Source organism: Sphingobacterium sp. Mn56C (genome assembly GCF_049319645.1).
Classification (GTDB): Bacteria; Bacteroidota; Bacteroidia; order Sphingobacteriales; family Sphingobacteriaceae; genus Sphingobacterium.
The window spans coordinates 1,672,475-1,787,817 of sequence record NZ_JBMOUC010000001.1 but is presented as its reverse complement, the minus strand read 5'-3'; the positions used below and the strand labels follow the sequence as shown (position 1 = coordinate 1,787,817).

Annotated in this window: 75 protein-coding genes and 2 tRNA genes (2 of these 77 running past the window's edge); 34 read left to right on the top strand and 43 right to left on the bottom strand. The window is 43.0% G+C overall.

The window, feature by feature from the left end; all coding sequences use genetic code 11:
- The 7 genes from ACL9RF_RS07420 to ACL9RF_RS07390 all read left to right on the top strand — a co-directional run.
- Positions 1 to 482, top strand: partial view of a hypothetical protein gene (locus tag ACL9RF_RS07420; RefSeq protein WP_422799970.1) — the 3' end only. Its footprint begins 988 nt before the window's first position; only the last 482 of its 1,470 coding nucleotides appear in the window; its start codon lies beyond the left edge, outside the window; its stop codon occupies positions 480 to 482.
- Positions 483 to 500: 18 nt separating this feature from the next.
- Positions 501 to 1,952: an MBL fold metallo-hydrolase gene (locus ACL9RF_RS07415; RefSeq protein ID WP_422799969.1), complete on the top strand. Its 1,452-nt coding sequence runs from the start codon at positions 501 to 503 to the stop codon at positions 1,950 to 1,952.
- A gap of 28 nt (positions 1,953 to 1,980) precedes the next feature.
- Positions 1,981 to 2,658 (top strand): hypothetical protein, encoded by a 678-nt coding sequence (locus tag ACL9RF_RS07410; RefSeq protein ID WP_422799968.1) that lies wholly within the window; start codon positions 1,981 to 1,983, stop codon positions 2,656 to 2,658.
- A gap of 22 nt (positions 2,659 to 2,680) precedes the next feature.
- Positions 2,681 to 2,842 (top strand): hypothetical protein, encoded by a 162-nt coding sequence (locus ACL9RF_RS07405; RefSeq protein WP_422799967.1) that lies wholly within the window; start codon positions 2,681 to 2,683, stop codon positions 2,840 to 2,842.
- Positions 2,843 to 2,860: 18 nt separating this feature from the next.
- On the top strand, positions 2,861 to 4,288 hold the full coding sequence (locus tag ACL9RF_RS07400; protein WP_422799966.1) for a phytoene desaturase family protein: 1,428 nt from the start codon (positions 2,861 to 2,863) through the stop codon (positions 4,286 to 4,288).
- Positions 4,289 to 5,032: 744 nt separating this feature from the next.
- Positions 5,033 to 6,784 (top strand): hypothetical protein, encoded by a 1,752-nt coding sequence (locus ACL9RF_RS07395; RefSeq protein WP_422799965.1) that lies wholly within the window; start codon positions 5,033 to 5,035, stop codon positions 6,782 to 6,784.
- A gap of 162 nt (positions 6,785 to 6,946) precedes the next feature.
- A complete protein-coding gene (locus tag ACL9RF_RS07390) occupies positions 6,947 to 8,740 on the top strand; it encodes a hypothetical protein (protein WP_422799964.1) in 1,794 nt (597 codons plus the stop codon).
- 54 nt (positions 8,741 to 8,794) lie between these two features.
- Here ACL9RF_RS07390 and ACL9RF_RS07385 read toward each other — a convergent pair whose 3' ends face one another.
- Positions 8,795 to 10,714, bottom strand: coding sequence for an ABC-F family ATP-binding cassette domain-containing protein (locus ACL9RF_RS07385; protein ID WP_422799963.1), 1,920 nt, complete (start codon positions 10,712 to 10,714; stop codon positions 8,795 to 8,797).
- Between the two features lie 127 nt (positions 10,715 to 10,841).
- Between ACL9RF_RS07385 and ACL9RF_RS07380 the strand changes: the two genes are divergently transcribed.
- The 4 genes from ACL9RF_RS07380 to ACL9RF_RS07365 all read left to right on the top strand — a co-directional run bounded on the left by ACL9RF_RS07380 (position 10,842) and on the right by ACL9RF_RS07365 (position 14,626).
- A complete protein-coding gene (locus ACL9RF_RS07380; protein WP_422799962.1) occupies positions 10,842 to 11,873 on the top strand; it encodes a quinone-dependent dihydroorotate dehydrogenase in 1,032 nt (343 codons plus the stop codon).
- A 261-nt stretch (positions 11,874 to 12,134) separates the two neighbouring features.
- On the top strand, positions 12,135 to 13,019 hold the full coding sequence (locus ACL9RF_RS07375; RefSeq protein WP_422799961.1) for an OmpA/MotB family protein: 885 nt from the start codon (positions 12,135 to 12,137) through the stop codon (positions 13,017 to 13,019).
- A gap of 252 nt (positions 13,020 to 13,271) precedes the next feature.
- Positions 13,272 to 14,012 carry a hypothetical protein gene (locus ACL9RF_RS07370; RefSeq protein WP_422799960.1) on the top strand — a complete coding sequence of 247 codons (741 nt, stop codon included), beginning with the start codon at positions 13,272 to 13,274 and terminating at the stop codon, positions 14,010 to 14,012.
- Between the two features lie 20 nt (positions 14,013 to 14,032).
- Entirely contained in the window at positions 14,033 to 14,626 is a 594-nt protein-coding gene (locus ACL9RF_RS07365; protein ID WP_422799959.1) for a hypothetical protein, read from the top strand.
- A gap of 79 nt (positions 14,627 to 14,705) precedes the next feature.
- On the opposite strand, the gene ACL9RF_RS07360 is transcribed toward ACL9RF_RS07365, so the two are convergent.
- Positions 14,706 to 15,842 carry an acyloxyacyl hydrolase gene (locus tag ACL9RF_RS07360; protein WP_422799958.1) on the bottom strand — a complete coding sequence of 379 codons (1,137 nt, stop codon included), beginning with the start codon at positions 15,840 to 15,842 and terminating at the stop codon, positions 14,706 to 14,708.
- Positions 15,843 to 16,253: 411 nt separating this feature from the next.
- Between ACL9RF_RS07360 and ACL9RF_RS07355 the strand changes: the two genes are divergently transcribed.
- The 8 genes from ACL9RF_RS07355 to ACL9RF_RS07320 are packed head-to-tail and all read left to right on the top strand — an operon-like array spanning position 16,254 to position 25,587.
- Positions 16,254 to 17,177 carry a formylglycine-generating enzyme family protein gene (locus ACL9RF_RS07355; RefSeq protein ID WP_422799957.1) on the top strand — a complete coding sequence of 308 codons (924 nt, stop codon included), beginning with the start codon at positions 16,254 to 16,256 and terminating at the stop codon, positions 17,175 to 17,177.
- A gap of 29 nt (positions 17,178 to 17,206) precedes the next feature.
- Positions 17,207 to 18,520, top strand: a complete 1,314-nt coding sequence (locus tag ACL9RF_RS07350; protein WP_422799956.1) for a Gfo/Idh/MocA family protein — start codon at positions 17,207 to 17,209, stop codon at positions 18,518 to 18,520.
- Positions 18,521 to 18,528: 8 nt separating this feature from the next.
- Complete coding sequence (locus ACL9RF_RS07345) at positions 18,529 to 19,521, top strand: FAD:protein FMN transferase (protein ID WP_422799955.1); 993 nt, start codon at positions 18,529 to 18,531, stop codon at positions 19,519 to 19,521.
- Positions 19,522 to 19,555: 34 nt separating this feature from the next.
- The gene (locus tag ACL9RF_RS07340) at positions 19,556 to 20,479 is read left to right on the top strand and encodes a hydroxypyruvate isomerase family protein (RefSeq protein ID WP_422799954.1); all 924 of its coding nucleotides are present in this window, start codon (positions 19,556 to 19,558) and stop codon (positions 20,477 to 20,479) included.
- Positions 20,480 to 20,534: 55 nt separating this feature from the next.
- The gene (locus ACL9RF_RS07335) at positions 20,535 to 21,776 is read left to right on the top strand and encodes a nucleoside permease (protein WP_422799953.1); all 1,242 of its coding nucleotides are present in this window, start codon (positions 20,535 to 20,537) and stop codon (positions 21,774 to 21,776) included.
- A 35-nt stretch (positions 21,777 to 21,811) separates the two neighbouring features.
- The gene (locus tag ACL9RF_RS07330) at positions 21,812 to 23,500 is read left to right on the top strand and encodes a GMC oxidoreductase (RefSeq protein WP_422799952.1); all 1,689 of its coding nucleotides are present in this window, start codon (positions 21,812 to 21,814) and stop codon (positions 23,498 to 23,500) included.
- 10 nt (positions 23,501 to 23,510) lie between these two features.
- Entirely contained in the window at positions 23,511 to 24,938 is a 1,428-nt protein-coding gene (locus tag ACL9RF_RS07325; RefSeq protein ID WP_422799951.1) for a Gfo/Idh/MocA family protein, read from the top strand.
- A 19-nt stretch (positions 24,939 to 24,957) separates the two neighbouring features.
- Positions 24,958 to 25,587, top strand: coding sequence for a gluconate 2-dehydrogenase subunit 3 family protein (locus ACL9RF_RS07320; protein WP_422799950.1), 630 nt, complete (start codon positions 24,958 to 24,960; stop codon positions 25,585 to 25,587).
- Between the two features lie 44 nt (positions 25,588 to 25,631).
- Here ACL9RF_RS07320 and ACL9RF_RS07315 read toward each other — a convergent pair whose 3' ends face one another.
- Entirely contained in the window at positions 25,632 to 26,642 is a 1,011-nt protein-coding gene (locus tag ACL9RF_RS07315) for a LacI family DNA-binding transcriptional regulator (protein WP_422799949.1), read from the bottom strand.
- Between the two features lie 82 nt (positions 26,643 to 26,724).
- Here ACL9RF_RS07315 and ACL9RF_RS07310 point away from each other — a divergent pair, with 82 nt between their 5' ends.
- The 3 genes from ACL9RF_RS07310 to ACL9RF_RS07300 are packed head-to-tail and all read left to right on the top strand — an operon-like array spanning position 26,725 to position 31,276.
- Entirely contained in the window at positions 26,725 to 28,197 is a 1,473-nt protein-coding gene (locus ACL9RF_RS07310) for a xylulokinase (protein ID WP_422799948.1), read from the top strand.
- Positions 28,198 to 28,209: 12 nt separating this feature from the next.
- Entirely contained in the window at positions 28,210 to 29,538 is a 1,329-nt protein-coding gene (gene xylA, locus ACL9RF_RS07305) for a xylose isomerase (RefSeq protein ID WP_422799947.1), read from the top strand.
- A 52-nt stretch (positions 29,539 to 29,590) separates the two neighbouring features.
- Positions 29,591 to 31,276, top strand: a complete 1,686-nt coding sequence (locus tag ACL9RF_RS07300; protein ID WP_422799946.1) for a sodium/sugar symporter — start codon at positions 29,591 to 29,593, stop codon at positions 31,274 to 31,276.
- Between the two features lie 69 nt (positions 31,277 to 31,345).
- Here ACL9RF_RS07300 and ACL9RF_RS07295 read toward each other — a convergent pair whose 3' ends face one another.
- The 4 genes from ACL9RF_RS07295 to ACL9RF_RS07280 form a co-directional block, all read right to left on the bottom strand.
- Positions 31,346 to 32,554 carry a chloride channel protein gene (locus ACL9RF_RS07295; protein WP_422799945.1) on the bottom strand — a complete coding sequence of 403 codons (1,209 nt, stop codon included), beginning with the start codon at positions 32,552 to 32,554 and terminating at the stop codon, positions 31,346 to 31,348.
- Positions 32,555 to 32,568: 14 nt separating this feature from the next.
- Positions 32,569 to 32,946, bottom strand: coding sequence for a DUF423 domain-containing protein (locus ACL9RF_RS07290; protein WP_422799944.1), 378 nt, complete (start codon positions 32,944 to 32,946; stop codon positions 32,569 to 32,571).
- An 11-nt stretch (positions 32,947 to 32,957) separates the two neighbouring features.
- A complete protein-coding gene (locus ACL9RF_RS07285) occupies positions 32,958 to 33,698 on the bottom strand; it encodes a thioredoxin domain-containing protein (protein WP_422799943.1) in 741 nt (246 codons plus the stop codon).
- 87 nt (positions 33,699 to 33,785) lie between these two features.
- Positions 33,786 to 35,957 (bottom strand): S46 family peptidase, encoded by a 2,172-nt coding sequence (locus ACL9RF_RS07280; RefSeq protein WP_422799942.1) that lies wholly within the window; start codon positions 35,955 to 35,957, stop codon positions 33,786 to 33,788.
- 197 nt (positions 35,958 to 36,154) lie between these two features.
- Here ACL9RF_RS07280 and ACL9RF_RS07275 point away from each other — a divergent pair, with 197 nt between their 5' ends.
- Positions 36,155 to 37,096 (top strand): LysR substrate-binding domain-containing protein, encoded by a 942-nt coding sequence (locus ACL9RF_RS07275; protein ID WP_422799941.1) that lies wholly within the window; start codon positions 36,155 to 36,157, stop codon positions 37,094 to 37,096.
- A gap of 16 nt (positions 37,097 to 37,112) precedes the next feature.
- Positions 37,113 to 38,903: a chloride channel protein gene (locus ACL9RF_RS07270; RefSeq protein WP_422799940.1), complete on the top strand. Its 1,791-nt coding sequence runs from the start codon at positions 37,113 to 37,115 to the stop codon at positions 38,901 to 38,903.
- A gap of 92 nt (positions 38,904 to 38,995) precedes the next feature.
- On the opposite strand, the gene ACL9RF_RS07265 is transcribed toward ACL9RF_RS07270, so the two are convergent.
- The 7 genes from ACL9RF_RS07265 to xerD form a co-directional block, all read right to left on the bottom strand.
- On the bottom strand, positions 38,996 to 39,589 hold the full coding sequence (locus ACL9RF_RS07265; protein ID WP_422799939.1) for a riboflavin synthase: 594 nt from the start codon (positions 39,587 to 39,589) through the stop codon (positions 38,996 to 38,998).
- Between the two features lie 609 nt (positions 39,590 to 40,198).
- Entirely contained in the window at positions 40,199 to 40,438 is a 240-nt protein-coding gene (locus ACL9RF_RS07260) for a hypothetical protein (protein WP_422799938.1), read from the bottom strand.
- 146 nt (positions 40,439 to 40,584) lie between these two features.
- Positions 40,585 to 40,656 (bottom strand) — tRNA-Arg (locus tag ACL9RF_RS07255).
- A 49-nt stretch (positions 40,657 to 40,705) separates the two neighbouring features.
- On the bottom strand, positions 40,706 to 41,317 hold the full coding sequence (locus ACL9RF_RS07250) for a hypothetical protein (RefSeq protein WP_422799937.1): 612 nt from the start codon (positions 41,315 to 41,317) through the stop codon (positions 40,706 to 40,708).
- 11 nt (positions 41,318 to 41,328) lie between these two features.
- On the bottom strand, positions 41,329 to 43,641 hold the full coding sequence (locus tag ACL9RF_RS07245; RefSeq protein WP_422799936.1) for a TonB-dependent receptor: 2,313 nt from the start codon (positions 43,639 to 43,641) through the stop codon (positions 41,329 to 41,331).
- Positions 43,642 to 43,686: 45 nt separating this feature from the next.
- On the bottom strand, positions 43,687 to 44,031 hold the full coding sequence (locus ACL9RF_RS07240) for a hypothetical protein (protein WP_422799935.1): 345 nt from the start codon (positions 44,029 to 44,031) through the stop codon (positions 43,687 to 43,689).
- Positions 44,032 to 44,088: 57 nt separating this feature from the next.
- Entirely contained in the window at positions 44,089 to 44,982 is an 894-nt protein-coding gene (xerD, locus tag ACL9RF_RS07235) for a site-specific tyrosine recombinase XerD (RefSeq protein WP_422799934.1), read from the bottom strand.
- Between the two features lie 93 nt (positions 44,983 to 45,075).
- Between xerD and ACL9RF_RS07230 the strand changes: the two genes are divergently transcribed.
- The 7 genes from ACL9RF_RS07230 (at position 45,076) to ACL9RF_RS07200 (ending at position 53,479) form a co-directional block, all read left to right on the top strand.
- Complete coding sequence (locus ACL9RF_RS07230) at positions 45,076 to 47,943, top strand: M16 family metallopeptidase (protein WP_422799933.1); 2,868 nt, start codon at positions 45,076 to 45,078, stop codon at positions 47,941 to 47,943.
- A 113-nt stretch (positions 47,944 to 48,056) separates the two neighbouring features.
- A tRNA-Ser gene (locus tag ACL9RF_RS07225) sits at positions 48,057 to 48,144 on the top strand.
- A 349-nt stretch (positions 48,145 to 48,493) separates the two neighbouring features.
- Positions 48,494 to 49,075: a Crp/Fnr family transcriptional regulator gene (locus tag ACL9RF_RS07220; protein ID WP_422799932.1), complete on the top strand. Its 582-nt coding sequence runs from the start codon at positions 48,494 to 48,496 to the stop codon at positions 49,073 to 49,075.
- A 69-nt stretch (positions 49,076 to 49,144) separates the two neighbouring features.
- On the top strand, positions 49,145 to 50,032 hold the full coding sequence (locus tag ACL9RF_RS07215; protein ID WP_422799931.1) for an EamA family transporter: 888 nt from the start codon (positions 49,145 to 49,147) through the stop codon (positions 50,030 to 50,032).
- Positions 50,033 to 50,340: 308 nt separating this feature from the next.
- On the top strand, positions 50,341 to 50,745 hold the full coding sequence (locus tag ACL9RF_RS07210) for an NUDIX hydrolase (RefSeq protein ID WP_422799930.1): 405 nt from the start codon (positions 50,341 to 50,343) through the stop codon (positions 50,743 to 50,745).
- A gap of 521 nt (positions 50,746 to 51,266) precedes the next feature.
- Positions 51,267 to 52,130 (top strand): helix-turn-helix domain-containing protein, encoded by an 864-nt coding sequence (locus tag ACL9RF_RS07205; RefSeq protein WP_422799929.1) that lies wholly within the window; start codon positions 51,267 to 51,269, stop codon positions 52,128 to 52,130.
- Positions 52,131 to 52,648: 518 nt separating this feature from the next.
- A complete protein-coding gene (locus tag ACL9RF_RS07200) occupies positions 52,649 to 53,479 on the top strand; it encodes a haloacid dehalogenase type II (protein WP_422799928.1) in 831 nt (276 codons plus the stop codon).
- Between the two features lie 69 nt (positions 53,480 to 53,548).
- On the opposite strand, the gene ACL9RF_RS07195 is transcribed toward ACL9RF_RS07200, so the two are convergent.
- Both ACL9RF_RS07195 and ACL9RF_RS07190 read right to left on the bottom strand, forming a co-directional pair.
- Positions 53,549 to 53,989: a hypothetical protein gene (locus tag ACL9RF_RS07195; protein ID WP_422799927.1), complete on the bottom strand. Its 441-nt coding sequence runs from the start codon at positions 53,987 to 53,989 to the stop codon at positions 53,549 to 53,551.
- Between the two features lie 324 nt (positions 53,990 to 54,313).
- Positions 54,314 to 55,213 carry a helix-turn-helix domain-containing protein gene (locus tag ACL9RF_RS07190; RefSeq protein ID WP_422799926.1) on the bottom strand — a complete coding sequence of 300 codons (900 nt, stop codon included), beginning with the start codon at positions 55,211 to 55,213 and terminating at the stop codon, positions 54,314 to 54,316.
- Positions 55,214 to 55,679: 466 nt separating this feature from the next.
- Here ACL9RF_RS07190 and ACL9RF_RS07185 point away from each other — a divergent pair, with 466 nt between their 5' ends.
- On the top strand, positions 55,680 to 58,898 hold the full coding sequence (locus ACL9RF_RS07185) for a S41 family peptidase (protein WP_422799925.1): 3,219 nt from the start codon (positions 55,680 to 55,682) through the stop codon (positions 58,896 to 58,898).
- 43 nt (positions 58,899 to 58,941) lie between these two features.
- On the opposite strand, the gene ACL9RF_RS07180 is transcribed toward ACL9RF_RS07185, so the two are convergent.
- The 21 genes from ACL9RF_RS07180 to ACL9RF_RS07080 form a co-directional block, all read right to left on the bottom strand.
- The gene (locus ACL9RF_RS07180) at positions 58,942 to 59,370 is read right to left on the bottom strand and encodes a TRASH domain-containing protein (protein WP_422799924.1); all 429 of its coding nucleotides are present in this window, start codon (positions 59,368 to 59,370) and stop codon (positions 58,942 to 58,944) included.
- 26 nt (positions 59,371 to 59,396) lie between these two features.
- Positions 59,397 to 60,506, bottom strand: a complete 1,110-nt coding sequence (locus tag ACL9RF_RS07175; protein ID WP_422799923.1) for an efflux RND transporter periplasmic adaptor subunit — start codon at positions 60,504 to 60,506, stop codon at positions 59,397 to 59,399.
- Positions 60,496 to 63,687 (bottom strand): efflux RND transporter permease subunit, encoded by a 3,192-nt coding sequence (locus tag ACL9RF_RS07170; RefSeq protein ID WP_422799922.1) that lies wholly within the window; start codon positions 63,685 to 63,687, stop codon positions 60,496 to 60,498. Before ACL9RF_RS07170 ends, ACL9RF_RS07175 begins: the two co-directional genes overlap by 11 nt.
- 11 nt (positions 63,688 to 63,698) lie before the next feature.
- Entirely contained in the window at positions 63,699 to 65,087 is a 1,389-nt protein-coding gene (locus ACL9RF_RS07165) for a TolC family protein (protein WP_422799921.1), read from the bottom strand.
- 88 nt (positions 65,088 to 65,175) lie between these two features.
- Positions 65,176 to 65,604, bottom strand: coding sequence for an HYC_CC_PP family protein (locus ACL9RF_RS07160; protein ID WP_422799920.1), 429 nt, complete (start codon positions 65,602 to 65,604; stop codon positions 65,176 to 65,178).
- A gap of 384 nt (positions 65,605 to 65,988) precedes the next feature.
- On the bottom strand, positions 65,989 to 68,151 hold the full coding sequence (locus ACL9RF_RS07155) for a hypothetical protein (RefSeq protein WP_422799919.1): 2,163 nt from the start codon (positions 68,149 to 68,151) through the stop codon (positions 65,989 to 65,991).
- A gap of 268 nt (positions 68,152 to 68,419) precedes the next feature.
- On the bottom strand, positions 68,420 to 69,118 hold the full coding sequence (locus tag ACL9RF_RS07150; RefSeq protein ID WP_422799918.1) for a 4'-phosphopantetheinyl transferase family protein: 699 nt from the start codon (positions 69,116 to 69,118) through the stop codon (positions 68,420 to 68,422).
- Between the two features lies 1 nt (position 69,119).
- Positions 69,120 to 70,466 carry an MATE family efflux transporter gene (locus ACL9RF_RS07145; protein ID WP_422799917.1) on the bottom strand — a complete coding sequence of 449 codons (1,347 nt, stop codon included), beginning with the start codon at positions 70,464 to 70,466 and terminating at the stop codon, positions 69,120 to 69,122.
- 2 nt (positions 70,467 to 70,468) lie between these two features.
- Positions 70,469 to 74,899, bottom strand: coding sequence for an amino acid adenylation domain-containing protein (locus ACL9RF_RS07140; RefSeq protein ID WP_422799916.1), 4,431 nt, complete (start codon positions 74,897 to 74,899; stop codon positions 70,469 to 70,471).
- A 74-nt stretch (positions 74,900 to 74,973) separates the two neighbouring features.
- On the bottom strand, positions 74,974 to 76,074 hold the full coding sequence (locus ACL9RF_RS07135; RefSeq protein ID WP_422799915.1) for a Gfo/Idh/MocA family oxidoreductase: 1,101 nt from the start codon (positions 76,072 to 76,074) through the stop codon (positions 74,974 to 74,976).
- A gap of 11 nt (positions 76,075 to 76,085) precedes the next feature.
- Complete coding sequence (locus ACL9RF_RS07130; RefSeq protein ID WP_422799914.1) at positions 76,086 to 77,183, bottom strand: saccharopine dehydrogenase NADP-binding domain-containing protein; 1,098 nt, start codon at positions 77,181 to 77,183, stop codon at positions 76,086 to 76,088.
- Position 77,184: 1 nt separating this feature from the next.
- Positions 77,185 to 80,766, bottom strand: a complete 3,582-nt coding sequence (locus tag ACL9RF_RS07125; protein WP_422799913.1) for an amino acid adenylation domain-containing protein — start codon at positions 80,764 to 80,766, stop codon at positions 77,185 to 77,187.
- A 12-nt stretch (positions 80,767 to 80,778) separates the two neighbouring features.
- Positions 80,779 to 81,582, bottom strand: a complete 804-nt coding sequence (locus ACL9RF_RS07120) for a thioesterase II family protein (protein WP_422799912.1) — start codon at positions 81,580 to 81,582, stop codon at positions 80,779 to 80,781.
- Between the two features lie 29 nt (positions 81,583 to 81,611).
- Positions 81,612 to 87,422: an amino acid adenylation domain-containing protein gene (locus ACL9RF_RS07115; RefSeq protein ID WP_422799911.1), complete on the bottom strand. Its 5,811-nt coding sequence runs from the start codon at positions 87,420 to 87,422 to the stop codon at positions 81,612 to 81,614.
- Positions 87,423 to 87,440: 18 nt separating this feature from the next.
- On the bottom strand, positions 87,441 to 89,375 hold the full coding sequence (locus ACL9RF_RS07110; RefSeq protein ID WP_422799910.1) for a type I polyketide synthase: 1,935 nt from the start codon (positions 89,373 to 89,375) through the stop codon (positions 87,441 to 87,443).
- A 23-nt stretch (positions 89,376 to 89,398) separates the two neighbouring features.
- Positions 89,399 to 94,597 (bottom strand): beta-ketoacyl synthase N-terminal-like domain-containing protein, encoded by a 5,199-nt coding sequence (locus ACL9RF_RS07105; protein WP_422799909.1) that lies wholly within the window; start codon positions 94,595 to 94,597, stop codon positions 89,399 to 89,401.
- A complete protein-coding gene (locus tag ACL9RF_RS07100; protein ID WP_422799908.1) occupies positions 94,584 to 98,453 on the bottom strand; it encodes an AMP-binding protein in 3,870 nt (1,289 codons plus the stop codon). The genes ACL9RF_RS07105 and ACL9RF_RS07100 overlap by 14 nt, the downstream gene beginning before the upstream one ends.
- 63 nt (positions 98,454 to 98,516) lie before the next feature.
- Positions 98,517 to 98,930, bottom strand: a complete 414-nt coding sequence (locus ACL9RF_RS07095) for a hypothetical protein (protein WP_422799907.1) — start codon at positions 98,928 to 98,930, stop codon at positions 98,517 to 98,519.
- 96 nt (positions 98,931 to 99,026) lie between these two features.
- Positions 99,027 to 100,304, bottom strand: a complete 1,278-nt coding sequence (locus tag ACL9RF_RS07090; protein ID WP_422799906.1) for a DUF4374 domain-containing protein — start codon at positions 100,302 to 100,304, stop codon at positions 99,027 to 99,029.
- Entirely contained in the window at positions 100,301 to 102,568 is a 2,268-nt protein-coding gene (locus ACL9RF_RS07085) for a TonB-dependent receptor plug domain-containing protein (RefSeq protein ID WP_422799905.1), read from the bottom strand. The genes ACL9RF_RS07090 and ACL9RF_RS07085 overlap by 4 nt, the downstream gene beginning before the upstream one ends.
- A 409-nt stretch (positions 102,569 to 102,977) precedes the next feature.
- Positions 102,978 to 103,676 (bottom strand): LuxR C-terminal-related transcriptional regulator, encoded by a 699-nt coding sequence (locus ACL9RF_RS07080; RefSeq protein ID WP_422799904.1) that lies wholly within the window; start codon positions 103,674 to 103,676, stop codon positions 102,978 to 102,980.
- A gap of 827 nt (positions 103,677 to 104,503) precedes the next feature.
- Here ACL9RF_RS07080 and ACL9RF_RS07075 point away from each other — a divergent pair.
- On the top strand, positions 104,504 to 105,082 hold the full coding sequence (locus ACL9RF_RS07075) for a TetR/AcrR family transcriptional regulator (protein WP_422799903.1): 579 nt from the start codon (positions 104,504 to 104,506) through the stop codon (positions 105,080 to 105,082).
- Between the two features lie 45 nt (positions 105,083 to 105,127).
- A complete protein-coding gene (locus tag ACL9RF_RS07070) occupies positions 105,128 to 106,093 on the top strand; it encodes a nuclear transport factor 2 family protein (RefSeq protein WP_422799902.1) in 966 nt (321 codons plus the stop codon).
- 290 nt (positions 106,094 to 106,383) lie between these two features.
- On the opposite strand, the gene ACL9RF_RS07065 is transcribed toward ACL9RF_RS07070, so the two are convergent.
- The 6 genes in view from ACL9RF_RS07065 to ACL9RF_RS07040 are tightly spaced (at most 27 nt apart) and all read right to left on the bottom strand, a layout consistent with a single transcriptional unit that may run on beyond the window.
- Positions 106,384 to 109,227 carry a M16 family metallopeptidase gene (locus ACL9RF_RS07065; protein ID WP_422799901.1) on the bottom strand — a complete coding sequence of 948 codons (2,844 nt, stop codon included), beginning with the start codon at positions 109,225 to 109,227 and terminating at the stop codon, positions 106,384 to 106,386.
- Positions 109,228 to 109,232: 5 nt separating this feature from the next.
- The gene (locus ACL9RF_RS07060) at positions 109,233 to 110,591 is read right to left on the bottom strand and encodes a MutS-related protein (protein ID WP_422799900.1); all 1,359 of its coding nucleotides are present in this window, start codon (positions 110,589 to 110,591) and stop codon (positions 109,233 to 109,235) included.
- Positions 110,588 to 111,916, bottom strand: a complete 1,329-nt coding sequence (locus tag ACL9RF_RS07055; protein WP_422799899.1) for a MutS-related protein — start codon at positions 111,914 to 111,916, stop codon at positions 110,588 to 110,590. Before ACL9RF_RS07055 ends, ACL9RF_RS07060 begins: the two co-directional genes overlap by 4 nt.
- 12 nt (positions 111,917 to 111,928) lie before the next feature.
- Complete coding sequence (locus ACL9RF_RS07050) at positions 111,929 to 114,217, bottom strand: Gldg family protein (RefSeq protein ID WP_422799898.1); 2,289 nt, start codon at positions 114,215 to 114,217, stop codon at positions 111,929 to 111,931.
- A 27-nt stretch (positions 114,218 to 114,244) separates the two neighbouring features.
- Entirely contained in the window at positions 114,245 to 115,177 is a 933-nt protein-coding gene (locus tag ACL9RF_RS07045; protein WP_422799897.1) for an ABC transporter ATP-binding protein, read from the bottom strand.
- 26 nt (positions 115,178 to 115,203) lie between these two features.
- A protein-coding gene (locus tag ACL9RF_RS07040; RefSeq protein ID WP_422799896.1) for a PKD-like family lipoprotein crosses the window boundary here: on the bottom strand, positions 115,204 to 115,343 show its 3' end. Its footprint extends 1,372 nt past the window's final position; the window shows 140 of its 1,512 coding nt (coding positions 1,373-1,512); its start codon lies off the right edge, out of view — the gene reads right to left on this strand; it ends in the stop codon at positions 115,204 to 115,206.

Sequence of the window (115,343 nt, the reverse complement as noted above, 5' to 3'; positions counted from 1 at the left end):
CCTATTCACCACAGGATTCCGTGCGCTGGCACGAAGCTTTCCTAGAGCGTTATTCAACGTTGGTATTTAAGGTAAATAAAGCGTATGATATTGATTTAGGAAATGGGACGCCAACCTTAAATGATGTTTTGAAAACCTATGAATTTACAGGCCGTGCAGGTGGAAAGAGCTATTTATACTATGAGATTGACTCCGCAAATCAGGTTTTGTATTTACTAGATAAAAATCAAAAATTCAGTAAAAATCAACGCCAGTTGCTTGACGAGAAGTTGGATGTAGGCCTTAAAGCTTTGTATGGTAAGGCGGTAGGCGATAGCCTACAGATTCTAAAATGGTCGTACGAGCGCCCGACGGCCGATCGTATTGTGTTAAAAGGTTTGGATGCACAACGCGATAGCTTGCACATCACCTTGGATCGTATTAAAGAGTCGTATCTAACGGGTAAGGAATGGTACATGAAAAACACCCTTTTTGATTACTAAAACAACGTTTACAGCATTATGAATAGAAGATTTTTTATCCATCGGTCCTTGGTAATCCTTTCAGTGGCGGCAGCTATGCAAGGGTTTTCCTGTTTTGGACATGCCAGCAAGAAGGCAACATCCTATCATATTGAGCAATTTGAGGATGAAGGCTTAGCACACTTTTCCTATGCCATCTTAGTCGACAATAAGATTGTCTTGATTGATCCAGCACGCGACCCAAGACCATATTATGCATATGCAAAGGAACAAGGGGCAGAAATAGTGGCGGTTATTGAAACGCATCCGCATGCCGATTTTGTAAGTTCTCATCTGGAAATTCACAGGGATAAAAAAGTGCCTATCTATGTAAGCAAGCTTGTTCAGGCTACTTATCCACATAAAACTTTTGATGAGGGGGATGTATTAAAGCTCTCTGAGCAGGTGGTTTTACATGCATTAAATACACCCGGACATTCGCCTGATAGTATTTCTATTCTGTTGAAAGTCGAAGGGCGTGTTATAGCTATCTTTTCGGGAGATGCTGTTTTAATTGGTGGTGTCGGACGCCCAGATTTGCGGGAGTATTCAGGAGAGCATGGCACACAACGTGAAAAACTTGCGCGTCAACTTTTTCATACGGTACAGAACAAATTTGTCCCTTTGGAAGATGAGGTATTGCTTTATCCTGCTCATGGAGCGGGTTCTTTATGTGGTAATGCAATAGCTGGAGCCAAGCAGAGCAGCATAGGGGCGGAACGCAAACAAAATTTTGCCTTTGAAAAGCAGAGCGAAGCAGACTTTGTTCGTTTCCTCTTAGCGGATCAGCCTGTTATTCCGGTGTATTTCCCTTATAATGTCGAATTAAATCGTCAAGGTGCAGCATCTTTTCTGCCTTCTATAACCGCTGTTCCAGCTGCTGCGGTAGACACTCTGTCCGATTTATCGCTGGTTGTTTTGGATGCCCGACCATCGGCACAATTCCGTCGTTCGCATCTTTCAGGAGCCATCAATATTCCAGAGCGCTTAAAATCCGAATCCTGGATTGGAACGCTTATCGCCCCTAACACAGATTTTTATTTGGTTACAGAAAATAAAGAGCAGGCCGATGTGCAATTGGCTAAGTTGGCGAAGATAGGTTATGAGAAGTTTGTTAAAGGATTTGTTCTCTATGGCGATCATGCAGGTAAGGAGTCTCTTGCATTTGATAAAGTAGCCTTTGATAATGCGCCACAAGACTATTACATGCTCGATGTACGCACAGAAAAGGAGGCCAAAGAAAACCCTGTATTCACGCAGGCACATAATATTCCACTGGCTGTTTTGCAACAACAAGTTGATAAGTTGCCAACCGATAAACCTATTGTTGTATACTGTGCTTCGGGTTACCGTTCGGCCATTGCAAGTAGCTTAATTCAGCAGGCAAGACCAGAAGCTTTGGTATCCGATATCGGTGATATTATCAAATATTACAACAAATCATATAAGTAGTAAAATTCATTTAAGGACGATTTAGAAGATGAAATTTTTTAAAAAAATAGGCCTTACCATGCTGGCATTAAGCATCGGTTTAAGTTTGATTAATTGTCAGCCTCGACATGCCGTAAAAGAAAAAGTGAAAAACAGCGATCTGGTTTTAAAAACCGAAGATGCTACCCGTTTTAAGGAGGAGTTAGAAAGTATAAACGCCACAAATAAGGTGTCGGTCCATATTCCCGACAGTGCACGTATTGTCTACGCCAATGAGCAGGATATCTTAAACTTAACTCATGGAATCGTGCTGTTGGGTTGGCCGAGCTGCCCTTGGTTTAGAAATGCTATTGAAACCTTGTTAGAATTTGCACAGGAAAAAAAAGCAGCAATTTATTACCTGAATATTCATGATATCCGCGACATCAAAGAAATAGGCGAGCATGGTGAAGTAGTAACCACGAAGGCCGGAAGTCCTGGGTACGAGGCTATACTGGCTAAATTTAACGATATTTTAAACCCCTATACGGCGGTTGGCGTAGACTCGATTAAAAGAATATCATCGCCTACAGTCTTGTTTATTGAGGATGGAAAGGCGGTACATAAAGTTGTGTCTACCGTTGTATCGCAGACAAATCCTGCTGTGAAGTTAGATGCTGCGCAACGCGAAGAATTAAAGCAGCGTTATGACGCATATTTTACCGATGAATTTAGTAACCATGAATAGTCACATTAAACAAAACATAATTATGAAAAACGTATTTAGTCTTGGTATTTTAGCATTATTCTTAACCATTAGTACAGCATCGTGTGGGTCAGGAAGTACAAAAAAAGAGGACGGCAAAACACAGTCCGATTCAACAAAAACAAAAAAAACTAAAAAGGATCAACCCAATACAGGTTGTGATTAACAGCTAAGAAAATATTTGATGCAAAAATATGATGCAATTATTATTGGTTCTGGACCCAATGGTTTGGCTGCCGCGATTACACTTCAACAGCAAGGATTAAACACCTTGCTTGTTGAAGGTGCCGATACTATTGGTGGGGGAATGCGCACCAAGGAATTGACCCAAGTCGGTTTTAGACATGATGTCTGTTCTGCCATTCACCCCATGGCGATGGCATCTCCATTTTTTAGATCGTTACCTTTGGCAAAATTTGGTTTGTCATTTGTGAAGCCCAAATATGCTGCAGCACATCCTTTGGATAATGGGGAGACAGGAATTTTGGCACATAGTCTTTCCGAGACTATTGATGAATTGGGTGGTGATGGTGAAACCTATCAGCATTTGGTGGCAAGTGTTATTGAACACTGGGATGATTTTTCTTCGGATATTATGGGGCCATTAGGCTACCCTCGGTATCCGTTGCGCTTGGCACGTTTTGGTTTAGATGCCTTGCAGCCGGCAAGCTGGACAGCCAAACGTTTCGCCAGCGAAAAGGGAAAAGCGCTCTGGGCAGGTATGGCGGCCCATGGCATTCAGCCTCTGTCTAACTGGACAACTTCTGCCATTGCTATTGTGCTCTCGGCGATCGGAAATCGTTACGGTTGGCAAATTCCTGTAGGAGGTTCTCAATCGATAGCTGATGCGCTAGGTCGTTACTATCAATCTTTAGGAGGAGAAATACAAACCGGCTTTTGGGTGAAAGATATTGCTGAATTGCCCGAATCGAAAACACTCCTATTTGATGTAACACCCAAACAATTGCTTGAAATAAAAGGAGTAGGGCTTTCCGAAAGTTATAGGAAACGTTTAACGAAGTACCGCCATGGGATGGGGATATTTAAAGTAGACTGGGCTTTGTCGGAGAAAACACCATTTGCCGACACGCGTTGTCAAGAGGCATCAACGGTACATCTTGGTAATAGCTACGCGGAAATTGCTGAAAATGAAAGGTTGAGCCATTTGGGCCATCAAGTCGACAAACCTTTTGTTTTGTTTGCGCAACAGAGTTTGTTTGATTCATCCCGAGCGCCAGCCGGACAGCATACAGGGTGGGCATATTGTCATGTTCCAAACGGTACGACAGTAGACTATACCGCAGCCATTGAAAATCAGGTCGAACGTTTTGCACCAGGCTTTAAAGATACCATTCTGGCAAGGCATACTCTTTCGCCTGCGGCACTTGAGTCGTACAACCCGAATTATATTGGTGGTGATATTAATGGCGGTATTATGGATATTTTCCAATTGTACAGCCGACCTATTGTAGCCGTAAATCCATATCGTACTTCACAGAAGCATGTTTATATGTGTTCATCGGCGACACCTCCCGGTGGAGGCGTTCACGGTATGTCAGGGTATCATGCTGCGCGCATGGTGCTGAAAGAACATTTTGCTATCCGGTTGTAACTGCCTTTTATGAGGATGTTAGCGCGTGTATTTGGTGGCCTGTTTAATTTTAACAGTTAATTGGAGTTTAATTCTTACTATCTTCCTGTTTCTATGGTGCCGTTCTCTATACCCAAGATTTTATTCGTATAGGAACTTTTATTTACTAATTTTTAAACCCATCATACGGTGAAATGTAAACGGCTAAGCGGTTTATTTTTTTTTTGGGGCAGGGCTGTCGTAAAGGATTTATGTACAGCTTATTAGGTTTTGTTGTGTTGTCCAGTTCGGTAAAACCTGTGGCAGCTGCTGTACAAATTAAAATTTTGTGTTGCCCAGCATCCTTTGAAATCTACATGGAAGAGCTTAGTACCGTTTTTTTTGAATCGATGGATAAAACCGACCAAAAGTATGAAAAGCTTTTGATGCTTGTTTTGAATGGACTGCGCTGAAAAGTAATGCCACTCTTTTTATTGGTCTGATAAACAGGTGGTTCTATACCTTCTGTCTTGCTTGTTATTATCCAAGGGCAGCCAGAAAAAAGGCTCATTATCACTTCTTTTCTCGATTAATTTTTTCCTTTCTGCCGACAGTTGGAAGGGGTGGTGCAGTGCTGCCCTGTAGCACAACTATGCAGAAGTATAGTGCTTCAAAAACTAGCATTTCGTATAGCCTTATAGTTGATGGCATTATTTAATATTGCCCAAGTTAAGTCGAGAAATCGATTGTTTCAAATAATTATACGCATGTCAACTCTGTATTTGTATGAAAAAAAACGTACTAAAATTTAGTCAATCTGGAGGGATCGCAAAATCCCTTTTAATCCTCAGTGTAGCCTTATTTTTATCGTGTCAGAAAAATATAGAACCAGAAGTGGTGGTAGAGGAACCCCAGCAGGAGGAAGAAGATCCCATCGTAACGGATTCCATTGTTACGACAAAAGTAAGGGTGAATTTAATGGCTGTGGTATTTGAAGATGAACAACCATTATACTTTGAAAACTACTTTTTGGTTAAAGGAGGAAATCGGCAGCAGCAGCAGCAGCAGCAAGCCAACGCCAAGGAAAGTCAGGATGTCACCATTGATTTAGATAATAACTACTTTTTAAGGGCAAGCTTAACTGCAAATGGAAAGCAAAGCCCTACGCTGTCTTCCAAAGGTATAGTAACCCCCTATGAAGATATCAAATATAAGGTCGTCGTCTTTGATGATAAAGGCAATTATGTTTGTCATAAGGATTTTGTAAATAAACGAGGAGGAATGAATGAGCTTGATATGTTGATGGCGGAAAAGACATATACCTTTATTGTATATTCCATTAACAGTGCATTAAATCTTCCAGATTTAATATTTGAGCATCCAACGAAAAAGACCCTTAAAACGGCAAATGTTAACCTCGGAAGTAATGTGGATTTTTTGTATTACCGTAAGGATTTGACGCTTTCAGCTACAAAAGAGAATAAATTGCCTTGTGATTTAAAACATGTATTTAGTGAAATTACAACAACCATAGACGCGACAGCAACAGGTTATCCTATACACGAAATAAAATCAAATTTTAAAGCACTTTTCAAGAGCACCACTGTAAACCTTTCAAATCTGCAGGTTAAACCTCTACATACAATGAATGCCAACTTAACGTTTCCAGCGATAAAGGTGACTAGTAAAATCATCGAAAGTTCACCGATGGTCATCAATTCAAGTAATGGCATCTCATTTGAAATTCCCTCCATTAAAATTGGTCTGTTAACCTTCTTAAATATTAAATCTGTCAATAATTTCAAACTTAAACCGGGTGTACGTTATACGTTAAACATTAAAATAATCCCAGACGACATGTATGTAACGCACAGAGGCTTGCCTGCTGCACGCATTAATGGTGTAACCTGGATGCGGCATAACCTCGGTGTGAATATCAATCTAGATCCTGATATTACTAAAATGACCGTTGATTACCATGGTAATTATTACCAATGGGGGCGTGATTTTATCGCTGCTTCAGGAAAAGATATGAAGACATCTACATTTTCCTTTCCAGTAATTCTTACGCAGGATATGTGGTATCCAGGTACGGATAAAGATCCCAAAAAAGGAGAATGTGATCCCTGTCCTAAAGGTTTTCGAATACCTACAGGTACAGAGTTTCTACGGCTTATAAACTATACTACGACAACAAATATTGGAGAGTTTAAAGGCGAAAAAAGATGGCATAAACAATATCCCAATGATTTTAGTGTGGCTAAAGTTTTTACAAGTATGAGAAATAGTAAAGTAAAGTTGATATTTCCAGCCCAAGGCATCATGGATGTTGGGTATACAGGTCATTATTGGGATAAAGGTGTTTTAGGTAGGGCTGGCGCTGGTGTGTACCATGCAAGTTCTGTTTCGGAGATGGATGTGTACTCCACACATTTATATTTCGATGCGACCACAGTTACACTGGTTGAAAATAAATCCACTTCAAATGATATCATTGCAAAAGTTTTAAGTTATAACATTCGCTGTATAGCTGAATAGAGCAGACCTATAGACCTATAGACCTATAGCTGTACGGCGATAAACATGCGGTAAAATTGTGTACTTGGTAAAATGCTTGTTTTTCTGTTTATCCCGCCGAGTATAGGCTTCTAAAAATTGCGGTAGTAATAATTAGTGCTAACCAAAAACAATTAAATAATTATGGAAAAATTTAAGGTAAAAATAAGCAGCGTATTTATTTATCTATTTTTAGCTACAGTGATAGCCCTGTCATGCAGTAAAAAAATTGAAGCTATTGAAGAAAATACAGATGAAAATAACACTAATAACATCGATTCTTTAAAAGAAGATCCATGGCAAAAATTAACGGTGGTATTAACAGATATCGTTTTCGCAAAAGATAAGGCAGAAAATGCTGAATTTAATGTTAACACCAAGGTGTCTAGCAGACTGAGGGATGGGGGAATCGATAATCAGGTGGCTGTAACAAAATTGCCTAATAATTTCTATATGGTAACTACTGTACATGCTAATGTGGATGAAAGCCCTGTATCAACAATCAACCCAATGCCTACAAGTGGAAATGCCGAGGAGACTAATTCGACAATTTTAAACAATAACATTAAATACAAAGTCGTTGTTTTTGATAAAACGGGTAATTATGTCAAGGAAAAGGATTTTGTAAACTCGAATAAGTTTCCCAATTACATGGATAGTTTGTTAATGGGAGAAAAATATACCTTTATTGTTTATTCCGTAAATAGCAAAACCAAACTTCCGGCATTAAAATTCGATAATCCACAAACGAAAACGCTAAAAACGGCGAATGTTACGGTCAATGAGGATCAGGATTTCTTGTATTTTAGAAAGGATTGGGTGCTACCCACCAATGTAAAAGCCAAGTTTAGTGTGAAGTTACAACATTTGGTAAGTCAGGTGACCATACTGGTAGATGCGTCAGCAACTGGCTATCCTATTAAGCGAGCAATAGCTAATATCGGACAGAATACTCGTGTAAACAGTGTGAAATTGGAAAACGGTAAGATTAGCAAGGGAGGTAAATCAAATGCCAAAGTTAGTTTTCCAGCCTTAAAACCGAATGAGAAGAAAATTTCAAGTTTTCCAATTAGTGTAATTGGAGAAACGGGTATATCATGCGAAATTTCGTCCATTCAAATTGGCGGGCTTAATTTTTCTAAATTGGTACCATTTAAGAAATTTAAAATAAATCCGGGTTTAAAATATACTTTAAAGGTAAAGATTGTTCCTGCAGATAGTTACTTAATCCATGAAAACTGGCCTGCAGCGCGTATAAATGGTGTTATTTGGTCTCGGTTTAATGTCGGTGTCGACGCGTTTTTTAAGGATAGAGATCCCGATCGTTCACCAATGACGGTCGACCGGCATGGTGATTATTTTCAATGGGGAAGAGCGGTAAGTGCTGCACAGCATAATTCTTATCGCTATGTAAATTTCTACAGTGCAGCAAATCTTGTAGGTTTAAATAACTTTTGGAATGGAGGATCCGAAAAGGAGCCTTTAAAATCTTTCACAGATCCTTGCCCTCGTGGATATCGAATTCCCACAAAAAGAGAAATGAAAAGTCTTATTGATGGTACTATCGCTACAAATTTGGGGGAGTTTCATGGCCTCAGTAAAGAGGGGGAGCAATACACACAAGATTTTTCGGTAGCGAAAGTTTTTACCAGTAAGCAGAATAAAAATGTAATGTTAACGCTTCCAGCTCAAGGTTATTTTGAACAGGAAAAAGGGAAAGACCATTCTGAAGTTGTTATATCTCTACGAAGTTCAGTAGGTAAATACTATGTTAGTTATGCCTCCGATGATGTATCCTTAGTATATTTGTATTTTGATAAAAACAAAGTAACATTAAAAGAAATACCGACCGCGGATAACGATGTAATGCGATCTAAAGAAGCCGCATATGTTGTTCGATGTGTAGAAGGGGATACGAATCTTGACTTTTTAAAGTAATTCGTTAAGGCGCATAATTTTGCGCCTTAACAAATACTTATTAGGAAAATAGCATTAATTTCCTTCCAATTCCATTATTTCTTCGGCAAGTGATTCCCATTCCTGCTGAAGCGCATCAAAGGAAGCCTTTTGTGTATTATAGTTCCTAGTCGTTTCCTGCAGTTTTGCAGCATCACTATATACTGCCTCCGAAGCTAGCAGTGCCTCCAGTTGTTTAACTTCCAAATCCTTGGCAGCAATATTCTGTTCCAATTGAGCAAGTTCTTTATTCTTCTTCTGTAAGAGTCTAAAAGAATCGTCTGTAGGTATTTTCTTCTCCTTTTTCGGCGCTTCCTTAACGACTTTTTTTTCCGTTTTTTCTGGCACAGCTTTTACGACGCGTTTGGCATTCCACAGCTCATACTCCTCATAAGTGCCCGGGTATTCCTTGATGCTTTTATCCTCGATATACCATATTTTATTAGCGATATTATCCAAAAAGTACCTATCGTGAGAAACAACAATAAACGTACCTTCATACTGCTGAAGTGCTTGTATTAAGATATTCACCGAGGCCATATCCAGGTGGTTTGTAGGCTCGTCGAGAACAAGGAAGTTGGCATCCGCAGTCAGCGCCTTAGCTAAAGCCACGCGCGATTTTTCGCCCCCAGAAAGTACCTTAATTTTCTTGAATACATCATCTCCAGTAAACAAAAAACAGCCTAAAATAGATCTTAACTCGGTTTCCGTATGTTTAGGAGCAAAGGTTTGCAATTCCTGCAAGATGGAGTTTTCCAGGTGCAGGGATTCCAACTGATGTTGAGCAAAGAAGGTTTGCGATACATTATGTCCCTTTTTACTTTCCCCTGTATACGCCGTATCCGCATCCGCTACGATACGCAGTAAGGTAGATTTACCCTTACCGTTGGCACCAATAAGAGCAATTTTATCCCCTTTCTCAATAAGGCCATTTGTATTTTTTAAAATCTCCAGGTTGGGGTAAGACTTACTAATATTTTCCAACGTTACCACATGACGGCCTGAGGGTTTGGTAAATTTAAAGCTGAAATTTACTTCCGGATTATCGTCGTCAATAGCATCCACCTTTTCCATGCGGTCTAAGGCTTTAATCCTCGACTGCACCATTTTTGCTTTGGAAGCCTTTGCACGGAAGCGTTCAATCAGCTTTTCCTCCTGTTTTATTTTCGCCTGTTGGTTTTTAAACTGGTTGCCTTGAATTTCCTCCCTTAGGGCTTTTTCTTCCAAATAAAACGTATAGTTGCCGGCATAAATATTTAATTTCCCTTTTCTGGATTCGACCGTTTTATTGATAACCTTGTCCAAGAAATAACGATCGTGCGATACAATAACAATGGCACCTTCAAAGGCCTGTAAGTAGTTTTCTAGCCATTTTATCGACGGTAAGTCCAAATGGTTTGTAGGCTCATCCAGGAGTAAGATATCAGGAGCTTGTAGCAAAATCTTCGCCAGCATAACCCGCATACGCCAACCCCCGGAGAATGTTGCCAGTGGGCGTTTTTGCTCCTCCTCGGAGAACCCCAAACCCGCTAAAATCTCATGCGCACGAAATTCAATGCTATACCCATCTAAGGCTTCAAATTCAGTTTGTTTATTACTTAATTTATTCAGAATATCATCCGAATAATCGGTTTCCATTTTCTTTAATAAAGCCTCAATTTCAGTATGCAGCTGGTTTTGCCGAGCAAAGGCCTCCATGGCCACATGCAGTATACTGTTGTCGGAATGGTACGACAGTAAGTCTTGATTTAAGTAGCCAATTTTAAGATCCTTGGCCATAGAAATAGTCCCTGAAGTCGGTTTATAATCGCCAACAATAAGTTTTAGCAAGGTAGATTTCCCTGTACCGTTGGCACCGATTAATCCGGTTTTATCTCCTGGTTTTATATGCCAGTTAGCTTCATCGTAAAGCGCTCTGGCGCCTATTTCAAAAGTTAAGTTGTTTATTGATATCATTTCAGTAGCAAAAGTAGTGATTATTTCTGCTTCTTTTTTACCTTTGTGCGGATAATGCCTGTACCATGAAGGCATAAATCAGAGGCAGGGTATTGTAAACGATCTTTATTGAATATTAATCTACAACATGTACAAATTAGTAAAACCATTTTTCTTTTCGATGAATCCCGAAAAAGCACACCATACCGTAACGGGTGGGCTGCGTGTATTTAGTAAAATCTGGGGGTCCAAAGCATTGTTAAAATCATTGTATACCGTCAGCGATGTTCGTTTGGAGCGGGAAGTATTTGGTTTAAAATTTAAAAATCCTATTGGCTTAGCAGCAGGATTTGATAAGAATGCCGAGTATATCGAAGATATGTCGAAGTTAGGTTTTGGTTTTATTGAGATAGGTACAGTAACCCCAAAACCACAACCAGGGAATGATAAGCCACGGATGTTCCGCTTAATTGCTGATGAAGCCTTGATCAACCGGATGGGTTTTAATAACCAAGGGGCAGATGTGGCTGCGGGAAGGCTGAAACATCTTAAAAATAAAGAAGGTGTAATTATAGGAGGCAACATCGGAAAAAATAAAGTTACCCCCAATGAAGAAGCCGTGAACGATTATATCTATTGCTTCCATGCCTTGTACGCATACGTAGATTATTTTGTTGTCAATGTAAGTTCACCCAATACGCCAGGATTGCGCGATTTACAGGAAAAAGAGCCTTTAATGCATATATTAAATACCTTACAGGATTTAAATAAGGCAAAACCTCAACCCAAGCCTATTTTGTTGAAAATTGCTCCCGACCTTAGCAACAGCCAGTTGGATGATATTGTAGAAATTGTTGCCACAACAAAAATTGCCGGTGTTATTGCTACCAATACCACTATTTCTAGAGAAGGGCTTAAAAGTAATGCCAGCTTGGTGAAAGAAGCGGGCGGTGTTAGCGGAAGACCACTAACTGCAAGATCCACAGAAGTGATACGTTATCTATCAGAAAAATCGAATAAATCATTCCCGATTATCGGTGTAGGTGGCATTCATTCCGCTGCAGATGCACTGGAGAAGCTAGCGGCAGGCGCTTCCCTTATTCAGCTGTATACAGGTTTTATCTACCAAGGACCTGCATTGGTCGGTGAAATTTGTCGTCGCTTACTAAAAGATTACTAATCTTTCGTAATAAATCATCTCGAAAAGCAGGTGCAATTAAAAATAAGGGTTCAAAAAATGAGGTATTGAAAAATCGTTAACCAAAGCTTAGAGGTAGGGCATTTTCCAGACTTTTATGGGTTATACGGTAACAAAGGACTGCTAATAACAACAGGCTTAAGTACAACACAGACCCTCAGCAAGGCTTTAACTATTTTTCACTTTTAATTTTTTCCGTATTCCTTTAAATATCCTTAATTTGGGAACGTAAATAAGTACACTATGATAAACACAAGACGAATTTTGCCTATTACCATTTTGTTGGGCGGATTATTGGCAACAAGTTGCGTAAGTAATAAGAAATTTACGACACTTAATGGTCAATATAACGAGTTAGATGGTAAATATAAAGCGCTGACAGCGCAATATCAACAAGGACAGTTGGATCTTACAGATAGCCGTGCCAAAGTGCGTAGTTTGGAGGATCAGTTGGAGAATGAACGCCGTAATAATGTAACTTTAAAAGAGGCTTATTTAAAGTTACAGAATACCTTAGATAACAGTATTGCGCAAAACTCGCAAGGAAATGTCAATATTTCAAAATTGGTTGACGAGATCAATGCTTCCAATAAATATATACAGCACCTGGTGAACACCAAAAACAAATCCGACTCCTTAAATATGGTATTAACCAATAACCTTACCCGTTCATTAAGCCGTGAAGAAATGCGCGATGTAGATGTTCAGGTATTAAAAGGGGTGGTCTACATATCGCTATCGGATAATATGTTGTACAAATCAGGCAGCTACGAGATATCCGATAAAGCAGGAGAGACATTAAGTAAAATCGCTAAGATAATTACAGATTATAAAGATTACGAGGTTTTAATTGAAGGTAACACCGATACAGATCCGATTTCAAAACCTAATATCCGTAATAACTGGGATTTAAGTACACTACGTGCCTCATCTGTTGTGCAGGCCTTACAAAATACCTATGGTGTAGATCCCAAACGTTTAACAGCGGGTGGTCGTGGAGAATATAACCCTATTGCTGATAATTCCACAGCAAATGGTAAAGCGCGAAATAGACGTACACAAATCATTATCACGCCGAAGTTGGATCAGTTTATGGAATTGATCGATAAAGCTCCAGAAACGAAGTAACTTTCTGGTCATGATAGCTATAAGCTGTAAACAGTACCCCATTTCTGGGCATACTGTTTGCAGCTTATTTTTATTAGGAAGTCTTTTGTAATAGCTGTTGCCAGCGCACAGAAGTTGGTAATTTGTACGAATGCTTTGCTGGGCAAATATTTTTATCCGCCTTATGCGGAAAGGTACTGTAGCATATACCTGCGAATTTAAAAATTCTAGGCTGCCCTTACAATTATGGCATGATTGTTAGCATAAATCGGTATGATTAGGAGAAGTTGTTTTTATTGTGGTATTTTAGCTGCTGTGCTATTAACATTTACGCGTTGTAGTTCAGTTTATATGCCCAATGTGCCTGCGACACCGATGTTTAAACAGCAGGGGGAAGGATATGTGGCAGCACATGCAAATCTTAAAGGAAACCTGTCTGGAACGGCAGGAATTGCAGTAACCGAACATATTGCTATTTTGGGAAACGGTTCTTTTGTCGATTATGGCCGTAATTCAAGCCATCATTTTAAGCAGTGGTCGACAGAAGGAGCCTTGGGGTATTTTACCACAATAGGACCAGGAAAAAGGCAGGTTTTAGAGCTCTATGCTGGTTATGGTGTTGGCCATACCGAGGATATTGATTTGCGCTCCAGCACAGTTGGCTATGAGCCTGTGGAATCGCGGGTGTTAGATTTTGATAAGATTTTTGTGCAGGTGAATTACTCCGCAACGCGAAAGCAGAAACTCCGCCTCTTTGGTCGTAACAGGGTATTAAATTATGGTACAGCAGTACGCCTGAGTCGGGTAGGGATGAAAAACTTTAGTATAAATGAAATCGCAGCCGATAAGGAAAACAACTTTTACGTGGAACCTTTGTTTTTTACCCGTATGGAGTTGCTCAAAGGCTTTCAGTTGCAGTATACAAATGGGTTCAACATAGGTATGGTAAGCAATACCTACCTGAAGGCAGGAAATGCCGTTTTTACCCTGGGTTTGGTTTATAATTTTAATTAATTAATGTGTAAGTAATAGATATGAAAAAAATAGGATGGACATGCTGTATGTTGTTGTTTTTGCTCCTTTCGGGCTGTGCAATAAATCAGAAAGCGCAGGTGGAGGCCTTAGCAAAGTTTAATTATTCGGTTGAATCTGTCGAACAAATGCGTATTGCCGGTAGGGATGTGGCTTCATTTAGTAGCGATGGGGGATTAAATTTAGCCTCGGTGCCGAGTATTGCGCTGGCCTTATTAAGTAAAGACTTGCCTTTACAAGCCCGGGTTAACCTTAAAATAGCAAACCCAACAAGTACGTTGACAAAGATAAACGAGTTTAAGTACATTGTAGAATTGTCGGGAAAGCCTCTTTTCGAAGGGTCTGTTAATGAGAATATTAATTTAGCGCAGGGACAAAGTATGGTGGTGCCATTAAGTTTTAATGCTAATATTTTTAATGTGGCCAAAGAACAAGGGTTTGACTCCTTCTTAAGTGACATACTCACCCGTAAAAGTACAGCGCTTTTAGCTTTAAAAATTAAACCTTCCATTCGTATTGGAAACCAGAATATTTTTTATCCGGGATACATCACGATTGATAAGGACTTAGCGAAATCCTTACGTAAGAAACTGTAGCAAAAAAAGTACAGGCAATATATACGATTATATTGCCTGTTTTAGTATGGTATAAAATACCTGCTCTGGTATTTATAGCCTACCTAAACAACGTATATCCAACCGTCCATTCAATAAAATCAGCCTTTCCCATATGCGCCTTTATGGATACCCCGGCATTTAAGTTTTGATACACATAATACCTAAATCCAGCGCGTAAAAAGAACTTATTAATCTCGCCGTTAAACTCCTGGTTGTGTATGTAGTAACCAATGTTTCCGTTTAATACCAAATTATTATTCAGTACATGTACCAAGTAAAATGCGGGGCCACCCGATAATTTGGCACTTAATTTTCCCGACATATCTTCAGCAATCTCCTCGCTATTTCCAGAACCCGAGTAGAAAAGGTCGGCACCACCACCGATACGCCATTTATGGCTAATATGTCGGCTGGCATAAACGCTCATGGTTGATTTAAAATAACGTTTATCCCGATCGCGTGCAACCTGCTTTAAACCTGCACCATAGTTAAAATGCAGAAAAATTTTCTTTGGGTATGGGGCAATGCTTGTCGTATCTCTTTTGAAGATTCTTCCATCGGGTTGATAGGTCAACGACGCTGTTAAAGGCACTAAATTAACGCCCGAGTTAGGTAAGCGCAAGGCACCGTTTGAAAAATGATGGAACGCTAAACCTACACCTACGCGTAGTTTGGGTGTTAAACGATACTGCGATCGTATTCCAAAGTCTATAAAAACATTATTCTTTGTGCCAATCGCTAAGTTGAATGGATTATTCTCTTCGTCGTAGGGTCTAAAATTACCTGATAATCCTAAGCCGATTCTGTAATCAAACATCCAACGCTCACTTTTGAATTTGCCAAAAGGTGTCTGTACAAAACCGTACACAGCATAAGGGTTACCTACAGGGCTATTATGGAAGGTGCTGGAGTAAAAGCCTATACCATAGATTGGATTGTTGTATAACCGGAAATACTGGTCGCTGGAGCTATGGATACGCCAGCCTACCTTCAGGTTGAAGCCGTTATAATAGGCATCCTTAAAGGTTACATTTTTAATGTCTCCAGAAGCTAATATACCCCCGTTTTCAATTTCCGCTTCGATGACCAGCGATGGTTTATGCTGCTCTACTCGAGAACTATCTACTTGCGCATATGCAGCATACCAAAAACTGATTAATAGAAAAAAAATAGAGAGTGTGGATTTCACTAGCATAAAGAATAATTAATTCCTGGAAATAAATAATCGGCAAATTTATTAATATATACTTCATTTTTATAGTTCATATTATCATTTGTATGAAATTTTTTTATGAAACTGATTTGAATAAGCCCAAAATACATAGGTAGGCCTGTCGATTTCAAATTAATACTAATTTTTATTGTTTTTTAATCTGCCCTCAGTTCGCATAAAAGCGGCTTAATCTGCACTACGGTCCATTTAAATGCATAACATAGTGTAAAAGTTACACTTGTGTAACGCAATTGTTATTACTGTTTGAAATTATCCTAAAAATTTACTTCTATATTTAATTCGATTTATAACTATATTTAAACGTATAAACCGTTTTGTGATTCATAAACCATGAGGAGTTTTCTTGTTTTAATCGTTTTATTAGGTATGCATATGGCGTTTTGTCAACAAACGCTACACGAGAATTATGTGCAGAAAATAGACGGATCGTCACTATTATTTTCCATGCAAGCAATTCCTGGGGGTACTTTTTCCATGGGTAGTAATGGAGGCAAGGACGACGAGAAGCCGATACATAAAGTTAAAATTGCACCCTTTTGGATGAGTACCTTTGAGGTTACCTGGGATTTATATGAACCATTTTTATATAAAGATTATGAATTGTCTAAGCAGGTTACGGCAGGTATCTCTCCAGAGGTTGATGCAGTCACGAGGCCTACTAAACCTTATTTGGATATGACCTTTGGCATGGGCAAGGAGGGGCATCCAGCTTTGGCCATGACACATTATAATGCGATTCAGTATTGTAAATGGTTGTACCTGCGAACGGGGGTATTTTATAGGCTTCCTACAGAAGCAGAATGGGAGTATGCTTGTAGGGCCGGTTCTAATGCTGCTTATTTCTTTGGTGATGATACCGCAAAAATCGACGACTATGCATGGTATGGAGCGAATGCTGCTGGCCGTACCCATCAGGTAGGTCAGAAAAAACCGAATGCTTTTGGTCTATATGATATGCTGGGCAACGTGGCGGAATGGACGTACGATCAATATCATGCTGATTTTTACACGCAATTTGTGGGTAAAACCGCTGTTGATCCGCTGGCTGTGCCGACCGAATTGTACCCACATGTGCTCCGTGGGGGATCTTTTAAGAGCGATGTTAACGATTTAAGATCTTCGGCGCGCTCGGCTTCGGACCCGGTATGGAAGCAGCTGGATCCGCAAATGCCGAAATCTAACTGGTGGTTTCCTGAAGCACCGTTTGTGGGTATGCGTTTGGTACGTCCGGTTACTGTGCCTTCAGTAGAAGAAATAATGTCGTATTACGATCAAGCACCAATAGAAGATTTTTAATACCTATTATACGCTTAAATATACCAGCTATGGACAACCAAGATAGAAGAAGTTTTATTAAATCTACAGCCGTTATGGCGGGGTCGACTGTAGTTGCAGCGCTGCCTGTTTCGCCCTTATTTGCTGCTGGCGATGATGCCATAAAAGTGGCATTAATTGGCTGTGGAGGTCGGGGAACGGGTGCTGCCGCAGATGCGCTAGAGTCGGGACAAAATGTGGAGATTGTTGCATTGGCTGATGCCTTTCAAGATAATTTGGATAAAGCCTATACCGCATTAAAAAAGAAATATGGCGACAAAATTAAGGTTAGCGATAGTCGAAAATATGTTGGTTTCGATGCTTACAAAGCCGCTATTCGGGATGCGGATGTGGTGATCTTAACGACACCTCCAGGTTTTAGACCTTTGCATTTTGAAGAGGCAGTAAAGGCTGGGAAGCATGTATTTATGGAGAAACCTGTCGCTGTTGATATTCCGGGTGTGCGCAAGGTATTGGAGTGTGCGGCAGAAGCGAAGAAAAAGAAATTAAATGTTGTAGTAGGTTTACAACGTCGCTATCAGCAGAATTATAAAGAAGCGATTCAGCGTATTCATGATGGTGTTATTGGCGATGTGGTATCGGGGCAGGTATATTGGAATAGTGGTGGCGTATGGGTAAGACCCCGCAGTGCCGGACAGTCGGAGATGGATTATCAAATGCGTAATTGGTATTATTTTAACTGGTTATGTGGCGATCATATTGTAGAACAGCATGTCCATAATATTGATATTGCCAATTGGATAAAGCAAAAATATCCGGTTTCCATTCAAGGCACGGGATCCCGCGCACATCGTACGGGGAAGGAGTATGGTGAGATTTACGATAATTTTGCGTTGGAGTTAACGTATGATGATGGCACTGTAGTTTATAGCCAATGCCGCCATTTTGAGGGCATAAATAACCGTGTTGACGAGACCTTTCAAGCGACGCAGGGTAGGGTATTTTTAGCCGCCAATAACCAAGCTATTATTTGGGACGCTAAGGGAAAAGAAATTTTTAGATATGCTGCGCAAAATGATCCTAACCCGTACAGGCAGGAGCATGTGGAGCTTTTTGGCGCTATAGCATCTGGTGTTTATAAATTTGATAATGCAGAATATGCAGCTTATAGCACCTTGACGGGTATTATTGGCCGTTTAGCCTGTTATACCGGACAAACCATACAGTGGGATAAAGCGCTTACCTCATCGGTAAACCTTATGCCCGATACTTTGGCTTGGGATGCCTTGCCCAAAGTGCTGCCGAATGCTGATGGGCTCTATCCGGTTGCGGTTCCAGGAATTAATAGTACACAGTATATTTAAGTATTACGTTGAAATATCTTTGGGTAATAGCGTGTATGATGGGCTGCATGTATGCGGCTTTAGGGCAGCAGTTGGCGATGCATACGGAGCACCTTCTGTCTGGGCGTGCGCAGGGTACAACCTATAGCATAAAATATTATGCTGATGTTGCGGTTTCCAAACAGGATGTTGATTCTATAATCGCTGAAATTGATAGTTCAATGTCGTTGTATCATGCCAATTCAATTATTTCGAGGTTTAATGCGGGGCGCCTGGCCGATGCGGATTTGGATAGCCATATAAAGAATGTGCTGGATGCTAGTTTTAGCATGAATAAGCTGTCGAATGGGTATTTCGATATTACCGTACTTCCGCTATCGCAAGTATGGGGTTTTGGACCCGACGGTTCTCCCAAAAATTTGGAGCAGCAGTGTATGGATAGTATCAGGGCTTTTGTTGGCATGGATAAACTGCGCTGGGATGGAGAGGTATTACAAAAATTGGACCCGCGTATTACAATAGACCTTAATGGTATAGCGCAAGGGTATACGGTTGATGTATTGGCGGATTACTTAGAACAGCGTGGTATTGCGCATTATTTGGTGGAATTGGGAGGAGAGATTCGTACCAAAGGCCATAAACCCTCGGGTAGTTTTGTTGTGGCCGTAAATCGCCCACCTGGCATGCAGAATGGGGATGCCCACTGGGTGAAGTTATCGGATTGTGCTATTACAACTTCGGGTAGTTATGAAAATCAACGCTGCATAGATGGAACTATGATATCGCATCATATGGATCCGTTTACAGGCAAACCTTTAGCAAGTAGCACTGTAAGTGTTACCGTGATTGCAAAAACAGCAATGGAAGCAGATGGATTAGATAATTTTTTTATGTATCTTAAGCCCGCTGAAGCAATCTCGTATGCAGAAGGGTTAAAAGATGTGGATATTTATCTTGTTTACCTGGACGGAAATACATATAAAGAGTTGCAGACCAAGGGATTTAAGAAGTACTTGTATTAATAAATCGTAAACCATAAACAATTACAATTATATAATGAAGAGATCGGATTTTATCAAGAATTCAGGATTAGTATTAGGAGGAAGTTTACTTTCAGGTGGTGCAGCCCATGCCGAAACGGATAGTATTGCGCAGCAAGGTAAAGCTGGAGCACCCTTTAAAATGGATTATGCTCCGCACCAAGGCATGTTTAGTGCTTCCGCTGGAAAGAACTTTTTAGATGAGATACGATACATGTACGATTTAGGGTTCCGGAGTATTGAGGATAATGATCTGCCTAGCAGATCGGTCGACGAGCAGAAAAAGATTGGCGATTTGCTGGCCAAGCTGGGGATGCGTATGGGGGTATTTGTGGTGCCAAAAGGTGGAAATGGTGCAAATACTTTAGCCGCAGGAAAACAGGAGCATGTGGATGTTTTAGTAAAAGGATGTAAGGCATCTGTAGAAATTGCGAAACGTGTAAATGCGAAGTATGTAACCGTGGTTCCGGGTGATTATGACCGTAGTTTACCCATTGGTATACAGACGGCAAATGTTATCGAAGGGTTACGCCGCGGTACCGAAATATTGGAACCGCATGGTATTACCATGGTTTTGGAGCCGCTAAGTGATACCCCGGATCTATTTCTACGTTACAGTGATCAGACCTATGAAATCTGTAAAGCCGTGAATAGCCCTTCTTGTAAAATATTGTATGATGTGTATCATATGCAAAAAAATGAAGGTAACTTATTGGATATGTTAAACCATTGTTGGTCGGAGGTCGGTTATATCCAGGTGGGTGATAACCCGGGACGTAAGGAGCCGACGACTGGAGAAATAAACTACAAAAATCTATTTAAATGGCTGCATAACAAAGGATATCGCGGTGTTGTAGGGATGGAGCATGGCATGTCTAAGTCTGGGAAGGAAGGAGAAGTGGCGTTGGTAAATGCTTACCGTGAAGTAGATAATTTTTAAGATTAGCATTAAATCAACCTTATTATAAACCTATTTTAGAATAAAATTTAATCATATGAATCCAATTATTAGAACCAAATTATCGTTTATGATGTTCCTCGAATTTTTTATTTGGGGTTCATGGTTTGTGACGCTAGGTCGCTTTTTACCCGAAAATCTAAAAGCCGATGGCTTTGAAATTGCTAATGTCTTCTCCACGCAGTCGTTGGGTGCTATTATTGCCCCTTTTATTGTCGGGATGATTGCGGATCGCTTTTTTAATGCAGAAAGGGTATTGGGTATTTTGCATTTAGTGGGTGCTGTTTTGATGTACCAGATGTATAATGCACAGGATGTAGGTACTTTTTATCCTTATGTATTGACCTATATGATTTTATACATGCCAACCTTAGCATTGGTAAATTCGGTGTCTTTTCGGCAGATTACGAATCCAGAGAAGGAGTTTTCCAGCATTCGTTTGTTTGGTACTATAGGCTGGATTCTCGCAGGTTTATCCATTTCTTACCTGTTTAAATGGGATAGTGCCGAAGGGGTTGAAAATGGCTTACTTCGTAACACCTTCCTATTAGGGGGTATTGCTTCTTTGATATTGGGCTTATTTAGCTTTACTTTACCCAAAACACCTCCAATTAAATCTAATGCAGACGAGAAACCATCGCTGGCTTCGATCATTGGTTTAGATGCCATAAAACTTTTGAAAGATCGCAATTTCTTTGTGTTTTTCCTTTCTTCGATTTTAATCTGTATTCCATTAGCTTTTTACTATCAGAATGCCAATGCCTTTTTAGGTGATATTGGTATGGAAAATGTAACCGGTAAAATGACTATTGGTCAGATTTCTGAGGCTTTATGTTTACTGTTGTTGCCGGTATTTTTCACGCGTTTTGGTTTTAAGAATACCATTTTGATTGGTATGTTGGCTTGGGCTCTACGTTATGCGCTATTTGCTTATGGCGATGCGGGAAGTGGTAGTTATATGTTATTGATTGGCATTGCCCTGCATGGTATATGTTATGATTTCTTTTTCGTATCGGGTCAAATTTATACCGACTCTAAAGCGGGTGCAAAATATAAATCGGCAGCGCAAGGGCTTATTACCTTAGCTACCTATGGTATCGGTCAGTTAATTGGTTTTCAGGTGGCGGCGTATGTAGGTAATATCTATGCCGATAAAAAGATAGAAAGTTTACAGGTATTTTGGCAAAACGTATGGTTGGTACCTGCAGGTATCGCTATTGTTGTCATGCTGATTTTCTTTGTGCTTTTCAAAAATGAAAAAGTTGTTTCTGTAAAATAATATATAAACTAAATAATCAAAATAAACTAAATAAAATGGTAGATAGCAATATTTATGATGCTATTGTAATCGGTTCCGGAATTAGCGGGGGCTGGGCAGCAAAAGAGCTGACGGAGAAGGGACTGAAAACAATTATGCTGGAGAGAGGACGTAATATTGAACATGTTAAGGATTACCCTTCCCCAAACAAACATCCTTGGGAGTTTCCGCATGCCGGCGGACGTACACAACAGATGATTGCCGATTATCCTGCTTTACGTAGAGATTATCCGCTGAATGAGAAGAATTTGGACTATTGGACAGTCGAAAAGGATAATCCTTATACGGAGGTTAAACGCTTTGATTGGTTCCGGGGTTACCATGTGGGGGGCAGGTCTTTAATGTGGGGCCGACAGTCGTACCGCCTTGGTGATCTGGATTTCGAAGCGAATCTTAAAGATGGTTATGGCGTGGATTGGCCTATACGTTATAAAGATATCGAGTCTTGGTATAGCTACGCAGAGAAATTTGCCGGAATTTCTGGTAATAGAGATGGTGTACCGTCGTTGCCAGATGGCGATTATATGCCGGCCATGCCGTTTAATATTGTGGAAAAAGACCTTGCTGATCGCTTGAAAGGGCAGTATGGCGGAAAACGACACTTCATTATGGGGCGTACGGCAAATATTACGGTTCCGCATGAGGGGCGTGTAAATTGTCAGTATCAAAATCAATGTTGGTTGGGCTGTAACTTTGGGGCTTATTTTAGCACGCAATCTGCTACTTTACCTGCTGCGGTAAAAACGGGTAACTTAACGCTAAGACCTTTTTCTATCGTTACGAAAATTATTTATGATAAGGATACGCAGAAAGCGAAAGGGGTAGAGATTATTGATGCTGAAACAAACCAGACTTATGAATTCTATGCAAAGGTAATTTTTGTATGTGCCTCGGCATTGAATTCGGCATGGGTACTGATGAACTCGGCAACGGATGTGTGGGAAGGTGGTTTGGGAAGTAGTTCGGGCGAGTTGGGCCATAACCTTATGGATCACCATTTCCGCTGTGGCGCAGGTGGCCGTGTAGAGGGGTATGAAGATAAATATATCTTTGGACGCCGCCCTACAGGTTTGTATGTTCCGCGATTTGTAAATGTGGATGGCGATACGAAAAAAAGAGATTATCTGCGTGGCTTTGGCTACCAAGGGGCTGCAAATCGTGGCCGCTGGTCGGGTGAAGTTGCCGAGATGAGTGTGGGTGGCGACTGGAAGGATGCTATTTGTGAGCCTGGTGATTGGAATGTAGGCTTTACGGCATTCGGCGAAACCTTACCGTACCATGAGAATAAAGTTACTTTGGACAAAAATACCAAAGATAAATGGGGGCTTCCTGTTTTATCTTTTGATGCTGAAATCAAAGATAATGAAATCAAAATGCGTGCGGATATGCAGAATGAAATGAAAGAAATGTTGGATAGTATTGGCGTAAAAGATACCTATACCTATGACAATGTGTATGGCTACGGACAGGGGATTCATGAAATGGGGACAGCACGGATGGGGAGAGATCCTAAAACCTCAGTGCTAAATGGTAACAACCAAGTCTGGGATGCCAAAAATGTGTTTGTAACGGATGGTGCTGCCATGACTTCTGCAGGTTGTGTTAATCCATCTTTAACCTATATGGCTTTAACTGCACGTGCGGTTGATTTCGCTTTTAATGAATTGAAAAAAGGTAACCTATAATACTTAAACTATGAGTGATAATAAGAATTCAAGAAGAAATTTTTTAAAGAATGCCGCAACGGCTGCTGCGGGTTTTATGATTGTTCCACGTCATGTCTTGGGGGGCAATGGTTTTACTGCACCAAGTGATAAATTGCAGGTCGCCGGTATTGGGGTAGGCGGTAAAGGTTGGAGTGATATCAATTCATTTTATGATTCGGGTAGAGCTGATATTGCTTTTTTATGTGATGTGGACGACAGACGTGCTGCTGCTGCGATAAAGAAATATCCGAAAGCAAAATATTATAAGGATTACCGTGAAATGTTGGATAAGGAGCATAAGAATATCGAAGCGGTTTCGGTATCGACGCCCGATCATCAGCATGGTATTCAGGCGCTGGCAGCCATGGAGTTGGGTAAGCATGTGTATGTGCAGAAACCCTTGGCGCATGATGTGTGGGAAGCTAGAGCATTGACCCACGCGGCAAAAAAATATAAAGTGGTTACACAAATGGGGAACCAAGGGGCGTCTAATGATGGGCCACGCTTAATTCGGGAGTGGTTTGATGCGGGCCTTATTGGCGATGTGCATACCGTATATTGTTGGACAGACAGACCGGTGTGGCCTTCGGGTATACAGTGGCCAAGTGGTAAGGCTGATATCCCTAAGGAGTTGGATTGGGAATTATGGTTGGGAACTGCTCCTTATAAAGAGTATGTCGATAAATTGGTGCCTTTCAACTGGCGTGGCTGGTGGGATTATGGTACGGGTGCCTTAGGCGATATGGGGTGTCACTTATTGGAAGTGCCTTTTAGTACATTGGGTTTATCGTATGTGCAAGACGTGCAGGCAACAGTGGGCTCGGTATATGTAGACGAGTTTAAAAGGGGGTATTTCCCGGAAAGCTGTCCTCCATCGAGCCATGCTACATTAACATTCCCGAAAACGGCGCGTACAAAAGGACCGGTTACTTTACATTGGATGGATGGTGGTATTCAGCCGGCACGCCCGGATGAGTTAGGACCTAACGAAATCTTTGGTGATGGCGGAAATGGTATTTTATTGGTAGGTACAAAGGGTAAAATTTTGGCGGATACGTATGGAGATAAGGCCCGCTTATTGCCTACAAGCCGTAAAGATCAGGTTGCGCAGAAATATGCACGTGTGCAGAACCAGTCGAATGGGCATTATGCACAGTGGGTGGATGCCTGTATTGCGGGATATGGTAAAAAAGAGGTGAGCTCGCCATTTGAAATTGCCGGACCATTGACCGAGGCTTTACTGATGGCCAACTTAGCTATACGTGGTGCCGATATGCGTGTAGATAACCGTTACCCTGGTCGTAACTTGAAGTTATTATGGGATAACAATAATATGCGTGTTACAAACTTTGATTTGGTTAATCAGTTTGTTAAACGCGACTACCGTAAAGGTTGGGAGATGAAATATAATTTTTAATTATATCAGGTATTGAATTATGAATAGAAGAGAAGCTATACAACGTGTTGCCATGATAATTGGCGGTTCTGTTATTGGGGCCAACCTTTTTCTTGAGGGCTGTACACGGCCTGCCTCCAAAGATGTGCAAGCTCTTTTTACGGCCGACCAAACAGACCTATTGGGCGATTTGGCAGAGGCTATATTGCCAAAGACATCCACTCCCGGTGCTAAAGAAGCCGGTGTGGGTAGTTTTATCCCGGTCATGGTGCGCGACTGCTATACCGAGAAACAGCAGCACGCTTTCTTGACGGGCCTCGCTACGTTAGATGATAAAGCCAAGGAGGTGAAAGGGAAACCATTCCTGGAATTGTCTGCTGCCGATCGTACGGCTGTAGCTAATGCTTTGGATAAAGAAGCGGTAGCGTACAACAAAAAACAAGAGGAAGAGCAGAAGGATATCCGTGATAAGAATCGCGTGAAGCAAAATGAACTTTTTAGAGATGTAGAAAACGACCCTCCACACTGGTTTACTTTGTTTAAACAGTTAACATTAACCGGGTTCTTTAATTCGGAGTTAGGCTGTACAAAGGCTTTACGTTATGTGAAAATTCCGGGTAAATACGATGGTTACCTGCCTTATAAAAAAGGAGATAAGGCATTTGCCTAAAAATTATAGGGGCGTCGGCAGCGATGCCCCTAATATTTTAGTGGCTAGCTGTTTCCGCTACTACTCGCTCTACACCGTAGTATAGGCTCTAAAACAATATGTTCATTAATAGCATTGTCGGCCATTAACCGTAGAAATAGTGCTGCACACTCCCTTCCCATTTGTGTCGCCTGCTGATCGATCGTCGATAAACTTGGCGTAATATACTCCGAAAAGGTTTGGTTGGCAAAGCCGATAACTCCAATTTTAGGTGGTACAAACCCCAGCTCACTGAGTGCTTTAATTATGCCTAAAGCCGTAAAATCGTCTCCACCAATAATAGCATCGGGTTTATTATCGATTTTCATTAGTCTTTCGGTTGCCCGAATACCGGCTTGAATCGAAAGCTCATCCAGGATTATGTATTCTTTTTCTAGCGTAATACCCGCATCCCGAAGTGCATCGGTATAGCCTCGAAAACGTGCATCAAAAATATAGGTTTTGTGGCGTGTAGACACATAAGCAATTTTTTTATACCCGGCATCAATTAAGTGTTGCGTAGCTATATATCCCGCTTTATGGTCGTCAATACTTACCATTGGCACCTTTAAGTCTTGATGGATACGGTCGAATACTACCAAAGGCTTCCCTTCGGCCTGAATTTTTTTGATATGGTCCACCTCTTTTGTTTCTAGAGATAAAGACAGAATAAGACCATCCACCTGGGCTTCAAGCAGGGTCTCAATACCTTCCTTCTCGGCGGCCAAAGACTCGTTACTTTGGTACAATAGAATTTTGTAACCGGCTTGCTTTAACCCTTTTTCCAGACTATGAATGACCGAAGAGAAAAATTGGATATTCGCACTCGGCACAATTACCCCGATAATATTCGTTTTCCCCGAACTTAAAGAGGATGCTAGCTTATTTGGTCTGTAATTTAACTCGTTCGCCTTTTTTAGAATTGCTTTCCTGGTTTCTTCGCTTATCAGTGGGCTATTGTTCAGGGCGCGTGATACCGTAGACACCGTGGTGTTTAGCGCTTTGGCAATATCGTAAATGGTTGTTTTTTTGTCCAAAATAAGATTGTTTAAAAAAATATTGGAAAAACAAATATAATTAAATAGTTTTATGCAACCGATTGCATAAAACTTAATTTATATGTTATTATTAGGAATTGATCTGGGTACTTCGTCAATAAAAGTTTCTATTGTTGATGCCAGCACACAAAAGACCATCACTTCGGTAAGTTATCCGGAAGAAGAGACAGAAATTATAAGCCCCGAAGTGGGCTGGGCCGAGCAGGATCCAGAGCGCTGGTGGAGCCATACCAAATTAGCGATACAGAAAGCGCATAGCCAAAAATTGTACGACCCCAAAGCTATTGTGGCCATAGGCATAGCCTACCAGATGCATGGTTTGGTGCTGGTAGATGCCAAGGATGCTGTATTACGCCATGCAATAATATGGTGTGATAGCAGGGCTGTAGCGCTTGGCGAGGCGGCGCAAGCAGCGCTTGGCGAAGGGTACTGCAAAGCACACTTATTAAATTCTCCAGGAAATTTTACGGCCGCCAAGTTGGCTTGGGTTAAGGCGCATGAGCCGCAGCTGTATGCGCAGGTAAAACATATGCTGCTTCCGGGTGACTTTCTGGCTTTACGCTTCACCGGTATAGCGACAACAAGTATCCCGGCCTTATCGGAGGGGATTTTTTGGGATTTTGACGAGCATAAAATTTCGGATGCGCTTTTAGGGTATTTTGGATTCGATAAGGCGGTAATACCTGAGCTGCGCCCTTTGTTTGGTAGCCATGGCAAAATTCTTGCGCAAGTTGCTGAAGAGCTTGGCCTTTCCCCGGATGTTGAGGTCGCTTATAAGGCTGGCGACCAACCTAATAATGCGTTTTCATTGCAGGTTTTAGAACCTGGCGAGGTGGCTGCAACAGCGGGCACATCTGGTGTGATTTATGGCGTTAGCGATGCACTTATTGCGGACCCTTACTCGCGTGTAAATACCTTTGCGCATGTAAACTATAAACCCGATCAAATTCGTACCGGCGTATTGTTGTGCATAAATGGTACCGGCATACAGAATAGTTGGTTGAAGAAAATGGTCGGTACTGGCCAGGATTATGATGCGCTGAATCGCATAGGCAGCGAGAGCCCCCTGGGTGCCAAAGGCCTTCGGATCTTACCTTTTGGAAATGGGGTAGAGCGTATGTTGCAGAATAAACCTGTCGGAGCTCATATTACAGGGCTCGATTTCAATAGGCACGGACAGGCCGATCTGATACGCGCCGGGCAGGAGGGTATTGCCTTTGCATTTCGTTATGGCTTTGATATCATGCGTAGCAATGGCCTCGCGCCGCAGGTAATCCGTGCGGGTTATACCAACCTGTTTTTAAGTCCGCTATTTCGTGCAGCTTTCACCGGCGTAACCAATACAGCTATCGAGCTTTACAAAAGTGATGGTAGTGTTGGGGCCGCGTTGGGTGCAGGTGTCGGTAAGGGGATATATGCAGAAGCCAAGGAGGCTTTTACGAAAATGCAGCTTTTGCAGACAGAAGAGCCACAGCAAGTGCAACAGTATGAAGAATTGTATCAGGAGTGGAAATTAATAGTAAACAAATTTTAAATCTATAAAAACATGAAAATTTTGACAGGTGAAAAAACGTATTTTAAAGAAATCGGTCAGGTAGCTTATGAAGGTCTGGACAGCGACAATCCTTTAGCATTTCGGTGGTATAACCCGGAGCAGCTGGTGCGTGGAAAAACTATGGCCGAACATTTTAGGTTTGCTTGTGCCTATTGGCATTCTTTTAATGGCGATGGTAGCGACCCTTTCGGTGGTAGAACGCATTTCTTCCGTTGGGATGTTAAAAATGATGCCGTAGAGCGCGCAAAGGATAAAATGGATGCCGCCTTTGAGTTTATTACCAAGTTGCAGCTTCCGTATTATTGCTTCCATGACGTGGATTTGGTAGACTATACCGATAATATTCATACGAATGAAAAACGCCTTGAGGCAATTACGGCATATGCTAAACAAAAGCAGCAGGATTCGGGCGTTAAACTACTCTGGGGAACGGCGAATTTATTTTCACACCATCGCTATATGAATGGAGCGGCCACAAACCCGGATTTTCATGTTTTAAGTCATGCTGGCGCTCAGGTTAAGGCGGCACTCGACGCTACCATTGCCCTCGGCGGCGAGAATTATGTTTTCTGGGGTGGGCGTGAGGGCTATATGTCCCTACTCAATACCGATATGAAACGCGAGCAGGAGCACCTGGCACGTTTCTTACATGCGGCCAAAGATTATGCCCGTAAGCAAGGGTTTAAGGGTACATTTTTTATTGAGCCTAAACCCTGTGAGCCTACCAAACACCAGTACGACTATGATGCTGCTACGGTCATTAGCTTCCTGCAGCGCTACGACTTGCTGGATGATTTTAAGCTTAATCTGGAGGTGAATCATGCTACTTTAGCAGGGCATACTTTTCAGCATGAGCTGCAGGTTGCCGTAGATGCAGGCCTTTTAGGTTCTATCGATGCCAACCGTGGAGACTATCAAAATGGTTGGGATACGGATCAGTTTCCAAACGATATCAATGAGCTAACCGAGAGTATGTTGATTATTCTTCAAGGCGGTGGTTTTCAGGGTGGCGGTGTTAATTTTGACGCCAAGATCCGTCGTAACTCCACCGATGCGGAAGATTTATTTTATGCGCATATTGGTGGTATGGATCTTTTTGCGCGTGCTTTGCTTACTGCCGATCGGATTTTGGAAGATTCTGCATACCTGAAAATTCGAAAAGACCGGTATGCTTCCTTCGATACCGGTAGGGGGGCAGATTTTGAAAATGGCCTTTTAAGTCTGGAAGATTTGCGAAATTTTGCCGTTGAGCAAGGCGAGCCACAGTTAATTAGCGGAAAACAAGAATATTTAGAGAATATTATCAATAGATTTATTTAACTTGTAGCGTTATAACTAACTGTATAACCGTAAAAAATCAATTTTAAAACCAATGAATAATTTTCTAGATGTTAAAGATTACATCGTATTTCTAATTTACTTTGTAATTGTTGCCGCCTATGGCATTTGGGTGTATTACAAGAAGCGTAGTAATACACTGGGCGCAGAATCCAAAGACTACTTCCTCGCCGAGGGCTCCTTAACCTGGTGGGCCATTGGAGCATCCCTGATTGCATCCAATATTTCTGCCGAGCAGTTTATCGGCATGAGTGGCTCTGGCTTTAAGATGGGACTGGCAATTGCTACCTACGAGTGGATGGCGGCCATAACCTTGCTGGTCGTTGCGGTCTTTTTTATTCCGGTATATCTTAAAAATAAGATATTTACCATGCCACAATTTTTGAATCAGCGCTACAATGGTACCGTTGCGATGATTATGGCGGTATTTTGGCTGGCCTTGTATATTATCGTGAATCTAACTTCGATTTTATATTTGGGCGCGCTGGCGGTAAGTTCTATCTCGGGTTTTAGCTTATCATTCTGCATGTATGCGATAGCTGTGTTTGCAATTATCATTACCTTGGGCGGCATGAAAGTTATCGGTTATACCGATGTTATTCAGGTGTTCTTTTTGATTTTAGGCGGTCTGGCTACGACCTATCTGGCATTAAATCTGGTGTCGGAACATTATGGTGATGGGCAGGGCATATTTCATGGGTATTCTGTTATGACGGATAAGGCGAGTGAACATTTCCAGATGATCCTTAAGCCCGATAATGAGAGTTACCTGGATCTTCCAGGTTTAACGGTTTTAATCGGAGGTATGTGGATTGTAAACCTAAACTATTGGGGGTGTAATCAGTATATTACGCAGCGTGCACTGGGGGCAGATCTGAAAACGGCACGTAATGGTATTTTGTTTGCTGCATTCCTTAAGCTGTTGATGCCAATTATTGTGGTGCTGCCTGGTATTGCGGCTTATGTATTATGGAAAGATGGCTTATTTCAGCAGGAGATGTTGCAAGGGGGAGAAGTTAACCCAGACAGGGCATACCCCGTATTGCTTAACCTGTTGCCAAACGGTTTAAAGGGGTTGTCCTTTGCAGCGCTTACAGCTGCGGTGGTGGCATCCTTAGCGGGCAAGGCGAATAGCATTGCTACCATCTTCTCTTTGGATGTATACAAAAAGGTGTTAAATAAGGATGCTTCGGAGCGTAATTTGATTAATGTAGGTAAGATTACAATTGTTGTTTCCATGCTTATGGCAGTGCTTATTGCACCCCATTTGGGCATCGATAAAAAAGGTGGCTTTCAATACATACAAGAGTATACCGGTTTTGTATCGCCTGGAATTTTTGCCATGTTTATTTTAGGCTTCTTTTGGAAAAAAACAACATCATCGGCAGCGATGTTTGCTACAATTGGAGGCTTCCTGTTGTCGGTATTGTTTAAATTTTTACCTTCGATGGTAGACTTATCCTTCCTAGCGTCGACCAACTTTTCGGTATTCAACCCCAATTCAGGCTTATATGAAATCCCATTTTTAGATCGTATGGGCTTTGTCTTTGTGATCTGTGTGTTAGGAATGATTATTATATCGAAGATAGATAACGCACGCGGAATTGTTCCTAAAGGGCTTGAGATCGACACCAAAATGTTTAAAGCGCACCCAGCCTTCGTTGCTGGTGCCTTGATTGTAGTATTGCTTGTCGCAGCCTTTTATACCCTATACTGGTAGCAAATATTTTCCTGTTGGCAACGCTAAATTAGATTGCCCACTACCCTTAAATAGCCTCCCTCTATAACGTTATAGGGAGGCTATTTTTTTAAACGTAAAGTGCCGTCGATTTAGGTTGAGGGTGTAACTGCTGATAAAGGTCGCCGCTAAGGCTATTGGGAGTATAGGTATACCAAACAATTCTGCTGCCATAATCGCACAGGCCAGGGGTGTTCTGGTAACCGCAGAGAAGACCGAAACAAAGCCAACTGCGGTAATTAAGGGCAAAGGCAAAGGGATTAATGTCGATAGAAAACTACAGAACGTGGCACCAATAAAAAATAGCGGTGTAACTTCTCCGCCCTTAAAGCCAACACTTAAGGTGAGGGTCGTAAGGATTATTTTCCATAGAAAGTCCACAGGCTGCTGTGGTATTTCAAACGCGCTCAGCAGCGTAGGGATACCCAGCCCAATGTATTTGGTGTTGCCGATAAGGTACACCAAGGATAGCAGCAGGAGACCACCGCAGGCAACCCGGATATACGGGTTTTTAAGCCTATTAAATAAAGCCGAAAAAAAAGAATGCGAAAGGGTGAATAAACGTCCTACAAGTCCGCATAGCACAGCAACAACCGGAATCCATAATAATTGTGGATCCAGGTATGTGGCAATATGTATCGGCTGGTAATGCGTATGCGGAGCCTGGAGAGCCAGGGTAATAGCATGTGCCACATACGCACTAATCAACGCCGGGATAAAAGCCGACTTACGGATCTTGCCTTTACGAAATATGGCAATGGAAAATGCCGTGCCGGCTAATGGCGTACCAAACAAAGAAGAAAACCCTGCAGACACCCCACATATTAAAAGTATGCGACTATGCTGTTTAGCCAGCTTTAATTTTTTGGCAAGGGTATCGGCATAGGTTCCCCCATACTGAATTGCGGTGCCTTCTCGGCCGGCCGACCCGCCGAAGAGATGGGTAACCAAGGTTGCCAATACAATTAAAGGCGCCATTACAAAGCTTATGCTACCTGTAGGGTTTTTATACTCGTCGTAATACAAACTATTCCCTTTGTTGGCATTAGGGGCGTAACGCTTATACAAAAATACCACAGCTACACCCGCCAGTGGTAAGCCAGCCATAATCCAAAGCTGCTGTTCTCTATACTGCTCAACCGCACGCAGCGCAAACAAAAAAACGGCCGATGTTAGGCCCGTTGCCAGAGCAAGGAGAACAATAGCCTTTACCCAAGTAGACAGTGGCAATTTTGGAGGTACACGTTTTGCGTTGGGCATGCTATGGCGAACGGTTATTTTAAGAAATTAACCAGCAATGCCGCCCAGCCAATAATCATCAATAGGCCCCCCAATGGCGTTATAGGCCCTAAGAAGCGGAAGTTCTTTTTCCAGTAATCGGCGAAAGATAAAAAGTATATGCTAACCGAAAAGAGTAGGGTACCTAAAACAATGCTATACACGGCAAAGCGTGCATTATAAAGATTGAAGTCTATATTAAAACCAATTATCAGTAAAGCCAAGGCGCTATACATTTGATATTTAACACCCGTTTCAAAAGACGTTAACTTCTCCTCGGAAAGGATCTTTTTAAACGCATGTGCGCCGAAAGCGCCTAGTATAATAGCTGTCATTGCGAAAATAGCCGCTGTAGCTAAAGTAAATGTTTGCATAAGTACAATGTTTAAAGATGAGATTCAAGGTCAGCCAGTGCGATTACACCGGTATTCTGCCAGGTAAGCCGTCCGTTTTTATAGACCTGCACATGTGGTGTAGCGCTAATCTTTAGCGCTTTCACTAAAGCCCTATTTTTATCGATATCAATTTTGATCACCTTCACCTTACCAGCATAGGCACTCGCGATTGAATCCACCGTTGGTGCTAACTCCAGACATGGACCGCACCATAAGGCATGGAAATTTACAAGGACAGAATTATTTTGGCCGATTATGGCATTAAAGTCGGAAATTGTCATCCCGCTGTTGTCCATATTTTTATAATTATCATGTACCGCCAAGGGAAGATTTTCGGCTTCCCATTTCAATATTCCGCCCTCTATTTCCAGAACGCTGAAGCCCGCATCGCTAAGTTTTTTTGCTGCCAACTGGCTACGTCCGCCCGAAAGGCAATAGACAAAAACCGGCGTTTTTTTGTTCAATTTCTCCAGTCCCTGGTCGAACATTTCCTGGTTTTTCCAATCCAGGTGGATAGCATTTTTAATATGTTTTTCGGTATACTCCTCCGTTGTACGCACATCCAAGAGCTGTATTTTTTTGTTGCGATTTAATTGATCATAGGCCTCCCTGGCCTCCATTTTAAGCTGCGCCTTGGCTGCCGACACAATGCCGAAAAATAAGCATAGGAGTAGACTGTATTTTACCGTAAAGCGGCGCTGCAGTAGGCGATGTTTTAAAAGAGCGTACATAGTATTTTTTTTATAAGGTACACGTTATTCACGTGTACCTTTATGTTTATTTGTTCGGTATAAAGTGCTGGTTTACTGAAATAAAACCTAGTTTTTTACACCCATCTCTTTAATAATAAATTGTGCATTATCGATTTTATCTGCAATCCATAAAACGTAGCGAATGTCAACACCAATAGAGCGGCTATATGCCTCGTTCCATGCAAAGTCATTGATGGTAGCATCATAAGAACGGTCAAAGTTAACCCCAATCAACTCGCCATAGGCATTCATAATAGGCGAGCCTGAATTACCTCCGGTAGTATCCATATTATACAGAATATTTACAGGTACATCATTCGTTCCAGGTTTCGTGTACGGCCCAAAGTTTTTGTTTAACCATGCCTGCTCAATTGCCTGAGGGAAAGTGAACTCCGGGTTTCCTGAATTGCCTTTTTCAAGTAAACCTTTTACTGTAGTAAATGGCGACATATAAACGGCATCTACTGGGCTATATCCTTTAATGTTGCCATAAGTAAGGCGTAAAGTAGAGTTAGCGTCCGGAATAAAATTTTTGGCCTGGAATACCTCTTTAACAGCCACGTAATCACCCATTAAACGGTTTAATACCCCTTCGCGACGTTTTAACTCGGCTCTGAACGGCGCAAACTCCTGTGAAAACGCTGCAGCCAGACCTAGTAAGCCGTCGTTGTATGCCAGCAGGGAAGCTGGATCCTTTAATACCTCCTGCAGCAAGAGCTCCTGATTAACGACTTTACTGTTGGCAATAAGCCCCGTAATATAGTCTTCCGCCTGCTGTACTGATGTAAAGTTTTTGTTGACAATGGTTTGTATTACATTCTTATTTTCAAAAGATTGTGCTTGCGCAAACATGTGTGCAGCAATGTTTTTGTCCGCCTGCAGGTTAAAACTCTCAAAAACATCACTCAAACTTTTTTTGAGGCGATCGATGTTACCATCGAAGAATGCTTTTTTTGCTTTTTCTGAAGGTTGTTTTGCCAAGGCCTCCTTAAAATCATAGATTGTATTGGCCAGTTGCAATGAACGTATACCTGTATACAAGTTATTCATCCATAGCTCTTTTTGTGCATCCGTAAACACCAGTTTGTAGTGATTATCAATATCTTGCATTAACGTAGCATACTTCGCTTTTAGCTCGGGTTTGCTCGCTATAAACGTGGCTAACTCAACATCCTCCTGCTGTTTGGCACCGATAAGATCGATATTACGTAAACCCTTAAGTTTTCCCCTGTAGTTTTTCAATACATTGGCGTTTCTTTTTACACGTGTTGCCAAGGCCAATTCAGTCGCTTTATCGTCTTTTCCAGCTTGAAGCATTTGATTATTTTGGAAATCATATAGCTCTGATGTATAAGGAAGTAAATATTGCTGTTGGTAAGCGATATACGCTGCTGGGCGATGTCTAAACGTACGGCCAGGATAACCTAAGATAAAAACGAAGTCATTTTCGTTTACCCCATTAGGGTTTACTTTTAAGTGTTTCTTAGGCTTGTACGGAACATTCGTTTTGGCGTATTTCGCCGATTTGCCGTCGGGTGCCACATAAGCCCTTAGGAAAGAAAAATCGCCCGTATGTCTAGGCCATACCCAGTTATCAGTTTCTCCACCAAACTCGCCAATATCTTGACGGGGAATATACACCAAACGGACATCTTCAATCGTTTTATAGTGGAACAATACATAGCTCTTGCCCATAAACATTTCCGATACCTCAGCCTTAATACTCGGATCTTTTTTCTCGGCCTCACGCGCCAATTCCTGCCGTTTCTTTTGGATGATATTAATTCGCTCCACAGGATCGGTAACATGAGCTACAGCATTTAGAATTTTAGCCGATACATCCTCATACGATTCGGTAATACGGATGGTAAGTCCTTTAGCTTCGATCTCCTGTTCTTGATTTTGGGCTACAAAGCCATTTTGTAGGTAGTTGAAGGCAGGTGTCGACGCCAGCTGTACCGCACTAAATGCACAGTGGTGGTTGGTGATGATTAATCCATTCGGAGAGACAAAAGACCCTGAGCATCCCGATACCTGTACCAACGCATCTACCAGTCCGATATTTCCAGGATTATAAATATCCGTTTCGTTGATTTTTAAACCGGCTTTCTTTAGACCGGCACGGTTAAGGTCACTCAAAGGATACATCCCCTCGTCGGGAACCGACGCCGAGAAGTTTATCGATGCAGCACCCAACAACAATGCCGTAAAAATAGTAGATCTAAATTTCAAATTCATAGTATTATATTTTTTACCAAATATAAAGAAAATAGCCGTAAGGAGGGTTATACCCCCGGACCGCGATTAACAGGTACCGTTGGAATCTGTTATAGAAGGAGCCCCTATTAAGCAGGCCGTGTATCCAAAAGCGCGTAAACCTTTACAGTTTTGCATTGTATTTAAATGATTACCTTTGTCTTGAAAAAATTGATAACATGACCCTTGTTCAATTAGAATATATTGTAGCCGTAGATACGTATCGAAGTTTTGTGGCTGCCGCAGAGAAATGTTTTGTTACCCAGCCCACATTAAGCATGCAGATTCAAAAACTTGAAGAATCTCTCGGTGTAAAAGTTTTTGATCGTAGCCGGCAGCCCGTGGTGCCGACAGCAATTGGGGAGAAGATTATCCGCCAGGCGCGTGTGGTGCTAATGGAGAGCAAGCAAATTAAAGAGCTTTTACAAGAAAACAAAGGTGAGATTGAAGGTGATTTAAAAGTTGGCGTTATACCAACCGTGGCACCGTATTTGTTGCCTAATGTTATCACCTCTTTTGTCAAGAATTACCCGAAGGTGCAGCTGCAGGTTTGGGAATATACTACCGAAAGAATAATACAGGAACTTAAAAATGGAACATTAGATTGCGGCATCTTGTCGACGCCGTTATTGGACAATTCCATTGAAGAGACGCCTTTATTTTATGAGACTTTTGTAGCTTATTTATCCCCTGATAGTGCTTTATATACCAAAAAGATGCTGAGTACCGATGATATTATGAATCAAAAGCTGTGGCTCTTGAACGAAGGGCACTGCATGCGCGGACAGGTACTTAATATTTGTAATTACAGATACAATATGGGGGAGGAGAATAGCTTTGCGTATAATACAGGAAGTGTGGAAACCTTAAAGCGTATGGTAGATGTTAATGGCGGGCTCACGATTTTACCCGAAATGAGTATACTGGATTATGATGAAGATGCCATTAGTAATGTACGTTATTTTAAAGCCCCGGAGCCTGTTCGTGAGATTTCTGTGGTTACCACCCAGAACTATGTAAAAAAGCTTGCTATAAAAGCATTAGTTAATGAAATATTGCGCATCGTTCCGGAGCGTTTTAAGACAAAGAAAAAAAGAGATGTTGTGGGTTTTGACCTTTAGTTAGCCTTATTGTTATATGAAAGAGAAATTTTTGCGAAAATTGGATGCCGTTAATAAGTGGCGCATGGAAAGGATATCTAACCGCAATTTTTTGGTGTTGCTGGCTTTTCTGGTAGGCATTGTGGGAGGCTTGGCAGCGGCATTACTAAAGGGGATGACGCATTTTATTGCCTCTGCTTTGCAGGACGATGTAGAGTGGCATTACAAATATTCCTTTTACCTGGTGTTCCCTTTAATAGGGATTCTTTTGAGTGTCCTTTTTGTACGTAAGTTTTTAAAAGGGAAAAAGTTTGAACACGGTATAACGCCCATTATTTATTCCATTTCGCGCAAGTCCAGTAGGATAGAGGTACACACCATTTACTCCCAGATTGTTACCTCGGCATTAACCGTTGGTTTTGGGGGCTCGTCGGGCCTCGAGGCGCCGATAGCCTATAGTGGCTCGGCAATAGGTTCTAATATTGCTCGTTTCTTCGGTCTCAGTTATAAGGAGGTAACCTTACTGCTGGCCTGTGGTGCTGCGGCTGGTATTTCGGCAGCCTTTAACAGTCCCGTTGCGGGGATGATTTTTGCGATAGAGATTTTATTATCCGAGTTTTCTATTCCTGTATTTATTCCGCTATTGATATCATCGGCTATTGCATCGGTTGTAAGCAGGTTGCTATATGCCGAACCCTTGTTTCATACGACCTTAACAGACTGGAAGGTGGAGGCGCTGATCTTTTATATTGCCTTGGCGATATTAATAGGTCTGTTTACAATCTATTTCTCCCGCGTTAGTCAGCGTGTTAAAGAATGGTTCGCTAAGATTTCTAACCCCTATAATAAAGTATGGATTAGCGGCCTCTCGTTGGGGGTCATGATTTTTTTATTTCCAGCTTTATATGGCGAGGGTTATATTACGATACAGCAGATTTTGGATGGCAACTTCAATGCGATTGTAAAAAATAGCTTATTTACCAATTTTAGAGATATGGGATGGGTGGTTGTTGCCTACACCATTTTAACGCTATTTGGGAAGTCTTTTGCAGCCTTATTTACGATTAATAGTGGTGGAAATGGCGGGGTATTTGGTCCCAGTTTGGTGATGGGAGGTTTGTTGGGCTTCGCCTTTGCCTATGGCCTTAACTTAACGGGTCTTGTCGAATTGAATGTGCCCAATTTTGTTATGGCGGGTATGGCAGGAGCGTTGAGTGGTATCATGCACGCACCCTTGACGGGTATGTTTTTGATTGCTGAGGTGACGGGTGGTTATGCGCTGATGGTGCCTTTAATGCTGGTGGCATCGATTTCATACTTAATCAACAGGGCGGTAATGAAGCATTCGATATATACTAAAGTGCTGGCCGATTCGGGCGACCTGCTATCCTATGAAGATAAAGATAGAACTGTTCTTAGTATGATGAAGCTGCGCTATGTTATTGAAAAAAACTTTGTGGTGTTACACCCCGACGAAAAACCTGGCGACCGTAAATCGGATATTATACACTCTAAGCGTAATATTTTCCCGATTGTAGACGACGATGGGAAGCTGCTGGGGGTGCTTTACAGCGAGCGGCTATTTTCGATTTTGCTGGGGGAAGAGGAGGGCGTAAACCGCAGCTTCGCATCCTTAGCACAAAAACCTAACGACATCATTCAGGAAAATGAAGATATGGAAAGGGTGATGGCAAAGATGAATAAGGATGATGTATGGATATTACCTGTTGTGGATACCCAGGAGAAGTATGTAGGTTTTATCTCTAAGGCTGCTGTATTTAATAAATACCGTGCCTTACTGATGCGGCAGAGTGCCTACCTGGAGTAGCTGCGCCTAGGTTTTCATATATAAAGCAGTACGCAGCTGTCGAAGGCAGCTGCGTACTGCTGCCGAATACCCTAAGGCTGATGCCTATGGGGTTATCTATTGCCTAATAGGCGGGCAACATACTTTCCGATAATATCAAATTCCAGGTTTACCGTACTTCCTACCGTTACCTGTTGTAAGTTGGTATGGGCAATGGTGTAGGGTATAATGGCTACAGAGAAGCGGTCTTTCTGTGCATTTACTACGGTAAGGCTGATGCCATTTACAGCAATAGATCCTTTTTCAACGGTTACATTGTTTGTGGAAGCGTCGTATTGAAATGTGAATAGCCAACTGCCATTAAGATCTTCTTTGGAAATGCAAGTCGCAATTTGATCGACATGGCCCTGCACGACATGTCCGTCGAAGCGGCCATTAGCAACCATACAACGTTCAATATTGACGTAATCGCCAACAGCAAGATGGCCAATATTCGATTTCTGTAAGGTCTCCTCGATGGCAGTAACCTTATGGATGGTATTGCTGTCTTCAAAGTCTACCACGGTAAGGCAAACACCATTATGCGACACACTTTGGTCGATCTTGAGCGTATTAGAAATTTCTGATTTTATATAATAATGAATATTCGTTTGCTCTTTTTCAATCTTTACTACCGTTCCTAAAGTTTCTATAATACCTGTAAACATAGCTATAAATATATTTTTACAAATATACTTAATCTTGCCCGAAGGAGTATTTACAAAAATTATGAAATAAATTTTGATATGTGTAAAATGTACACTAACTTTGTGTTATCATAATTTAGGTTTATAATTGGTTATAAAAGGTTTTCATTCTCCCCGTTTGAAAACCTTTTTTTTATTTTTATAACCTTGACTATCAGTTGATTGCCTTATTTAATAATGTTAAATATCTTTTTTGTAGTATAAAATTTTGTTGTTTTACCCAAAAGTGTTACCTTTGGATAGGTTTAGGTTGATTGCCTCGTAAGAGGTTAAATTTTAAAAGCCCGATGTACCGCCTGGTATTATCGGGCTTTTTCTATTGCATGGTATTTTGTTTCCCTGCCTAGGAAATAGAGGGAGCATACCGAATTCTTTCGTTTCTCTTACTATTTATATGAATAATGGTGATAAATTTTTAGATGGAATTTATAATACCAAACAAAATCTGTATTACCATTTGAGGAGAATTATATCACGCTTCAGAGCTTCTAAAGAAAACTGTCGGTTTGTTAACCTGAAAACTTTAGCAACTGCATTAGACTTAGCGCGCTCTGACCTAATTATCCTATTTTAAGCATGGCAATCTGCATCATTTTTGGATCTAGGTTTTAAGATTGAATTTTCAAAATCAATAAGATCATGTGGCCAGTCCAGATTTAAAGGAAAATATCCTTTTTCATTTTTGCCATTTACGGAGATAGCAACATAGATGTAAATGGAGGAATACTTATTCTTCTTAACCCTATTTTTCCAGATGTGGAGTTTGGTAGAAAACCTGAACATAGATGCTGATGTATTAGTTTTTGCCATAGCGAAAAATTATGTCTGCAAAATGTCTGCAAAACTATTCGCTTTTAAATCTAAAGCAGCAGTGTTGTGGTTTTTTTTAAGGTGTTGTTTTTCAGGGTGTTAAAAAAACCTCAGGAGACCTGAGGTTTTCATTTGCGTCCTAAAAGTGCCCTCGGCGAGATTCGAACCCACATCGTCAGAACCGGAATCTGATATTCTATCCATTGAACTACGAAGGCAGTCCGCAAAAATATCATTTTTATATTAAACTACCCTATTTTTTTTCAATTAATGTGCATCATGATCATGCCCCCCATTAACCAAATGCACATCAAATTTTACGTCGATATCATTCTCGCCTGTAAACTGTGTGAAATTCAGGTTGTTCCAATCTGAAGCCTTTATTTTGCTTTTAACGCCAGGGTTTAAATGGCGCAGAACATAACGCAATGGAAAAGAATCCGTCGTTTGTTTTACGGTTAAATAACCCGTTACCCCAACGTTAGTAGGCTCACCGTACACATAATCTAAAGAGCCTTGTGGAGCATTTAAGATAAAAGCCTGGTGGATTTCTGGTCTATTCACAAAAGTTTGTTGCGACTCGCGTCCGGCAAAGTCGGTTGTTTTAAGCTCCAGCTTGTATGTATCGCCGACATGAAGATGCACATGTGCCCCTACAGGTGGCAACAAAGGATTTCCGGTAAATTTAACCTCCTCAACCTCTTCATCCAAGATAGGTTCGTACGTTGTTGTGCCGTTGTTTACCACGACCTTTACCGGGGTAAATTTTAAGGTTACTGTACCTAATTCCTCCTGATCGACCTCCGGAGTGGGATCATTTTTAGAACAAGAAGCCAGCGTTACGCCTAAGATTAAGCATGCGAAAATAATTTTTTTCATAATGTTGAAAATTAAAATGTGTGATTTATTTTTAGTGAAATATTCGTTCCCAGCGCATGCGCGTAGTATCTAAACCTATCCATGTAATCTTTATAAGAAGTATTAAACAAGTTTTCTACGGCTAGCTGAATGCTGGTTTGTTGTTGTTTTTTAGTGGATAATGTTGTAGATCCTATAAGGTCAAATACATGATATGCTGGCGGCGGTACAGCAAAATCGCTACCCGGCTCATAACGATACTGCCTTAGCTGGTACAGGTGTTTTAATTTAATATAACTCTCCGCGCCGTTTACCTGAAATCTGTACGCTATGTTCTGCTGTATTTTATCGCCCGGAATATTCGGTAAATACCTGTTATCGTCCATATTTTTTGCCCGTACCAACGACAGCTGTGCCTGATACGACCAGTGTGGACCAAAATGAATATTGGCCGAAACATCCGTCCCATAGAATAAAGCCTTATTCTGCTGATATTGGAATAAAGGGAACGTACCACGAATGGTCTGTCGTACCGAATCAGGATTAGGCTGACTGTAGATATAGTTCGCTATCAGTTGTCCGAAAACATCGACATTAACTTGTAGCCATTTTTTATTGTAGGTTAGGCTATTTAACCATTTGTAACCCTTTTCGCTTTTTAGATCCTTGTTGCCAACCTCATACGTCCCTGTGCCGTGGTGTATACCATCACTATACAGCTCATTTGCCGACGGAGCCCGCCATGCCAAGCCCAGGTTACTCTTCCATGCCAACGTATTAGACAGGGGAACAGCCAAACCAGCAAGACCGGAAACATTGTGAAACTCCCGCTTGTTTTGCATCAGGTACTGCGGAATAGAACCATCGGAAGCAGGGTGGTTATAGTCAAAACGATATCCTGCAGCATCAAAATACTTATAGTCATAACGTATCCCATATTCCAACATGCTGCGATTTAGTGGTATCTTCTGGCTGTAGAATGCAGCCAAGGTATGGTTATCGAAATTCGGAATAATGGGCGTGGTACCTGTTCCCGGCGTATTATTGTTTACCTGCAAACTGCCCGATATTCCTGTCGTTATCATCCCATTTTTGTAGACAGCCTCGAGCTGCTGTGTCGTCAGGATCATATCCGCCATCGGCACATCATCGTCCTGCACCCTTCTACGGTCGTACTCCAAACGGTGGTTGCGCTGGTAGCTATACTGCGCTTCAATAGACGATTTTTCATTTATTCTATGCGTATACAATAGCTTTCCAAGGTCATGGTATACCCTTTGTCGTGGCGCCTGTATGGAATAGGAGAAATTGTAGGTTTCAAAAGGCCTTCCGTTTGCAATTCGGGCGAATATATCCTCTTTGGTGCCCGCATGGGCGCCCTCGAAAATAGCAATTTCATTGCCGAAGTGACTGGCATAAACGTTCAGCGTATTTTTAGTCCAGGAATAGCCCATAGAAAGGTTGCCATTAAACTCTCGGTTTCCGGTATTACCCAGGTAATAATCTGCAGTTTTCATATTTCCACCCATTTTACCCGTCAAGCCGAGGTTATACGTAAAGCGTTTTACACTGCCCTCCAATTGTGTGTTTAGCGCCGCACTTCGGCCGTTGCTGTTTAGAATGAGGCCCGAGGAAACGCGGAAGGGTTGGTAGGCTGTTAATGGTTTTGCTGTAACCTTAATAATGCCGCCTAAGGCATCGGCACCATAACGTACGGCATCCGCATTTTTTACCAGCTCAATCTGCTCGCCAGCAAAAGGATCAATTTCGGGTGCGTGGTCGGTGCCCCACTGCTGACTTTCGTGACGTACACCATTATTCAACATAATAAGGCGGTTGCCAAAAAGACCATTGACCACAGGCTTGGCAATATTTGTTCCGGTACGCAGGATGTTTACACCTGCGATATTTGCCAATTGCTCGGCAAGATTTTTACCTTGGTTTTCCCTGCGCTGCTCTAGGCTTAGCGTGGCAGCTTTTACGCTGTTGTGACTATCCTTATTGCTGTGCACCAGCACCTCCTTAAGTTGTATGGATTTTGCCTTTAGGTAGATATCTACCAAAGTATCCTGCTGTAGGTTGTACGAGCGTGTTTGCCCCTCATACGCCAAGTGGGTTACCGTAAAGGTTACGCTGCCAGGGCATAGGTTCGCAATGCGAAATTCACCCTTGCGATTTACGGCAATTTGCTTACCGTCGGCCAGGGTTACCTGACTACCGGAAATATGCTTATGATCCTTCGTATCCAGTACATGACCGGATAGTACAAGTTTGCATCCCGCTTCCTGCGCTATAGCCCAGGGGCATATCGCAAGGAGCAGAACAAGCAGTCTTGCTTCTTTCATGCTAAAATGTTGATTGTAAATAAAAAACGAAACGTTGTGTTTGTGTTATGCCGGAATGCTGGCAGGAGGGCCCTTGTTGGAAAGGCGGAAGATAGCTTCACGTAGGGCATGGTTGGCAATATCTGTTTGATAGGCGATAAAAAATGCCGGCGCAATATACGACAGGTCATACGACAACGTGCTGACTATGCCGTGGGGTGTCTGTATATAAAAACAGATGGCACAGTTGCTATCCTCTTCTGTTTGGGTATGGTCATGACGGCAGTGTTTATCTTTCTGCTCGGTACTGCTGTTAACAGCTGCCCTGTGGCTATGAAACTGTACGCTATTGCTTACCCATAAATAACTTAGGGCGTACAAAAGAATAAACAGTCGCATCATAACTTTCATAGCCACAAAAGTAGTGTATTTGCAACAATGATGCAAATAAAAAAAGTATTCTTTTTTTTACGAGCGGGGGTGGTATTGAGTAATAATAGACTGGAGATAATCTTTGTCGACATGGGTGTAAATTTCCGTTGTCGTTATACTCTCATGGCCTAACATATCTTGTATCGCGCGCAAATCAGCCCCACCTTCGACAAGATGGGAGGCAAAGCTATGGCGGAAGGTGTGCGGACTGATATGTTTGGTAAGTCCGATTTTCTGGGCTAGATCTTTGATAATGATAAAGACCATGACCCGCGATAACGGGTTACCACGTCTATTTAAGAACACATAATCCTCCTTACCGGGTTTTATAGGCTGATGTTGGCGTACCTCCTGGAGGTATATTTTTAAAATTTTTGATGCCTGATCGCCAATAGGTATTAATCTTTCTTTATTTCCTTTTCCCTCTACTTTAATAAATTCAACTTCCAGGTGAAGGTTTGAGATTTTAAGGTTAGTAAGCTCCGACACACGGAGACCGCAGCTATATAATACTTCGATTATGGCTTTGTTGCGCATGCCTTCAGGCGTAGACAGGTCTATCGCGTTAATCATAGCATCAATTTCCTCCACATTTAAGACGTCCGGAATTTTGCGCGACAGCCGGGGGCCCTCAACCAGCTCAATGGCATTATGCTCGAAATGATACTCCAGCTGTAGGAAATTGAAAAAGCCTTTTAACGATGAAATAATCCGGGCTTGCGTAAAAGGGGAGATGGCAAAGCTGTTTAGCCAATAGATAAAACTTTGGATATGCCGTGGCATGATCTCCTTGATTTTCAGCTCTTGGTCTTCGCAAAAAACCTGCAGCTTACTAACATCCTGTAAGTAGGATGCAATGGAACTTTTTGATAAGTTTCTTTCAAACTCCAAATACCTTTTATAATCTTTTAATACCGACGCCCAATCCATGAAATTTCTATATATGTAAATTCTTCTCGCTAAATTCTTCGTCTACTTCGCAAAATAGTGGTAATTTGCAGAATAAATCAAACTACTAAATTAATGAAAATTTTCAAACCCTTAATGATCGCATTTTTATTGCCCGTTACCTTTGCAGGTCTACAGGCGAAGCATTGCGTTAATACTGGTATGGTAGCCCAGGCCAAAAGTATTCTTGCACAGGATACTTTGAACTGGGATGCTAAACTTCCATTCGACAATGAAGTATTAGTAGGGCAGTTAAAAAATGGTTTTAAATATTATATACGCCGCAATACGGAGCCAGAAAAAAGAGTTACCATGTACCTCGGTGTTAAGGTGGGCTCGATTCTGGAAAATGAACAGGAGCTCGGATTAGCGCATTTTTTGGAGCATATGAATTTCAACGGACTGAAGCATTTTCCGAAAAATGATTTGGTAAACTACCTGCAGAAGGTGGGGGTACGCTTTGGCTCGGATTTAAATGCTTATACGGGTTTTGATGAAACCATTTATCAGCTTCCTATCCCTTCGGATGACCCTGAACTTTTAAAAAATGGCCTTTTGGTCATGCGTGATTGGGCACAGGATGCCTTGCTGGATACCGAGGAGATTAATAAGGAACGCGGCGTGGTTTTGGAGGAGATGCGCGGTGGTCGTGGTGCGGGGCAGCGTATGCAAGATAAGTTCCTTCCGGTGTTGTTGAATGGCTCTTTATATGCTAAACGTTTACCCATAGGGACGGAAGCGAACATCACAAATTTCAAGCCTGAGGTTATCCGCGCATTTCACCAGAAATGGTATAGACCCGACCTTCAGTCTATTGTTATTGTCGGCGATATCGATGTTAAGGAGATAGAGAAAGAGGTCGTGCGTTTGTTTTCTGACCTCAAGACACCGAAGAACCCTGTACCACGAAAAGAGTATAAGGTCGATTTACTCCATAAAAATCAATATTTAGTGGTCACCGATCCAGAGATGCCATCCACCGTAGGGCAGATTATTATTAAACATCCTACGGAGAAGGTTAAAACCGTGGGCGACTATCGTGTTTCCATGATGAAAAGTGTTTTTAATCAGATGATAAACGCCCGGTTAAGCGAAATTGGTCAGCAACCAAACCCGCCCTTTATTCAAGCGGGTATCAGTATATCTGCGTTGTTCGGGGGCTTAGATAACCTGTCTATGTATTTTGTTGCGAAGCCTGCTGCGATAGAGGAGGGTTTGAAAGCGACGATGCGTGAAATGGATAGGGTGCAGAAGTTTGGTTTTACAGATACGGAATTTAATAGAGCAATTGCGGCCTTTGAGAAAGGAAATGAGGTGGCCTACAAGGAGCGCGACAAGCGTAAGTCGGATGGGTATGTCTCTGCCTATATGGAAAATTTCACCAAAGGTTCTGTGGTGTTGAGTAATGAAGATAGCTATCAGATTACAAAAAAGTTGCTGAAAACGCTAACCTTAAAGGAGGTGGAGGCTATAGGTAAGCGTTATTATGTCGATAATAATCGCGATATCATTATTCTGGGGCCGGAGAAAGATAAAGATGCGATGCCTACAGAGGCCATGGTGAATTCGTGGCTGGCAGCGGTAGATAAGGAAGAAATATCTGCTTATGAAGATAAAGTTTCGGAATTGCCGTTGTTAAAAAATGAACCGCAAAAAGGAACGGTGGTATCTACAAAGGATATTGCAGCAATTGGAACCAAGGAGTTGCTGTTGAGCAATGGTGTTAAGGTGATCTTAAAGCCTACAAACTTTAAAAATGATGAAATTTTAATAGCTGCAACAAGTCCGGGAGGGTCATCCTTGTATTCGGATGCGGATTATATGTCGGTAGCAAATGCGGCGGGTTTTGTGAATGCTTCGGGCTTAGGCCAGTTAAATACTGTGGAGTTGCGTAAGTATATGAACGGAAAGAATGTCGGTATTACACCGTATATCGGCGAACTCTCGGAAGGGCTTTCCGGATCGACGGATAAGGAGGGGCTAAAAACAGCGTTTGAACTTATCTACGGTTATTTTACGGAGCCTCGATTGGATGATGATATCTTCCAAAGTGGCATCGCCCGGACTTTGTCGAGTATGAAGAACCAGGAAGATGATCCTTCTTTCGTGTTTTCGGATGTTATAACACGCACCTTGTATCAAGGGAATATCCGCCGCTCACAGGTAACCCCGCAGGAGGTGAAGCAGATCGATGCAAAACGCGCACTAGCAATTTATAAGGAGCGCTTTGCCGATGCCTCGGATTTTACGTTCACCATTGTAGGATCTTTTGATGAAGCTGAAATTAAACCTTATTTGGAGCAGTACTTGGCTGCACTCCCGAATTTAGGTAGAAAGGAGTCGGCCAAGGATTTGGGCTTAGTGGAGCCGGCAAAGGGGCTGGAAAAGGTTGTGTATAAGGGTAAGGAGTCTAAAGCGCAGGTGCAGCTGGCTTTCTATGGCGATTATAATTATTCGGACGACGAGAATATAAACTTTGCCGCTTTGGAGAGTGTGTTGACGATAAAGCTTCTGGAGCGTCTTCGTGAAGATGAAAGCGGCGTTTATGGTACGGGAGCGAGTGGTAGTTACGCTAAATTCCCTCGCGAGCGTTATAGTTTTAGCATCGGCTTTGGTACTGGCGTCGATAAGTATAAGACTTTAATAAATTCGGCCTTAGAGGAAGTTGCCAAGATTCAGCAGGAGGGCCCACAGCAGGTGGATATCGATAAGTTTGTGGCTGAAAAGAAACGAGGTTATGAGTTGCAGTTACGTGAGAATGGTTTCTGGTTGGGTAACCTCTCGTCGGCTTATCAATTAAAAGAAGACCCTACAGATGTGTTACGTTTTATAGATCGTTTAAATAAGGTTAATGTGGCTTCGGTAAAAGCGGTGGCTGAAAAATACCTTAAGACAGATCGCCTATTTAAGTTTATATTATTGCCTGAAGCGCAACAGAAATAATTTTATTTAGCGCTGTATATACTGGTTTACAGCGCTATGTTTTTGCGAGGTGAAAAAAGTGTAATGCTTTATTTTGTAGCACCATTTAAAATGCTATATTTGCACTCGCATCCGGAGAGATGTCAGAGTGGTCGAATGAGCAGACCTGGAAAGTCTGTATACGGGATGACTGTATCGAGGGTTCGAATCCCTCTCTCTCCGCAAAACATAAAAAAGTTCAATCCACAAGATTGAACTTTTTTCGTTCCGTACCGATTCCTATTATTGGATGAGAACCCGCGGGGGTTGATTCGACGAAGGTATATCCTTATGGTTGAGGCTAGCGGGGCTGATTCTATTTCCCTATCTAAGAAAACACTGATAATCAGCTGTTTTACCTTTGGCTAACTTTTTTTGCTATATTATTTATTAAATTCAATTTTAATATGCACAAATGCACAATTGGACCAATGGACCAAATTAATAGTCCTACCGACAAACAAATAGACAGGCAATTATAGAGCGCTATAAAGGAATAAATTTTTGTAGATTTATAGCATAAAATGTAAAAATGGAGCAGAAGTTTTTTATGGCTAATCTGAGGCGTTATGGGCTGCTTACGGAGGAACATATCGAGGCTTTACGTGCACTTTGTCAGGAGGTAATGGTAAAGAAAGGGGAGGTGATTCTCGATATTGGTGAGGTGCCACGATATTATTACTACGTAGAAAAAGGACTCTTTTCCTATTATTACCTGACAGAAAAGGGCGAACATATCATTAAAAATTTCTTTCCGGAAGACACATTTATCGCTTCCTTATCTGCGCTGCTATACCAGAAACCTACGCTTTTTGCAATTCAGGCTTTGGAGGATAGCCTTATTTATAAAATAGCCTGGGATAGGTTTCGCGAATTAATGGTGCAACAACATGATGTAGCTCTTTTTTATATTACTTACCTGGAGGAACATTGGGTAAAAGCGAAAGAAATTGCCGAAATTACATCAAAATTTGACACTGCAGAAATACGATATAGAGATTTCATCGCCACATACCCACATTTGGCCCAACGGCTAAAACAACACCATATCGCATCGTATTTAGGCGTTACCCCAACGCAGTTGAGTCGTATCCACAAACAGCAAAAAAAATAGCTGCTATCAACATATGTAAAGGTTTAAGTCCGGCAACAGGTTTAGTTTTGCAAACTCAATAACAATAGCATGGACAAACAAAAACTACTCGGCGCGCTCTTTGTACTATTAGGCGCAATAAGTTACGGCATTTTAGCTACCATAGTAAAATATGCCAATGGCTTAGGTATACCTATCAGCTCATTAACCTTTTTCCAATTTTTCATTGGATTCGTAATCCTTGTCCTGATACGTATTTTTAGTAAACCCGCGATGAAGCCGTCTTTGTCATCACTAGTAAAGCTTCTAGCCTGGGGTGCCTCCTTGGGTGTTACCACAACGTTATATTACCTCTCTATCCAATACATTCCGGTATCTGTGGGGATTATATTGCTGATGCAATCGATTTGGATAAGCCTACTGTTGGAGGCTATTATTACCAAACAGATGCCGGCAATGAAAAAAACTATAGGCGCTCTATTATGCATCGTAGGAACCCTGCTGGCTACAAAAATTTTCGGTACTGCGGTAACCTTAGATTGGCGTGGTGTAGGGCTTGGAATTGGGGCAGGACTATCCTATACTATTTCGATCTATTCTTCAAGCAGCATCGAAAAACAGCACCCTAATTATATCCGAAGCTTGTATTTGGTGGCTGGCGGACTAATTGTTATTTCCATATTCTGGAACCTGAAGATTATCGAAAATATTTCTGTACCGTCGCTCTCATGGGGAGCACTTCTGGCGCTGTTTGGCACCGTTATTCCCCCCTTACTGTTTACGGTTGGCATTCCAAAAACCGGTATAGGTATAGGTAGTATTCTTTCGGCGATTGAAATTCCTGTTTCCATATTTTCTGCTTTTATAATACTGCAAGAACAAGTAACAGCGATGCAGTGGTTCGGGGTTTTAATTATAGTATTTTCCGTCGTGGTAGTAAATATCAACCCAACTAAAAAGCCGGCGAAAACATTGTAGCCTACAAATAAGCGGATTAGCAGGGCAGGGCTTAAAATTAATTTTTTATACTAAAAATATTAGTATATTTGTCGTTCGCTCATAACTTCTAGATCAAAAATTGGTTAGTAAAGCCTTTTATCTCTCCGGTAGAAGGCTTTTTTGTTTCGTAACCGTCTAATCTACCCTGTAGAAGAATTGTTGAAGCTAAAAATATTAGTTTTGTGCCCTGGGTAATAGATAAGGAAAGAGCGGTATACCTTTACCGTATTAAAAATACAATGTACCTTGCACCTGAAAATTGAAAATAATAAGATATAAGCAATACCATGGAAATGCAATACATTGATAAAGTAGCCTGGATACAAATTCAAGATAGAAAAGTGTTAGGAGCACTATCTCAGGGCAAGACAACATACTATTTCCCCGGCGGAAAAAGAGAAGGAAACGAAAGCGACAGCGCCTGTCTTATTCGAGAAATAAAAGAAGAACTGTCGGTGGATTTACTACCGGAGACCATTCGTTTTATGGGCGTATTTGAAGCGCCTGCCGATGGTCGTAGTCCAGAAATCCTGGTTCGTATGCGCTGCTATTTTGCAGATTATTCCGGTACACTGCATCCTGCAAGCGAAATTGATTCTTACCAGTGGTTGTCCTATGCAGACAAGTTGAAAACATCTGCTGTAGTACAGCTTATTATAGACGATTTGCAAAGGCTGGATTTAATGGATTAACCTATAAAAGCTCCTGCTGAAAGAGGCAGAAAAATAAAAACGTCTAAGGCGGGGAACCTCAGACGTTTTTTAACTAACCAATTATTAACCTAAATTATGAATGTACTTAAATAATACAATTGCTGTGCCATCCGTTTTTGTGATTACATGTTTTAACATCATTTAACAAAAGCATGACTTTAAGCTGATTTTTACCTTTCTTTATTGAAAAAATAGTAACCATATCTGGCTTACAACGGTATTTTCAGCCGTATAATTCCTTTTGCAAATAACATATCCCCACCCTAAACCCCTAAACCTCTAAACACAGGCAGAAGTCCAACCGATTTTAATAATTGCAACGATACAGCCAGCGCAGCAACAGCAAGCAGCATCGGGAAATATGGTCAAACAACCGGGAAAAAATGATAACATGTAAAATATAACCTGAAGTACATTTGTCGTTGTATATTTAAGGAAGATATTAAAAATTATTTTTTGAATATTCAACAATTTGATGGTTTTAATTGTATAGTGCATAGATGATTAACGAATATAAAGATGCGATAACGCTCGCTCGATTTACAATGCACAGCAATAGTGCTTCATTAAAAGGAGCAGGCCTTTTAAACCCTATAGCACCCCTAAATACCTTTGTGTACAACAAGGGGAAAGACCAATATGTAACCATAGATGAAGTACAGTATACCATGCCCGAAGGCGCCATATTGCCCTTGGTATCGTTGCAGAATTTCACCTTCGAAAATCCCGAAGCGCTGCTGGCATGGCAGTTTAACCGCGAATTTTATTGCATAGTAGATCACGATGCCGAGGTAGGCTGTGTCGGTTTTCTGTTTTATGGTATTGAGCATCCCATGTTTATACAACTCCCTGCCGCAGCACGGGAAGATATACTACACCTGGAACGCCAGTTTATGGACGAGTGGCCAGCGAAAGATGGTTTTCAGGGCGAAATGTTACGTACACTCCTAAAACAGCTTATCATAAAAACAACACGATTGGCCAAACAGCAAAGTGAAGGCTACCAGCATTTTTCGGAGGATAAGATGGACCTGATACGTAAGTTTGCCTTACAAGTAGAAAGCAACTATAAGTCCGAACACACAGTCAAATTTTATGCCGATAGCCTCCACAAATCGCCAAAAACATTGAGTAATATCTTCGCCCTGTTAAGGCAGCCAGCACCGTCAAAAATTATTCAGCAGAGGATTATTTTAGAAGCCAAGCGCTACCTGCACTATACCGATAAATCGGCCAAAGAGATAGCCTATGAATTAGGTTTTGAAAGTCCCGCACATTTTAGTCGTTTTTTTAAACTTCATGGGGGCAGTACGATTTCTGCATTTAAAGCCGCTAGATCTTTAAAAGATGGCACTGCCGGATAACCCCGAGAACAGCCGCCGCTTACCAAGGTTAATTTCAGCGTGTATCCATATCAATGGCCCAATGTGCTAAGTATAGTGTTTTATTCATGGAATAATTGTCTGACCTCCAACGAATCGCAACCAGGTTTAAGGTTGCCCTAATACGCGGACAACATTTTCAGCTGTTTTTCTTAGCCTTGGAGCGGGTTGTCATTTACTAAGCGTAGCGAAGAAGGTGCAGCGATGAATATGGAATTTACACCTGAAAAACCTCTTTCACAGGTTACCTTTCCTTTAAGCCCTGTTAAAAGGAAATCCCAGGCCTGATGCACCCCATATATTACATATATTATCTTCCTTCCTGATACGATATACATAGAAACTCCGGGCGACTTGTCTTGGAAAATAGGAAGAGGTAAGGTTAAAGACAGCCTGATAGTCGGGAAGTATAGCTACGAGGAAAGGGAATATGGACATCTCCCTCGGCTACGATTAGGGCGACCTTTGTTATTTGGTATTTACGTTTAAGTTATGTTGTTATGGAAATAAATAGAAGAAATTTTTTAAAAGATACGCTAAAGTTGGGAACCGCAGGGGCAATATTGCCGGCTTCCTTATCGGCCTTTGCTTTACCTGCAGCTGCAAATCCTGGTGAAGGTCTGCACATACTACAACCTGAAGGGAAAAACCGCTTTGCAGGTAGACCCAAAGTTTTATTCTTTGATGTAAACGAAACCTTATTAGATTTGGAGCCCCTCAAAGTTCAGGTAAATACACTGCTCGGAAATAAGGATTTGGGTACCCTATGGTTTACGAGTATGCTGCAATACGCATTTGTAACTTCCTTGGGCAGACAGTATGCGGATTTTGGTACGGTGGGAGCAGCAGCATTAGAAATGATCGCAGCAAACCATGGGATATCCTTAAAACCTGGCGACGCGATGGCCGTTGTAAAACAAATAATGCACCTTGAGCCACATCCCGATGTTAAAGAAGGGCTCTCGCTCTTAAAAGATGCTGGTTACACACTTGTTTCCTTTACCAACTCCTCCAATTATGCGGTAAACCAGCAGCTTCAGCATGCTGGGATATCATCCTTTTTTGATCGTAGGATTAGCGTGCAAGACTTCGGTCGGTTTAAACCCGACAGGGATGTGTACGACTGGGCTGCAAGGTGTATGGGGGTATCCAATCGCGAGAGTATGCTTATTGCGGCGCATGGCTGGGATATTGCTGGTGCGGCATGGGCAGGCTGGCAAAGTGCTTTTATTGCGCGTGCCGGACAGCAGATTTTTCCCTTAGCACCGCAACCTCAGCTGTATGAAAATAATTTAACAGCGCTAGCACAAGCGTTGACAGAGATGCGGTAGATAGTGGGTAGTACCACAGAAAAAACAGGACCTGGCCTTGTATTAGCCTGTCCTGTTTGTAATTCGATTTTACTGAATGCTTAAACTGTTATAGTTTTTGTCTTTTAATTCAAAGAGGTAGATCCAGGCATTGGCTGTCGTTTGTATGCTAGGGTGCAGTGCCGCCTTTGGCGTATTAAAAAAGGCAAGGGCTTGTTCACAAACAACGGTTTTAACACCTAACTCTTCCGCCTTTTGGATAAAAGGCAACAGCGATTTATTATCCGCTAACTCTTTAGCTAACTCACCCATTACAACGATCTCAAAGGCATAGTTATTTTTTTTAATCGCCATAGACTCTGCCGTAGATACAGCAACAGGATAGTGTCCGGCTTTACTTAGCAGGATGGCAAATTTGGTCGATGTGCCCTTGTATTGTACAGGCGTTTCCTGTTGTTGCGCCTTGCTGGGCGTGGGTACGAAGAAGTAAAGACTTGCAAATAGGGCGGCTAAAATAGTTTTTCTTTTCATGTGGCTATTTATTAAGATATATAAATTCATATTTTTTGTTGAATTAAAGACGCGGTACAGTTCCAAAGCGGGCTCCATTTTACAGGGCAATACCGATTTTTTAGATCCAGAGGTAAATTTTTATAGTCTAGCGATTGCGCAGCGGAGCTTTCCTAGGTATTCCGTTTTTAGCCTTTATTTCCCGTATTAGGTTGCTATCAACAGCGCTTTGTTCCCTGCTAATCGCTTATCCTGTTGCCAGGAGGGATGTTTACCTTACCGAAGGCAAAGGTCATGGAAATAAGTAAAATTGTGCTGGTAGATATTGGAATGATGCTGGTATTTTTAGGAAATACTGTTTCTAAAAGCCGATGGGGAGAGCTGGGTATGACGTTTAAAGTATTTTACAAAGTAAGAGGCATCCTCAAAACCTAGGTTGTAGGCAATTTGGTTGATATGGAGTTCCGAATGCAGCAGCATACGTTGAGCCTCCAGCACAATTCGCTCCTGAATAAAAATAGACGGACTTTTTCCTACTATTGTATTGGTGATGTCGGCGAGTGTTCTAGTCGAGATGTTTAATCGGCTGGCATAATCGGCAACGGTAAGTCCATTTTTATAATGCGCTTCGACAAGATTGTTAAATCGAACCAATTGCTTACGTTTTTCGTCTACCGGAAAAATGGGGCCAGAAATTTGTTTTTCATAAGCGTTTTTGCAACGTTGTACCTGTACCAAAAAAGATTTTAGGTACATGCGCAGAAGCTCATCTTTACCAAAAGTGTCGCTGTAGTTTAGTTCTTCCTGAATTAACGTTATATAGCTATCCAAAATAGCATCGCGCTTATTACCGATACAACAGGAGGGTGTTTTATAGGGGTTATTAAACAGATTACATTTGATAAAAAAATCAATCTCACTATCTTTTTGCACCAGAAAGGCTTCGTTAAATTGTAGGATGATACCGGTGCAATTAGCAGTGGTATCAAAATAATGCGCCTGGTTTTTGGCAATAAAGAAAATAGCGTTATCCTTAACTTCGTAAGCTTTAAAATCTACAAAATGATTACCATGCCCCCTTTTAAACCATATCACCTGAAAGAAGTTATGGATATGGGGCTTACGCATTACAGCCGGATTGTTGTTTAAGTAGTGCTGTAAATCATATAAGGCAAAATGTGTCGAATCTATAGAAACCTGCTTAGAACTGTTGCTGTATGGAATCTCTTTCTTTGAATATGTCATTGCTGTCTTTACGATGTAGGTAACGCCTGAGGTTATGCCTGCAGGGTATCCGGAGTAAACGAATGTACAAAATTTAAATCTTTTAAGCTGGAGCTTTCTGCAGGTATTACAGATTTGTACCCACAATTTTCCAATTTAAACGGTATAATATGGGCTCAGCCAAAGCTTTAGGCCACCCTTATCAAGAAGCGCTGCTGTCGTAGGTAAATAAACTGTAAAACAGTGTTTTCTAATATTATTTCCTGCTGGCATTAGATTATCGGCCAGGAGTTTGGTTGTCTGCGCTGTATTAATACCTCAAAAATGGATATGATAAAAGCAATCAACGACTTAATAATATACTAAATCTATAAAATAAGTAGTTTAATTTTCAGATTCTTATACATTTTAGTATATAATAATCATGAATTGTGCTGCAAAATCGATAAATTGGTCCTACCTTATTAATTAGCTTAAAAAATTAGATATGTCAGTTTTTAAAAAGAAGTGGACAAAAACAGCAGCCTTGTTGCTAAGCTTAGGCGCGGCTGGTTTAGGCCAGGTTCAGGCACAACAGGAGGCACTGTGGATCCGGTATCCGGCAATTTCTCCGGATGGAAAAACCATCGTTTTCGGGTATAAAGGAAACCTATTTAAAGTAGACGCAAAAGGAGGATTAGCACAAGCATTAACGGTTGGCGCATCCTATTCTACCATGCCGGTATGGTCGCGTGATGGTAAAACCATTGCTTTTGCCAACGACCGATACGGCAACTTTGATGTGTTTACCATTCCTGCCGAAGGGGGTACTGCAACACGTATTACCTTTCACTCGGCCAATGATTACCCGTATGACTTTTCGGTAGATAACAAAGAGGTAATATTTGGTTCTGCCCGCCAAGGAACGGCAGAATCGTCGCGTTTCCCTAGCGTGCGCCTATTCCAAAACTTGTATAAGGCACCGAAAAATGGAGGTAGACCTGTATTGATATCTGCTGCAGGCATTGAGAATGCCCATTTTAACCCCGACGGTACGGCCATCGTATTTCAAGACCGTAAAGGCTATGAAGACCCATGGCGTAAACACCATACCTCCTCCGTAACGCGCGATATTTGGTTATACGATCTTAAATCCAAACAATATCAAGCCTTAACAAACGAGGAGGTGGAGCATCGGGAACCGGTATTTTCTGCCGATGGCCAATATGTATATTACCTAAATGAAAAAGACGGTACCCAGAATTTGTATAAAAAGGGGGTACGTACACGTATTGCAGATCAGCAACTTACAAAATTTTCGAAAAATCCGGTTAGACACCTATCCATTGCGAAGGATAACACCTTAGCATTTACCCAAAATGGCGAGGTGTATACCCTAAAAGAAGGAGAAAGTCCGAAAAAGATTAGCATAAAAATTGCTGTAGAAGCCGGCGATGTGGAGCGTAATAACGCCGTATTATCGGGGCAGGCAAGCGAGTTTGTACTTAGTCCGAACAACAAGGAAATCGCCTATGTATCCCGGGGTGAGGTATTTGTGACATCCGTGGAGGGTAACTTCACGACACGTATTACCAATACCGCATCGCAGGAGCGCATGGTACGTTGGGCACCGGATGGTAAATCTTTGATCTATGCTGCAGAGCGTGGCACCCAGGGCTGGGGAATTTACGAAAGTCGGCTGAAGGATACCACGGAGGGAAACTTTTTCCAGGGCACCCTTTTTATCGAGCAACCTTTAATAACGGGGAAAACGGATAATTTTTCGGCTAAATTTTCACCCAATGGGGCGCAGATTGCCTATATCGAAGAGCGTAATATCTTAAAGGTTTATGATGTAAAAACAAAAAAAACAACCACCCTATTGCCGAAAGGACATAACCATTCCTATGCCGATGGGGATTGGGGTTTTGAATGGTCGCCAGATAGCAAATGGTTGTTGGTAGACGACCAGAAGGGCTTTTTCTCGGTGCGTAATGCAGCATTGATCAAGGCCGATGGATCGGGAACTATTCAGTATCCTATAAACTCGGGATTTGGCGAGTCGGGGGCACGATGGGAGATGGGCGGTAAGCTGCTGACCTGGGAGAGCTCGAAATATGGACGTAAGTCTTTAGCCAATCAAGGAAGCCGCGAAACAGATATTCTGGGGGTATTTTTTAACCAGGAGGATTACGATAAGTTTACCTTAAATAAGGATGAGTTTGCCTTATTCAAAGATACAACCGACAAAAAGAAAGATCCAAAAAAAATAGAAGATCTAAAATTAAATTTGGAGAACCTACGCGACCGTGAGGTGCGTTTAACCATAAATAGCTCCTCTATAGCAGACTATGTCATAACAAAAGACGGTAGCAAGGTGTATTACCTTTCTGCCTTTGAAAGAGGCTATGACCTATGGCAAACGGAGCCACGTACGCGCGAAACAAAAATTCTCGCTAAGCTAGGAGGTAGTCCGTCGGGCATTGAATTAAGTAAAGACGAGAAATTTGTGGTGGTCTCCAACCGCGGTAACTTAACCAAGGTGGAATTGGCTACGGGAAAAGTAACGCCTATATCTGCTACTACCGAACTGGAATTAAACGCGTCCGCCGAGCGTCAATATATTTTCGACCATACCTGGTTGCAGGTAACGAAAAAATTCTATGACCCAACAATACATGGCATAGACTGGAAGGGCTACTATGCTACCTATAACCGCTTTTTGCCGCATATCAATAATAACTACGACTTCCAGGAGCTGCTTAGCGAACTTCTAGGCGAGTTAAATGCCTCCCATACCGGCGGGCGATACAGTCCGCGATTTGCCAATGCCGACCAAACGGCATCTTTAGGCTTGTTGTACGACGAGACGTTTACGGGTAAAGGCTTAAAAGTTACCGAAGTTATTGCTGGTGGCCCTATTGCCAAGGCAAAATCAAAAATAACGGCTGGTACGGTAATCTTAGAAATTGATGGCGCTGCAGTAAACGACGAAAACGATTGGTCGAAATTCTTAAACCGTAAAACCGGTAAATATGTTAAATTATCGGGTGTTACAGCCGCCGGACAGCCTTTTACCGAGACCGTAAAGCCGATTTCCTTTGGCGAGGAGAATGCCTTGATGTATAAAAGATGGATTACCTCGCGGCAGGCATATGTAAATAAAATCTCCAACGGCAAGATTGGTTATGTGCATGTTGAAGGCATGAACGACGGTTCGTTTCGCGAGTTTTACGATAAGGTAATGGGCGAGAATAGAGATAAGGAAGCCCTTATTGTGGATACCCGTTTTAATGGTGGGGGCTGGTTGCACGACGACCTGAACACCTTCCTGTCAGGGAAAGAATATTTAAAATTCGCTCCACAGGGAAATGTCCTCAAGTCTGGGGAGCCAATGACGCGCTGGAGTAAACCCTCGGCCGTGGTCATGTCGGAAGGAAACTATTCCGACGCCTTTATTTTTCCTTATGTTTACAAGCAGAATGGGTTAGGGAAATTAATCGGTATGCCCGTACCGGGAACAGGAACAGCGGTATGGTGGGAAACGCAAATAGATCCTACCTTGGTGTTTGGTATTCCTATGATCGCTACAATCGGTGCAGAAGGGCGCCCTACAGAGAACCTGCAGTTGGAACCTGATATTCGTGTTCCACTACCATACGAGGCATTCTTAAAAGGAGAAGACCCTCAGTTGGAAAGAGCCGTACAGGAGCTTTTGAAAAAATAATACAAATAGAAGAAGGTGTCCTCCATCAGGACACCTTCTTACTTTAGTTGCCGGCTTTAAATTGCTGGTAGCTGGCCTCATTTTTGAAGTAGGCGACTTCACCCTGATTACCTATTAATACAATATAAGCATCTGCTTTATCGACAGGTTCCAGTGTATGAGGGTCCTTTGCATAGCGTACCACGCTATCCTTTGGGATGCGCTCCTGGCACATTTGGCAACAGCCGTAATAGGTTTTATTTTGGTAGCGAACTTCCAATTGGGGGGTACCCATAAAGGCATCGTTTACCATACATACCAAATGCGAGGGTACCGAATCGCCCTTGTTGTACGCGCTATTGGCCTTGTCGCTTTTGGGTACAACAACAGTAGTCTCCGTGGCAGTATCCGCTATCTTACTGTGCTGGGGTTGGCAACTGCTTATTCCTAGCAGCATACCCGTTAGCAGAAGGAGTTTATCTAAAATTCGCATATCTTTCCTGTTTTTTTTATTATGGATTAATTACTATACTGCGCAATTGCTGCTCCGTTTTGTATCTCCTCAGAGCCATTTTTCAGCACATCATCTCCCGGCTTTAAGGCGCCAAAAACCTCTACCATATCCGGCATTACACGCCCTTTCGTTACGGGCACATGCTGCGCTTTTCCATCCGCTACGCGGATAATATACAGCTGCATAGGGCTTTCTACCAAGGCACTTTTCGGAACAAAAAACGTAGGCTCTGTATGCTGCAAAGTAAGGCTAGTTTCTGCAATCATATGCGCCTTTACGGCCCTACTAGGGTTGATAAAATCGGCTTCAATTTTTTCGGATCTGAGTTTACTATCGAGGCTTCCCGACTTTCGGCTTACGCGCGCAAAATACCTTTCCTGTGGTTGCGAGCGTATATAAAAGAGAATGGTGTCTCCCAGGTTAACATAAGGCGTATTCGCCTCGGCAATGGATAGGTTAAGGCGAAGTTTTTTGTGGTCTTCTATAACCAGCAGGGGCGCAGCATGCAGGGGCCCAACATAAGCCCCAATATCTACATTACGCGCGGTAACTGTACCTGCAAAAGGTGCCCTTATTTGCAAGTAGCCGCTCATGGCCTTCACCTCATTGTAGGCCGATTTTGCAGCATTAAGCTGTGCTTCGTCGGCAAGTTTTCGAGCCTTCATAACATCCAGCGCATCCTTTGCTATAGCACCAGGGGTTTCATGGGCTTTAACCGTTCTATCGTAACTAGCTTTTGTGGCTAGGTAAATAGCCTCTTGTGCAGCCAGCTTGGCGGCAGCATTCGCGAGCTGCGATTCTATTTCCGGCGCTTCCAATTCCACCAATACCTGTCCGGCAGCGACCGTAGATCCGATATCTACCCGAATATGCTTCACGTAACTGTTAACCTTCGCAAATAAAGCCGTTTGGCGGTCGGGTTTAAGCTCCCCCGCAAGCTGTAGCAGCACCTTGGGGTTTGTTTTTTTTAAGGCCAACGTTTCGAAAGGAGCGGCCATAGGCATAGCCATAGCCTTATCTTCCAATTTTTCGGTTTTCTCCAACTTTTGTGGCTTTGAAGTGCAGGCCATTGCCAGTACGATAAAAGGCAGCAGTAAGTAAGCTTTAAATTGCATTATTATCTGTTTTTATGGGTGTATATAAATAACTATGACGATCGTCAGGGTCTAATGACGGAGATTGTATGCCGCTCTTATGCTGCATCCAGGCAAATACCATCGGCAATATGAAAAGCACCGAAATAGTGGATGCTATAAGTCCGCCGATTACGGCTCTCCCCAGCGGAGATACCTGGTCGCCACCTTCGCCAAAACCAATAGCCATCGGCAGCATACCGGCCGACATGGCAAGCGTTGTCATAATAATGGGGCGCATGCGCAGTTGGGTTGCGGTCAATGCCGCAAGCGTCGCATCCCCATGTTGCAAACGCAGTACCTCGGCATTGCTTATTAGCAGCACAGCATTGGCGATGGATACGCCCACAGCCATTATTAAGCCCATGTACGACTGCAGATTTAGTGTAGAACCGGTAATCTTTAACAGCAGCAAGGCTCCCAATACCACGGCCGGAATGGTGCTGAGTATAACCAGCGATACACGAAAAGATTGAAAGTTTGCGGCGAGCATTAAAAAGATGACCACAATAGCCAGCCCAAGGCCAGCGCCTAAATGTAGCATCGTTTCGTCCAGTACTGGCGTCATGCCGGCGAGATGAATGTTCACCCCTTTAGGGAGTTCACCCAGAGCAGCTATAGCCGCCTCAATATCCTTTTTTGCGCTGCCCAGATCCTTATTTTTTATATTGGCTGTTACCGTAGTGTATCCCATTGTGCCCAGGTTGTAGCTCTCCCCTAAAGTTTGGGTCGGTATTATACGCGCAACATCGCCTAATACAGGTCTATCGGCATTTTTTGCTAATGGGATATTGGCTAGCGCTTCCGGGCTATTCACCATGGTTTGCGGCATCTGTACCTGTACATCGTAGGCAATCCCCATCATACCACCGACCCACATGTTTTTGTTCGTATAGCGTGAAGAGGCTGTACTAGCTACTAGAGATCTTGCAATATCTTGTGCATCTAAACCAAATTGTGCAGCACGATTTCTATCGATATTTATCGCCAAAGCCGGATAGTTTACAGACTGTGGTATCTGCTGGTCGCGTAGATAATCCAACGTTTGGAGTTGCTTTAACAGCTTATTGGCGGTCATAAGGTTCATGCTCTTCATCATGCCCGATACCCGTATTTCTATGGCCGTGGTAGCCCCTTGACTCAGCATTTTCTCGGTCAGCGCTATAGGCTCAAAGGATAACCCAAGTTCGGGCATTTTTTCTTTAATATGTGCCCTTATCTGGTCTTTTAAGGTTTCCATATCGCCCTTAAAATCAGCCAGTGCTACCTGTAGTAAGGCTTGATGCGGACCGGAATTGTACAGGTAAATCGGACTTACCGCAAAACTTGATGGATGCTGACCCACAAATGCCGAGGATATAGCAATTTTATCTTCCCCCAATAGCTGCGTAAGTTCCTGAAGGAATGTTTTTACGTAAACCTCAGTTTTTTCAATCCTTGTTCCATCAGGCGCGGTAATACGCACTTGAAACTGACTGGTGTTTACCGCAGGCAAGACATCCTTTCCTGTGTTTAGGTACAGGAGAGATATGCCTCCGATCATCGCCATAAAACTTAGGCTTACCAGGAGCTTTTTATGGGGCATGGCACGCTGCAACTTTTGGTTAATACGGTATTTAAAACGCTCAAAACCCTCAAAACGCCCGCTAGGCATGGCAGGTACGGTAGGCCCTGGGCTATGCTGGGGCTGTCGTTGCATAATCCAGTTGGCCAGTATTGGAACAAAGGTCTGGGATAGCAGAAAGGAAATAATCATGGAGAAACCAATCGCCAATGCCAAAGGCAAAAATAAAGCCCCCGGGATACCCTGCATCATAAACGCTGGTGCAAATACGGCCAGGATACAGAGTAGAATGAGCAATTTTGGAAAGGCAATTTCCTGGCATGCGTCTAATATGGCTCTAGCTTTGGACTTAGGAAGGGCAAAATGTTGGTGAATGTTTTCTATGGTCACTGTACTTTCGTCGACCAAAATACCGATGGCCAAGGCCAGGCCCGACAGGGTCATGATATTAATCGTCTGTCCAAAGATTTTTAAAAAAAGAATACCTGATAGAATCGCGATTGGTATGGTTAATATAACAATTAAAGCCGCGCGGGTATCGCGCAAAAATAAGAGCACCATAAGCCCCGTAAGCAGTGCTCCTAATATTCCTTCCAGCACTAAGCTTTTAACCGCATTGGTGACATACACCGATTGGTCAAACTCGTAGGTTACTGTAACATCATCGGGTAAGTTTTGCTGGATATTGGGAATGGCTTTTTTAAGATCTTGAACCACAGCATAGGTGGAAGCTTTTCCCGACTTAGCGACATTGATGTAGACCGAACGTTTCCCGTCGACCAGGGCATAACCTGTAGTAATATCGGCACCATCTTTAACCGTCGCCACATCGCGGATATATACATTGTCTACCTGCCCTTTAAAAAGGGGGATATCACCAAATTCGGCCACCGATTTTAAGGTGCTATTGGTTGGTGTAAGGTAGTTGATGTCGTCTATATAAATATTTCCTGCTGGTGCGGTAACATTCTGCCGACTGATGGCCTCGACAACTTGTTCGGGCGACAGCTGATGTGCACGTAGTTTACTGGGGTCGATGTTGATTTCAATCGTCCGCGGACTACCGCCAAAGGGGGGCGCCGTCGTTAACCCTGGAATGGCTATCAAAAACGGACGTGCAGTGAAATTGGCAATATCCTGCAGCTGGTTGTTGGTTTTTGTATTACTACGAAAAACCAACTGTCCGACCGGTTGCGAAGAAGCATCGAAGCGTATAATAAACGGTGGTGGTGCACCTGGTGGCAAAAATACCTGCGAACGGTTGGATAGTGCGTTTAATTGTGCTATGGCTTCGCCCATATCCGTGCCCGCATAGAAGCTTAATTTCATTAAGGTAAGCCCCTGTGTATTTTTGCTCTCTATACTTTTGATGCCATTAGCAAACAGCATCATATTAACATACATTTTAGTAAAGTATCCTTCCATCTGCTCGGGCGTATACCCGTTAAATGCGTGTGCTATATAGACCACAGGAAGGTTTATTTCGGGTAGGATATCTACCTGGATATCCTTTGTCGCACGTATACCAAAGAAAAATAGGCCCAATACCAATACCATAATGGATATAGGCTTCCGGAGTGCAAATCGTATTAAGTTCATGTTATTTCTCTTTAGTCTTTGTGATGAGGTAGTAAGGTGCTTAAATCTCCCTGTGCTGCCGCCAATAACAGTAATGCCTGCCAAACATTATTATGGGCAACCTCCTGTTCAATCTCGGCTCGGTTTATACTGTATAAAGCCTGGGTATAGTCGACCAGGGTCGACAAGCCATTTTCATAACGTGCCATCTGCTGCTTAAAAGCCTGCTCGGCAGCTTTACGTTGCACAATTGTTTCCTTAAGGTTTTTATAAGCTTGTTGCAGCTGCGCCTCGCCCAGCTGCAGTTGGGCTTGTAGCTCCTTGGCTAAGCCATCATACTGCTGGCGTAAGGATTGTGTAAGCAGCTGTTGTTCTTTTATTTTCGCAGCATACCGTGGTATCTGTGTAAGGTTCCAACTTAGGGTAAGGCCTAGCAGGTAATTCCCACGGTCTATGCCGACACCTTTTGGGTAGGCAGTCGAGAAAGCCTGGGTGTTCTGCGCGTAGTTGTGCGCAAAACCAGAACCACGCCCTTGTAGGACAGCCGCTGCAGAAAGGCTGGGCCTGCGCTCTGCCGTTAACAGCGACTCCATCTGCTTACTAAAATCAATTTTTTGGCTTTGCAGTAGCAGTAGTGGATGTCCTTTAGCCTGCTGTTGCTGGTACTGCAACAGGTCCATCGGCAGCGTACTGCTGTATGCGCTATCGAGCTCATATGTTTTAAAGCTGTCGCCCATAAGTACCGCAAGCTGCTTGTTATAGTCCAGCACCTTGTCCTGTGCTTTTATCTGTAAAGAGCGGGCATGCGCAACTTCTGCTTCCGCTAAAGCAGCATCCACCTCGGGCAATAGGCCACTTTCTGCACGCGCAGCCGTAAGGGTATAAAATACCTGTGCCCGGTTTACATTTTTGCCTTGCACCTGGTATAAGCGCTGGCAGGCAAGCAGCTTTAAATAGGCGGCAGCGACTTTAACCTGATGCTGAAAAATTTCCTGATTAAGGTCTGCAGCGGCAGTCCTTTCTGCGGCTACGCCTAAACCAATTTGGTTTTTAACGCGGCCAAAAGTAAAAACATTCCAGTTGATATGGGCGAGGTACAACGCGCCAAAACCGGCATTCCAATTCTGCTCTGCCAGCGGCATAGACGTAGAGGCGATGCCGCCGCCGGCAAGCATAGGCCCGTGTATCATATTAACGGTACCATAGCTCTGCTGTGCCGAAATATGGAAATCCGGTAAGTGAAGCTGGCGCAGAAAGGCTGTGTTTTCTGCCGCGGCAGCATGCAAGGATTGCTTGGCTTTTAGCGCATCGTAGCTTTCGGTAGCCCTTTGTATGGCCTCAGAAAGCTGCAGCAGCTGCGCCGATGCATGCCCAGTCGCCATCAATACCAGACCAAGGCTGGTAAGGAGTTTAAATTTCATGGTATATATATAGAATTTAAAAAATTAGACGTAAGGATGTTATACAGCCGATGGAAAACGACCGTATATAGATAGCCATACGCAGCTGTTAAATTCTATATATGCAGTTTAAAATATAAATGGAATTGCCCTGTTTTGGGGCTTTTGAAGATAGGAAATGCGGGTTAGGCTGGCAGAAATCAGGTGTAAGGGCATGCTCAAATACGGCACCCAGCTGTTTGGCGGGGATAGCATCGCCCCAAAATTTTACCGACAGATCGCTATGGTTTTGCTTTTTTAGCCCTTCATCTACTTTAACAACCTTAACTTCATGTTTGCAACAGCCCTGTTTTTTAGACTTAAGGTCCTTTTCTTTGGCCATACAAATGGGGCAGGGCTCAGTGGGGTTTTCTTGCGCTGTGCTCGACAGACTATATAGCTTTACAGCCATAGTTTTGCATACATGTGTATACTGGGTGAAGCCTGTAGACAGCACCAGATAGAGTGTAGAAAATAATATGACCGCTAATTTTTTCATTTGCCGTGTACAAAGCTAAGAAAAAATTAATCGTTTGTATACCCCTATGGCAATATCGCTAGGAGAGGGCATAGGATTTCAGCGTCCCCACATATTGAACCCTATACGCTGTAGCGCATAGTTTGGCAAAGGATGGCAGGTAGGGTAAAACAAAGGCGAGCTTAAAAAAATTAAACTATACGGCATGGAAACGCATAATTATACTGTTCCATATAGGCTGGTTGTTACTGCATCCCGTATAGCAAGTAAGGCCTACAACAAACCCTATACAGCAGGCAAAACTAGTACATAAGTAGCCCGACAAAAGCAAAAACCGCGTTGTATTACTGCTATATATTGCAGTATTACAACACGGTACTAAAGCATTCAAAAAAGCTACCGCTATTATTTGTCCATAACGATATAATTTGGATACGATTCAGGATTTGGCAAATCAAACTTTTCATCGTAAGGCTGCGTACCCTCCTTATTCGAATACAGCGCCACACGTCTAACCCCCGATGCGGTGCTACCCCCTATACCATTCACCACATTCAGTATATTACCGTTGCCCGCAAAACGTGTGATACACATTTTCTCCAGCTTCACCTCAGGGCTGTTGGGGGCTTCAAATCCATTTTTCTTATTTACCCTGCCATCTGTCCCCGTGAAAACAGCATAAGAGCCCAAGCCAATACTATGGTGCACCTTCACGGTATTGGCCACTTTAAATGCCGCATATCCATCCACACGGCCATCCTGACTGCTCCAGCTTGCCTGATTCGGTGCATCGTAGGGCGGCTCATTCTGAAAGAAAAATGTTCTGCCCCGTTCACCTAACCACAGCACCTCATACTCCTGATAATGTTCCGCAAAAAGAGCATACAGTGTAACATCATCCCCCGTAACAATAAGTCCGTTTTTTGCCCTGTCCCTTGTCCAGCGCAAGGGGCCCCCCGGTTGCGAGCCATGGTCGGCACGCCATAACCAAAAATGGTCTCCAACAACATGGTTACTATTTATTTCCATAGAAGCATGAATTTGAACATTTTTTGCCTGTACGCCACCCACGCGGCAGGTTATGTCAGACAGAAGAATAGGGTTTGCCGCATGGTTGGCATCCGCACCCGCATTGCCGATACGCACCTGGTAGGTGGTGCTATTAAACGAGTCCATTAACAAACCCGCAATAATTATCCCCTCCTTATCATCCGCAAAGATACAGCCCCAGGTATTATTTTCTGTAGGCGCTAAGGTTACCGAAGCGATGCCGGCACCCAGGAGGATAGCATTTTTCCGATTCACCTGAATAGGGGCATTTAAGGCATAATGTCCAGGCGTAAAAAATATATTCTTCCCCGCCTTCAATGCTTGGTTTATCGTTACCTCCGTATCGCCCTCTTTGGCTACATACCACGAAGTAAGTACGTCCTGCACTTCCCCTTTACCCATATCCGTGTCCGACCAAGAGACGCCAACCCTATCTCGCTGCCATGCCGGTACAAACACCTTATAGGCACCATCTTTGTCGATAAACAGAAAAGGTTTCTCCCGGATGATTGGTGTTGTAGCCACAGGCGTGTTGGTAGCATCCGCCGCCGGCGGATTTACTACCCCCTGCCACAGCATATTATAAGAGCCACCCATACTGCCCGAGCCAGCCGGGAAAACAGCATTTCGAGTATACCACTGCTGCTGTCCGCCCCAGTCAGGGCGATTGCTGCTGTAATGCGTGTCGGCAATGAAACCACCGCTACCCCAAAAGTTGCTATTTCCGATATCCGAAATATATTTAGATGTACTTTCAATATGCATCCTTCGGGCACTCGTAGACTGAGAAACCGTCCACGCAAAATCGCGCATCACACTGATATTTTCAACGGAACGCCAAAATGTACACGTAGCATTTGCACCACCCGAAAGGTGAGGACGCGTAAACAGAGCACCCACCTTAACATCCTGCGGCACACGGCCGAGGCCGCCAATATGTGCATAGAAACCTAATTCTATAGCATTTGCCGCGGCAGAAGAAGCCGAGCCAGTACCTCCAGGATCGTACGATTGCCCTTTAACATTAGGTTTTAAATAATACGCCTGTCGTTTTGTGGTCCATTCGCCGTTCGATCCGCCCATACCGATGCTGCTAAACTGCGCATTAATATCGTTGCGTGCTGTAGCTGCCGTTTCATACTTTCTATCGTAGAAATACATATGCTCACCAAACAACTGATTTTCTAAGGAAAGCATTATGCTGACACCATTGCGCGTTATTTTATAGTAATTTTCATATTTATTTGCATGGGGTTTGGTATCTGTAAAAGTTAATTTGGAGGTCGCAGCAACCTGCACAAAATCTGTTGCAAGGCGACTGCCTCCACGGCTTATTACATAATTTCCAGAAGTGCCGAATGCCGGCCAGGTTAAGGTTAGCTGTTTTTTACGGTATTCAATTTTGCCTTTTATTTGTGGGTCTACTCGTGTTTCACCATAGGTAATGGAAGGGGTAAAACTAAATAAGATTAAAATAAATGCTAGTGCTGTGCTTACAGAAATTACCTTTTTACGCATAAAATTGTTTTTAAAATGATTGATATAGGTTGATATAATTTAAGATTTAGGAATTTCTAAGATAGTAAAAAAATCCATGTTCGCACCTTACGAGTTAGATTTTCAATGTAACTTTGTCGTAGATAAAAGGCTATTATTAAGTTACTTGATGGTGCAATGAAGTGCCGTTTATGCAAGAAAGCCTAGGTAAACCGTTGTTTATACCAATCTTCTGAAGCCAGAAAGATAGCGCTGTAGCATCCACAACAGCAGTTATAACCACAAATGCTTAATCGCCCAAGGCGATTAGGGCAGCCTTATAAAAAGCCTGAAGACTAAAAAAGTGAACCCGGCATTCCGGATGTTTATCCTGCGCACATACGGATAACGTATAACCCGCTATACAATCCAAGGTTTCAAAATACGCCGCTACCGGTTTATTATTTTTTTGCAGGCGTATATTACCGTTAAGCCACGAAAAATGTAAGGCGGTAAGATCCTCAGTTAAACCCTTTCCGGTAGCCTTAATATAACTTTCTTTCAGTGTCCATAATTTAAAAAAAAGTACTGTTTTTTCGTAATCTTTAAGTTTTTGCAGCTCCCTATTTTCCATATCGCTACAGGCTACCGCAGCAATATGCGTTCTGTTGGGTCTTATTTTTTCAATATCAATACCTACTAAAACAGGAGCTACCACAGCAACCACCCAATTACCGGAATGCGAAATATTAAAATGTAAATCAGGATAATGCGGAAGAAAGGCTTTACCATACCGTTGATAAGCGTAAACAATATCGGTATTAGGAACAGCATAATGCTTACACAAAATATAACGGGTTAACAAATCGCCAAGTAAACAATGTATAGCATCCATTCGCTTATGGAAACGACGTATCCTGGCTTTTTTGTCCGCATCGATATATTCCGTTAGTTTAAGGAATTGAGCGTCCGTTAAATCCTGGTCAATATGAACTGCGTAAATATGCATTCTAAGTCTTGTTAATTTTTCTACAAGTACAAATAACCATAACCAAAGCAATACCGGCGACGATATATTCAATCACTGTAGACGCTATGTAGATGGATGAAATACCAAATATGGCCGGTAAAATAAGCATGGCCGGAATATAAAAAATAAGTTGACGTATAATTGCTAGTACTATGGCGGGTGCTCCCTTGCCGATAGCGGGATATAAGGTCATGGTCATAAACAAGAATGGAATAATAGGAGTAGCCAGCAGCAATATGCGAAAGTTTTGGTACTGTTGTGGATTCAACAGCTCACCGGGCATCATACGCGTTAAAATGGGCTCCGCGTATAGGCTGATAATAAACCATATCGGCAATATACATACCGTCGACAGGATCACGAAAATAAGGAATGCATCTACGGTACGTTTGAACCTTCGGGCACCATAATTGATGCCAACCACAGGCTGTAGTGCCCGCATAAAACCAGCAATAGGCATCATTAGCAAAGTATATACCCGATACGAGGCACCATAAACCGCCAAATCTATTGCCGTGCCATGGCGCGCAACACTTCTAAAAACAGCTACCGCCTGTAGCAGGCTCATCAGCACCATAATTAAAGCCGCCATTCCCAAGGTTATTATCTGCCTTAGTATATGCTTATCGCAATGCAAGGACAGTGGATTACTGGTATAGGAAACAAATCTGCTACGGAAATAACAGCATCCACAGATACCATACAGCAGCATACCCATATTGGATCCCCAAGCCGCGCCGGCGACACCAATTTTTGCGATATCAATTAATATATAACTCAGCAACACGTTAATCAGCAATCCCCCTCCCATAATAATGGCGGCGAGTTTCATCTTCCCCTCTGCACGAATAACCATATTGACAGCAAAGCCATAAATCCAAAAGAAAACACCGTATAAGGTATGCTGAAAATAGGTAAATGCTAGGGCTAGTATTTCACCCTCAGCGCCCATAAATGCAAGAATTCGCTTGCCAGTAAGTACCGCCAGTAGCAGATACGCTATCGATAGCAGCAGGCTAAGAAAATTGACATTGCCAAGAATGCCCGACATCTTTTCCGCGTCATTTTCACCTATCGCGATACTTAATATTGCGCCAGCACCAACTCCAATTAAAGAACCTATGCCCATGGTCAACGAAACCAGTGGATAGGCGACGACAACGGCTGCTAAAGCCTTTTTACCGATAAATACGCCCACTAAGATGGCATCAAAAACTGTATTTAATCCATAGAAAACCATGGCCATAATAATGGGCCAAGACATACGCCATGACAACTTCCACAAATTGTTTGTTAAGATTTTACCTGTATGTTTTACTGTATCCATTACTAACGATCTAATTCTTTCTGAAATGGTTTATTAAGCGCTGCAGCAAGTGCAGCAGCATATTTCGGGCCCAAGCAAGTCCAGTGGTCACCGTCGATTTCTGTTACCTGCAGCGTACCCAAGCATAAGTCTGCCCATATAGATAAGGTGTTGTCGTTGATGTCTTTAGCTGCTGTAGTGCGGTGGTCTTTGGCTTTAAAATACCTGATATCTCCAAAATAGGGAGGAGCAATATATTTAGAGGCTTTAAAGTTTTGAACAAAAATAGCGTAGCTACGTTCCAGAAGCTCCACAGGTATATCGCGGTTATGTAGACGTTTTATAGCGCTGCTATAGGCCATAAAACGATCTTTTTGCGGTACAACGTTTAGCCGTTTAAAAACCGAAGCCATAGGCGCAAGCTCCGGTCTTCCTGACAGGGTAAATATGGCTCCTTCAGGCAGCTCATTATTATTAACCGCTAACGTATCCCTAAGCCACGCCATAAATAAAGGACCATTAATTTCACCAAATCCCGCATCGGCAAGGTCAATGTTTAAATTAGGCAGAAAACGGAATTCTATAAATAAACTATCGTACACTTTAAAAGGCGCAGCTAGCGCATCGATGATCGATAAATCCACAATGTCAATACCTTTTTCACTCAGTCTTCTAGCAATTTCTACAGCAACCATACTGCCAATAGAATAGCCAATAAGCTGCACCTGCCGTGCACCATTTTCCAAAATAATAGACGTATAATCGTCGGCGAGGTAATCCAGCACTTTATCTTCGTCTAAAGCACAATATGCGGCAGTATCCCCAATAGAAATACCGTATACAGCGTACTGTGGCTGTTCCCGCTGTTCCGGCTTTTGCAGCAGGTACCGGATCAAAGGCTTATAATTATCCCAGGTGCCATCCCCCTGAATAATGATACGCTGTACAGCAGCACCATTGTCGCTAAAATTGGTGCAAACTCCCAAACGGGGGGGTACTTCTATAACAGCCCGCGGTTTAGACACTTCACTAACCTGCTGATGGCAGCGGAAGAAGTCTGCCAAAGCAGCAATGCTAGGCGAAGATATTAACTGCCTAAGAATAAAGTCAAAGCTCAAATCTTTCTGTCCGCTACTGCTAAAAATATCACGCATTTTCCCGGCCAACTGCGCAAAAATTAGCGAGTCAGCACCCAACTCATTAAGGTTTTGAGTTCTTTTTATATCCCTTAAAGACAGAGCATTACAGCATAACTCGTAAATACGTTGCTCCAGGTCATCCTGAAAAGAAAGGCTATCGGAGGTGCTGTTTTCAACGTCGAAAACACAAAGATCTTCCAGCTGTTTAATATCCAGCTTGCCATTTAAGGTTAGAGGCATACGCTGTAAACAGCTAACCTGCGCGGGCAGCATATACGCCGGAATCCTGTCGCGCAAAAACTCCATTAATTCGGAATGCAAGGAAGCCTCCGCGCCCTGCACTGTTGGAACAATAAAAGCAAACAAGCATTTTTGACGGCTAATTTCGGATAAGGATTTTGCAATAACAGCAGCATGTGCAACCTGAGGATGCTCTGCTAAAGCAGCCTCTATTTCACCAATTTCAATGCGATGTCCGCGTATTTTTAGCTGTTTATCCACACGACCTAAAAACTCAATATCCCCGCCAGGGCAAAACCTGGCGAGATCCCCTGTTTTATACATGCTAGCGCCTGTAACAGGATGCAGTAAAAAACGATCATGCGTAAGCTCCGCATCATTAAGATAAGCCAAGGCCAGTCCTGAACCTGTAATATACAAATCTCCGCTTTTCCAAACCGGGCAATCGCGCATCTGCTTATCCAGTATGCAGCAGCCCTGATTAGACAAAGGCCTGCCATAAGGAATACTGACCCAATCGGGATTTAAACGGGTATACAGGTAGAAAAACGACCATATGGAGGCCTCCGTAGCGCCACCTAAACTGACAATCTGAGCTTTAGGAACATAACTCAGCAACCTGTCGGGAAGAGGCAATGGAATCCAGTCGCCCGAAAGCAATACAAGCCTAAGTGCAAGGCGCGGCTCGATATGTTGCACGCCTTCGGTTTCCAAGTAATCGACAAGCATCTGCAGGAGCGCCGGTGCCGTATTCCACAAACTCACCCCATATGTAAGCATTAATTCCAGCCAATGCGAGGGGTCCTGCTGCCTTGCAGGATGCGGATAAATTAAGGTTCCGCCAACAGCCAACAGGCCGAAAATATCAAATACCGATAGGTCGAAGCCAAGCTGCGACAGCGCCAGCAAGGTATCCTCCTGGCGTATCCCAAAGCGCCGATGCATATCCTCGATGGTATTCTTGGCACCCAAATGTGAAATAACCACCCCTTTAGGTTCTCCTGTTGAGCCCGAGGTATAGCTAATATAAGCCGGTGTTTGCATAGTCTGCTGTGCCGTGGAAGCGATATTTTCCAAGCTTACCGTAGTTTTCGCTTCCAAGCGATCTACCGCAATCGCCAGCAACTTATTTTCCGTAATGCAGTTATGATCCAGGAACTCCTGCGTAGTGATAATAAATCTGATACCGGCATTTTTTATAATCTTATCCATTCTGGCGGCCGGTTGATGGCTATCTATTGGAACATAAACAGCACCTATAGCAAGCACCGCCATTACTGCCGTAACCTGGTGGTGCGATTTAGGGATTGTAATTGCCACCCTAGCCGCTGCGCTGCAGCCCAAATGCTGCAGTTGCAGGGCAATGTTGGCGGCTTTATGCGCCAGTGTTTCATAGGTTATTGCACCAAATTGGTCAACAATGGCAATCTTATAAGCTAATTTTTTGCAGTTTTTGAGTATTGGCGTATGGAGCAATACTTGCGGTAATGGTGCAGGTTCATTATCTACCCTTTCCCTTTCCTTCTGCTGCCATGGCGGCAGGCTGATCAGCGCCCTGATATGCCAGTTATCAATAGCCGTAGCGAGTGCATTCAGCAGCAGCTCAAAGCTAACAAACATATCTTCAACCAGCTGGTCCGGGAAAATGCCATCACGTGCATCCCAGTTCACTGTAAGTCCGTCGAGGCTGTCTACAACCTGGCAGTCCAAAAAAACCTGTGGCGTCTGGCTGATGCTATAATCCCCCATCTGTCCGGTTAAGTTCAAATCCTTACGATTATCAAAAAGACCAATGGCACTGGTAAGCACAACAGGATAAAGTATACTACCGTTTTGTTTTACTTTAGCGATTTCACGCAGCAGCTCTACCGCCGTAAATACCGTGTGGTCCAAGTCGTTAAACAGCTGTATGTTCAAATCTTTAGCGTGCTCGAAAAAGTTTTTTTGTTCCCTAAAATCTATCTCAAGCAACGATAGTGAGGTAAAATCGCCTACAACCCGATCCACATCCGGATGTAGAGGCCTGCGGTTTAGCACCGTTAAGTTTAAACAAAAATGTGCATGCTCACTCCAGCGCTCCAGTACGGCAGCAAAAGCCGCGGCGACGGCAGCAGTAGGGGTGATGCCAAAAGAACTAGCATTAGCCTTAAAGCTGTCCCAGTTCTTTTTTTTAATTAGGCAGCTATTCCGTGTAAAATGATTTTTAGCGGTATATTCCCGTCGTTTTAAAGGCAGCATAGGCGCTGAAGGCAGTGTTTCTACACGCTTCATCCAATAGTTACGATCCCTGTAATAGGCGGGGGTTTCGCGTAACGCCCTTTCGGCTATAACATAATCACGGAAGCTAACATCTATTGGTTTTAAGGGTTTAGAAGCCTCAAAATAAAGCATTTCAAACTCCGCCAGTAACATCATCATACTACTCCAATCTGCAATTAAAAATTCCATAGAAAAATGTAAAATACACGCAGGTTGTGATTTTTGTCGCGTAGCTGTAATCGCAATATCAAACAAAGGCCACTGCGTGGTATCGTAGACCCGATGGCTCATGCTGCTGCGTATAGCTTCCAATACCGTTGCCTGTTTGGAGGCAGCGAGGAGGGAGATGTCCTGATAACCCACTATAAAAGCAGGCGCATGCTCGCTAATCGTTTGAAAGCCCTGCGGACTAATGCTGGCGCGTAACATTTCGTGGCGCTGAATCAACACATTCCAACACTGCTCGACCCGATCACGGTCTAGCGATGGGTATTTTAATTCCAAATACAAGTGGCAGGCCACATCACCATAAGCGAAGGCCGGATTACGCCCCAAGAGGTATGCCGACTGCACATCGGTTAGCGGAAACGGTTTGTAGCGGTTTAATAGGTCATGCTGAACGGTAACTCTGGTAGGAATATCCGCAAGATAAGCGATAATTTTAGTTTTATATTCCTTTAGCAGCTGGAGATCTGCCGGTTCCATAACGCCCTTTGGCGCTTTAAATTTTAAGACAGCATCTTCCGTCCAGAGCTGGATATTTCTGATGCGCATATGTTCAATCAGCGCTTCAATAGGTATTGGTTTGGTTTGCATAGCTTATACATTAACAATTCGTAAGGGTATTCGAATATTAAAAACATTTTTTGAAGTACATATTCCACCAGCTCCTACAACATGGCCTGTGCCCAGTTTACTAAGGCAGCGCTATCCTGCGGTTCGTAAACAGCATCAGGCTTTAATGTTGGTGGCCCCATAGCCTCCATCAGGGTGTGCCACAACCGCGCAGTTAGTAGCGCCTGCTGTGCACTTTGGGAGGCATCTGTTTTTTTATGAAGGATTCTCCTTTTCATGGCAAGAAGATCCTGAGCAATGGCATTGGGCCATTGTTGTTGTAATATTTCCAGGTAGCTGGGCGCAGTTTCGGGACCTAGTATCAATGTACTTCTTTCGTACAGTTGCTCCACCGTTGCGATGTCTTTTAGGAGTTCCTGATGCGGAATGTGCAATTGAGGTTTCCATACCACAGGGCCATGGTTATCGGTTAATGCTAAAGTCCCCGAGCTGCACACTAGGGCAATGCTATGCAATAAATGGCGATGGTTGTCCGGATCGATTGGGTTAACCTCGTTGTGTGCGCGCATAATAAACGGATAACCAGCCCAGGTGCCGCTAAGCAGCTGGAATGGCAGAGCGTCTTTAACCACATGCTGAATATGAAGCGGTCTGGCGTTAGGCAAAATTGCTGTCATGAGCTGCACCAAGGGGTAAGATACCTGCGTAGCTAAGGCAATATCCAAGTAGATGTCCTGCTTGGTTAGGAAAATCTTTTTCGCCACGGCAGCAAAACGTTGAAATGCAGGTAAGTTTTGGTATAGATTTCCAATGCCGAAGTGCACAGCATTTACCTTTGCAGTCCGCAGGCAGTTGGCGAGATCGCTGTGGTGAATAGGATGTTCAAGCAGCACGTGTATTCCTTTTTCCATGCAGTAACAAGCAAATTCACTGCCCTTGCCGCCCATTACACCCGAACGCAGGACCATACAGGCCAAGTCTATATCCTGAGGATTTATTTCATGGAGGTTTTGTAAAAGAGGGACATTATATATTTCGGCACATTTTCGGGAGCGCTCGCTACCCTTAGCGAATAGGCCCACCAGCACAAAATCAAAGGGGAGCTTACGAATAGCTTCCAGGTAAAACTGTCCAAATGAGGAGCCAAATACCAATACTCTTATCTTTTTTGCGGTCATAATTTGAGGTGTTTTCATGTGAATACGCTTTAAATGCTTCCTTCATCGTCGATGAGAAGATCTGTAATTGCGGTGTTTATCCGTTGAATGGACCCTGGCGGAAGGAGTGATTGAAGCATCTCCATCACAAAATCCACATCCCTAATTGCGGCGGTATGATGTAAGCCCGGGGTTACCCTTCCATCCATTACGGCTTTAACCATTATGGCTGCGATTTTTCCACAGAACGGAATAATATCATCAACCTGAAAAAAAGCGGTTTGTGTTTTTTGTTTTCCGTTACATTCGCCGTCGAGCTGTAGCAGCAGTTTAAAATAAGGGCTTCTACCAAGGCTATCCATCTCTGCCGCTAGTACCAGCTGTGCAATCGTCGCCTGGCGATTTTGTTGGAATGCATAGCTCGCGCTATCCAGAAAGGCGACAGTATGTTCGCCCTGAACGGCAGCATACCAAGATCCATTCTGCAGTGTTAATTTCTGGGCTACCAAATGCGTTTCGGCATCAAATAGCGGGAAAAGCGTAAGCTCAGTATTAAAAAATGGAAGGCTAATGTGGCGCTGTGGCGTTAATATTTGAGAAACAATACCCTGTCTCCATGCCGCACGTGGCCTATAATCAGGCTGTATCACCGCTTCCAAGTAGTCTTCAGCTGCAGCGGGGGTTATAGCGCCAAGGCTACCATAGTAGCTTAACAGACTATGTACTGTCCCGAAATGTTTGGCACACCATCTCGGAAAGAGCCCCGAAAAACCCGGTGTAGCCCCCGCAGCATACAGCAGTATACTGCTACCCGTGTGGAGAGGCTTCCTGGCGTAGTCAGGGTCCATGCCCACATCCACCAGATGCACGCCTTGCTGTATACAAGCCTCGGCAATGCGCCTGGCGTAGCGATGCGAAGGAGCACTACAATTTAAAATCAGATCACAGTGCTGAATAAACGCCAGTAAGCTACTTTCATGTTCAACATCCAGTTTTTCCCAACTCGCATTGCTTAAAAAATGTTGCTGTTTAGCTTTTCCGATATCCGGATTACGCCCCCCAATTTTTAAAGGGCCGATACCAAGTTGCTGTAAGGTAATGCAGGCCTCGAAGCCCACCGCACCATAACCTCCAATAATTCCTATCATGTTAAATTTCCCCTGTTTCCATTGTCTTCCATTCCTCCTGTAGTCGATACTGCTCCTGCTGTATAGCGAAGGCCAGCTCCCACAAAGTAGCCCCAAATAGAGCACTCAGCTTTAAATCCACGGCATACTGTTCCCTTACCTGGCCTAAAAAGCGGGTAGCCGATAAACTATCGCCACCAATTTCGAAGAATATATCGTCGCGACTTATTGTCTTTATATCGAGGAGTTCTTTCCAAAGCCCAGCGATACCCTCTTCCAGTACACCAACAGGTCCTTCTATATTAGTCCTATAGGTTTGCATATCCTGGTTTACACTATTTTTAAGCTGTGCTGCAAGCTCCCTGCGGTCGAGTTTGCCGTTAGCGCTTAAAGGCATATGCGGAAAGATAAACAACCTCTCGGGCAACATATGTGCAGGAAGTAAATCCTTAAGCTGCCTCAGCAAATGCGATACCTTTAATTGCGGTCTCCCAGCTGGACATTGGCATTGGTACAACATCAAGTTGGAACCGCGAATTTTTTCACAGGACGATGTTATAAATCCAGTTTTTTGGAAGTAGTTTCTCCACGAATCCGAATTCATCATAGGGTTAAAGCTATCGCGACGTTTGGCATCAAAATGCTGAAATCCACGTTCAATAACGCCCGCACTTAGCAGCGCAATCGGCATCAGCGTTTCCGGCTCCAGGGCCCATAAATATCCGGCATCACAGAGCAGCTGTGTACAGATGAAAAGCCCCTCTTCGGGCTGTTGGAAGCTGTGGAGGCTGTTTATGGCGACGACGATATCGAAGTCGTAGCGATACGCTTCCGGAATTTGGTGCTGCCTTCGTTCAATAGGTGTTACCAGATGTCCGGCCGCAGCTTGTCGCTTGGTGAAACTACGGAGGAGGCTATGCCCTTCATCAACAACCCAATACCGGATTGCCTTTCCTGCAGTGGCATGTAACAGCTGTTCGGATAGTAACCCTGAACCTGCTCCGAGAATAGCCACTTTTAAAGGTTCTGAACTGATTTCAGCCTGCTGATTTATTTTTTTTGCTAACCGATCTATTCCATTTATCATGCCCCTGTCTAAGCTGCTTAATTTTTCAGGCGCAAGGAGTTCGTCGTCCAGTAAGGCCAGCGCTGGCATGTTGTTCGATAAGATCTGCTGTAGCATAGGAATGCGGCCCTGCAGCCTGCTGTTTAAGGCAGTAAGGGCGCTATCCTGTGTAGCATATTTTTTCTGGCATATACCATTCAGGAAGAGTCGTCCTCCCTTTTCGACGAGCAAATGCCGATTTTGCAGCCAGTTTAACCACATGTCTATGGTAGGCATATGTTCTGGGGCAATTTCCAGATGTGCGGTTACCTGCATTTTTAATTGTTCGATTTGCACTGGAAGTAAAGGCACAGCGCTGCGGTTTTTCGTAGCGCTAACGGTGATTGTCGCTAGTTGTAGCGTTGCAAAAATAACCTCGGCAACCACCTGTTGCTGACGTTTATATGCTACCCTGACCGCAGCTGTTGGGGCAGGAGAAGAGGAAGATGGCCAGCAAGAATCTTCTGCTATTGCCATGGCGGGCCTCTGTCGTGGAACAACAGCAGCAATCAGGTGAGGGGTATTCGCTAAGGTAAGCACCACCGCCGTAGCCTGCGCAACACCAGGGATGGTTTTTAATGCGGCTTCTATTTCGCCAAGTTCTATTCTAAAACCATTTATTTTTACCTGCTGATCCAAACGTCCTAGAAACTCCAAGTTGCCATCAGCCGCATAGCGACCTAAGTCTCCTGTGCGGTACCACCTTTCGCCATTGGCATAAACGAAACGGCTATCGGTAAGCGATTTATTGGCGGTATAACCCCTTGCGAGACCTTGGCCGCCAATCCACAGTTCACCAGTCACAGTTTCGGGACAATCCATTCCCAAAGAATTTACAACCCTATATTTTTGGTTAGCCAGGGGTTTACCATAGGGAATCGATATCCATCCTGGCTGGATAGCATCGACAACATAATAATTGGACCAAATAGAAGCCTCCGTAGCCCCCCCGAGTGCGATAAGCTTGCTGTGTACGGATACTTTCTTTAGCCTCTCTTTAATCGTTAATCCCACCCAATCACCAGAGAGTAGCACTAAACGAAGATGCCCTAAATTATCGCGTTCTGAAGCCGTAAGGAGCAGCATATCGAAGAGTGCTGGAACGGAATTCCAAATAGTGATCTTATATTTTTCCAGTAATGATAGCCATATGGAAGGTTCCTTGCGCTTTTCTTCGGGGAGTAATACTACGGAACCACCAGCAGATAGTAGTCCAAAGATATCGTATACGGAAAGGTCAAAATCAAATGCAGAAACGGCTAAAATGCGGTCGTTAGCCTGCACCACAAACCTGTTGTTTACGTCGTTAATGGTATTCCAGGCGGCGCCATGCGTTATCTCGACACCCTTGGGAGCACCGGTAGAGCCAGAGGTAAAGATTATATAGGCTAACTGCGATGGATGGTTCTGTACAGGGGCGGCCAAGGGCTCTAAATGCGCTGTTTCATCTATATTTATACATTTAATAGAACCAGCCTGTGTCAAGTCTTTCAAGTAGGGATAGGCTGCTATGCTGGCGCTGTCGGTAACCAAAAACTGCGCCGCTGCTGTGGTTAAAATTTTTTGTATGCGTTTATAAGGCTGATCAACCGCAATAGGAATATAGGTACCACCACTGCCTAATATACCCAATGCCGCTATAACCTGAGCCGGTCCTTTGGGTAGGAGAATAGCGATACGGCAGGCTGTATTGTCAGTGCAGTCGACCAAAGCACGCGCTAACTTTAGCGCCATTGTCGACAGGGCATCATAACTTAATTGTGCCGCATATTTATCTTCCCACAATAGGGCTACTTGCTGTGGACGGGTTAGGGCATTTTTGAAAAAGGCGTCGTGCATACACTGCGCAACCCCTGGCCTGGAAGTTTGGTTTATTTCATTTCTTGTATGTCGTTCAGCCGCATTCAGCAGATCGGGTAAGGGCTGTTTCCAATCGGTATTGGCCGCCCAAAACAATAATTTTTGTTGGCTCTCGGTCAGCGCTTTAACCCTATCCATCGCCATAAAGTCTGTTTTTATCTGCCAATCGATACGTAAACCTTCTAGCGTATTCATGTGAACACATAGGGCCACACGTACTGCAGCATAATCGTTGCCCGGTGAAGGCTCCTGCATAACAATTAAAATACCATCGGAAAGTGCCGATATTTGACTTTGAAGATTTGGGATAATGCCTTCCTTTATGTCCGTGCAATAGCTTATAAAACTACGGTCTACATCGATATCTGCATGGAAAGTAGGTATCGGTGAAACATACAACTCGTTATTTCGTAGAATATGAAAGGCCTCTTGGTTTACAAGAACCGGTAAATCCAGCCATGTTTTTAAAGCCAATATAACGCTAATTTCCAAAATACGATCTGCTGGCAAGTGCCAATGTTTTGATTTCTCCTGAATAGCACTCCATATCTCCGGTGCGATACGGATTCTTTCTCTGTGCCAGTTGCTATCCTGGATAATATGCGACGCATGTGTTGGATTATGTAAATCATTTTGCATAACAGGTACCAATTAATGTGAGCTTTTATAAGTGTTATTCAGGGTTTTAAGCAAGTTCTTGAGGTAAATATCACCCAGAGATTGGATAAAGAAGTGATGGCCAAAAAACTCCTGTATTTGAAAAGATCCTGCGGTCACTTCTCGCCAGTAATCCATTACCGTTAAATCGGCATCATCGTGCATGCCGCAATGCGCCTCTACGGGAATCTGTAGCTTTTGACCACAATAATGGAAAGATTCATGGGTACGTAAATCGCCACGCAATTGTTGCAAGGTAAACTGTAACATCTCCGGATGATTTAATAACACCGCTGGAGTACCGCCCATTTTTTTAAGTTCGGCCGTAATTTCAGCATCTGTACTAGCGCTGTTTAGCAGGCTAGGGTCGTGCATATGAGGCGCATGCCTTCCCGCGACAATAAGTTTTTCAGGGGGGAGGAAACCATTTTCTTGTAAGCTATGTGCCAGCAGAAAAGCTACTAAAGCACCAAAGCTATGGCCATAGAGTACATAACTCCCTTGAACGACATCGGCGAATACGGGTAAAAAATCGGCCAGCAGTTCGTCTATAGATGTTGCCGCAGGCCTGTGGATATGGTTTCCCCGTCCCGGAATTTCTACGGGTATAAAGTTTATGCAAGGCTGGTCTTTTGTTTTTTCCCTCCATGTTCGGTATAACTGGGCTCCGCTACCGGCAGAAGGGAAGCAGAACACCTGCAGGGGGCCATCAGCATAGCTGTTATAAAAATTATTACATTGCCGCTCTCCCCCTAGATTTTTATAGTTGTAAGGAAACCATTGTTGTAGTCTGTTCATAATTTGGTATGTGTAGGGTATTAAAATATTTACGTATGTGATGCGCTATCCAGCTGAATATCCCAGTCGTCAGCTGCAACAAGTTGCTGTATCCAGGCTTCGTAGCGTTTTAACATGTCGCGAAGCTGCTCCAAGTCAAAGGCTTCCTCGACGACATCCCAATTCAGCTGATAGCAGTCGCCTTGACCGTATATCTGATGGTCTAACACCACCTGTGGTGTTTGGCTCACCGCATAAAGCTCGCGGACACCATCGGGTAAAGTGCTCCCAGTTCCCTGCGAGCCGTTGTTGTTTAACAAACTGGTAAACACCACAGGCATAACCGCCTGTCTAGGATTGCGTTTATTCAAGCTACGTAAAAGTTCCAGTCCGTCTTTCGCCCGGTGTTCTATAGCCATCCATAATTGCTCCTGCATAGCGATAGCTTCCTGCAGGAAGGTGCCATGCTGTTTTGGAAAGTAGCTGATTAGCGCCAGGTTGGTAAAATCGCCTATCACCTGATCCACCTGCGCGTGCAGGCTAAGGCGGTTAAAGAGCGTCATGTTGAGCGATACCGCTTTTCCAGCACTCCAATACGACAATAGTTTGGAGAAAAGACAGGCGAATACAGCCGTAGCATCCATGCGGTAGTTCCGCGCCTTTGCTCGTAGCAATTCCAAGGTCTCGGACGTTAGGGTAAAACCATACCTTTCAAACCGCGGCTGTTTTATAGCCGTTAATTCTTTGCTGTAGGGTAAGGCGGGGGCTGGAGGAATATGGCTTAGTTTTGACGCCCAGTATTCTTCGGCCTTTTGCAAAAATTGCGGGAATTTGGCATGCCAAGATAGCTCGTCGATTAGGTACTGCCTTACCGTATAGCTTGGGGTTAAAAGCTGTTCTCCGCTGTAGGCTTTCACGATTTCGCGTAATAGGAGGTTAGCGCTCCAAGCATCCAATACCAACAAATCAATACTAAGGTGTAAGACACATCTTTCGGTATGAGCACGGCTCACCTCAAAATGAAACATCGGCCATTGCCCAATCGGATATTGGAAATGGGCACGTTCTTTTCTGACCTGTTCAGGCTGCAGATCTGTAATATGAAGCGTATAAGTGCAGTTTTCATGGCGCACACTTTGGGTACCATCCGCGTAGATTACGGTACGTAAACCATCGTGAATAGCAATAACTTGATTTATAGCGTCCTCCAATTTATCGACAGCAAGAAAAGGCCATAACAACTCACAGTAATAATGCGAGCCTACATTTCCTAAGGTATAACTAGAATCTCTACCCCACAAATATGCTTTTTGTATTGGCGTAAGTGGAAATCGTTCTTGCTGTGGTGTCGATTTATACGTGTCGGATTGTAGGTAGTCGACAAGCAAAGGTTTGTGGGTTTTTAATTGTTTCAATAAATCACCGTTAAGCCCTCCCTGCGGAGACCTGAACTTTAATTTGTCGCCATCCAACCACAGCTGTACCTGCTGTTGTTTGCATGCTGCAAGCAAAGCCGTTAAGGTTGGGATGTATGCCTGCCAGCCGAGCGATTGTTGCAGCGCTAACAGCGCTTTTTTTTCAGCATCGAAATCTATAGCACCTGCCATTAAGGTATGGAGGTGATAATGTGCTAGGGATAAATTATAATAAGGGCGGAAGGCTTCAAAATCGACAGCATTACCGCCGATCGACCCAATATTGTAGTGCATACCATCTGATTCCAGGAGCTGCGCAATGCGCCCCGCCTCCAGCATACACATAACCAAAGAATCCCGCTGGTAATAAGGAAAAAGGGAAGCCATATCAGCCAGTAGATGTATCGCAAAGGCAACATGTTCCGGTGCGCCTTGGGGTAGGTAAGGTGCGGTGGCTAAATTGTTGCTTTCCACAAAAATAGGTTGCAGTTCCCGTATGTAAGGGTCAAAGTAGTAATAGCCCGCAGGCAGGCCTTCGACCTTATTGTTAAAGACACTAACGTAAACCTGAACGGGATATATTTCGTCCACTGAAGCATAACCAAAACGGAAGTTTTGATCGGTTTGCTGTGCCGAACAAAGGTTAATAAACCCCTCAAAATCCTTAAGGCTTAAAATTCTAGGGGCGAAACTTTGGTATTTTTTACGCCAGCTGCTATATACATCCGGTTTATCCGTCGCAGCCAGGGCGAAATTTCGATTTTCCGTAGTAACAGCATGCAGCATCCTGTTTTGTTTACTGAGGTAAGGGCTTAGGCTTATTTTATCGGCGTTTGGCAGTCCATCCAGATAAGCCATTAATTCAGTACTATACAGGAGATACTGAGGTTTAACAGGCACAGTATCGGCAACTTCGAGCCGCTCAAAATGGATATCGTTTTTATTGTAATAAGCTATAAGTCCAGCGACCGAATCTAATTTTACCATCTCCGCAACGGTAGGCCGCGCTAAAAACTGGTGTTCCAGCTGGTTTGCCAGGCGAATCATGTCCATAGATGAAATACCCAGCCTGCTGAAAGCCGTATCAATTGTGATATCGGGCTGTGCGAGCACATGGCGTACAACCAGCAGTACCGGGTGCATACCGATGGGAGGCTTTGCTGTAAGCATAGGTTTATTACAGCTCTGGTCAACCGGGAAATCCCGATATGCTGTAGCGACATCTTTAAGTTTATGATAGTCTATTTTGCCATTGCTACCCAAGGGGTAATTGAGCATGGGTATAAAATAATCCGGAATAAAATAGGGCGGGAGATAATCCGCCAATAGTCTTTTTAAATCCTCCGCGCAGAACGTTTCTGGTTTAGTTTTTACAAACGCAACCAGTTTTTTGGGCTCTGTTTTTGCGCCAAGCGGTAAAATAACAGCGGTTAAATCGGGGTAGCATCGCTGTATGGCCATTTGAATCTCAGCAGCCTCAATACGATAGCCATTGATCTTTAGCTGGTCATCAGCTCTACCTAAAAATTCTATACGGCCATCCTCCATATAACGCCCATAATCACCCGTATCATATAACCGTTTTTGCAAGCGAGGATGCCAAAAGAATGCACGCTCGGTACTCTCTTTTTGTCCCCAATAGCCCTGCGCTAGACCGCTGCCGGCAATATGTAGCTTCCCCTTAACAGCCGTAGGACAAGGGCGTCTGGCTTCGTCCAGGATATAATACTGTTGGTTGGATAGGGGCAGGCCATAAGGAATGGAAGTCCAATCGTCATTACGCGCTGTTACCAGCTGATAATTAGACCATATGGAAGCTTCGGTAGCGCCTCCCATACCGATAAGCTCGGCTTGAGGAAGTAATTGCTTCATCCGATCAAAAGTCGACAGGGGAATCCAATCACCAGATAAAAATATTTTAGTTAGGCTGCTGAAGTTATGTTCCGAAAAAGCATCTAAAAATGCCGTAAACAAAGCAGGAACACTATTCCATAAGGTAACCTTATGTTGCGTAATAAGGGATTTCCAAGCTATAGGATCTATGCGTTCCTGTTCGTTAGCAATAACTAACTTTCCCGCCCTACCTAGAACGCCGAATATATCGTAAACCGATAAATCGAAACTCAGCGCAGATAGCATCAGTCCGACCTCATTTTCCGTCACCTGAAAGCGTCTGTTTACGTCTAAAATTGTATTGGAAGCGGCCTTATGACTGATTACTACGCCTTTGGGTTTGCCAGTAGAGCCTGACGTGAATATCATATAAGCAATTGCCTCCGGCCCTATATTTCGGGTTGGAAAATTTATGGGCTCTTGGTTCTCCAAGGCTATATCGTGCAGTGTAAGCAGCATGAAATCAGGTCTTTCTGACACTAAGCCGGTGAAATCTTGGTCGGTGATCATTGCATGCGCATCGGCTTGCCTTATCATTTCGACGCTTCGGAATTTCGGATTGTTGTACGCTATTGGAATATATGCGGCACCGTATTGCAGAATGCCCAGAATAACGGCTACCGCTTCGAATGAATTTTGCAAGTGAACGACAATACGTGCAGCACCGGGGATGCCTTTTCGGTGTAAAAGGTTAGACAGCCTATTAGCACTTTCGGTTAATTGTTGGTAGGAATACCCATGCCCATTAAAAACGATAGCCACTCTGTTAGGATGCTGTTTTGCCTGCTCAAAAATAGGCTCATGCAACAGCTTCATCGGAAAAGGGTATGCTGTTTTATTGACATGGCTATGCCATTCGAACTGCTGTTTAGGTCTCAGGTCAGTCAAAGTAGACTCCCAAAATACAGCATCCTCTATGGCAGTATCAACGAGTTCGGTAAAGCGGTCAAACATAGCAAGCACTACACCTGCAGGAAATATACTTTCCAAGGCATCCCAGGCCAGTACAGTATTCCCATTTTTGGTTAACACCTGTGCATCCAACCATACCTGTGGTGTTTGCGAGGAAGAGTAACCTACCTTACCAAATAAATTAATATCCCCTAAGTCATGCTCCTCCATACTCAAACCTAATACACTGGTAAATACTACAGGGTAAAAGTATTCGGCCGCATCTGAAGTCTGATTTAATGCCTTGACTAGCGCCAAAGCCGAAAATGTTTTATGCTCCAGATCCTCTTGCATTTGCTGCTGCAGGGCATGTGCATTTTCTGTAACACGTTGATTTTTCCGGTTTACACGTAACAGCGATAAGTGGGTAAAGTCGCCAATTACCTTATCGATATCCGGATGAACCGGAGCACGGTCGAACACAGTAAGGAGCAACCCAAAATGATGCGTTGTCGACCAGGCGGCAATAACTTCAGCAAATATGGCGAGTAAAGCTGCAGTAGGGGTTAATTTTTGTGCTGCAGCACCTTTACAAAACTTTTGCCAGGATTTGTTATCCAGGCATTTTTCAAAATGTGAAAACTCAGCAGGCGCATGGTTAAAGGCGCTAGTTTGTTGTTTCAGCGGTAGCTGCGGTGCTGGAGGGAAGCTGCTTAAGCGGTCCATCCAATAGCATTTATCGATTTCGTATAAGCTTGATTTTTTACGTTTCTCCAGGTAAAAAATATAATCACGGTAGGAGGCTTTAATTTCGGGTAAGCCATTATTTCGGGATAAGGTGCCTATACGTTGTGCGTAAAAAATAGACAAGTCTCTCCAGAATATGCGAAGACTTAAGGCATCGCTACCCATAAAATCCATGCCGAAATGTATGCGCCAGCTATTGGCAGGCATTTCGGTAACCCTAAGGTCAAACAAAGGCTGTCCTAAAGGAAGGATTTGATGCTCCATCTGCGCACGTATATCCGCAAGTTTTACCTGAACATTAAGGCTATCTTTTAAACTATACCTACGAATTTCATAGGCTACAGTAGGCATAATACGTTGGAAACCATCAAGGCTAACCTGAACACGGAGCATCTCATGCCTTTGGATTAAGTCGTTCAAGGCAAGTTGCAAAGCGTCAAAATTTAGGTCAACGGTATCCCTTTCAAAGTATCCATAACAGCTGATTCCCCCCCAGGGGAGCTCTGCATTTCGGCCAGCCAAGTAGGCATTCTGTATGGCGCCGAGCTTAAATTTTTTAAAGCGCGCTGATTTATCGGAAATATACCAGGCATCCATGTTGTCCGAGGCTCGGGTTGCGGGATTTTGTTCCTGAATTTTGGCGAATAATAAGTTGGCCCAACGCTGTAACGTCGGCTCCCGCAGAAAGTCCGCATTTTTCACAACTATTCCAAGATCTTTTTTCCAGCGACGGCCGAGGTCAGCCATGCTAATAGAGTCGAGACCAATTTGGAAGAGATTCTCCTCCTTACCTAACTCATCCAGATCCTCTTTATCCAGTTTTAAATTTTCCATTAAACTCAGCTGCAGGTACCTATAGGTTTCGGCGATACTTTTCACTATTATTTTAGGGTTTGTTGATGCTAAGGTTGTCACAATTTATGGTTTTAAAGGTTATCGTTGTCTATGCTGCCAAACACCCAATTTGCCCGATATAAAATCAAATATTTTATCGCTGAACTGGTAATTAGGTACATCAATTTTGCGCAAATTGGATCCTTTGTAGTATGCTTTCCAATCTATTTTTTCGCCCTCAATCCAGCCGGCAAAAACATGCTGTTCCAGGGCTGTGTTTTGTTGCGTTTCCATAAAATGCCCGGTTTCTTTATGTGCTGTGTTCCGCATTTCCTGAGGCAGATCGCCGCTGTTTCTCCATAACCCCTTAATAGGATGTACAGCGGTTTTATCGGCAATGGCTGCATTCAAAATAATTAAAAGCTCGTGGCTATCCTTCGCCCAAATGACGGTTTTTTCTTTGAAATCAGCCCGTGAGCTGTTGTGGCTAAAAGATAAAGCGTCCATCTGTACGTTTGGATAGGTTTGAACAAAGGAAGCAAAGGCTATCCATTGCTGCTGTAAAGCTGCGGTATTGCGTGCGCTAAAGCGAAATGGCCATTTCCGGTTTTCATCCATATGTTTTTCTAGGGCGGCAGGCATTTCTGTGCTGTACTCCTCCAATACAATATGGGCATTGGTTCCGCTAAGGCCAAAGGAACTTATAGCTGCAGTACGCATACCTGCTGTCGACGAGGCTTGCCAGGCGAGGGTATGCTGCGGCACCTCAATACAGGATTGATCCCAGTTTACATGGGGGGATGGCGTATTGAAATGAAGATTGCCCGGAATTATCTTATGTTTTAAGGCAAGGGTAGCTTTGATAAAACCAGCTACACCGGCAGCCGCTTCAAGATGCCCCATATTGGTTTTTACGGTACCGACAAAAACTTTGTTTTTACGATGCTTGGGCAGCAACTGTATGAGGGTGTTGAGTTCTATGGGGTCACCAATTTCGGTGCCGGTACCATGTGCTTCGATATAATCGGGGCCAATATCGGCGATTCCTGCCTTGCTCCACACTTCCTTAAGGAGTAAGGCCTGCGCAGGGCCATGAGGTACTGTAGGTCCCGCAGCGAGGCCACTTTGGTTTACACCTGTAGCCTTAATCAATGCATGAATGGGGTCCTTATCGCGCAAGGCATGGCTTAGTTTTTTTAATACCACAACACCGCAGCCCTCACCACGTACGGTACCATTGGCTGCAGCATCGAAGGATTTGCAGCGGCAATCCTTGGATAAGATGTCTAATGACGAAAATAAAAGCGTAGATTCGGGAGACAGCAACAGGTTTACTCCGCCGGCTAATGCCATACTACACTCATCCATCCATAAGCCTTTACAGGCGCGGTCGATGCTTACCAGAGAGGAGGAACATGCGGTATCGGTTGTTATTGCAGGGCCTTGGAAACCAAATGCATAAGCTGCTCTTCCCGATAAAAAGGAAAAACCATTACCAGAGATATCGTAAGGATCGAAGTCATGGCTAATTTTTCTATACGCTGCAAGTTGCTGCATATACTCCATCAGCATAATTCCCGCATAAATCCCCGTTTTGCTGCCACGTAGGCCGTCTGGCGGATAACCCGCATTTTCCAGCGCCTCCCAACATACCTTTAGGAATAGACGCTGCTGTGGGTCTGTTCGCTCAGCCTCCCTAGGGGAGAAACGGAATAGGCGGTGGTCAAAAGCTGCGATATCTTCTTTTAGGTAGCCCCCTTCCTGTAAGTAGGGGTTTTTTTTCCAGGTATCAACAGGTATAAAGGCCAGTCTCTTTTCGGGAATAGGACCTACCAAATCCTCCTGATTTTTTAAAGAAGCCCAGAATTTGCCGGGTGTGGAGGCTCCTTTCGGAAATCTGCAGGCCATTCCTATAATAGCAATAGGTTCAGTACTTGCGTTAGGATAGTCATTTACTTTTTTCTTTAAACGCTGGATTTCTTCGATAGCCAACTTAAGAATTTCGGCACGATCTATACGGCTATTCTTTTTCATAAGGATAGTGTTTTAGAGATATGTTAAGGTTTGGACCTGTTCAGTTCTTGCTGTAGAATTTGTAGTAACGCTTCTTCAGCGTCATCCTCTACGTCGTCAGCTGCCTGATGTTCCATTTTATCGGCTGCCACAGCATTTTTGTTGATTAAATCCTCCAGATGCTTGCTTAGTAACTGAATGGTATTATAATCATAAATCAAGCTTACCGACAGTTTGATATTTAGCAGCTCCTCCAAATTGCTGCGTATGGCCAATGCATGTAAAGAATTTAACCCCAACTCAAAGAGCGGAATATCCGTACCTATAGCCTGCAGCGGCACTTCCAGTTCCTTGGCTACCTGTGTTAATAGTATTTCAGACAGTGTTTTGCCCTGTGCATAAAACTGCTTATTTTTGTTTTTTAGCACTTCCTTCGGATGGAAATGTTGTTCCTGCGGTTTAAGGCGCGACAAGAGCAGGTTTTGGTTTATTTGCTCGTACAGCGGTGAAAATCGTTTCCAGTCTACCTGCATTACACTAGGGTTACTGCAAGAAGCTGTTTTTGCGAACGACAAAATTTCGGAAATCGCTGCCTGCATAGGAAGCGCTAAAATGCCCGATGCTTCCAATTCCTCGGCTTGCTTGGCTGTCATAAGTCCACGTTCCTTAAATCTTCCGAAGCGCACCGACAGCGTCCTTTTTCCGGCCAGGTTCCGATTTAAAGCCAAAGCGTCCAATAGGAGGTTGGCCATCGCATACCCTGCCACACCAGCACCAGACCATAGGGATGCAATAGATGAGGTATAAAGGGTAAAACCCACATTAAAATCTTCAAACTGTTCGTCTAAAAGCGTAGCACCGATATATTTGACACGCCATTCCTTCTCCAGTTGTTCGCAGGTGGCATCTTGGATTTTATTGCGGCTAATGGCACCCGCGGCATGGATAATATTAAGCTGGTTTATCCCCTCCATTTTAAGCTGTGCAGCGAGCGAAGCCATATCCTGTTTGCTATCAACCTGAGCCCTTAAAATAGAAATACAAATACCCTGCGATCGACATTTTTCGATAAATGCGTGGAATTGACGATGCGATGACTTGCCTGTCGTTCCGTTGTTTTTATAAGCCTCCATCCAATCCGCATGGCGCGTAAGCAAATAGATTTTTCTGCAGCCCAAGTTTACCAATTCTTTGGTAAACTCCCTTCCCATCTGTCCCAATCCACCAGTAATAAGAACAGGGTTAGTCCAATTAACGTCTGCCGACAAGGTATGACCAGTACGGTTAGCTATAGGGGTCAATATGGGGCTATATAAAATATGATGGCGCAAGGCCAACTGATCGCTTATAGCAAAAAGACTTTCCAATGGAAAGCCACTAAGAAGGTCTACATCCTCCATACTGCCGATATCGATAACCCCCATCCAACGCTGTTTTGCTTCTATAGGAAAGGTACGTGCCATACCCCAGAGTGCCATATGAAAGGGCTGAACGGCGGCATCTGCATGTACCGAGATGGCCATGGTAGTACATAAAGCGAATTTTTGTCCTTGGGGTAGCTGTAGCAGTAAATCCTTGATGAATAGAAAAACACGAATCCATTCCTTGCCATGGTCTAGAGCTGGCACAAAAACCAGGAGTCTATAGATTAGGTCAATCGGGTCATTCGGTTTATTATACTGCTGTAGGAAGTCAGGAATAGTCCTATAAACCTTAATTTCAGAAGAAATTGGGCGCCGATTTTGCTGCTCCGATACGACTACAATCTGCGGCCTGTTGGCAGCCTGCTTAGAGGTATAGGAAAATGCTTGCTGTGCTTGTTCGGGATCCATAAAAACCCAAATGCATTTTGTTGGGTTTTGCTGTAGTAGTGATGGACTATGGGAAATGTGCTGCAACATTTCCCAATTCTCCTGGTAAAAAATAGGTTTTTTCTGCTCAGAATTTAAAAATTCAGGTAAGATTTTCCGTATTTCCATACGCTTTATATCCAGTATCGGTTTGCCCTCAGTGTCAGAAAAGCTAAACTGCGCCTCCATCATTTCAGCTTCCATCTGGGTTAGGCTTCCAGCAATATGGATTTGCCCCTGCACAGGCTGGTAAAGGTTTATTTCATCGTAGCGCGAGGGAACATAAGGCTCAGCATATTGTTTAAATACATCGGCAGCATATAAAGCATGCATGCAGCAATCTAAAACCGTTGGCGAAGCCTGAAGGTCGCGAGAATCGGGCATGCACTGTAACTGCCCCAGTACATGCTGCGCGTTCGATTTAAGGCGACTAAGCAAGCGATAGTTTGGACCATATTTTATTCCCCATTGGTTTAGATGTTGGTAAAAGTCATCGATGTCTATAGGAATTAAGCTATCTATATCCATTTTTAGGAGAGCTGGCAGGGAGGGGGGGGGCGTTTCAGCTGTAGAAACTGCGAAATTACCTTTAACATGGAGTTCTTCGCCTGTCGATAGCCCTTGACTGGATATTTCCCATGTTCCAGATAGGGGAAAACGAGCGTCGCTCGATTCGGCTGCGTAGCTTAAATGCAGCTTTACAGCTCTATTTTCGCTTAACGATTGGAAATGCATCGGCTGGAATAGCTGTATATTTTTTAGCTGCGTCTGTTTGCCCTTATGCAGGTAGAATAGGGCTTCGAAAATAAGAGATAGGTAACCGGAACCGGGAAACATTAGTGCCTCTTTGACCTGGTGCTCGCGGATAAAGCTATCTTTTTCCGGACAAAAACTAGCGGCAAAGCACAGTGTATTTTTCTGATCTGTTGCTACTTGGTGTTGTAGCATCGCGTTAATAGGTCTGCGCTGTTCTTGAGGTAGGCTATAGCCGTATGGTGCTCGCTTGCTGTTGATCCGGTACGACTTGGATATATAAGTAGCCGTAGTCAGGGGAGGTGGGGGGACTGGGACGGTGCCGAATAGTTTGTTTCCAAAGTGTAAAGCCCAGTTTATTTCCATACCTTTAGCATGTGCATGTAGCAGAAAATTAGGTATACTATGTCTTTTGTCGTAATAGGCAATAGCGAAGGTAGCTGTATCATTTTGTATGCCTATGCTATGGGCAGGGGCTGCAGGAACCGGTTTTTTCTCCAGCCAGAATTCCTTTCGACTAGCAGATTCTGATTTTTCCCAAAAGGAATTTTCAGCAGCCAAGCTAAGGCTATGCAAAAGTCGGTTGCGTTTATCATCATTTTCCAATACAAATAGCAGTAATGCCTCCTCCAGCGTCAATACTCCACTAAAAACAGCAGCCAGGTAATCACCATCGCCTTCACTTACAAAAAAAACATCATCATTTAATACGTTTAATACGCTATCTATTTCGATAAATGCGCGAACAAAAGGCATCACTTTTTTTGCAAATACCGAATCGGTATGTAAGGCTATATCATATAAAGATTGCCCTTTTAGTTTGAGCAGTATAGGGTTAATTTTTGCTATGGAATCCGTAAATAGTGATTCCCCGTTCCAAACCTGAAGGTTTTTGGTTTCGAATGCAAAAAAATTGCCGATACGAACAATACATCGGTTTTTTATACTTACTCCTTCTTCGGATAGCTGCCTAAAACTGTGGGAGACCTTGTTTTGGTAGCGCTGCAGCTCCAGGATAAGCTGTTTACTGTTTTTAAAATATCCATAAATCGATGTTGCAAAAATTACACGCCCTTTAATGAAGGTGTTAGCGAGTGCTTTGATGGCTGTATTCTCGTCTATGGCGTTTAATATGGAGCTGATGTATTTATCCAGGCAGTTTTGGTTTTGTGCCGATAGGAGAATAGGGTATCCCCAATCGTCATGTTCGATGGCCTCCGCATCGGTTGGTAGGTCTGCCTGCATCGGCGCCCCACCTACGATGGCATGCGCATTGGTACCCGTCATGCTAAACGCACTGATGCCAATGTATGGCGATTTGGGATCCCAGTCGGTAGGCGCTTGTACGGCGGCAATCGGTTTATTGGACCAGTCAAAGGCGCTGGTCAGCGTGCTCAAATGTAATCCAGCAGGTATACATTTATTTTTTAAAATTAATAAGGCTTTTATAAGAGACGCTACAGCTGCCGCTGGTTCCAGGTGCCCGATATTAGATTTAACAGAACCAATACGTAGGGGGTTATGCTGTGTTTTGTGCCTGCCAAATACCTGATTTAATGCTTCTAGTTCGATTGGGTCTCCTAAAAATGTTCCTGTGCCGTGTGCTTCGATATACCCGATATCAGCGGGTGAAAGCTGTGCTTTTTGTAAGCATGTTTGAATAAGGTTGACCTGTGCCTTACCGTTTGGTGCGGTAAGACCATTACTTCTGCCGTCGTGGTTTACGGCAGTACCAGCGATGACGCCGTGAATAAAATCGCCATCACGTTCGGCATCTTCAAGTCTTTTCAGCAGCAGCATGCCTACACCTTCGCCGCGGATATAACCGTCGGCATGCGCAGAAAAGGCTTGACATTTTGCAGATCTGGATAGGGCCCCCATTTGCGTTAATGCAACGAGAGCATGTGGCGATAAGATACAGTTTACAGCACCAGAAAGAGCGTAGTGGCATTCCCTTTGTTGCAGGCTTTGGCAGGCAAGATGTAAAGTCATCAGCGAAGAGGAACATATCGTGTCCAGCTGAATAGCGGGGCCTTTAAGACCCAATACATAGGCCAGACGGCCGGCGGCAATTGCATTTATTGTACCCAGAGGGTTGGAGGCGTTATACCCATATACGCCATTTGGGGCAATATCGAAATCGTAGTAATCACGGTAGCTGAGGCCTACAAATAACCCGGTATTCGCTTGGATGGTCTTTACCTTATAGCCCGCGTGCTGCACAGTGTTCCATGCTGCCTGTATAAGTAAACGTTGCTGAGGATCAATTTCTGCGCTTTCTTTTTTGGATATGCCAAACGATTCCGGAGAAAAATCAAAGACATCCGAAATGAAACCTGCACGGTCTACATAGGTTTTTCCCTGGCCTCCAGCTTCATCGTAGTAGTACGAATGATCCCAACGGTCTTGGGGTATGGGTATGATTCCATCTTTTTGATGCATTAGCGCTTCCCAAAATTTTTCAGGGTTATCTGCTTGTCCCGGAAATTTACAATCGAACCCAATGACTGCGACCTTATTGGTTAAGTTTAGGTTTAGGTTTAGGTCTTGGTTTAGGTCTTGGTTCAGGTCTTGGGCTTGTTTTTGATTTTGGTTTAGATTTGGGTTCATAAGCGTATTGATAATATTATATTTCACCATGTAACAAGTCTTTTAAAAAGTCATCGTCCAATTTTGCAGGTTTGGATGCGGTAGGTTTTACAGCCTTAATTTCATAGGTATACAGGTAATCCGAAAGATCCCTTACCGTGGTGTAGCTCCAGATGATTGATGCTTCAACCTGAATTCCAAAACGGGTATTAATAGCGCTAATTAATTTTATAGATAAGGCCGAGTCGAGACCATATTCTGAAAAAGTTGTCGACGATGTCAAGAAATCCCTTTGAATGTGAACCTCCCTATGCAACCAAGTATAGATCCAATCTTCGATTTCAGTACCTCTCGTATGGCAATCCTCTGCGGGCGCAGTTAGGGCGTCTTTGGTTTTCAGCTGCTGTTGAGGCCTGTTGTTGGTTTCCAAGTCACGAAGATCCCGAAAAGGCGAGCGTATCCTGGCAGCAGATAAACTAGGCTGTGTATATATACATTTATGATCTTTTAAAACCTGCTTAAACTGTCGGTCCACCTGCTGTTTACTGAGCCTTTTACCCGGTACTGCCAGGTAATGATGAAGGCTGGTATTAACCTTATTTGTCAGCCAGCTTCTGGCTTGTTCCGAAACGGCATCCTGGCATAACCATGCTATCAAAACGTAACTTAATACCTCGCCAAAGGCATAGCGCGCATACAAATTAGGTGTTCCTGCGGAAGGTTCCTCGTAGCCCTCAAGCTCATCAAGTACCTCAAGCTGCCTTTTAATTCGCTGCAACCGTTCTTTTTCTAGTGTCGTATTCATCGGAACCTGTTGAGCTACGAGGAAATCCATAACCAGCGATAGATCATCCGTGCTACGTCCGCCCAAGTCAGCAATTAAGGATTCTGTAGGCCCTTCGAATATGCGTAACACCCGCGTATCGCGAAAAAGTTGGGCAATACCATTAGGCTCCGAATAGCCACGAGCTGCCGTAATCTGCATCAAGAAATCGACAGCCTTCCAAGTTTCCTCTGTTGCAAATATTTTGCTCGCATTTATCAGCACCTCCGGAATAGGGGGCGCAGTATCCAGCCATTTCGACAGTCTATCTTGAAAAGCTTCCACAATTTCCAATACCCAAAGCTGCTGCTGCAGGCGTTTTAAAACTACAGGAACATCAATTAGGTAGCCCGTGTTCACCTTCCTGTTTTCTGCCCAGCCCTTTGCACGCGACAGTACGGTTTTTAAAACACCAATACATAGAGAGTTAATGCCGAGGCGCCCCATACACAGCACCTCACGCAGCAGGTCCTGACCTTTACCGACCTCACCCAGAACATGCGAGTCCGGGAGGGCTACATCCTGCATGATAAAATGCCCCTGCATCGTAGCCCGCATTCCCATAGTATTACACTCCTCCAGGTGCTGTAGCCCCGCCGTACCCTGGGGCACTAAAAACGCCGACAGCCCCAAATAGCGTCCATCTTCATCGCGGCTATGCGCGATAACCGTAAGGTAGCTAGCCCAAGAGGAGGAACCCACCCAGCACTTCTCGCCATTTAATATCCAAAGGCCATCCCTTTTTTGCGCTACAGTTTTCAATGCCTTCGGATTACTACCCGCTTCAGGCTCCGTTAACGCGAAGCTCGCTGTTCCCTGTCCGCTGGCCAATTCTGCAAGTATAGTATCCCGTACGGATGCCTGTCCGAACTTGGCGATAGGCTGCAAGCCCAGTAGGTTATGTAAAGTTGCAAACAACCCTAAAGTAACATCCGCTGCGGCTATAGTCTCTAGAAGTTTACGCGCCTGCCCAAAGGCCAAACCTAATCCGGCCCCAGCGGAATTAGACTGCGGAGAAATCAGCAAACCTAATAAACCCATCTGCGCAAACTCGGAAATAATATAAGCGGGAATCGTACGCCGTTCATCGATACTCAAACTATCCACCCGGGTTTCAAGAAAATGCGCGAGTTTATGGCTGATGGTTTCCAAAACCTGCTGTCGGATTGTTGGAAGAGCCGGCACTGCTACGGTATTATGCTGTGAAACCATAGCCCCAAGATGGGAGATATACAACGTATTTTGCCAAGCCTGCTGTTCCGTTCGCTGTTTTGTAAGTTGGCGCTGTATTTTGCCGCTGCTCGTTCGTGGAACCTGCATTGGAGCAACAAAGAATATGGTTTCCACACGTATGCCCTGATCCTTTAACACAGCCATACGAATGGCTTTGGCATACGCATCAAAATCTGGCGCCCGCAAGGCTTCACGTTTAAGTTCCTGCATAATACAGCAAGTTTCTTCGCCATGTTTCTCTATAGCAAAGGCAGCAGCGCCGTCTACCCTTAAATCGGGGTGCGCCGCATATGCACTGCGTTCAATATCCTGTGGGTAATAATTTAGGCCCCGTATTATCAAGAGATCTTTAATACGTCCGACGATATAGATTTCACCGTCCTTGTCCTTAAAAGCTAAGTCGCCCGTACGGAGGTATACCTTCCGTTTACATTTGGAATAAATGTATGTAGCATCGGTAGCCTTTCTATTGTTGTAATAACCACTTGTTACCGAAGGGCCTGTAAAGCACAGTTCCCCAATAACGTAAGTACCAAGGCAAGGTTTTTTAAATGAAGCCTCCAGCATGGAGGCACCCATGTCCAAGACATTAACAAGTGTTATGCCATGGTTATCAATTACCTTTCCGTTTCCAACGAGATAAACAGATTTTTCATCTTCCGGAAAATAATGCCCCGTTTGGAGTATCCCCTTTTCCAGTACAAGCACCTTATGCTGCTGCAGCGCCTGTTTATCCAGCTTCACCCAGTGCACCGGTTCACCTTCCTGCTTTAAGGCAACGGTCAAAGTGGCTTCAGCTAAACCATATCCAGGCGAAATAACATGGTCGGTAGCGCCAAACAACGAAATTGCATTTTGGAAGGCAGCGACAGTCTTTATACGTATAGGTTCGGCACCACAGGCACACATGCGGAGGCTTCTTAAAGATAAAGTTCGACGAAAACCACCATCCTTTACCTCTTGATGGAGCTGCAGCAATTTATCGGTCAGCAAATGGTACGCAAAATTGGGGCCTCCAGTATGCGTTCCCTGCCACTTACTGAGGGCATAAGCCCAGTTCAACGGTTTGCTCATAAAATCTTCAGGTTTCAGTAAATAAAGGCTTGCACCGCAATAAATCGTCTGCACGATAAATAAATTTAGCCCCATATCATGGTAAAAAGGGAGCCAGCTGACAAAAATACTATCCACCGAAGCATTCATATTTTTTTTTGACGCTTTAGCGTTTTCCATTAATGCGCTATGCGTGACGACAACCCCCTTTGGTTTCCCTGTAGAGCCAGAGGTATACTGGAGAAAAGCTGTGGTATGTAAGTCTATAGCAAAGTTGTCCGATTTGACCGTTACTGCAGCACCTTCAGAATCAACATTAACGGGAATAAGGGGTATTCTTGTTAAAAATGTCGATCGGCTTAAAGAAACTTTAAGTTTGTGAGCGCTCTTCTCACTGCTAATAACGACCACCGGAAGGCATTCTTTGGCAATATTTTCCCACTTGGTTAATGGCTTCGCACGACCAGGAATAGGAAGCGGTACGGGGATTGCACCCAGCCATTGACAGGCTAAAAATGCAACAATAAACTCGATACCCTGATTAAAAATCAATAAACAAGTATCGCCCTTATGAACCTCCTTTTTGCGTAGAACGTGCACACAGTTTTTTACCTGTACAAGTAGTTCAGCATAACATATGGGCTTCGCATTAAGGTCGATGTCAATATCGCTAAAGGCGATTTTGTCGGGCAGGTTCAGACTGTTTTTTAGTAGATAATCTAGCAACGTATTACCACCACTACCAACTTCCAGGCTATCTGAGGCTCGGGGTATTCGTTGCGCTGTACTGTTCTCCATAATTGTTTTTGTTATTTGTAAGGGTATGGATTTGTTTTTCTACACCATTTTTTTAAGCCTTAATTACTGTAGTACCAGTTGTTTTAATCGGTCTTTCTCATAAAACACCAACATGAAGTTTAAAATGGAGACAAGCATTCCCGACGCAAAAAAACCAATATGTGCGGGAGGGATATCATGTATAAGGTGTATCAGCATTATGTTTATTGCCAGGGGTAAATGTATCAGAAGGCCTAACCACCAATATTTTTTTGTGAACAATAAAATGCCAGCGAGCAGTTGTATGGAACGTATAAGTATGCCGAGGTAGCTCAACATTATGGCATTATGTAAATTCCGGAACACACTACCAAAAAGCATAATACCTACATTTTCGGGGTTATAACCCGGTATTAATAGGGCATAAAGGCCAATACAACCGACAATTATAAGTAGGATAGCAAAAGTATAGCGCAAAACAGTTTGGGTTTTTCTCATAATAGATAGATATTAAGCACCTGCACAATAGACGCTGTACAGCGCACACTGCACAGATGCTAACGTTTTTATGGATATAAATTACCAGGTAAAAGGCTAGTGTAAGTCCAAAATATTGGCCAGACCAGTCGTTAGCATTTGGCCCTTCTTGCTAAAATCGTTAAGGCTAATCTTATTGATGTAGTTTTCGTTGCCATTATCAAAAGGCACATAAGCATAGTCTTTTGTAAAATAACATTTAGCAATCTTACCACTCCTCGTATTCTCCTTGCTTATTTTTTTTGCCGTTTTGGCATGGAGATCAAAAGTCCACCAGTTGAATATAGGGTCCATATTATAGGAATAAGGATTGTCCTTATTGAGTAATTTAGGATCCATAACACTAGCCAAGAATTTGCCATTACCATAATATTCAAAATTAATAACAGGGTTTCCAGCACCGCCTGCAGCAGTTTCTAAATCGAAGTAATAGTCCTTATCGAAAACTTTCTCCCCATTTTTAATACGCAAGAGGCAAGCCGGTTTACCTATAATTTTTCTAAAACCACCAAATACATTGTGGCATAAAACATAGATATCGCCATTTTCAACTTTTTGCATAAAATAAACGCCGCCCCCGGAATTCCAAGCACCTGTAAAGGATCCACGGTCGTCTTGGATGATAGACACCAATGCTTTTTCATTTTTGGGGGAGGAGAGATCGATCTTTTTAAGATCGACAACCAAAATATTACATGTTTTTGTGGCCGGTGTAAACATATCACTTTTTGTGTGATACATAGCAGCAAGTAGATAATTCCCATTGATTATAATTTCACTGATGCCCTCATTTTTAATTTGATCGTCCTTATCGGGGAAATTAGTAACCTCATTCAGACGACTCAGTGAAGACCAGTCAATAACGCCAATTTTTGTCATCGTTGTCGGATTGAAAATAATAATCTTACCCGAGCCGCCAACATAGGCTGTGTTTGCATCTTTAAAGGCTATATTCCCTTGAAAACCCAGTTCGCTTACATTTATTTCGCCCATTTTTTTAGCCAAATTATTAGCAGAAAGTGTCCATCTCGCGATGTTACTATTATGGTAATCGTTTATATAAATGGATTTATTAAATGCGTAAGTCCCCCCCGTGCTTTTGGCCGATAATTCATGTGCATTTTTATTGCTTATGGTACCCGAAAAATCCGTCAAATTAAGCGTTTGCATATAACCAGCGGAACCTTGACCATTTTCATTTTGAACGCGTGTAATTAAAGCAATTTCTGCGGAATTGCCGGATGCTTCCGGGCCGTTATTTTTATCCTTATCGCAGGATGCACAGGCGAGCAGTAAACCGAGAGCAATCGTAAATTTAAAGTTGATGTCTTTCATTTTTTTATAGTTTGATTGGTGAATTGATACCTAAGTTTCCCATAAAAACTTCGTCCCGGTTTTTGTACCGAATAATTATCGAAAAGCCGTGCATTAAGAATGTTCTTGCAGTCGATAGCAAAGCTCCATCGATCATTTTTAGTCTGTATGGAAAGGGAGATATCATTTAAAAATTGGGTTGGTATATTGGCTTTGGATGATTTCTTGCCATTCATGGGCCATGTAAGAAAGTACGAATGAACATAAGATAAGGAATAAAGAAATTTAAAATAATAGCGTCTTTTGTTGGGGAATAGCGTATATGCTACCTGTGTATTGCCATACAAATATGGCGTGTTAGGGATTTGTGCCCCTATATATTTATGTGTAAAAAGCTTGAATTTATCGACCCCTACCAAGCGTGTATCAATATAAGTAGCATTAAAATGTAACCCTAGTCTCGCGTTTGGTTTGTACGTTATAAAACCCTCCGCACCTAATGTTTTGGTTTTTAATAAATTCGTATAAGCCGCAATCGAGGAAGCAATCGACGTTAGCAAGATGCGATTTTTGGTATTTCTATAAATACCGTTAAGGCCGGCGAAAAGCCTTCCTTTACAAGCACTATACTGTAATTTTAGATTTATATTATGGCTGTTTGCCGATTTCAAGTCCGGGTTGGGTTTAATTAGAATATAATCGCCAAAAAACTCCCTGTTATCCGGCTGACGGATTGCATATTCATAACCAGGAATAAAGGCAAAATTAGGGGATACCATCCATTTAAACACCTGTCCAAACCCGAGTTCCGCGGATGAAGCTGTATGCAGCTTATCAAACACACCATTTATGAGGAAATGAGCGCCACGCAGCCTACTATAATAATGCTTTACAGCAGTTGTACTTAACAGGCGTTTATTCCAGATATTGGATTCCACAGCCACACCCATGAAGTTATTTAAAAGGGTTTGCGGTATACGTAAAGGGTCTTTTTCGTAGGTGCTAATTCCTGCTTTATCTTCCCCCTTAAGATCTCGTTTTGTTGTAAGTGCGTTAATATTAAGGGTACAATATTTACCCAATTTAAAGGAAGCATTCTCTCGGCTGTAGAAAATCCGCTGTCGAATTATAGGTGTCCTACCATCATTAAAATACCCCGATTCCCCCTTTTTGTTCGTATTTAAAAAATTTGAATCCCAAAAATAAACCCGTGAGGAAGTGTCTACGAAGGCAGTTTGTTCATAATTATACCCTGTAGTAATACCGAGCTGCCAATTCTTGGTATGCTTACTAGATTTTTGCCAGTTTACTGCGGCGCCTGCGGTATACTCCGTTGAGAAAGGCTCTCCCCAGGGTTTTACAGCCATAAGACCATGTTGCCATGCTTTAAAAGTATGCGTAAAGGACGCTATTACGTAAAAGTTATCTGCCCAATTCCTATCCTTAATCTCCAACCTCAGGCGAGAAAGCGCAAAATCATAAGCGTCATTAAATCTACGGCCCCGACCTTTTGCTGTATTGTATAAACTATCGGTTACAATATCCACATCATCCATCCAATAATTATTGTCGGCATGCCGGTATATAGCATCCATCCCTACACCAAGTTTTTTGTTTTTAAAGGGATGACCAAAGCTATTTATACTCGCCTCCTGCGAATTCCAGGAGCCATACATATAACCAAGGCTTATAAAATCCTTTCCTGCTTGGGCAGTTACAATATTGATAACGCCGCCCAAAGCATCGGCACCAAATTGAATAGGAACCAAACCCTTATAGATTTCAATTCGATCGATTAAATTTAAGCTAAGGTTCTGCAGCTCAAATCCTCGACCTAATAAGTATACCGGTATTTCGTCGACAAAGACACGCACATCCTTACCATCGATACCATTGAGATTAATATTTAGGGAAGTACCCATGCCACCCTGCTGTTGAATACGTATGCCCGGTAAGGTATTTAAAGCTTCAACGACAGTTTTTGATGAACTTTTGATGTCGCTAAAATCTATCACTTCGGGCGCATAGCGGCTTTCCCTAATTTTTTGAGCCACTGACCGATGCGTTCTTTCAATTATAATTTCTTTCAGCGTGCGGGTAGGTTTAACATTTTTTGTATCGATGCTATCTGGCATAACCCTATGGATTGTAGTAAAATGCATATCCGCATAGCTGTAATTTTTAATGCATAGCTTTTGCGCTTGATATTTTTCTGCGGTATAACCATAGAACTGGAAAAAGAGACTCATTAGAATAATAGAAAAACGGTATAGTTTACTGTGCATTGATAATAATTGGTTATTTAGAATCAATCCAAATATAAACTAAAAAAATCTTAAAATTTCAAATAAGTCACCATTTTATTAAAAAAAAATGTTATAAAATATACCTACGTGAGATTAAAACGTTTTATTTGAGCCCGTTCTTTTTTTATACTAAAGTTAGGATTTAAGGCTTATTTCAGAAACACAGCAGATTCAATGCCTCAAGCAAAACTAAAGCGAAGCACAAAGGTCAGTTCCAGGAAGGAAAGTTATAACCGTCGACAGGTAAGCCTTCTTGGTATTCGCTGCGATCTGACTACGGAATGTTTTTTAGGAAGGGTACCCAGTACAAACAATAGACTATCTCTTATTAGGATAGCCTATACTACGATCTTCAGTTTTAGGGAGATTATTTAAGAAGGAATGGGTATTACTGACCATTTAACTTAGAAATAAGATCAACAAAATTTTTGGCCTTAGTTTTTTTTAAAATATTCTTTCGATGGGTGCTAATGGTGTGTTTGCTCGAAATTAAGCGCTCTGCAATTTGACGCGTATCATGCCCCTCTTGAATTAAATCTACAATCTCGCGTTCTCGAACGGTTAAACGGTAGAAATTTTGCGGGTCTAACTTACGGTTTTTGTTTTTGTCGAAAATAAAATAGTCGTTGTCGGGTCGCTGTGCATAATCGTCGATTTTTTCATGGACAACAAAGGTTTTGGTTAAATGTCCCTGCGAATTTATTTCAATAGCCTGGCATTGTTGTCGGATGGTAATATACGATCCATCTTCTATACGGATACGATAACTATAACTCATATGGTATCGAAAATGCTCGCCATAGGAGAGGGTATTGGTGAAATCAAGACCTTTTTTCTCACAGGCCATAAAGTACGGCAAATCCTCCGGATGTATTATCGCGATTAACTTATGGATATCAAATGATTCTCTCGGATAAGAGGTAAGTAAGGAAAAAGTATTGTTCACATACTCAATAATATTTTCGTAACTATTAAAGATAAAATAATAGCTTTTAATAAGGGTTGTATCGGCAGCATTCGTTGCCTTAATAGACTTTTGGCTTTCGACCAATTTATTCCATTCCTGATCTGATAAACTATGCTTCATAGGGGCATGATTTTATTAAAATTATCGTGTACTATTCAAAACGATATACTTTAAAATATTAAAACAGTTTTTGTTTTTATTAAGTTAAAATTTGGTTATATAAATTTATAAAAAAAAGGAATAATATAAAATTTAAATTTACTAAATAATATAAAAATTATCTTAGTTGGTAAATTTATGACGAAGTGATGATATTTCCGCCGTATAATTAGGGCGCTATAAAAAGGTATCCATCAGCGATCGGCCCTTCTTTCCTGCCGTAAAGCCTTTGATTTTCTAGGTAATAATTCAATTAACCTATGTTTATTGTACTTGGTCCGTAATTTGATCGCTATTTTTCAATTTCTATTTGTTGATATAAATTGTAACCTATAATTATTTAACCCCATGATAAAGCCCTTGATAATTATATGTTTTTTAATAAATAGTAGTAATAAATAAAGAAAAGAAATAAAATGTACTTAAAATTATTAAATATTGAAAATATTCGTTATAGGTACTACGTCGATTAACGTTAAAAATTTGGAATTATCCTAAAAAAATTGAGGGTACGCGAGATTCACCAGCAGTTTGGTATACCTCTTTTATTTGCTTAAACGGTATACCTTTCGATATAAGATACCGGTACAATTGTACCTTTTACCTTTCCTACTTAAACCTATTTTCTGTTAATAGATTGGTTGCTTTAAAACTGCGGCTGCTGTAACAGCTGCCAGTCCTTCGGATTTTGCCTTTGCATAATGTTTAACACTGGAATTTGATATTCCGGGAGCTGCGTAAAAAATATTTTGAACCAATTGGTTTAATATATTACCTTTGCCAGCGATATGGCAAGAAATAAAGCATTTGATTACGATGAAAAACTAGAAACCGTGCGTAACCTATTCTGGGAAAAGGGTTATAAAGCTACCTCTATGCACGACATTGTAGATACTTTGCAGCTTAACCGTAGCAGTGTTTATAATACCTATGGGAACAAGCATACCTTGTTTTTGAAATGCCTCGCTAATTATGCACAAATGAAGACGGCCCAGTACCGTAATGCTGTCAAAAACGAGGGGTCGCCATTTGAAGTTCTTTCCTACGCCATACACGATGTGGTAAACCAGACGATAAAGGATAAAAAAGCCTGTCTTATTGTTCGTACTATCTTGGAATTGGGGGATAGTGATCTGGAGGCCGGGAAATTGATAACGGCGAATGCTAAAGTCTTGGAGGGAATATTTCGTGATTTAATAGAAAAGGCACAGGCTGCCCAAGAAATTAAAAAGGATGTGGTGCCGGAAGTCGGTGCGCGATTTATTCTAGCTGCATTTGGTGGTTTTTACGAGCATTATATTCTCTCGGGAAGTAAAATGGAAGTGGAACAAATGGTTGATTTTATGTTGAGCGCCATGCGGGCATAAAATTTTTTTGTCTTATTTTGAAACGAATGGTTTAAAATAAAATTGATGATTAAACAAGGATGTATAATTTTAATAAGCGCTGCGGCCATGGTAAATGCGGCCTATGCACAACAGGTAACACAAAACAATAAAGAGGAGGTTTTTATGAAAATCCATACACAAGAGGATGTACAACGTAGGGTAGTGCAAACCTATTACGAAAAAATTAGGACAGGGAATTTTAATGCTGAAAATGATAACGATTTGTTTACACCAGAGGTAAAGGTGTTCTTTCCGAAAATTGGATTTGCCCAAGGTAGTGTAGCGCTGGATAAAATCAGCGAGCAGGTGCGCCAGTTTTTTAACAGCCGCAGCAGTTTTGAGCCAGACCATCGCAACTTTATCGTAACAGGCAATACCGTAGTTGTGGAGGAACTGTATACTGGGGCGATAGACAGGGGCGATGTCCAAGCCAATACTGGCGGGCTGGATGGAAAATTCTGTATGGTTTTTGAGTTTGTAGGCAACCGGATTGATCGCGTTTACGGTACTGTCGACCGCATTTTCGAGGCTAATGCTCGGGTACAAGGGCTAGGATTAAATCCAGATCAGCCTACAGATCCGAAGGAAATTACGGAACAGCAAACACGAACTGTAGTGACCGATTTTTTCGATATACAATCGGGCAAAAAACAAGGGGTAGTGACCGAGCTTTTTGCCGATGTTGTAGATTTTGATTTAGCCGGTAATGCGGTGAAGTTCCCGTGGGTGGGTAAGCGCGGTACGAAAGTAGAGGTAGTGGATTATTTCCATGTGCTTCACCAGAACATAAAATCCCTGAAATTTGACGTGGAATTTATCGCTATACATGGAGAGAATGCTGTAGCAGTGGGACAGCTATCATCGGTAATCTTAAAGTACAACAAGGTATTTAATGCACAATTTGTGAATATTTTTAAGGTTCGCGACGGGAAAATTGTAAAATACCATTTTATGGAGGATAGTTACCGATTGAATGAAGAAATGAAGTAGCGGCTTGGATACGGCATTTAATGGCCCATATCTTGCCGTAGACCTGCTTTCATGAACAGGAGGTTTAGGGGTTTAGGGGTTTAGGGGGCGGTATGCCGGTTGTTAAGGATAGTATTTTAGCAGAAAAAGAAAATGCCAGGTCATGTTTGCACATGATCTGGCTAATTAAACAAACATGGAAACAAAAATAGTTACTGTCCTCGGTATTTGTTGAGTGGCTTAGGTTCCCAAAATAAGCCACCCATAGGATTGACAGACCAGTTTTTTTTAAAAAAAAACTGGAATACAAATTAGTTCTCAGGGATCAGGATAAAACGGAATAGCTGATCGTTTTGTAGATAGCGTATTGCCATATCTTGTACCTTATCGGCCGTTAAGCCTTCAATTTTTGCTTTATAGTGGTTTACGGCTTCAATGTCTTGCTTGCTAAGGGCGGTATTCAACAGATAGTTTAACCAGAAAGTATTTTGGTTTATATTTTGTTCAAGGCCCAATAGCCTTTGTGCCTTAAATTTATGCATATCCTCGGCTGAAGGACCATTCTGCTGCAAGCGCTGAACTTCCTGGAGCGTTGCTTCAATAAGTTCCTCCGCTTGTTGGGGATTGCTGGTATAGGCCATATTTACCGTATAGCGTGGACGTGGTTTTTCGCTATAAGATGGCGATACTTGAACACTATAGATTCCCGCTTTTTCCTCCCGTAGGGTTTCCAACAAGGCATTGTTTAACGTATAGGCCAATGCATCCATGGCGAGGTTGTTATCCGCATGGAAATCATAATCTCCGGTATACGCAAGGTTAACATTTGCTTTGTCCTCCTGGCCCTTTTTTATCCAAGCTTGAAAACCTTTAGCTGCAGGATAAATACCCAAGTCTTTCCCTTCCTCCTTACGCCCTAAGTTGGGTAAAGAGGCTAAATACTGCGCAGCGAGCTGTTCCAATTTTAAGGTATCTATATTTCCGACAAATACGAAGGTAAAGTCGGAAGCGTCGGCAAAACGTTCTTTATATATTGCTAGCGCACGTTGAAGATCAATTTGGTCAATCTTGGCTAGACTAGGGCCGGTTTTACGTGGGTTACCTTGGTAAAGTAGGGTCGCTATAGAATCGGCAAATACAGCTTGAGGCTGTAGATGTCTGTTCTCGAGGGCAATTTTGCTTTTGTTTAGCTGGTTGTTGATTAAGGCCGTATCTAGTCTTGGCAAACGGAAGTAACCATAAATAATCTGGAAGAACGTTTCCATGTTTTCCTGGTTTGTAGCTCCTTGGAAGCCCTCGCCAAGCTCCTGTATAAAAGGTTGTACGCTCAGGGTTTTTCCAGCTAGCAATTTGTGGAGCTGCGCAGCATCATGGTCTCCGAGACCGCTACTGGAAACAATTGCTGCAGCCTGTACTGCCGATTGGAAGTCGTCGATGTCGTATTGGCTATGTCCCCCCGGACTGTAGGCACTCATCAGGATTTCATCATTTTTGAAATTCGTTGGCTTCACCCACAGTTCGATGCCGTTGCTAAGGGTCCAACGTTGTGCAGCAACACTGTCAAAATACGCTTTACGAACGATTGTTCCTGCTGTTGGAAGTTCAGGGAGTAGGTTTCCCGCAACCAGGGCCTCTACATACGGTTTTGTTTCTTGCGCTAAAGCCTGATGCAACATCTGCTCGATACTGCCTTGGTCGAGGCTGTTATTTTCTGATTTTTCAGGATTAAAGAGTAGGATATCCCGGTTTTTAGTAAAGGTAACTTCCTTTAAGATATCCTGTAAAAGGTTTATATCCAGGTTCTCTACAATTTCACGTATCCGCGGAGAAATATCATCGTGCGCAGGAGCAGGACTTTGTTGTAAAAAGTTGGCCAGCAGCTCGTTCATATAGCTGGTCGAGCTTTTTTTGGATGCCTCTTTATCCTGCATGGTCAACGTGGCCAGATAGTTCCGTTGCGCACGCTCCAGTTCACCTGTGGTAAAGCCATGTTGGCGTGCTTGCTGCAGGCTATAAAACAGCTGCTGTACACTCTGTTGCAGCTGTTGTGGTTTTGGCGAAAGCTGTATCTGAAAAGACTCTACGCCACCCATTAAAGCGTTGAAGCCAACACCAGCAGATAGAAAAGGAGCCTCAGCTTTGCGGCCTAACTCCTGAATACGTGCATTCAAGAGTTGTGTAGCAAGGCCACGGTGGATGTTGTAGGCATAATCGTCGATAGTCTGGGTTTTACGCTGTGGCATCTTGAAATGAAACTGCAGCTGTGATTGCGTAATTTCTGCATCGGAAAACGAAAGAAACTGATTTTTCCCTTTTAAGGGGATGTTATATTTCGCTCGCTTAGGCGCGTTTTTAGGGTTTGTTAAATCGCTGAAAAGCACTTTAACCTGTTGCTCCATATAGACAGGGTCGATGTCGCCGACAATCAATAAGGCTTGCAAATTAGGACGATACCAATCGTTATAAAATCTTCTGATCTCTTGATGGTTAAAGTTTTTTAAAACCTCTTCGGTACCGATGGGTATGCGTTCAGCGTAGCGCGAACCATTGGTTAGGAGGGGGAAAAACTTAGCTTGCATGCGCTCCGATAAACCGCCGCGTTGTCTTTTCTCTTCGAGAATAACACCCCGTTCTTTATCAATTTCTTCGCCTTCTAGCAGGGCACCATGTGCCCAATCCCGCATAATAAGCAGCCCCTGATCCAGCAGGGCTTTATCCTTCGTTGGCAGTGGCAGTTGATAAACGGTTTCCTCAAATCCGGTATAGGCATTAAGGTCTGCACCAAACCGGATACCCGCATGCTGGAGATAATTAACAAGGGCATTCTTGGGGAAGTGCCGGGTGCCATTAAAATTCATATGCTCCAGGAAATGCGCCAGTCCACGTTGGCTTTCCGTTTCTAAAATAGATCCTACCTTATGGGCAAGGTAAAATTGCACCCTTTCTTTGGGTTCCTTGTTGGCTAATATATAATACTGAAAACCATTGGGTAAAGTTCCGAAAACAACCTTTGGATGTAAAGGAATATTCCCGTTTTCGGATAACCTCTTCGTATTCTTCTGGGCGTATACTAGCCCAGGAGTGAAACTCAGCATACATCCCATCGCCACAGCGAGGGCCCCCATGCCTAGGGCATTCTTTGTGAATTTAAACATGAACATTATTCGTTAAGCTTAGCTGTAGGGGAAGCTTGCGGCTTCTCTAGGAGGGATAATATGCCCTCATTTTCTATTAATATCATACCGTGTTTATCGCTACTTATACCTTCCTTAGCGATGTAGGGATACGTCGGAGTGGAGCCCAGCATAACGGTCGGCATGTAACGGAAGGTAATCGCCGGGTCGTGTTTACGCAGCTCTTCGCCAACCTCCACGATATGAGTTGAGATCAGGTAGAAGCATTGTTTGAAGCGTTGAAAGGCCTTGGTTACCGCATAAGTTGCTTCAAAAGCATCCTTCACATTAGTGCCCTTAAAAAGCTCATCAAAGATAACGATGAGGCGCGATTTTTCACTTACCGCTGTGGCTACTTGTTTTACACGTAATACCTCGGCATAGTAGTGGCTATAGCCCATGTTAAGGTTGTCGGAAACGTTGATAGACGTGAAAAGCCCATCCTTTACGGCAAACTGCAGTACATCTGCAGGAACCGGGAAGCCCATATGCGCAAGGTACATGCTGATGCCAAAGCTCTTCATAAAGGTCGACTTACCCGCCATATTGGCACCGGTCAGGAAGAAAAGATTCTGCTTAGCATCAAAAGAAATATCATTTCCTACAGCACCTGTAATAGCAAGATGGCGTATATTTTTTGCATGGATACGGTTATCGTCTGCCGGAAAGGCTTCTGCATAGTTTAACCTACGTGCTTTAGCAACTTTGGCGACCGATATGTACACGTCTAATTGATAAATAAGGGCTAGCAGATCCTGCATCAGCGTGAGCTTGCTGCCCCGGATCTGATTGTCGGCCTTCAAAAACCGGCTAAGGGTCAATTGTTGTGCAGACTGTATACTGTTAAAATTTGCTAATGCCTTCTCATCTTGCAACCAGGCGTTGCTTAGTACAGGGTCATGCTGCAAAATAGGGCCGTGTTTATCGTGCAGATTCACGACCATCGGGCGCAGCTTCCGCAGGATGGTAAGCCAGGCTATAAAACCCAGTTTTAGTTGCTCATCTTCCTGTTTAATGCCTAACAGCGTATTGAGCTTACGCCTACCATGCAACATGGCATTGCCCAACCAGGTAGACGTACTTTCCCCTTGCAGGTACAGGATAGCCAGTTCCAGCTCTTTGGTATCAAAAGGAAGATCAAGATCTACCTGTTGAAATAATTGAAAGATGCGGCTTCGGTTGTTAATCGCCGTAGGATCTGTCAGCGGCTGATTAAACATTTTCTCCAGAGCACGTTCGCCACCAGCGGTATAACACTGGTTAAACTGCGAAAAAATACTGTTCTTTTTAAACTTCCCCAGAAGGTTTAAGTCTTCAATCGTTTGGGTATCGGTGCGAAATATCATACAGTTGGCGCGTTATGGTTCAACAAATCAAGAATACCCTCATTATGTATAATGACCATGCCATGGCGATCAGCGGTAATACCCTCCTTTAGGGTATACGGATACTGAGGCACGCCGTCTTGCAGCAGCGTAGGCAGGTAAACAAAACGAATATGCGGGCAGGTTTCTTTCAGGGTATCTCCGGCTTCGATAATATGTGTGGAGATAATAAACTGACAGGATCGATGCGCATATACCCGACTTGTAATTGCTAAGGTTCCCTCGTGGGCATCTTTAACATTTGTTCCGCGGAAAAGCTCATCGAAGATGACGAAAAGTTTCTTGCCCGCAGCAATCTGTTCTGCTACCGCCTTTACGCGCAGTACCTCAGCAAAAAAGTGGCTATAGCCCATTTGTAAATTGTCGGGCAGATTGATCGAGGTGTACAAAGCATCGCGCACGGAAAAGCATAATCCCTTTGCCGCCACCGGAAAGCCTACATGTGCGAGGTATAATGCAATACCAAGCGCCTTCATCAACGTCGATTTACCCGCCATATTTGCCCCCGTTAGAAACACGATATGCTCCTCCTGGTTTAGCGCAAGATCATTGCCTTTTGCCCCCGCAATAAGGGGATGGTATACGCCCTCATAAATAAGCCTCTCTTCACCCGAGTCGTCAACCTTGGCGAAGGTAAAGCCCTTTTCATTGGCCACCTTGGCCACCGTCATATAGACATCCAATATATAAATATGATGTAAAATATGAAGCATAATTTCTTTTTCCTCAAAGCGGAAAAGGTTATCCATGCGTACAATCTCGGGGTACGGTACTTTGCTCAAGTCTGTATAAACAGGGACCTCGTTAATTCTGGTGCTGTGCAGGATTTTTTTAGCTTCGTTTAGTTCACCTTGATACCAGGAAAGGGTATCCGATGCAAGGACAGCCTTCCATGCACCCAAAATCTGGGTGCATGCGGCTATACCGTGCATTATCTTTTGATGATCTTTATCCAAACCCATAATCGACTGGAAAGCACGCCCCAGCTTCGGCTCATTAGGGTTCAGCTTACTGCGGCTATCGGCGAAGTCTAAATAAGCCGTGCACTGGTCAAACCAACTGCGTTGGAATGGAAAGGGGATATTGAGTGCCGCAAAATGTTGAATAATAGCGCTTCGTTCGTCGATTTTTTTTCCATCCGATAGGGGATAGCGGAGCCATTCTTCCAGCATATCAGCACCCCCCACAGTTTGGGTTTGGTTGAACAGGGAATAGATACTCGATCGACCGCGTTTGGAAAAGATGACTAAATCATCCTGGGTTTGATTATCAATATATAAGGCCATGAATCTTATTTTTTAACGTCCACTTCTTCTAATCCAGATACCCACGCTTAGTAAGATTAAAAGTGCCGGAATAATCCATTTAAGGGCTAGACGTGCATTAGAAAAACCATCTTCAGTTAAACTTAGGCTTTTATCTAGCGCAGGGTCACGGCGGGTATCAATTGGAACTTCCTCATTCGATAACCAGTAGAAAGCAGCATTTATAAGAGAGGAGTTTGCCGACATCATGCGGGGTCTAATTTTTGTCAATTCACCGTTGCTAATCCAATCCGCATCCCCTGTAACTAAAATCTTTTGCTCCTTACCATTCACCTGTTTCGTCATGGCTAATACCGTCGTGTAGCTTTGTTGAATTTCGCCTGCTGCAGGATTTGGCACGGGACGGCTGTCGATAAAATTTAAATCCTCAAACTCACGCCATGTGGTAGAATCTGTACGGAAAAGTGTTGTTATTGTAAACCCTTTATCGGCTACCACCTCCAGTGCCGAAGCACCAGGCATGGTTAACGGTAAATTGTTTTCAAACTGACGGTCCAAATGGAAAGAAAACGGCCTCGCCTCTGCAGTAGGTTTCATGCGCATTAAATCTGCATCAAACAGCGTTACCGTATCCACCAGTACCCCCGGAAGGAACTTCACGCCGATATGCTCCGCAATAGGATTGATAAAATCCACCTTATCCGGTTCCGATGCCAAAATTAGGTTACCACCCGCATCGATATAATCCTGAATATTTTTAAGACTTCCTGCGTTGTAAGCTTGCCGCGGTTCTGCCAAAAACAATACCGTAATTTCTTTCGGTACAGGTTGGTTAAGATCCACCTCTTTAAAGTCAAAACCTTGATTCAGTAAAGCGTAACGGAAACGTTTCTCCTGCGCAAATTTGTTGTAACCACGATCGTCAATAGCCTTACTGCTACGCTCGCCATGCCCCGTTGCAAAACCAACAATTGGCAGATCCATTAATAAGCGTTTCATGGCCGACGTAATTTCGGCTTCAGAAGGATAACGCATCATATCGTCGAAGACCCGTAAAAAGGTTTTTTTACCATTGGCCAATTCAAGCACCCGAACAAATTGAAAATCTTCGGTACTCAAGTCAGGCTTACCCGGCAATTCGTCGTATTTCTTAACCGCAAAAGTCCAATCGTAAATGCGGCGTAAGGAATCGAGGCGTTCCTCATCGGTATTCTTTTCAAACTTTTTGTCTAACCAAGGATTAAAAGCTTTATGGTAATAATATTCATAGTTCAATTTAATATCCGGACGAAAACGCAGGTATTGCTTAAAGCGGTCCATATCGACTTTCTGCCCTATAGGTAAAGCCAAGAAGTTATCCTGCGCCAGCATATTGACATAAGTTGTAATCGTAAGCTGCTGATCTAAGTTTTTCAAAACCGCTTGGCTACTGCGCGATACCGTATTGGTTTTATTGCGCGTAACATCGGCAATAGCCATCATTGTCGGGCGTGTACTTACATAACCTATAGCCGCAGCAACGATGAAAACCAGCGCATATTTCGCCGCCGATAAATACCATTTTGTCTTGATTTTGCTTAAGTTTAAGCGCAGAATAGCAAAGCCGATGAATAAGGAAACTATCAGCAGATAGTACAAGACATCTTCTGCAGAAATTACACCCGCAAAGAAGGCATCCGCACGTCCAGATATGGATAGCCAATAGGTGATATCGCGAACCAATGCAATATCCTGCCCTAAACCACTAATATACCCCAGGAAAGCTAATATGGCTAAAGTTCCAATTGCCGACACCACGGTATAGGAAGTGATAGAAGACATAAATAAGCCGATCGCAGCATAGGCAGAGATTTGTAAAAAAATACCCAGTAAGCCTGCAAATACTACCGGGGCATCGACTTGGTTGATGTTGTAAATCGCAAAACCGGCAAAGATCCCTGTGATGGCGGTAAGGATAAGGGCATAACCAACTAAAGCCAGGTATTTACCCAGAATAATCTGGAAGCTCGAAATAGGGGATGACAATAAGAGTTTAATCGATCCATTGTTATACTCTCTACTCATAACCCCCATGGTCAGCAAGGGAATATAAAGATAAAGGTATTTACTGATTTGTGCATAAAAACCCAACATCCCTGCGAATGTACCTAACGTGGCCGAGGGCACTTCCCGGCCCATGGCTTGAGTTTTGACCATGTTTGCAAATAAATCCGTAAACAGTAACGAGGATTGGAACATGAATATAATGATAACCAACCAAGCTACGGGCGAGTAAAACAGAACCTGTAGTTCTGCTTTGGCAATTTTATTGATAACTTTCATTCTTTTAATACAGATACGTGGTGATTTCTAGGTGTTTTTTTTCTTTTTTGAGAGTTCGGCAAATACCGTGTTCAGCGATCCTTTTTCCAGGGCAATTTCAAGCAAACGCCAATCCCTAATTACAGTCTCCTTAATGAAAAACTCAATTTGTTCGCGGTTGCCATCAAACTCAAAACGGTATTTGGTATGGCTGATTTGCTCGATACTCTGAATACCCGGAAAGCTTAACAATACCTCGCGGCTAGGCGCATTTAAGAGTGTTGCGGTGAACGAATTTGGCATCACATAATTGTCGAAATCATCGAGGGTTCCGGTAAAAATGATTTCCCCATCGTTGATCATCCAGATATCATCACATAAAGCCTGAACCTCCTGTAAGATATGTGTCGACAATAAGACGGTACGCTCCGTAGCAATTTCCTTGATTAGCGCGCGCACCTCTAAAATTTGATTCGGGTCCAAACCATTTGTAGGTTCATCCAGCACAATAAACTCAGGTTTATGTAAAATTGCCTGTGCAATACCGACACGCTGTTGGTAACCACCAGAAAGGTTCTTGATAATGCGATTCGCGAAGTGAGAAATCTGGCATTTCTCCATCACCTCCTGAATGGCAACCTTGGTTGTAGCGGGGTCCATCAAGCGTAAACCAGCACAATATTGTAAGTACTCCTTAATCGTAAGTTCAGGTTGTAGTGGAGGCTGTTGCGGTAGGAAGCCGATTAATTTTTTGGCCTCCACAGGGTTTTCGCGTAAGTTGATTCCACGAATATAGATGTCGCCCTCGGTTTGGTTCAGTACGCCACACATGATGTTCATCAGGGTAGATTTACCCGCACCATTGGCACCCAACAAACCATACACACCACGTTCTTTAAATTCCAGGTTTATGTCCTTGATGGCCCATTGCACATTGTAGCGATGAGAAAGGTTTTGCACCTTTACAATTGAGTTTTCCATGCTTTGTTGTATAATTAGTATTTCGATTAAATTTTATATCCTTTGTACATGATATGAGCGACACGGCCCAAATCTTGCAATCGGTGTAGCTCCTTACTTTGTCCGGCATTAAGAATCGCCGTATTGATGTCGTAAAGGATAACCTGCCCATCCTCCAAGCCAACGG

Bases quoted from the DNA above. Each gene is read 5' to 3' on its own strand.
- ACL9RF_RS07415 (WP_422799969.1), top strand. From the start codon at position 501: ATGAATAGAAGATTTTTTATCCATCGGTCCTTGGTAATCCTTTCAGTG.
- ACL9RF_RS07410 (WP_422799968.1), top strand. From the start codon at position 1,981: ATGAAATTTTTTAAAAAAATAGGCCTTACCATGCTGGCATTAAGCATC.
- ACL9RF_RS07405 (WP_422799967.1), top strand. From the start codon at position 2,681: ATGAAAAACGTATTTAGTCTTGGTATTTTAGCATTATTCTTAACCATT.
- ACL9RF_RS07400 (WP_422799966.1), top strand. From the start codon at position 2,861: ATGCAAAAATATGATGCAATTATTATTGGTTCTGGACCCAATGGTTTG.
- ACL9RF_RS07395 (WP_422799965.1), top strand. From the start codon at position 5,033: ATGAAAAAAAACGTACTAAAATTTAGTCAATCTGGAGGGATCGCAAAA.
- ACL9RF_RS07390 (WP_422799964.1), top strand. From the start codon at position 6,947: ATGGAAAAATTTAAGGTAAAAATAAGCAGCGTATTTATTTATCTATTT.
- ACL9RF_RS07385 (WP_422799963.1), bottom strand. From the start codon at position 10,714: ATGATATCAATAAACAACTTAACTTTTGAAATAGGCGCCAGAGCGCTT.
- ACL9RF_RS07380 (WP_422799962.1), top strand. From the start codon at position 10,842: ATGTACAAATTAGTAAAACCATTTTTCTTTTCGATGAATCCCGAAAAA.
- ACL9RF_RS07375 (WP_422799961.1), top strand. From the start codon at position 12,135: ATGATAAACACAAGACGAATTTTGCCTATTACCATTTTGTTGGGCGGA.
- ACL9RF_RS07370 (WP_422799960.1), top strand. From the start codon at position 13,272: ATGATTAGGAGAAGTTGTTTTTATTGTGGTATTTTAGCTGCTGTGCTA.
- ACL9RF_RS07365 (WP_422799959.1), top strand. From the start codon at position 14,033: ATGAAAAAAATAGGATGGACATGCTGTATGTTGTTGTTTTTGCTCCTT.
- ACL9RF_RS07360 (WP_422799958.1), bottom strand. From the start codon at position 15,842: ATGCTAGTGAAATCCACACTCTCTATTTTTTTTCTATTAATCAGTTTT.
- ACL9RF_RS07355 (WP_422799957.1), top strand. From the start codon at position 16,254: ATGGCGTTTTGTCAACAAACGCTACACGAGAATTATGTGCAGAAAATA.
- ACL9RF_RS07350 (WP_422799956.1), top strand. From the start codon at position 17,207: ATGGACAACCAAGATAGAAGAAGTTTTATTAAATCTACAGCCGTTATG.
- ACL9RF_RS07340 (WP_422799954.1), top strand. From the start codon at position 19,556: ATGAAGAGATCGGATTTTATCAAGAATTCAGGATTAGTATTAGGAGGA.
- ACL9RF_RS07335 (WP_422799953.1), top strand. From the start codon at position 20,535: ATGAATCCAATTATTAGAACCAAATTATCGTTTATGATGTTCCTCGAA.
- ACL9RF_RS07330 (WP_422799952.1), top strand. From the start codon at position 21,812: ATGGTAGATAGCAATATTTATGATGCTATTGTAATCGGTTCCGGAATT.
- ACL9RF_RS07325 (WP_422799951.1), top strand. From the start codon at position 23,511: ATGAGTGATAATAAGAATTCAAGAAGAAATTTTTTAAAGAATGCCGCA.
- ACL9RF_RS07320 (WP_422799950.1), top strand. From the start codon at position 24,958: ATGAATAGAAGAGAAGCTATACAACGTGTTGCCATGATAATTGGCGGT.
- ACL9RF_RS07310 (WP_422799948.1), top strand. From the start codon at position 26,725: ATGTTATTATTAGGAATTGATCTGGGTACTTCGTCAATAAAAGTTTCT.
- xylA (WP_422799947.1), top strand. From the start codon at position 28,210: ATGAAAATTTTGACAGGTGAAAAAACGTATTTTAAAGAAATCGGTCAG.
- ACL9RF_RS07300 (WP_422799946.1), top strand. From the start codon at position 29,591: ATGAATAATTTTCTAGATGTTAAAGATTACATCGTATTTCTAATTTAC.
- ACL9RF_RS07295 (WP_422799945.1), bottom strand. From the start codon at position 32,554: ATGCCCAACGCAAAACGTGTACCTCCAAAATTGCCACTGTCTACTTGG.
- ACL9RF_RS07290 (WP_422799944.1), bottom strand. From the start codon at position 32,946: ATGCAAACATTTACTTTAGCTACAGCGGCTATTTTCGCAATGACAGCT.
- ACL9RF_RS07285 (WP_422799943.1), bottom strand. From the start codon at position 33,698: ATGTACGCTCTTTTAAAACATCGCCTACTGCAGCGCCGCTTTACGGTA.
- ACL9RF_RS07280 (WP_422799942.1), bottom strand. From the start codon at position 35,957: ATGAATTTGAAATTTAGATCTACTATTTTTACGGCATTGTTGTTGGGT.
- ACL9RF_RS07275 (WP_422799941.1), top strand. From the start codon at position 36,155: ATGACCCTTGTTCAATTAGAATATATTGTAGCCGTAGATACGTATCGA.
- ACL9RF_RS07270 (WP_422799940.1), top strand. From the start codon at position 37,113: ATGAAAGAGAAATTTTTGCGAAAATTGGATGCCGTTAATAAGTGGCGC.
- ACL9RF_RS07265 (WP_422799939.1), bottom strand. From the start codon at position 39,589: ATGTTTACAGGTATTATAGAAACTTTAGGAACGGTAGTAAAGATTGAA.
- ACL9RF_RS07260 (WP_422799938.1), bottom strand. From the start codon at position 40,438: ATGGCAAAAACTAATACATCAGCATCTATGTTCAGGTTTTCTACCAAA.
- ACL9RF_RS07250 (WP_422799937.1), bottom strand. From the start codon at position 41,317: ATGAAAAAAATTATTTTCGCATGCTTAATCTTAGGCGTAACGCTGGCT.
- ACL9RF_RS07245 (WP_422799936.1), bottom strand. From the start codon at position 43,641: ATGAAAGAAGCAAGACTGCTTGTTCTGCTCCTTGCGATATGCCCCTGG.
- ACL9RF_RS07240 (WP_422799935.1), bottom strand. From the start codon at position 44,031: ATGAAAGTTATGATGCGACTGTTTATTCTTTTGTACGCCCTAAGTTAT.
- xerD (WP_422799934.1), bottom strand. From the start codon at position 44,982: ATGGATTGGGCGTCGGTATTAAAAGATTATAAAAGGTATTTGGAGTTT.
- ACL9RF_RS07230 (WP_422799933.1), top strand. From the start codon at position 45,076: ATGAAAATTTTCAAACCCTTAATGATCGCATTTTTATTGCCCGTTACC.
- ACL9RF_RS07220 (WP_422799932.1), top strand. From the start codon at position 48,494: ATGGAGCAGAAGTTTTTTATGGCTAATCTGAGGCGTTATGGGCTGCTT.
- ACL9RF_RS07215 (WP_422799931.1), top strand. From the start codon at position 49,145: ATGGACAAACAAAAACTACTCGGCGCGCTCTTTGTACTATTAGGCGCA.
- ACL9RF_RS07210 (WP_422799930.1), top strand. From the start codon at position 50,341: ATGGAAATGCAATACATTGATAAAGTAGCCTGGATACAAATTCAAGAT.
- ACL9RF_RS07205 (WP_422799929.1), top strand. From the start codon at position 51,267: ATGATTAACGAATATAAAGATGCGATAACGCTCGCTCGATTTACAATG.
- ACL9RF_RS07200 (WP_422799928.1), top strand. From the start codon at position 52,649: ATGGAAATAAATAGAAGAAATTTTTTAAAAGATACGCTAAAGTTGGGA.
- ACL9RF_RS07195 (WP_422799927.1), bottom strand. From the start codon at position 53,989: ATGAAAAGAAAAACTATTTTAGCCGCCCTATTTGCAAGTCTTTACTTC.
- ACL9RF_RS07190 (WP_422799926.1), bottom strand. From the start codon at position 55,213: ATGACATATTCAAAGAAAGAGATTCCATACAGCAACAGTTCTAAGCAG.
- ACL9RF_RS07185 (WP_422799925.1), top strand. From the start codon at position 55,680: ATGTCAGTTTTTAAAAAGAAGTGGACAAAAACAGCAGCCTTGTTGCTA.
- ACL9RF_RS07180 (WP_422799924.1), bottom strand. From the start codon at position 59,370: ATGCGAATTTTAGATAAACTCCTTCTGCTAACGGGTATGCTGCTAGGA.
- ACL9RF_RS07175 (WP_422799923.1), bottom strand. From the start codon at position 60,506: ATGCAATTTAAAGCTTACTTACTGCTGCCTTTTATCGTACTGGCAATG.
- ACL9RF_RS07170 (WP_422799922.1), bottom strand. From the start codon at position 63,687: ATGAACTTAATACGATTTGCACTCCGGAAGCCTATATCCATTATGGTA.
- ACL9RF_RS07165 (WP_422799921.1), bottom strand. From the start codon at position 65,087: ATGAAATTTAAACTCCTTACCAGCCTTGGTCTGGTATTGATGGCGACT.
- ACL9RF_RS07160 (WP_422799920.1), bottom strand. From the start codon at position 65,604: ATGAAAAAATTAGCGGTCATATTATTTTCTACACTCTATCTGGTGCTG.
- ACL9RF_RS07155 (WP_422799919.1), bottom strand. From the start codon at position 68,151: ATGCGTAAAAAGGTAATTTCTGTAAGCACAGCACTAGCATTTATTTTA.
- ACL9RF_RS07150 (WP_422799918.1), bottom strand. From the start codon at position 69,118: ATGCATATTTACGCAGTTCATATTGACCAGGATTTAACGGACGCTCAA.
- ACL9RF_RS07145 (WP_422799917.1), bottom strand. From the start codon at position 70,466: ATGGATACAGTAAAACATACAGGTAAAATCTTAACAAACAATTTGTGG.
- ACL9RF_RS07140 (WP_422799916.1), bottom strand. From the start codon at position 74,899: ATGCAAACCAAACCAATACCTATTGAAGCGCTGATTGAACATATGCGC.
- ACL9RF_RS07135 (WP_422799915.1), bottom strand. From the start codon at position 76,074: ATGAAAACACCTCAAATTATGACCGCAAAAAAGATAAGAGTATTGGTA.
- ACL9RF_RS07130 (WP_422799914.1), bottom strand. From the start codon at position 77,183: ATGATAGGAATTATTGGAGGTTATGGTGCGGTGGGCTTCGAGGCCTGC.
- ACL9RF_RS07125 (WP_422799913.1), bottom strand. From the start codon at position 80,766: ATGCAAAATGATTTACATAATCCAACACATGCGTCGCATATTATCCAG.
- ACL9RF_RS07120 (WP_422799912.1), bottom strand. From the start codon at position 81,582: ATGAACAGACTACAACAATGGTTTCCTTACAACTATAAAAATCTAGGG.
- ACL9RF_RS07110 (WP_422799910.1), bottom strand. From the start codon at position 89,375: ATGAAAAAGAATAGCCGTATAGATCGTGCCGAAATTCTTAAGTTGGCT.
- ACL9RF_RS07105 (WP_422799909.1), bottom strand. From the start codon at position 94,597: ATGGTGAAATATAATATTATCAATACGCTTATGAACCCAAATCTAAAC.
- ACL9RF_RS07100 (WP_422799908.1), bottom strand. From the start codon at position 98,453: ATGGAGAACAGTACAGCGCAACGAATACCCCGAGCCTCAGATAGCCTG.
- ACL9RF_RS07095 (WP_422799907.1), bottom strand. From the start codon at position 98,930: ATGAGAAAAACCCAAACTGTTTTGCGCTATACTTTTGCTATCCTACTT.
- ACL9RF_RS07090 (WP_422799906.1), bottom strand. From the start codon at position 100,304: ATGAAAGACATCAACTTTAAATTTACGATTGCTCTCGGTTTACTGCTC.
- ACL9RF_RS07085 (WP_422799905.1), bottom strand. From the start codon at position 102,568: ATGCACAGTAAACTATACCGTTTTTCTATTATTCTAATGAGTCTCTTT.
- ACL9RF_RS07080 (WP_422799904.1), bottom strand. From the start codon at position 103,676: ATGAAGCATAGTTTATCAGATCAGGAATGGAATAAATTGGTCGAAAGC.
- ACL9RF_RS07075 (WP_422799903.1), top strand. From the start codon at position 104,504: ATGGCAAGAAATAAAGCATTTGATTACGATGAAAAACTAGAAACCGTG.
- ACL9RF_RS07070 (WP_422799902.1), top strand. From the start codon at position 105,128: ATGATTAAACAAGGATGTATAATTTTAATAAGCGCTGCGGCCATGGTA.
- ACL9RF_RS07065 (WP_422799901.1), bottom strand. From the start codon at position 109,227: ATGTTTAAATTCACAAAGAATGCCCTAGGCATGGGGGCCCTCGCTGTG.
- ACL9RF_RS07060 (WP_422799900.1), bottom strand. From the start codon at position 110,591: ATGATATTTCGCACCGATACCCAAACGATTGAAGACTTAAACCTTCTG.
- ACL9RF_RS07055 (WP_422799899.1), bottom strand. From the start codon at position 111,916: ATGGCCTTATATATTGATAATCAAACCCAGGATGATTTAGTCATCTTT.
- ACL9RF_RS07050 (WP_422799898.1), bottom strand. From the start codon at position 114,217: ATGAAAGTTATCAATAAAATTGCCAAAGCAGAACTACAGGTTCTGTTT.
- ACL9RF_RS07045 (WP_422799897.1), bottom strand. From the start codon at position 115,177: ATGGAAAACTCAATTGTAAAGGTGCAAAACCTTTCTCATCGCTACAAT.